Origin of the sequence: Suipraeoptans intestinalis (assembly GCF_009696485.1) — a bacterium.
Lineage (GTDB): Bacteria > Bacillota > Clostridia > Lachnospirales > Lachnospiraceae > Suipraeoptans > Suipraeoptans intestinalis.
Genome location: NZ_VULY01000018.1, coordinates 2,206,707 through 2,292,317 on the forward strand (window position 1 = coordinate 2,206,707; position 85,611 = coordinate 2,292,317).

Genomic DNA, 85,611 nt, shown 5'->3' on the forward strand with positions numbered 1-85,611 from the left:
AGGGACATCATTTGCTGTCCCACCCCCTTTCCGGAAGCGTCAAGCCCAATGAGACGCCCTATAAGTCTGTGATGATCTCAGCAAGGCCGGGTAGTCTTTCGCAGGAATCCCTGCGGATGATCGAGTCGGCGATAGAGGCCTGTAAGAAGTTCGCATTTCGGACGGAGACTTATGATGAAGCAGTCCACAGAGATTTTCAGTGGGTAGACCTTAACCTGATCGAAAGCGGGATGGAATCCGCCGATCTTATGTAACAGGAACCAATCGGTTGCAGAGCGTTTCGCTATGACAATACACATTTCATATGAAGGAGGAATTTACAGTGAGATTAGAAATGGGACACATTTACATCAAGGATGTTCAATTCGCTTCAGAATCCAAGATTGAAGACGGAATCCTTTATGTATCCGAAGAGGAAGTGCGCAAAGTGGCAATGGAGGATGACAAGATCAAAAAAGTATCCTTTGACATTGCAAAACCGGGAGAGTCTGTAAGAATCACACCGGTAAAGGACGTAATCGAGCCGCGTGTAAAAGTGGAAGGACGCGGAGGGATCTTCCCGGGCGTGATCGCAAAAGTGGACACGGTAGGAGAGGGAAAAACCTATGCACTAAAAGGAATGGCTGTAGTGACAGCAGGCCCCATTGTAGGATTTCAGGAAGGGATCATTGATATGACGGGACCGGGCGCCGACTATACTCCGTTCTCCCAGACATTGAACCTGGTAATGGTATGTGAGCCGGTGGACGACATTAAGCCTCATGATTATGAAAAGGCAGTAAGATTTGCAGGGTTCCGTGTAGCTGTTTATCTGGGAGAGCTGGCAAGAAACCTGACTCCGGATGAGACAAAGGTATATGAGACATGCACCATCAAGGAAGGAATGACCCAGTATCCGGAGCTTCCCAGAGTGGCTTATGTGCAGATGCTTCAGAGCCAGGGACTGCTTCACGACACCTATGTATACGGAGTGGACGCAAAGAAGATCGTGCCGACCATCATGAGCCCGACAGAGATCATGGACGGAGCCATCGTATCAGGAAACTGTGTTTCTGCATGCGACAAAAATCCTACCTATGTACACCTGAACAACCCGGTAGTACACGACCTGTTTGAACAGCACGGAAAGACCATCAATTTTGTGTGTCAGATCATCACCAATGAAAATGTGTATCTGGCAGACAAGCAGCGCTCTTCCGACTGGACGGCAAAGCTTTGCAAGATGCTGGATCTGGACGGAGTGATCGTATCACAGGAAGGATTTGGAAATCCGGATACCGACCTGATCATGAACTGCAAGAAGATCGAGGCAGAAGGGGTTAAGACAGTCATCATCACAGATGAATACGCAGGACGCGACGGAAAATCCCAGTCTCTGGCAGATGCAGATGCAGCGGCAGACGCAGTGGTAACAGGCGGTAATGCAAATCAGGTGATCATCCTGCCGAAGCTGGACAAGGTGATCGGAACGATGGAGTATGTAACGAAGATCGCAGGAGCCAGCGATGAAACACTTCGTGAAGATGGATCTTTAGAGGTAGAGCTTCAGGTGTTGACTGGTGCTACGAACGAAACCGGATTCAACAAGCTGAGTGCAAGATAAGGAGGACAGTACGATGGCAAAATTAAGAGTGGTTCATTACATCAATCAGTTCTTTGCTCAGATTGGTGGAGAAGAAAAAGCGGATTATCCTGCAGAGATTCGTGTGGGAGAAGTAGTAGGACCGGGTGTGGCATTTGCGGCATCCTTTGGAGAAGAGGCAGAGATCGTTGCGACCATCATCTGTGGAGACTCTTACTTCAATGAAAATCTGGAAAAAGCAAAGGCAGACATCCTGGCGATGGTAAAAGAGCAGGCTCCGGATGTATTTATCGCAGGACCGGCATTTAACGCAGGACGTTACGGTGTTGCATGCGGAACTATCGCAGCGGCTGTTCAGGAAGAACTGGGTATCCCGTCCCTGACAGGTATGTATGTGGAAAATCCGGGTGCGGACATGTTCAAGAACCAGGTATATATGGTTTCAACCAAGAACAATGCGGCAGGTATGAGAGACGCGGTGAAGAAGATGGCGCCGTTGGCTCTGAAGCTGGCGAAAAAAGAGCAGATCGGAGCTTCGGCAGAGGAAGGATACATGCCAAACGGCGTGCGTGTCAACTTCTTTGAGAAAGAAAGAGGATCTAAGAGAGCGGTAAAAATGCTGCTGAACAAGCTGGCTGACAAACCGTTTGTAACAGAATTCCCCATGCCTGACTTTGACAGGGTAGAGCCCAATCCGGCCGTGAAGGATCTGGCACACGCTAAGATCGCTATCGTGACTTCCGGAGGTATCGTTCCAAAAGGAAATCCGGATCACATTGAAAGCTCCAGTGCTTCCCGCTACGGCGAGTATGATATTACCGGAGTAAATGATCTGACAGAGGAAACCTATGAGACGGCTCACGGCGGATATGATCCGATTTATGCAAATGAGGATTCAGACCGTGTTATCCCGGTGGACGTGCTTCGAGATATGGAAAGAGAAGGCGTGATCGGAGAGCTGCATCACCTGTTCTATACCACGACAGGAAACGGAACGGCTGTTGCATCTTCCAAAGCGTTTGCAGCAGAATTTTCCCAGAAACTGAAAGCAGACGGAGTAGACGCTGTGATTCTCACTTCTACATGAGGAACCTGTACTCGTTGCGGTGCAACGATGGTGAAAGAAGTGGAGAGAGCAGGAATCCCGGTGGTACACATCTGTACCGTTACACCGATTTCCATGACAGTTGGAGCAAACAGGATCGTTCCGGCTATCGCGATTCCTCACCCGCTGGGAAATCCGGCACTGGATAAGGCGGAAGAAAAAGTGCTTCGTCGTCATATTGTAGAAAAAGCATTAGAGGCTTTGACGACAGAAGTAGACGGACAGACTATTTTTGATTAATTCCAAGAGAGGAAAGAAGGAGGCAGAAAACAGATGAGCAAAGTGTATGATGTGGTAATCCTGGGAGCAGGACCTGCCGGTCTGGCAGCCGGACTGTATGCAGGCAGAAGCCGTTTGTCTACCCTCATCATTGAGAAGGGACAGGACGGCGGACAGATCGCCATCACGGACGAGATCGAAAATTATCCGGGGCAGATCGTGGAGGGAGAGTCAGGACCTTCCCTGATCGCAAGGATGACCAAGCAGGCAGAAAGATTTGGTGTGGAGAGAGTATCTGATACCATCAAGGAAGTACAGCTGGAAGGAGACGTAAAAGTCCTGAAAAGCGAAAAAGGAGAGTATCAGGGAAAAAATGTGATCATCGCTACCGGAGCGTATGCACGCCCCATCGGATGCAAGGGAGAGGCTGATTTCATCGGAAAAGGCGTATCCTACTGTGCCACCTGTGACGCCAACTTCTTTGAAGATTTTGAAGTGTATGTGGTAGGCGGCGGAGATTCAGCCGTAGAAGAGGCGATGTATCTGTCCAAGTTTGCAAGGAAAGTGACCATTATCCACAGACGTGATGAACTTCGTGCGGCAAAATCCATCCAGGAAAAAGCATTTGCCAATCCAAAGATCGAATTCTTCTGGGATTCCGTAGTAGAGGAGATCTACGGCGAAGATATCCTGCAGGGAATGATCGTAAAAAATGTAAAGACCGGAGAAACCAGAAAGGTAGAAGCAGATCCGGAAGACGGAATGTTCGGCTTGTTTGGGTTCATCGGAACCATCCCCAATTCCAAATTGTTTGAGGGGATCATCGATATGGATGAAAGAGGATACATCAAGGGAGATGAGGATATGCACACCAATGTTCCCGGTGTATATGTGGCAGGAGACGTTCGTATCAAGAGCCTTCGCCAGGTAGTAACGGCGGCGGCTGACGGAGCGATCGCAGCAACCCAGGTGGAAAGAAGCCTGTCCAACTATTTCTAAAAAATGAGGGGAGGCAGCCGAAGGAGGAGAGGATTCCTCCGGTTGCCTTCCGAAAGAAAGCAGACAGCCGAAGCTGTCAGAATCAATCAGAGAACGATGAAAAATGGAGGTAGCAAGATGTTAGATCTGGATAAGACAAATTTTGAAGAAGAAGTATTGAAGGCAGATGGATACGTATTTGTAGACTTTTACGGAGACGGATGTGTTCCCTGTCAGGCACTGATGCCGAAGGTGCATGAGTTTGCAGAAACTTATGGAGACAAGATGAAGTTTACGTCTTTGAACACTACAAAGGCACGCCGTCTTGCAATTTCCCAGAAGATCCTGGGACTTCCGGTTATGGCGATCTACAAAGGCGGAGAAAAGATCGATGAAGTCGTAAAGGACGACGCGACACCGGAAAGCATTGAAGCAATGATTCAGAAATACATTTAATCGGGGGTATTTCTTGATCATAAAGCAACTTGAAGTAGGTATTTTCAGAAAGGAGAAAGCATAATTATGGCTATTTTAGAAGGAAAAAAAGCAATAATTATCGGAGACCGTGACGGAATTCCGGGACCGGCGATCGCAGAATGTGTGCAGACGGCCGGAGCCGAGATTGTGTTTTCCTCAACGGAGTGCTTCGTTTGAACGAGCGCAGGTGCAATGGATTTAGAGAACCAGAAAAGGGTAAAAGAATTTGCTGACGAGTATGGTGCAGAGAACTTGATCGTAGTTCTTGGTGCAGCAGAAGGTGAAGCAGCAGGACTTGCTGCTGAAACTGTAACAGCAGGTGACCCGACGTTCGCAGGTCCATTGACGGGAGTCCAGCTTGGACTTTTAGTATATCATGTATGTGAACCGGAGATGAAAGAAGAGTTTGATGAGGCTGTTTATGATGAACAGATCAGTATGATGGAGATGGTACTTGACATTGATGACATTGTCAGCGAGATGACAGCCATCAGAGATGAATTCTGTAAGTTTTTATAAAGTGAAAGGTTACACTTTCGGCGGAGGCAGGTCGGACCGCTCCGCCGATATCATCATAAGGGTCTGACCGGCAGGCTCTTTCTTTTCTAATAAGAGAAAATAAGAAAGGTGGAAAACCAAGAATGAATAGCGTAATTAAGGGAGCAAGTTATGTTTTAGTGCATACACCGGATATGGTGTTATATAATGGAACGACACAGACGACGGAAAAGATCGTAAATCCGGAGTCCGACTATTTAAAAGAAGTACCCAACCATCTTCGTACCTACGAGGAGGCGCTTACTTACTGGCCGAATCAGACCTATATTGGGAACGCTCATCCGGAAGAGCTTGCTGCGGTAGAGTTTCCGTGGTTTGACAAGAAAAAAGAAGATGCAAAACGCTATGGTAAATATGGAGAGATCATGCCACAAGAGGAATTTTTACTGCTGGTGCAGGCTTGTGACATGTTTGAAGTCGTAAGACTGGATAAAGAATTTGTAGCAGAACACAAGGAGGCTTTTGCTGCCAATCCTGTGATTTCCCAGGATATTGTGGAAAAGATCCACGAGGGCGCAGAGCTTTCTGAAATCGAAAAGTTTGTAACGGAAGAACATGCGGAAGGTCTGTACCATGACGGAAAGCTGGTAGGATGCGTAAAAAGAGCGCACGATATCGACGTAAACCTTTCCTCCCACGTTATGCACGAGAATCTGATGAGCAAGGCTTCCAGCGTACTGGCTCTGCTTCACGCAGTGAAAAATGCAGGGATCAGCAAAGAGGATGTAGACTACGTGGTGGACTGTGCAGAGGAAGCCTGCGGAGATATGAACCAGAGAGGCGGCGGCAACTTTGCAAAAGCGGCAGCCGAGATCGCAGGGCTGGTAAACGCTACCGGTTCCGATGCAAGAGGATTCTGTGCAGCGCCGACCCATGCGGTGATCGAAGCGGCGGCTTTGGTAAAATCCGGAGCATACAAGACGGTTGTAGTAACATCCGGAGGATGCACGGCGAAACTTGGCATGAATGGAAAAGATCATCTGAAGAAGGGGCTTCCTATTCTGGAGGATTGTCTGGGAGGATTTGCCGTAGTCATTACAGAAAACGATGGAGTGAGCCCGGAGATCAATCTGAATATTCTGGGACGTCACTGCGTAGGAACAGGAAGCGCACCGCAGGCGGTAATCGGAAGTCTGGTTTCTGAGCCACTGGAGCGGGTAGGAATGAAGATCACGGACATCGATAAATATTCGCCGGAGATGCAGAACCCGGATATCACAAAACCGGCAGGAGCAGGGGACGTTCCGATGGCAAATTACAAGATGATCGCAGCCCTGGCGGTAAAACGCGGCGACATCGACAGAAAAGAGCTGGCATCCTTTACGGAAAAGCATGGTCTGACCGGATGGGCGCCTACGCAGGGACATATTCCTTCCGGTGTGCCTTACATCGGGTTTGCATGTGATGATATTCTGGCAGATAAGATCAAAAACGCCATGATCATCGGAAAAGGAAGTCTGTTCCTGGGACGTATGACCAACCTGTTTGACGGAGTATCCTTCGTGATCCAGAAAAATGAGGGAGCAACGGAAGAGACGGCAGGGGTTTCCGAAGAAGAGGTAAAAGGACTGATCGCAAAGGCAATGAAAGAGTTTGCTGCTACTCTTATGGCAGAGTAAGGGGTGGTGACGATGGCAAATAAGATAGAGCAGATGATCGCATCCACATTCATGGAGATGGCACAGGGACTGGAGACCGGAAGCTTTGGCAAAAAGCCCAGGATCGCCCTGACAGGGATGGGAAGCGAGCATGGAGAAGAAAACGCAATGGAAGCTGCCATGATGGCAGCAAAAGAAGGGATCGAGGTTTATTACATCGGGACCCTGGAAGCGGAGGGTGTGATCACCGTAACCGTGAAGGATGAAGAAGAAGGCCACAAGAAAATGGAGGAGCTCCTGAAAAACAAAGAGGTGGATGGAGCCGTTACCATGCATTTCCCCTTCCCTATCGGGGTATCGACGGTAGGAAGAGCGATCACGCCTGCAAAGGGAAGAGAGATGTTTGTGGCGACCACTACCGGTACTTCCAGTGCAGATCGTATTGAAGGTATGATCAAAAATGCGATCTATGGAATCATTGCTGCAAAGGCCTGCGGCAAACAGGATCCGACGGTAGGGATCCTGAACGTGGATGGAGCAAGGCAGACCGAGATCGCATTGAAGCAGTTAAGAGACAACGGATATGCTATCAGTTTTGCAGAGTCTGCAAGAAGTGACGGCGGCTGCGTCATGCGGGGAAATGATGTGCTTCAGGGATCGGCGGATGTAATGGTGTGCGATTCCCTGTCAGGAAATATCCTGATCAAGATGCTTTCTTCCTACACGACAGGGGGAAGCTACGAAGCTGCCGGATATGGATATGGCCCCGGTATCGGAGAAGGCTATGAGCAGCTGGTAATGATCATTTCCAGAGCATCCGGCGCGCCTCTGATCGCAGGAGCGATCCGCTATGCGGCAGAACTGGTCAGAGGAAAGGTGTTTGAGGTGGCAAAGAAAGAGTTTGCCGCAGCCAAGAAGGCCGGCCTGACAGAGATCCTTGCTGCAAGAAAAGGAGCAGAGAAGCCGGCTGCAGCAGAGGAAGTAGCGGCGCCGCCCAAAGAGGTGGTCACAGAACAGATCGCCGGTATTGAGATCATGGATCTGGAGGATGGCGTAAAGACGTTGTGGAAGCTGGGGATCTATGCGGAAAGTGGAATGGGCTGTACCGGACCGATCATCCTGGTATCTGCACAGAACCTGGAAAAAGCAGCGGAAGAGCTGAAAAAAGCAGGGTATATTAATTAAAACAAACGGCAGGATCTTGTCTGTCATAAAAAGGGTGTCCAAGCACTCTGAATGGAAGCATTCAGATGTTTGGGCATTCTTTTTTTGTGCCCCCTTTTGGAAATTTCGAAAGCCTAAAAAGCCTGGAGGGAGGAAAAATGACGGAAAGAAATATCACCAAGAGATGGCATTGTACACAAGAATAGAAGGGTGATTTTGTGCAAACAAACAAAAACGATAATAAACGATAATAAATAAACTAAAAATGTTGACTGAAAAGAATAAAAACGATAATATAACTTCATCAAAACTACCTAAGAGGAGGAAAAGTGAATGAAAAAGAAAATCGTAGCAGGACTGTTGACGGCAGCCATGGTATGCGTGATGATCGCAGGCTGTGCAGGGCAGAAAGAGACAAAGAAGGAAGGAGAAAAGAAGGAGGAGGCGTTTAAGGCAGGGTTTGTGGTAGGTTCCTTTGAACATGTGTTTTATCAGCAGATCCGCGACGGGATTGAGGAGCAGGCAAAAGAACTGGGAATGGATGCAACCGTTACAGACGCAGAGCTGGATCCCAATATCGCATCCGACAGGATCCAGGATTTTGTAACGCAGGGCTGTGACGCAGTGGCTCTTTCCTGTAATGATGCGGCAGGGGTAAAACCGGCCATTGAGAATGCAGACAAAGAAGGCGTAAAGATGTTTACCTTTGATTGTACGACGGATTCAGAAGCGATCCAGTGCTTTGTAGGAACAGACAATCTGGAAGGCGGAAGACTGGGCGGACAGGAACTGCTGAAATATTCCAAAGATGGAGATACAGTAGGGATTATCTGTTATCCGACAGCTTCTTCCTGTCTGGATCGTCAAAACGGAGCATTGGAAGTGCTGGAAAAAGAGGACCGTAAAGTGGTTTATGACAACAACTACGAAGGGGATGCCAACAAAGCGCAGGAGATCATGGAAAACATGCTGACGGCACATCCGGATATGGCGGCAGTGTTCTGTGTGGGAGATCCGGCTGCAACAGGAGCGCTTGCAGCGATCAAGGCGGCAGGATCCGACTGTAAGATCATCGGATTTGACGGAAATCCGGAAGCAAAAGAAGCGATTGCCGATAAAGAAGGAAACGGAAAATGGTGGGTGTCTGAAATCGCACAGAATCCGAAGGAAATCGGAAAACAGATCGTAGAACAGATGCATCAGTATCTGAGCACCGGAAAAGTGAAAGAAAAAACGATTTACATTGCTCCGTATGTCATTGATGCAAGTAATGTAAGCGAAAAATAGGAGACATCTACAGCAGGCAAAAGCCAGATAAGGACAAAAAGGAGCAGGCGGGCAGTTTGTGTCCGCCTGAACTTGTGAAGGGATAGGGATATGAAGCCGATTTTTCAAGTAAAGCAAATCAGTAAAAGCTTCCCGGGAGTAAAAGCGTTGACAGAGGTCAGTATTGATTTTTATCCGGGAGAGGTTCATGCATTGGTTGGAGAAAATGGTGCGGGAAAATCTACATTGATCAAGATCATGTCGGGAGTGTACACCCCAACGGACGGAGAATTGATCTATCAGGGAGAAAAACTGTCGTTCAAGGCGCCAAAGGAAGCCATTGATCTGGGAATTCTGGTGATCCACCAGGAGCTGAGCGTAGCAAATCATCTGACTGTGGCGGAAAATATCTATCTGGGCTGCGAGCCCAGAAGGAAGAACGGAATGCTGGACAGGAAGAAAATGAACCGGGATGCACAGGCAATTCTGGACGAGATGAATGTAGATATACAGGCGGATATGCTGGCAGGACATTTAAACGCCGCCCAGCAGCAAATGATCGAAATTGCAAAAGTAATTTCCAAGCAGGCCAAGATCGTGATCATGGACGAGCCTACCTCGTCACTTTCAGAGCATGAGATACAGTCTTTGTTTATCCAGATCAAAAAACTGATCGAGAAAAATGTATCTGTTGTATATATCACACACAGGATGAAAGAGATCACAGAGATCGGACACCGTGTTACCGTCCTGAGAGACGGCTGCAAGGTAGACACCATGCAGGTGAAGGAAGTAACCGAAAAAGAGATCGTTTCACGGATGGTAGGAAGGGAAATAGGCGATTACTACCACAAAAAAGAGCATAAGAGAGGAAAAGAAATGCTCCGTGTGGAAAACCTGTCTAAACAGGGAGTGTTCTCAGAGATTTCCTTCTGTGCGTATGCAGGAGAAATCGTAGGATTTTCAGGACTGGTAGGAGCCGGAAGAACGGAAGTGATGGAAGCGATCTTCGGAGCCACCGGATATGAGGAAGGAAAGGTCTATCTGGAGGGGAAAGAGGTGCTGTTTCGGACGCCGAAGGAGGCCATCCGAAGTAAGATCGGACTGGTGACGGAAGACAGAAGACGGACGGGACTTCTCCTCAAGAAAAAGATCCGGGAGAATATCGTTCTGCCCAGCCTGACAAGGCACCGAAAAAAGCTGGGATTTCTGAACAAGGCATGGGAGGTCACATCCAGCAGGCAATATATGGAAAAATTAAAGATCAAAGCGCCGGGCATCGATACGGTGGTAGGAACCTTGTCGGGAGGGAATCAACAGAAGGTCATACTGGCAAAATGGCTGGTTGCGGATTCCAAGATTCTGATACTGGATGAACCTACAAGAGGGATCGATGTCAATGCAAGGTCGGAATTCTATACGCTGATGAATGACTTTGTGGAACAAGGCGGGGCGATCATCATGATTTCTTCCGAAATGCCGGAAATCCTGGGAGTATCTGACAGGATTATCGTGATGCGGGAAGGAAGGATCAGCGGAGAACTGTCCAGAGAGGAAGCGACAGAACAAAGAGTGATTCATATGGCAAGTATCACCAGTGAGAAGGAGTAAGGAAGAGAGGACGAAAGACTATGAGTGTTAAAAAATGGCTGAACCAGAATATTGTAATCGTCGTGTTGGTTTTGCTTTGTATTGGATTTGGACTGGCATCACCGGTGTTTTTTACAGTGAAAAACATTACGAACATTTTATCGCAAATGTGTATCAATGCGCTTCTGGCGTCCGGACTGGTGTATGTCATCATCCTGGGCGGGATTGATATTTCGGTAGGAAGTGTGGTCGGACTTTCCGGAGTCCTTTCTGCGTGGATCGGACTGCATTTTTTCCCAAACATGAATGTGGTGGAAGGCGTTCTTCTTTTACTGGTATCAGGATTGGCGGTGGGAACGGTTATTGGAGCGATCAACGGGATCATGATCGCAAAATTTAAAGTGGTTCCCATGATCGCAACGCTCGCCATGCTCTCCATTGCAAGAGGAGCGGCTTATATTGTGTCAGACGGACAGCCTGTTTACGGACTTCCCAACAGTTTTGCGTTTCTGGGAGCCGGACGCATCATAAAAACAGAAAATTCCCCCAATGGGATCATTCCGGTTATCGTAATCTTCACAGCAGTGATCGTGGTGATCATGCATATACTGTTGTCGAAAACAGTGTTTGGACGTCATGTTTATGCGTGCGGGAGTAACGCAAATGTTGCGCACTTAAGTGGAATCAGCGTACCTAAGATTACATTTATCTGCCATGTTCTATGTGGAATAACGGCAGCGCTTGGCGGAATCGCCATGGCGTCCAAGCTTCAAAACGGGCAACCGGCAGGAGGAGAAGCTTATGAAATGTATGCAATCGCATCGACCGTGCTGGGAGGAACCTCATTGGCCGGAGGAAGCGGATCTGTGGGAAGAGCCATGTTTGGAGCGGCGGTGATCGCAGTGATCAATAACGGAATGAATCTGATGCAGATCAATTCCTATTGGCAGAAGGTGGTGATCGGAGCGATCATCCTGATGGCGGTAGTTCTGGATATGGCACAGCAGGGAAAGACGAACAAACACTAGGAAGCAGACAAGGCAGGGAAGCGGGGTGAGGCTGGAATCATGAAAAAGTATTATATTGCGTTGGATATAGGAGGAACAAAGACGTCGGGAGCCGTTTTTTTACAGGGTGGAACGATCGCAGAGGATTATGTGTACGTCACCCCCTCGAAAACTTTTGACGGAGAAGAGGCCGTGTACCAAAACACAAAAGGAGTGGTGGATCATCTGCTCCGTCGTTTTCAGATAGAAATCTCAGATGTTCTGGGAATCGGAGTGGGATGTCCGGGGCCGCTGGATCGAAAGACAGGAGTGATCCTGCACGCCCCTATGATGCGATGGAGAAATTTTCCGCTGATAAAGAGGCTTCAGGAAGATTTTCCGGTACCGATCTGTCTGGACAATGACGGAAATTTGGGAGCTCTGGCTGAACAAAGATGCGGAGAGGCCAAAGGAGAGGAAGCGGTTTTCTATATGACTGTCAGTACAGGCTGCGGCGGCGGATTGGTAGTAGATGGAACGATCTATCATGGGGCAAAAGACGGAGCGATGGAAATCGGACATATGTGTGTGGAAACAGAAGGAAGGCAGTGCCCCTGCGGAGCAAAAGGATGCTTTGAATTATATGCATCAGGGACGGCTCTGAACAGGCGGGCGAACAGTCAGATCCGGCAGCACGAAGACAGCATCCTGTACAGGCTGGCAATGGAAGAAGAGCGGGAAATTACAGGAAAAGATATTTTGGAAGCGGCAGAGAAAGGGGACTTTTTTGCCCTGGAGCTTTACCGAAAGGAAGGAGAATATCTGGGGATCGGAATCGGAAACATTCTGCGGCTGTTTGATCCTTCGGCCGTCGTGCTGGGAGGAGGCGTGACAAAAGCAAAGGCATTTTTTCACGATGCGATGGTCCGCACGCTGAAAAGCCGGGGATTTGTAAATATGAAAGAAGATATGATCCGTTATTCTCGCATGAATGACAGGGTAGTACTTTATGGAGCTTATTATCTGATAAAAGAAGAAACACTTTCATAAGTGGGAAGGAGATTATATGTTAGTGACTTTGAAGGAAATCTTATCGAAAACAAGGACAGAAGGATACGGAGTAGGCGCTTTTAACTATAACGACTATGAGGATGCAAAGGGAATCGTGGAAGCCGCGGTGGAAGAGGATGCACCGGTTATTCTGATGGCTTCTATGGGCGCGGTAAAATACATGGGATTAAAGCATGCGGCAGAGATGGTGAAGGAACTGGCAGAAAAGGCTCCTGTTCCGGTGTGCCTGCATCTGGATCATGCGACGGATGTGGATTTGATCAAGGATGCGGTACGTGCCGGATTTACCTCTGTTATGATAGATGCGTCGAAACTGGATTACGAGGATAATATCCGGGTGACAAAAGAGGTGGTGGAATTTGCAAGACCCTATGGATGCTCTGTGGAATCCGAGCTGGGAACAGTGGGGGGAAAAGAAGAACAGATCGAAGCGGAAGACGATGTATCCGGATATACCAGACCGGAAGACGTTCCGGATTTTGTGGGACGTACAGGGATCGACGCACTTGCGGTTGCCATTGGGACCTGTCATGGATTTTATAAAAAAGAGCCCAAAATAGATTTTGACAGACTGGGAAAGATCGTAGAACTGACAGACTGTCCGCTGGTACTTCATGGCGGCTCCGGCGTTCCGGAAGAGGACTTTAAAACCTGTGTGAAAATGGGAATGAGTAAGATCAACGTCGGGACGGAATTAAAGGCGGGCTTTTCCCGGGCTCTCCGTGAAGCAGTGGAAAAAGAACCGAAGGAAGAATTTGACCCGAGAAATTATATGAAGTATGTGATCCGCACCTGTAAGGCGATCGCAAAGGAAAAGATGCAGATTTTTGGAAGTACGGGCAAAGCATGGAAGGAGCAGGCATGAAGCTTGGAGTCATTACCAGCGGAGGAGATGCCCCGGGCATGAACCCCTGTTTGGCACAGATCATTCGGGAAGGACAAAAACGCGGGCATGAGATCATAGGGTTTGAAGGAGGATTTCGCGGGATCGCAGAAAACAGATGCCGAAAACTTTCGCCGGAGGAAGTGACTTTGTGGTACCAAAGAGGAGGCACCTGCATCAAAACAGGGAGGTTTCCGGAGCTGGAAAAGGAGTCGGCACAGAAAAAGGTTGCAGAGCAGCTAAGAGCGCACCGGATAGAAGGTCTGATGGTTTTGGGAGGAGACGGCTCCTTTAAGGGAGCGCTGGCGGTTCACCGCATGTTCCCGGAACTCAATATCATCGGGATTCCCTGTACCATAGACAACAATGTGTACGGAAGTGACTACACACTGGGATTTGACACGGCTTTGAATACACAGACAACCTACCTGGACGGACTGATGGATACGGGAGAATCTCTGGACGGAAGGGTGTTTTTCATTGAAACCCTGGGAGCCTATGACGGATATCTGGCACAGAGCACCTACCTGATGGGCATGGCGGAATTTGCGGTTCTGGATGAAATGCCAATGGAAGAGGAAGAGATCATTCGGAAGGTGCTGCAGGCAAGAGAAGAAAAAAGATCAGGAAGTATTTATGTGATGTTTTCCGAAAGCGACGGGAAGCATAGATGTTTAAGGATTGCAGATGTGATTCGGGATAGATATAATATAAATATCAAGTGTAGTATATTAGGATTCAGTCAGAGAGGAAATGCGCCAACAGCCAGGGACAGATTGATGGCATCCGGATTTGCGGACAGAGCGATCCGGGCGATGGAAACGGGAGTGAAGAACCAGTATATTGTATATCGCAAAGGTGAGTTTCAGTACATGGATATTTCAAATGCATCAAAGAAGAAAGTATTTGACTGGCACCACATATAATCTACTTCACGATAAATAAAGGCGGTGGAGACGAGTATGTTACCTGAGGAAAGAAAAAATTATATCTATAACATCATCAACGAACGAAAAGTGGTCAAGGTTTCAGAACTGAGCAAAGAACTGGAACTGACAGAGGCAACCATCCGGAGAGACCTGGAAGAACTGCAAAATGAGAAAAAGCTCCGGCGCACCCATGGCGGGGCAGTAGCGCTGCAGCCGGAAGAAACCTTTTATGTGATTCGGCAGCTGGCGACCATCCATGTGCAGGAAAAGCGGGCGATCGCCAAAAAGGCGTATGAATTTATTGAGGACGGAGACACCCTGATTCTGGATGCGTCCAGCACGACGCAGGAGCTTTGTAAGCTGATCGCAGAAGGCAATAAAAAAGAGCTGACGGTTATTACAAACGCATTCAGCGTGGTGAATATTCTGCGGGTAAAGCACGATATGATCATTATCCACACAGGGGGAGTGGTGGAGCCAAAAACAGAGTCCAGTATAGGAGATTTTGCCGTTCGCCAGCTGTCTAAGCTAAAGGCAGACAAGGTGTTTATGGGTGTCAACGGGATCGATCCGGAATTTGGTTATTCCATCACAAACCTAAATGAAGGAAATGTAAAAAGGGCCATGATCAATTGCGCGGCAGAGGTCTTTGTGATCGCAGATCACAGCAAATTTTCTTCAACGTTTTTATCTCAGGTGGCAGAGCCGGAAGGAGAGGTGGACTACCTGATCACCGACCGGAAACATCCCAAGATAGATTACAGTGTGTATGAAAAAAAAGTACATTTGATTTTTGCAGAAGAAACAGGAGGCTGTAGTGAATAAGATCATAGAAAATCCGGATACCATATTAGAGGATATGGTAGAGGGGTATCTTGTGTTAAATCAGGGGAGGATCCGTCCCATCTGTGATGAGTCGGGACAGCCGATCAAAGGAGCGCTGACAAAGGTACACGGAAGGAACAAGGTCAGCATCGTGATCGGCGGTGGAGCGGGAAACGAACCGTGGTGCCTGGAATATGTGGGAAAAGGAATGGCGGATGCAGTCGTTTCTGGAAATGTCTACATGGCGCCTCCGGCCTTTTCTCTTCTGGAGGCCGGAAAAGGGATTTATCATGAAAAGGGGATCCTGTTTGTAGGAACCAACCATATGGGAGATCTTCTGAATTTTGAACTGGTGGGAGAATTGCTGGCAACAGACCCCAAAGAGCGGATCGAAACAGAATGTGTATTTGTGAATGACGACGTTGTCAGTGATGAAAAACCGGAAAGAAGAAGAGGGATCGCCGGCATTTTTTATGCGGTAAAAATGGCGGGAGCGGCTTCGGAAAAAGGCCTGGATCTGGCAGAATGTAAAAGGATCACGCAAAAAGCCATCGACCGCACAAGGACGATGACGGTGACAACCTCTGCCGGAGTGATGCCTTCCAACGGGATTCCCATGGCGGATCTTCCGGACGGATATGTGGAATATGGCATGGGCTTTAACGGAGAACCGGGAATCAGGCGGGAAAAGCTTCCGGCAGCTTCCGTGATGACAGAGTATATGCTGGAAACTCTGATGGAGGATCTCAAGCTGAGAAAAGAGGAAGAGCTGGCAGTGCTGATCAGCGGTCTGGGAGGAAGCAGCCGGCTGGAGCTTTTGATCGTGGTGCAGCAGGTAAGCAAATGGCTGCGCCATCGTCAGATCCCGGTGTTCCGGATAGAACAGGCAGATATTTTCTGTCCGCAGGAGACAGGAGGATTTTCTGTTACAGTACTGGCACTGGATGAGGAGTTAAAGCCATATTTCCTGCATCCGGCGGAGATTGACAGATATCACAGAGAATAAGCATACGGGTGAAGATTATGACGGCAATAGATAGCAATGAAGTAAGACAGATGTTTTGTGCAGTAAGCAGACGCATGATCGATATGGAACCATACTTGACGGAGATCGATAACCGAGTAGGAGACGGAGACCACGGAATCGGCATGAAGATTGGATTTTTACAGGTGGAAAAGGTTCTTTCCGCCGGAAGGTATGACACGGTTAATCAGGTGTTCCGGGAGATCGGATATACGCTTCTGAAAGTGATGGGCGGAGCGTCGGGCGTTCTTTTTGGAACCATGTTTGTCAGCGGACTTGTGGGAATGGAAGAGAAGAAACAATTTACGATGGAAGACTTTGCATGCCTGTTCCAAAAATCTGCAGAAGCGCTGACCAGGCGGGGAAAAGCCGGAATAGGCGATAAGACTATGATGGACGCATTGATCCCGGCGGCCGGAGCGATGAAAGAGGCTTTGGATCTGCCTTTGGAGGAAGGGTTTCAAAAGGTCGCCAAGGCGGCAGAGGCGGGAATGGAGTACACAAAAGAATGTGTAGCAGCCTTTGGAAGGGCAAGGTACTACAAGGACAAGGCAAAAGGCTTCCAGGATGCAGGGGCGACCTCCGTCTATCTTATTTTTCAGACCATGGCCGACTGGATCGTAGGGCACGCAGAAAAGCATCGGGAGGAAACAGTGTGATAGGAACAATGACTTTGAATCCATGTATGGACAAGACCATTACCATTGATGGATTTCACTACGGAGGGCTGAACCGGACCAACGAAGTCCGGGTGGACGCTTCGGGAAAGGGGATCAACGTATCGATCGCCCTGACGCAGCTGGGCCGGGAAGTGCGCAGCTTCGGAATTGAATTTGAAAACGGAAGCGAACTGTTCCGGAAACAATTAAAAGAACAGGGGATTTCGTATGAAAGCATTCTGGTTCCGGGAAATTTAAGAGAAAATATCAAGATCCGAAACAGCAGGGACCGGATCACAACAGAACTGAATCAGAGAGGAGATTACCTTTCTCCCTCTCATGTAAAAGAGTTTTTGGAAAAGCTGTACCAACAGATTCCAAAGCTGGACGTATTGGTGATCACAGGCTCTGTGCCGTGCGGTGTGGAAACGGACGTATATGCTTCCGTCATCCGGTACGCCAACTGTCACGGGGTAAAATGTATTCTGGATGCGGAAGGGGAGCTGCTGCTTCGGGGGATCAAAGAAAAGCCGTACCTGATAAAGCCCAATTTTTTTGAGCTGGTCACGGCATTCCATCTGGAGAAAAAGGGCATGGGAGAGCTGTTGAAGGTGTGCAGGGAAATCCTGCAAAGTGGAGTAAAAGTCATATGCCTGTCCATGGGAGAGAAAGGCGCTTTGATCCTGGATCGGGAGGAAATTTATTTCTGCCGTCCCAATACATTGGACGTTAAGAGCACACAGGGGGCAGGAGATTCCCTTGTAGCAGGACTTTGCTCTGCCATAGAAGACGGAAAAGAGCTGTCACAGATGCTTCGCTATGGGGTGGCGGCCGCGCAAGGCTCTCTGATAAAACCGGGAACCCTGCTTTGCACCAGAGAGGACTTTGAGCATTTTTATCCGATGATACAGATCGAACGGATCGATGAAAAGTCTTTGGAAGGGCTGCTGGACTTTTAGGGGACACCCGGGGAAGCCCGGGAAGAAAACAGAAATGGTGGAATGTTCCGGGCGAAAGCGCGGAAGAAAGATAAAACAGACAGAGACAACAAAAACAAAAGAGCGAAAAAGAGACAGAGCCATTGCGGACAGGAAAGAAGAGCTTCACCTGCGGTGGCTTTGTTTTTTATTTTGCGTGGGACAGTCAGGAATCTGTGCAAAAGGCATAAAGCCGGAGTTATAGATCAACACGTTTTGACCTATAAGCCTAAAGCCGCTCCGTATGAAGAAGGGGAAATCGGGATTAACTATTGATAAAATAAAAACAGACGGTGGAAGGGGGAAAAGAAATTTGCTATAATGAGGCGGTTAGGAGAGAAACGATGCAGATAGTACAGTTAGCAAACAGAGAAAAAATGGAACAGGAGGACTTCCTGAAAGAAGTAAAAGAAAGGGAGTTTCCGGCAGAAGCTCTTCAAAAAGCGGAGAAAAAGGGCGGAACGGAAGAAATCTATGTTTTGGAAGAGGAAGGGGTGAAAGCAGTCGCGCTGCTCCTTCCCCTGAAAAACCGAAAGGCCAGTATCCGTTGCCTGGTGGTCAGACCGGAAGAGAGAAGAAGAGGCTATGGAAAAAAACTGCTGCAGTTTTTATGCAGGGAATGCAGCAGGCGGTTTGATACCCTGTATGGGTTTTCCTGTGGGGAGGAAGGGATTGAATTCTACAAGGCCTGCGGCTTTGTCAATTCCCATATGGAAACGGATGCCACCTATCTGAAACGGATGCTGGATTCCCAGATCGACGTCAAAAAGGTTGTGGACATGGCCATGGAAGCAGGCAGGATCCTTTTGAAAAATGGAGCGGAGATCTTCCGGGTGGAAGAAACCATTACCCGGATCTGCAGGCATTTTGACGTAGAAACGGTAGAAATTTTCACATTAAGTCATGCGATCTTCGTCAGTGCGGAGGATGGAATGAACCAAACCTATACGAAGGTGCAGCAGGTGCCTTTATCTTCTCCCCATCTGGGGATCGTGACAGAGGTCAATTCTCTTTCCAGAAGGATCGAGGCAGGGGAGATAGAGCTGTTTCAGGCGGTGGAGATCCTGAAGGAGATCGACAGGATGCCGCCGAAGAAAAGCTATTTTCAGATTTTGGCGGCAGGGATGGGAAGCGGATTTTTTGGTTATCTGCTGGGAGCCAGCCAGGTGGAAAGTCTCATTGCAGGGGGGATCGGAGCGCTATTATATGTGTGGGTGCTTTTTTCCAGAAAACACCGGATCTCAAAGATTATCACCAACATTTCGGGAGGAATGATCATCACTACGCTGGCGCTTTTGGCCGGACAGATTCCATTGCCTTTTCCCATCCGGCTGGAGGGAATGATCATCGGGGCTATCATGCCGCTGGTGCCGGGGCTTGCCTTTGTCAATGCCATCCGGGAGATTGCCGACAGTGATTTTCTGGCGGGGACTGTACGGATGATCGACGCACTTCTCGTGTTTGTATACATCGCCGTAGGAGTTGGAATCACGCTGAGTGCATACAGCAAGATGATGGGAGGGATGGGACTATGATCAAAGAAGTGATAACCAGCCTGATCTGCCCCTTCTTTGGAACCATCGGATATGCGGTCATGTTTCAGGTGCCCAAAAAATATTATGTCAGCTGCGGACTTACGGGAATGCTGGGATGGATCGTGTACCACACGGCCAACATGCGGGTATCGGCGGGAGTGTCGGCCTTTTTGGGCGCACTGGTGGTGGTACTGTTTTCCAGGATGCTGACGGTCCGGATGAAGTGCCCCATTACGATTTTTCTGGTATCCGGTATTTTTCCGTTGGTGCCGGGGGCCGGGATCTATTTTACCGCCTATTATTTCGTGACCAATCATTTTGCGCGGGCGGCGGCTCAGGGAATGGAGTCTGTCAAGATCGCCTTTGGGATCGTTTTGGGTATTGTACTGGTGGTCTCCGTTCCGAGAGATCTGTTTTCCTGGTCTTACTGGAAGGAAAAGCGGATCCGGAAGAAACAGGGCTGATTGTTGATAGACAGAAAGCATTTGTGTTACAATGAACATATCAAGGAAAGAAAGAAGGAAACTGGAAATGAGTAAGGTAAGAACAAGATTTGCACCCAGCCCCACAGGCCGGATGCATGTAGGGAACCTGAGAACGGCGCTGTATGCCTATCTGATCGCGAAGCATGAGGGAGGAGATTTTATGCTGAGGATCGAGGACACAGACCAGGAACGGTTTGTGGACGGGGCGCTGGAGATCATCTACCGCACACTGGAAGAGACGGGACTGGTACACGATGAAGGTCCGGATAAGGATGGAGGAGTAGGCCCCTATGTACAGAGTGAACGGAACAGATCCGGTCTGTATCTGCAATATGCAAAACAGCTGATCCGGCAGGGAGACGCCTATTATTGTTTTTGTGACAAGGAGAGGTTGGAATCTTTAAGAAGCCAGGTATCCAGCGAGAATGGGACGGAGATCGTTGTGTACGACAAACACTGCCTGCACTTATCCCAGGAGGAGATCGAAAAGAATCTGGCGGAAGGGAAGCCCTATGTGATCCGGTTTAATATGCCTACAGAGGGAATTACCACATTCCAGGATGATATTTACGGATCGATTTCTGTTCCCAACAAGGAGATGGAGGATCTGATTCTGATCAAATCAGACGGATATCCCACCTACAATTTTGCCAACGTGATCGATGATCATTTAATGGGCATTACCCATGTGGTAAGAGGAAATGAATACCTTTCCTCAGCACCCAAATACAATAAAATCTATGAAGCTTTCCGATGGGAAGTACCGGTCTATGTGCACTGTCCTTTGATCACGGATGAGAATCACAAGAAGCTGAGTAAGAGGTGCGGACATTCCTCCTACGAGGATTTGATCCAGCAGGGATTTGTGAAGGATGCAGTGGTGAATTATGTGGCGCTTCTGGGCTGGTGTCCTTCTGGCAATCAGGAGATCTTCTCGTTGGAAGAGCTGGTCAGGGAGTTTGACTACCATCATATGAACAAGTCTCCCTCTGTATTTGATATGACAAAGCTGAAATGGATGAACGGAGAATACCTGAAAGCAATGGACTTTGATACCTTCTTCCGGATGGCGGCGCCCTATCTGGAAAAAGTGATCAAAAAGCCTTACGATCTGGAAAAGATCGCAGCTCTGGTCAAGACGAGGATTGAGATCCTGCCGGATATCTGTGAGCAGATCGACTTTTTCCAGCAGCTTCCGGAATATGATACGGCGATGTACTGTCATAAGAAAATGAAGACGAATGAAGAAAATTCCCTGGAGGTACTGCGGGAAGTCCTTCCCATTCTGGAGAAACAGGAATCCTTTGAGAACGACGCTTTGTTTGCAACATTGAAAGCTTATGCAGAAAGTATAGAAAAGAAGATCGGCTATGTGATGTGGCCGCTTCGGACGGCGGTGTCGGGAAAGCAGAGCACACCGGGCGGGGCTACGGAGATTATGGACATTCTGGGAAAAGAAGAGTCTCTGGAGAGGATTCGTCAGGGGATCCGCCTGCTGGAACAATAGGAGAATCTATATGAGTTTGGATGAAGCTCAGTCTAGGGCGGCAGCCCATCTTGACGGGCCCTGCATGGTGATCGCAGGGCCCGGTTCGGGAAAAACATTTACCATCTTACAGCGAATTGAACAACTGCTGAAAAAAGGGGTAAGACCGGAAGAAATTTTGGTCATTACCTTTACAAAGTATGCGACAAAAGAAATGCGGCAACGGTTTTATGAAGCAAGAAGAGGGAAACCTCTTCCTGTTACATTTGGGACATTTCACGGAATCTATTATGGGATCCTCCGATGGGCCTATGGCTGGGATGCGTCCTGCCTTCTGGATGAAAGCCGCCGTTATGAACTTTTGGAAAAGGCATACAGAGAAAGTCTGACGGGCGATTTTCTCCGGGAAGATACAGAAGAAAAGAAAGACCTGCTGAAGGAGCTGGGAGATGAGATCAGCAGAGTCGCAAATTGCGGATGGACGGCTTCTTATGTGCCGAAGGTTACAGACCGGCAGAGGTTTCTAAAAATCTGCCGCAGTTATCAGCAGTTAAAGCGCAGGGAAAACAAGATTGACTTTGACGATATGCTGATTTTGTGCCGGAATCTGCTTCGGGATCATCCGGATATTCTGAGAAAGTGGCAGAAAAGATTTTCTTACATCCTGGTGGATGAATTTCAGGATAGTAACCCTGTACAGTATGAGGTGCTAAAGCTTTTGGCTGCGCCCCGGAACAATCTGTTTGTAGTAGGGGACGATGATCAGTCTATTTATGGATTCAGGGGAGCGAAGCCTCATATCATGCAAAGCTTTCTGAAAGACTTCCCGACAGCCGGGAGGATCTGCCTGGAAGTAAACTATCGTTCCACCGCACACATCGTGTCAGGGGCTTCCAGGGTCATTCGCCATAACCGGGAACGTTTCGCAAAGAACATACGATCCGGGCGGGAAAAAAGCAAAACGGTACATATTCAGGAGACCAGAGATGCCATGGAGGAAGGAAGATACGTACTTCGCAAGATTCTTTGCCTGCGGGAAGAAGGGATCAGGGCAGGAGAGATCGCTGTACTGTTCCGCACGGCAAGAGAAGGGGGCCTGATAGCGGAGCTTTTGACCAGACAGGGGATTCCTTTTGACAGGAAAGAGCAGGAGAGGGATCTGTATCATCACTTTGTGGGAAGGGATCTTTGCAGCTATTTGAAACTGGCGGCAGGAAAAGGGAAAAGAAAGGATTTTCTACGGGTGGCCAACAGGCCGAACCGGTATCTTTGTCGGGATGCTTTGCGGGAAGAGGAAGTGTCTTATGAAAGTCTGCGAAGATTTTACTGCGACAAGCGGTGGATGCAGGAGCGAATCAGCCAGTGGGAGGAAGAGATGGAGACCATCAGGCTTTGGACGCCCTTTGCTGCCATGGAATATATTCGAAAAAAGGTAGGATATCACGGATTTTTGAAAGAATACGCTCAGAAAATGCAGCTGTCTTTGGAAGAACTGGAGGAGATCCTGGATGAGATCCAGCAGAGAGCCAAAGGCTGTAAGACGCTGGAGGAATGGTTTGATCTGACAGAAGAATGTCAAAGGGAAGCGGAACGAAAAAAAAGAAGGCGCAGAGAGGGCGGAGAGGAAAGCAAAGCGGATGCGATCCGGCTCCTTACCATACACGGCTCCAAGGGGCTGGAATTTGAAGCGGTATTTGTGATCCGGGGAAACGAGGGAAGCATCCCCTCCAGAAAGGCCAGAACGGCGGAGGAGCTGGAGGAAGAAAGAAGACTGTTCTATGTGGCGATGACCCGGGCAAAAGACCGACTGTATATCAGTTATATCAAAGAAAAAAACGGGAAAGAACAAGTTCCTTCCCGCTTTGTGGGTGAAGTCATGCAGGCAGAGGACTATTCCTCTTCTCCTTCCTCAAACTCCTGAGTATCCAGCCATTCATCGAATAAATCGGCAACGATCTCGTATTCCTCATCATCTTCGATGTTTTCCAGATCCGGCTCCTTGCCCTCTTCTTCAATGTACCGATACAAGAAGACGTCTCCTTCCTCGTTAGGTTCGCCGTCTTCCGTCAAGGGCAAAAGAGCGATGTACTCCTTATCATTGGCTTCCAGGATCGTCAAAATCCCACACTGAACTACTTCGTCGTCATCCAGGGTCAGTTCAACCGTTGTAAAATCATCCATGTTCCTATCTCCTTTTCTCTGTCTATGCCCTTACTTTAACAAAGTGACAGGGGAAAAGCAAGGAGAATAGTAGTCAAATGAAGCAAAATGGTGTAAAATACAGAGGAATATGGAAAGCAGAAAACAGGGAGGTCATAGTGACAGTGAATCATAAAAGACGAATCGGTCTGCTCCTGCTTTGTATGCTGGTAGTCTGCGGGCTGGCAGGCTGCAAGAGAAACGTGGGAACACCGGAAGATAATGCGGTTAAAACGAACGAGGAAACGAAGGAAGAAAAAAAAGCGGACGAAGAAGAGGAAGCTGTGAAGGAAGAGGGACATCTGCTTGGATTTACGGCAGTAGATATGGAGAACCCTTATTATGTCACGCTGGAGGCTTCCACCAGACAGGTGGTGGAAGAGGCGGGGTGTCGTATGATCACCAAAAATCCGGCCTCGGACGCAAAACTTCAGGCACAACAGATTGAAGAGATGATCGAAGAAGGAGTGGAAGTGATATTTCTGGCCCCGGTCAACTGGGAGGAGATCACTCCCTCCTTGGAGGCTTTGAAGCAGGCAAATATTAAGATCATCAACATAGACACCCAGGTAAAGGAGAGCGCCTATGTGGACGCCTATATAGGATCGGATAATAAGAAAGCGGGCTATATCTGCGGGGAAGATCTGATAGAAAAGTGTCCGGAAGGCGGAAAGATCGCTATTTTGGAGTCGCCGTCCCAAAATTCGGTCAATGAGCGGATGACAGGATTTGAGGAAGCGATCGCCAAAGCAGAAAAAGGCTTTGAGGTGGTGGCGCGTGAAGATACCGGAGGAAAGCTGGAGAGGGCGCTTGAGGCTGTCCAACAGATTCTAAAAGACCACGAAGACATCAAAGCCATTATGTGCGGCAATGATCAAATGGCCGTAGCAGCCAAGACGGCAGCGAACCTGACCGGGCGGGCGGATATTCTCATTTATGGGGTGGACGGATCTCCGGACATTAAAAAAGAATTGAAGAAGCCGGACAGCCAGGTAGCCGGAACGGCCGCCCAGTCCCCCATCAATATGGGACAGAAAGCGGCGCAGACAGCCATTAAGATTATAGAAGGCGAAACCTATGAAAAAGAAGTTTATGAGGATGTGTTCCTGATCAATCGAGACAATGTAGAAATGTACGGCGCAGACGGATGGCAATAGCCGGGAGGTAGTATGAAGGAAACAAAAGGAAGGCCTCTTCCTCTGGGGGCTTCGGTGGAGGGAAAACGGGTCAACTTTGCTGTGGAAGCAGAGGAAAAAGCAAGATGTCAGGTGCTGCTCTACAAAAAGGGAGAGCCGTTGCCCTTTAAAGAGATTCCCATGAAGGGGAGAATAGGAAAAGTCCATTTTACAGGCATTTCCGGGATGGATCCGGCGGATTGGGAATATAATTTCCTGATAGACGGCGTGATAAGCCAGGATCCCCGTGCCAGAAGGCTGATAGGAAGGGAGATCTGGAACGATCCCAAGGAAAAAGACCCCCATGAGGTGCGCTGCGGTTTCCTTTCGTCAGAATATGACTGGGAAGGAGATGAGCCGGTCTTTCTTCCTTACCAGAAGGCCATCGGATACAGCCTCCATGTCCGGGGCTTCACCATGCATTCCTCCTCCGGGGTAATCGGAAAGGGAACCTTTCAGGGGGTTAGGGAAAAGCTTTCCTATCTGAAAGAGCTGGGAGTCAACCAGTTACATCTCCTTCCTGTTTACGATTTTCAGGAGAAAAAAGATCCCCTGAACTACTGGGGATATGGAGAAGGCTTCTATTTTGCGCCAAAATCGGCTTACGCGGCTTCGGGCGACGGGGAAAAAGAACTGAAAGATCTGGTAAAGACGATGCATCAGGAGGGGATAGAGGTAGTTTTGGAGCTGCCTTTCGCACAAGGGACCTCTCCCCAGCTGATGGAGGAGTGTGTCCGTTTTTACCGGATGGAGTATCACATAGACGGGTTTGTGCTGGATGAATGGAATGCTCCCGTATCGGCCATCCGAAAAGACCCGGTGCTGGCAGGAAGCAAGATCATGACCAGGCAGCCGGAGTTTTCCAAAGTCATGAGACGGTTTTTAAAAGGAGACGAGGGAATGGTGGAGGGAGTCATGTACTGGCTTCGCCGTTACACGGCGAAGGAAGAGCAGTACCATGAGATCACGTCCCATACAGGATTTACCCTGCATGACCTGGTGTCCTACGACAGGAAGCATAATGAGGGAAACCTGGAGAATAACCGGGATGGAACCGACTATAATTACAGCTGGAACTGTGGGGAGGAAGGGGAAACCCGAAAAAGAACCATACAGAATCTCCGGAAAAATCAGATCAAGAATGCATTTTTCCTTCTGCTGACAGGTCAGGGAACTCCCTGCATCCTAAGCGGAGATGAATTTTCCAATAGTCAGAAAGGAAACAACAACCCCTATTGCCAGGATAATGCGATTACCTGGCTGGACTGGCGGGAGCTGAAAAAAGAAAAACAGTTGTTTGAATTTGTAAAGGGTTTGATCCGGATCCGAAAGGATTATCAGATTTTCGGACAGCCGGAGGAGCTGACGGGGAATGACAGAAAAGGGGTAGGGATCCCGGATATCTCCTATCACGGAGAGCATGCCTGGCGCGTTCCCTCGGAGATTTCCAGCAGGCAGCTGGGGATCCTGTATTCCGGACAGACGGTAAATGACAGATCGGTATTCATTGCCTACAATATGCACTGGGAGGAACATGATTTTGCGCTTCCGGTCCTGCAGAGGAAAAAACGGTGGTACAAGCTTGCAGGAACAAGGGAAGGGATTCTGGAAGCTTTTGAGGAGTTGGAGGATCAGAGGATGATCCGGATAAAAGAAAGAAGCATTGTACTTTTGGCAGAAGGGGAAAGGAAAGAGAAGCAAAAAGGATATGAAAGCTTGGCAACATTTCAGGACGATCAGCCGTCATAAAATCATTGTGATGAAGCATTGTTTTCAAGTGGGACTTTACTGGCAGGGACTGACCCATGATCTGTCCAAATATTCGCCCACAGAGTTTCTGGTGGGCTGCCGATATTATCAGGGAACACAAAGCCCCAATAATGCGGAGCGAAAAGATAAGGGATATTCCAGAGCATGGCTGCATCATAAGGGACGGAACAAGCATCATTATGAATATTGGATGGATTACAGTATGAATCCGAAAGAGGGGATCGTGGGCTTAAAAATGCCGCCCAGGTATGTGGTCGAGATGTTTTTGGACAGGATTGCCGCTTCCAAGACCTATAAGGGAGAGAGTTACACGGATGACTGTCCGCTCCAGTATTATCAGCAGGCGATTGAGCGATTTCCCAATGTGGCAGGGGGAGGTCGGATGATCCACCTGGAAACGGAGGCGCTGCTTCGCTGCCTTCTTACCATGCTGGCCAGAGAGGGAGAAAAGAAGACGTTTGCCTATATCCGATCTGAGATTCTGAAAAAAGGGTACCCGGATACGCTGCATCTGCAGATATTGCAGCAGAAGGACGAGGAATGGACGAAGTAGATCCTGAAAGGCAGCCGTGATAAAGGAAACGGCATGCCCTGCTGCGGAAGAATCTTTGCGGAGCATTTTTGTCCCATAGGACGAAATTTCCTATGAAACAAAAAAAGCCCTTGAAAATCAAGGGCTTTTGGATCAAAATAGACAAATAAAAAATGCGGAAGATGGGACTTGAACCCACACAAGCGCATTGCTTACAAGATCCTTAGTCTTGCTCGTCTGCCAGTTCCGACACTTCCGCATAGACAATTGCTGTCCGAAAAACATAATACTACATTGAAAATGAAAAGTCAACTAAAAATCTAGGGAAATCCATCACGACCAGAAGGAGATGAAAGAGATGACCATACGTGAGCAGATGGAGCTTTGGGAAGAAGAGTATTTGAGCCCATATGCCGCTAAAAGCGCCAGATCCAGAGGCAGAGAAAGAGAGGAAGAGGAGTGTGATATCCGGCCGATCTTCCAAAGAGACAGGGACAGGATCCTGCACTGTAAGTCTTTTCGCAGAATGAAACAAAAGACACAGGTATTCCTCATGCCGGAGGGAGACCACTACAGGACGAGGCTGACCCATACCCTGGAGGTTTCCCAAAACGCAAGAACCATAGCCAAGGCGCTGCGTCTCAATGAAGATCTTACAGAGGCCATTGCGCTGGGGCATGATCTGGGGCATCCTCCCTTTGGGCACGCGGGAGAAAGGGCGCTGGATGAAGTATGCTCCCTGGGATTTCAGCATAATCGGCAGAGCGTGCGAGTAGTGGAATGTCTGGAAAAGGAAGGCAAGGGACTGAATCTGGCGTGGGAGGTACGGGACGGGATCTTACATCACAAAACCAGCGGTTCGCCCGGTACCCTGGAGGGCCAGGTAGTACAGCTGTCGGATAAGATCGCCTATCTGAACCATGATATTGATGACGCTATCCGGGGCGGGATCCTGACAGAGGAAGATCTGCCCAGGGAATGCACGGAGATCCTGGGGAAAAGTATAAGGGCGAGACTTGACACCATGGTCCATAATGTGATCACCAGCAGTATGGGAAAAGACAGGATCTCCATGTCGCCGGAGGTGATGGAAGCTACCAGACGTCTCCGCCGGTTTATGTTTGAACAGGTGTATCTGAATCCCCAGGCAAAGGGGGAAGAGGCGAAAGCGATCCATCTGGTGACCAGTCTGTATGAATACTATTTAAAACAGGAGACGCTTCTTCCGTCCCTGTATCTGCAGATGATGGAGAAGGGAGTGCCGAAAGAACAGGCAGTCTGCGACTATATCACAGGGATGACAGACAGCTACGCCATCAAACAGTTTGAAACTTATTTCGTCCCAAAGGTCTGGAAGATCTGAGGGAACTCTATAGACAGGAGGACAGCTTTGTATTATTCAGACGATATCGTAGAGGAAGTGCGGTCTAAAAATGACATCGTAGATGTGGTATCCGGCTATGTGAAACTGACAAAAAAAGGAAGAGACTATTTTGGATTGTGCCCATTTCACAACGAAAAGACGCCTTCCTTTTCTGTCAGCGGCTACAAGCAGATGTACTATTGCTTTGGCTGCGGGGCGGGAGGGAATGTATTTTCCTTCCTGATGGAATACGAAAATTATTCCTTCCTAGAGGCGCTGGAGGAACTGGCGAAACGAGCAGGGGTAGATCTGCCGAAGCAGGAGTATTCCGAAAAAGACAGAGAAAGAGCCAACGAAAAAGAAACACTTTTGGAAATACAGAAGGCAGCAGCCGGTTACTATTACTTCAAGCTTCGGAATCGGGAGGGGGAAACAGCTCTGTCTTACCTGAAAAACCGGGGGCTTTCGGATGATACCATGAATGTGTTTGGGCTTGGATATGCAGGGAAATACAGCAGCCACCTGTATCAATATCTGAAGGGCAAAGGCTATGCGGACGAGATGATCGCCAAGGCGGGGCTGATCACAGTAGATGAAAAGAGGGGAGCCAACGATAGATTTTGGAACCGGGTCATGTTTCCCATTATGAACGCCAACCATCGGGTGATCGGATTCGGTGGCAGAGTCATGGGGGACGGAACTCCCAAATACCTGAATTCTCCGGAAACGCTCATTTTTGACAAGAGCAGGAATCTTTACGGGTTGAACCGGGCAAAAAGCACCAGAGAATCGTATTTTCTCCTGTGTGAGGGGTATATGGATGTGATCGCTTTGCATCAGGCGGGATTTACCAATGCAGTAGCCTCCCTGGGAACGGCGCTGACGGTGGGGCACGCCTCTTTGATCCGCAGATATGTAAAAGAAGTCTACCTGATTTATGACAGTGACCCGGCAGGAGTTCGGGCAACGCTGCGTGCCATGCCCATCCTGAAGGAGGCGGGGCTTTCCGTAAAAGTGGTACGTTTAAATCCCTATAAGGATCCGGATGAATTCATAAAAAATAAGGGGGCAAAGGCCTTTGAAGAAAGGATCCGGGATGCGGAAAACGGATTTCTCTTTTCCATTACCGCATCAGAAGGGGACTATGACATGGATTCTCCGGAAGGAAAGACCCAGTTTATGCGGGAAACGGCAAAGAGACTGACAGAGTTTGAGGAGGAGATCGAGAGAAATTATTATGTGGATGCAGTGGCTAAAAAATATGGGGTAAAAGCGGAGCATCTCAGAAGCCTGATGGAAAAACAGGCGATTCAGATGGGCTTGGCCAGACCGGTGCTTCGGGCTAAGTCGGCCAGAAAAAGTGTGACAGAAAAAGAAAACGGTCTTCTGCAATCGCAAAAAGCCCTACTTACCTGGATGACGGAGAATGTTTCCATATACAGACAGGTGAAGGAATATCTGAAGCCGGAAGATTTTTCCGGAGAGCTTTACAAAACGGTGGCAGAAATGATCTACCGGCAGTATGAGGAAGGGCAGCTGAATCCGGCAAGGCTGATTAATCATTTTACGGAAGAGGAGGAGCACCGGCAGGTAGCTGCCTTGTTTCACACCAAACTGAACCAGCTGCATACGGTGCAGGAGCAGGAAAAAGCATTGGGAGAGATGGTGCTGCGAATCAAGCAGAACAGTCTGGATGAGGCGACAAAAGCCCTGGATCCCACCGATATGGCGGGACTCCAGCGGCTGGTGGAGGCCAGAAGGCAGCTGCAGAAGATGGAAAAGATCACGATACGGCTGGAATCTTAAGCTGGCATTCCAGGGAGTTTTTTGATACAATCATAATACTTTGTGGCAGAAATAGAGATGGATGAGAGAAGATAGACGGAGGTAGATAAAATGGACGAGCAGGCAGTAAAATTTTTAGAGAAGCTGAAAGATCTGGTAGCACTGGGAAAAAAGAAAAAAAGCATTCTGGAGATCCAGGAGATCAATGATTTTTTTGCGGATATGGAGTTGGAATCCGACCAGATGGAAAAGGTGTTTGAATACCTGGAGGTCAACAACATCGATGTGCTGCGGATCAGTAGCGATGATGATATTGACGCGGTGGAGCTGGAGATCAGCGAGGAAGAAGAGGTAGACGTTGAGAAGATCGACCTGTCTGTACCGGACGGGATCAGCATTGAAGACCCGGTGCGCATGTACTTAAAAGAGATCGGGAAGGTGCCTCTTTTGACGGCGGAAGAAGAAGTAGAGCTTGCCAAAAGGATGGCGGACGGAGACGAGGAAGCAAAGAAAAGACTGGCGGAAGCCAACCTTCGTCTGGTAGTCAGCATTGCCAAGAGATATGTGGGAAGAGGAATGCTGTTTCTGGATCTGATCCAGGAGGGAAACCTGGGACTGATCAAGGCGGTAGAAAAGTTTGACTATCATAAGGGCTTTAAGTTCAGTACCTATGCCACCTGGTGGATCAGACAGGCGATCACAAGGGCTATCGCAGACCAGGCAAGAACCATCCGGATCCCGGTGCATATGGTGGAGACGATCAACAAGCTGATCCGGGTATCCAGGCAGCTGCTGCAGGAACTGGGAAGAGAACCGTCTCCGGAAGAGATTGCGGAGCATATGGATGTACCGGTAGAAAAGGTCAGGGAGATCCTGAAAATTTCTCAGGAGCCGGTGTCTTTGGAGACTCCGATCGGAGAAGAAGAAGACAGCCATCTGGGAGATTTTATCCAGGATGACAACGTTCCGGTGCCGGCAGAGGCGGCAGCGCAGACGCTTCTGAAGGAGCAGCTGGACGAGGTACTGGATACCCTGACAGAGAGAGAGCAGAAGGTTCTGCGCCTGAGATTTGGAATGAATGACGGGAGGGCCAGAACGCTGGAGGAAGTAGGAAAAGAGTTTGACGTAACCAGAGAGCGGATCCGGCAGATCGAGGCAAAGGCCCTTCGCAAGCTTCGCCATCCAAGCCGCAGCAGGAAGCTGAGAGACTATCTGGATTAAAGAGAGGATTTATGGAATTATCAAAAAGACTGCAGGCAGTGGCGGATATGGTCCCGCCGCAGGCGGCAGTGGCGGATATAGGGACAGATCATGCCTACATTCCCATTTATTTGACAGAGCATCGGCTGGCAAGGCGGGTCGTTGCCATGGATGTGGGAAAGGGTCCCTTGGAACGTGCAAGAGAACATGTCAGGCAGTATGGATATGAAGACCGGATAGAACTCCGACTGTCAGACGGGCTGGAGCAGCTGAAGCCGGGCGAGGCAGATACTATGGTGGCAGCGGGGATGGGAGGCCCTCTTATGATCCGGATCCTGGAGCAGGGAAGAGACCGGGTTAAAGAGCTGAAAACCTGTATCCTTCAGCCACAGTCGCAGATGGCAGAAGTCAGAAAATATCTGGAAGAGCGGCAGATGCAGGTGACAAAAGAAGATATGGTGGAAGAAGACGGGAAATTTTATCCCATCCTAAAGGTGGAGCATGGAAAAGAAAGCTGTCTGTCGCCGCTGGAGCTGCAGTATGGAAGAAGACTGCTTGCCGGTCGGCATCCTGTGCTGAGGCGGTTCCTGGAGAGAGAGTACCGGATAAAAACAGAGATCCGCAGGGAACTTTTCAAAGAAAAAGAAAGTGCTCGTGCAAAGAAAAGGCTGGCCTGTCTGGAGGAAGAAATCGAGCTTGTGGTGCAGGCGCTGTCCTGTTACGGAGTGGACATCTGAAGATACTGCGAAAGTGACAGGGAAGGAAGGACATAAGGAGGAACAAAAGATGCTTTGCAGCAAGATCATAGAAGAGATCGAGAAAGCATACGACAGGGCGTATGGGATGGAAGGAGACAATGTTGGTCTTTTGACGGGAAGGACAACAAGAGAGGTCAAGTATATCTATGTGGCGGTAGACGCGGTAGGGGAAACAATCCAAAGAGCAAAGGAAGCAGGAGCAGATATGCTGCTTACCCATCATCCCATAATCTATGGTTCGCTCAGGCAGATCACAGACCAGACGGCTCTGGGCAGAAACTTGTTGTATCTGATAGAAAACGGGATTCCCTGTTACGCGCTGCATACGAATTATGATGTGATCTCCATGGCAGAAAAAGCTTCTGACCGGCTGAGACTGGTCAGGCGGGAAGTCCTTCTTCCTACCTGCGAGGAGGCAGGGAAGCAGATGGGGATCGGACAGGTGGGAGAACTTCCGGAGGAGATGCTTCTGAAGGACCTGGCGGCGGTGGTAAAGAAAGCGTTTCAGGCGGAAGGGATCCGCACCTTTGGACGGCCGGAAAAAAAGATCCGCAAAGTAGCGATCTGTCCCGGATCCGGGCGAAGCGCACTGGAAAGTGCCTTGAAAAAAGGTGCGGACGTACTGATCACCGGTGATATCGGCCACCATGACGGACTGGACGCCATGGAGCAGGGAATGGCAGTGATGGATGCAGGCCATTATGGGATCGAGCAGATCTTTTTGCAGGACCTTACGGAAGAATTGAGAAGGATGTTTCCCGACATTACCGTGACAGCAGAAGAGAGGCACTCTCCCTTCTTTGTTTCCTAGGAAATACCGGGCCGCAGGCTTCCTTCTCATCTGCAGAAAAGCAAAGGAGAAGGAAAAGGCAGGAGACGATGAAGAAAGAAAGGAGGATGGGATGGAAAACGGCGTTTATCAGGTAAAGATAAAAGGGACAACAAAAGTGTTTCCGGAAGGAACTACGCTAAAAGAGGTGGCGGAGCAGTTTCAGGAAGCATACAGATTTCCTGTCGTGCTGGCGTTTGTAGATGGGAAACTGCAGGAGCTGCATAAGAGGCTGACAAAGGATTGTGAGATCTGTTTTGAGACCATAGCTGACAGCCTGGGCTATAATGCTTATCAAAGAAGTCTTTGCCTTCTTATGGTAAAAGCCATTCACGATCTGGATCAACATACCTACAGACATAAAGTCAGGATCCACTATTCCATCAGTGGAGGATATTACTGTACCCTTACCAATCAGGAAACCTGTGAGAAAGATTTTCTGGAAAAGGTAGAAGCACGGATGCGAGAACTGGTAAAGATGAATCTGCCGATAGAAAAAACCTCCGTGCATACGGATGAGGCTATTTCCAGATTCCGCAGATACAGAATGTTTGACAAGGAAAGACTGTTTCGCTACAGAAGAGTTTCCCGGGTCAATCTGTACCGCATCAATGAATTTGAAGACTACTATTATGGATATATGGTTCCGGAAACAGGGATTTTAACGCAGTTTCGCCTGCAGGCCTATGAAGAAGGGTTTGTCCTGTTGTTTCCGGTAAAATCCAGTCCTGACAGGGTGGCGCAGTTTCAGCCGCCCAGAAAACTGTTTCAGGTGATGCAGGAATTCACCAGATGGGGAGATATGCAGGGAATTGAGACGGCGGCGGACTTAAATGATGCCGTGACGGGAGGACATACCCGGGAAATGATCCTGGTGCAGGAGGCGCTGCAGGAAAAGAAGATCGCAGAACTGGCAGAAAGGATCTCAAAAGATGGAAAAAAGAAGATCATCCTGATTGCAGGGCCTTCTTCTTCCGGAAAGACTACTTTTTCGCACCGTCTTTCAATCCAGCTTCGGGCAAATGGTATGAAGCCGCATCCCATTGCGGCGGATAATTATTTTGTGGAGCGGGAGGATACCCCTAAAGATGAGAACGGCGAATATGATTACGAATGCCTGGAAGCTTTGGACCTGGAGCTGTTTAGCCGACAGATGCAGGAGCTTTTGGAAGGAAGGGAAGTAGATCTTCCCACCTTCAATTTCAAGACAGGAAAAAAAGAATATGGTCTGCAGAAAAAGAAACTCCAGAAGAACGATGTCTTGATCATTGAAGGCATCCATTGCCTGAATCCGAAGATGACACAGCATATGCCAAAGGATGCGCAGTTTAAGATCTATATCAGTGCGCTGACCCAGCTGAATATCGACGAGCATAACCGGATCCCCACCACAGATGGGAGGCTGATCCGCAGGATCGTGCGGGATGCCAGAGTTAGGGGAGCGTCCGCGCAGAAGACCATTGCCATGTGGGACTCTGTAAGAAGAGGAGAGGAAGCTTATATTTTTCCTTATCAGGAGCAGGCGGACGTCATGTTTAATTCTGCTTTGATCTACGAAATCGCTATCCTGAAGCCTTATGTGGAAGCCAATCTGTTTGGCATCGACAGACAGAGTCCGGAATATCTGGAGGCAAAAAGGCTTTTGAAATTCATGGACTATTTTGTGGGGATCGGAAGTGAAAACGTTCCGGATAATTCTCTTCTAAGGGAGTTTATCGGAGGAGGATGCTTCTCCGTGACCTGAAAAGTCTGTTGCTGTCATTATGATGAAATGCCAAAGAGCCCGTTTCCTCGGTATTATCCAGAAGGAACAGGCTCTCTTTTTTGGCGCTATAAAATATGTTCTGGGAAATGACCTCCCATGAAGTAATGACCTCCCATGAAGTAACGACAAAACCTGAAAGGGCAATACATATTATCAATGGCATCAGAGGCGGTAGCTTTAACGGGATTTCACTTCCCTCCACATCTGATTGTAGATCCTGTCGTTTTTTTCTCCGAGAAAATTAAAGGTTTCACAGTTTTCCAGCTGCTGGGCTGACGGGAAGGCCACCGGACTGTTGCGGATCGCCTCATCCTTGATCAGCTCTCTGGCAGCTTCATTCGGAGTAGAGTAAGTAATATAATCAAAATTCATCTTGGCAATATCGGCACGGCAGAGGAAGTTAATAAAGGCCTCTGCATTTTTTTTATGCTTTGCATTTTTGGGGATCACCCAGGAATCGATCCAGACATTGGAGCCTTCCTGCGGGATCACATACTCCAGGTCAGGGTTTTCCGACTGGGTGTAGATGGCTTCCCCGGAATAGATCACGCCGATGGCCGCCTCGTTCCCGATCATCTTATCCCGAACCTGATCGATCACATAAGCCTGAATCAGAGGCTTTTGCTTCAAAAGCAGAGCTTTTGCCGCTTCCAGTTCATCCAGATCCGTGGAATTCAGGGAATATCCCAGATATTTTAAAGCAACGCCGAAGGCATCCCGCACACTGTCCTGCATCAGGATATTGTTCTTGTATTTGGGATCCCACAGAATGGACCAGCTGGTGACCGGTTCGGTGACCATGGTCTTGTTATAAAGGATCCCTACAGTTCCCCAGCAATAGGGGACGGAGTACTTATTTTCCGGATCAAACTGCCGGGACTGATCCAGGTAGGTTTGTCCGATGTTTTTAATGTTGGGAATGTTCGTATAATCGATCTCTGCCAGAAGATCATTTTGGATCATACGCTGGATCATGTAGTCAGAGGGGCAGACCACATCATAGGCGATGGCGCCCGACTGGATCTTGGGGTACATGATCTCATTGGTCTCAAATTCCTCATAGACCACCTGGATCCCTGTTTCTTTTTCAAACAGTTCCAGAATCTGGGGATCCATATATTCTCCCCAGTTGTAGACGATCACCTGGTTATCGCTGCTTAATTTATCGCGGGAGGCGTAGAAAACGCCGCTTATGGTGATCAGAAGGATCATAACAGCCGGCACCACTTTTTTCAGCACGAAGGTACTGACAGCCTGCCGTTTAGACACGCCGGAAGCGGCCGGATGCCGGCCCTTCTTTTCGTCAGGAGCCAGATTCACCAGGATCATCAGCAAAAGCACAGAAAGAAACAGCAGGGTAGAAAGAGCGTACATTTCCGGCTTGATCCCTTTTCGTACTTCACTGTAGATTTTTGTGGAAAGGGTGTCTACCCCGGGCCCTTTTGTAAAGTGGGTGATGATAAAATCGTCCAGGGACATGGTAAAGGCCAGCAGAAATCCGGAAGATACGCCGGGCAGGATGTCCGGGAATACCACTTTAAAAAAAGCATACAGGGGGGAAGCTCCCAGATCCAGAGCTGCCTCGTAGGTGCTTACATTGGTCTGCTTCAGCTTTGGCATGACGCTCAGGATCACGTAGGGAATATTGAACGTGATATGTGCGATCAGGATCGTGGAGAAGCCAAGCGAAAAGCGAAACGCGATAAACAAAAGCATCAGGGAGATACCGGTTACGATATCGGCATTTAACATGGGGATATTGGTAACGCCCATCATGACGGTACGGTATTTCTTTTTCATGGAATGAATGCCGATGGCGGCTGCCGTACCGATCAAAGTGGCGATCAGGGCAGACAGCAGAGCGATCAGAAGAGTGGTATAAAGGGCACTCATGATCTGATCGTTCTGAAACAGGCGCTCGTACCATTTCAGGGTAAATCCTCCCCATTTTGACCGAGACTTGGAGCTGTTAAAGGACAGAACCATTAAAGTCACGATAGGAGAGTAAAGCAGTATAAAAATAAGAACCAGATAAAACCGTTGTAAAAATCTGCGGATCAAAATGCATTTCCCTCCCCGTCTTTATCGTATTTGGCTATAAGCGCCATGCTGATAATAATGAATATCATTAAAACAAGAGACAGTCCGCTGCCTACGTTCCAGTTGCTTCCCTGCTTGAATTCCTGCTCGATGACATTTCCGATCAGCAGGATCTTGCTGCCGCCCAGAAGGTCGGAGATCACAAAGGTAGTAAGGGCAGGGACAAATACCATGGTAATGCCGCTGATGATCCCGGGAACGCTAAGGGGCAGGATGATCCGGAGAAAAGTCTGTACCGGATTGGCGCCCAGATCCCTTGCAGCTGCGATCACATCTTTGTCGATCTTGGAAAGAACGTTATAGATGGGCAGGACCATAAAGGGCAGGAAATTATAGACCATCCCCAAAATGATAGCATAGGGCGTGTTGATGATCTTCAGGCCGGGCAGATGAAGAAAATGCAGGATGGCATTGATGGTGCCGTTTTTTTCCAGAAGATTCTGCCATGCCAGCGTCCGAAGCAGAAAGTTCATCCACATAGGCAGGATGAAGATCAGCACAATGAAGCTGGACTGGTTCATCTGAAAATCCCGCAGGATCATGGAAAGGGGATAGGCCAGAAGCAGGCACAAAAGCGTGCTGATAAATGCAAGTAAAAGGGCCAGACCCAGCGCTTTCAGGTTTTCCGGGGTAGTGATCTTTGCCAGGTTCAGCAAAGTAAAATTCTTTTTGGTGTCTGTCAGTCCGTAATAAAAAATCATGATCAGGGGGATGATGATAAACGAGATCATCCAAAACAGGTAGGGACCGGACAGAAGCTGTTTGAGTTTTCTGTTCTTATTCTTCAATGGTAGCCGCCTCCGCATCTTCTGATTCTGGTTTTTTCATGATCTGGATATTAAAAGGGTCTACCTGGATGCCTACTTCGGTACCGACCTCCACCAGATCGGTACTGTGGACCAGCCATTCAAAATTGTTGGCGAGGACTTCCATCTCATAGTGGACGCCTTTGAAGATCAAGTGTGTGACCACACCCTCTATGATGCCGTCCTCCGGCTTCACCAGATCGATATCCTCAGGACGGATCACGGCGTCCACCGGCTGATTTTTTCCGAATCCTACATCCACACAGGGAAAATTGGCGCCCAGGATCTTTACCAGCTTATCCTCCACCATGGTGGCGGAGAGGATATTGCTTTCCCCGATAAAATCGGCGACAAAAGCGTTCTTAGGCTCATTATAAATATCCTCCGGCGTTCCGATCTGCTGGATGTAGCCCTGGTTCATGACCACGATGGTATCGGACATGGTAAGCGCTTCTTCCTGATCGTGGGTCACATAGACAAAGGTGATTCCCAGTTCGTTTTTCAGGCGGATCAGTTCGTACTGCATATCCTGGCGAAGCTTGAGATCCAAAGCTCCCAGCGGTTCGTCCAGAAGAAGAACCTTGGGCTCGTTGACGATGGCGCGGGCGATGGCGATCCGCTGCTGCTGACCGCCGCTGAGGGAATCCGGCATCCTGTCTTCAAAGCCTTCCAGATTGACCAGCTTTAGGGCATAACGGATCTTGTCCTGGATATAAGCCTTGGTCTTTCCCTTGATTTTCAGACCGAATGCAATATTGTCGGCAATGGTCATGTTGGGGAAGAGCGCATACTTTTGAAACACGGTATTTAATTGGCGCTTATTGGGAGCCAGGTCGGTAATATCCTGCCCGTCAAAAACGACACTTCCGGTATCGGGAGATTCAAATCCGCCTAAAATACGCAGGAGAGTCGTTTTTCCGCAGCCGCTGGGACCCAGCAGTGTGAGAAATTCATTTTCCCGGATGTACAGGTTCAGATCATCCAGAACCAGATTACTCCCGTAAGATTTTGAAATGTGTGTAAGGTCAATTAATTTGTGCGACATGGCAATCTTCCTCCGATCATGTAATGGTATGGGGTTAGAAGCTGGGAGGCGTGCTGACCCAGATAATGACAGCGCCCGAGGGGGAACCCGCTTCTATATAGTGTTCCCGGTTTGGGATAAAATAAAAGGCTTCTCCTTTTTTTGCAAGATGAACATCATTCCCGATATGAAGGCGGATACTTCCCTTCAGGACATAACCAAATTCCTCTCCTTCATGGGGAATGTCCCGGTAGGTGCTTCCGCCGGGGCCCAGAGTCAGACGGATGGGTTCCATCATATTTTTCTGCGCATTGGGGATGATCCATTCTGTCTTGTTGTTCAACTGGGTTTCTTCTTTTTCAAAGTAGTCTTCGTCGCGGAACACGACCTGCTCTTTGGTGTCCTCCTGAAAAAAAGCGCTGATGGTGGTTCCCAGACACTGCAGGATATCCACCAGAGTAGAAATCGAAGGGGAGGTCAGATCCCGTTCCAGCTGGGAGATGAAGCTCTTGGACAGTTCCGCACGATCAGCCAGTTCCTCCTGGGTCAGATCTTTGGCGATCCGAAGCTGACGAAGCTTGTTTCCTATGTTCATAACAGTCTCCTTTTGTGTTAAATAAAAATAAACACAGAGTTTAGTATTTATTAACTTTACCAAAACACATTATACTATGTATCTGCAAAAAATCAAGATGAAAAAAAGATATTTTTCACGTATGTTTTGGAAATTTGAAAGGGATGGAATCAGGGGCCTCGGCGGAGGCGTTTCGAAAAAATACCGGAGAATTTTTCTGACATTTTTGCGTATCCGAAAAACTCTCCGGCAGGATGACAAATCGTTAAAACGAATCCTGAAAGGAAGCGTTGTAGATCTTTTTCAGAGCGTCCAGACGGGAAGAGGCATGAAGAAGCAGCAGGTCCGCAAGAGTCAGGGCTGTCATGGCCTCTACCACACTGACGACCCGCGGGACAATGGAAGGGTCATGCCTTCCGGAAATGGACAAAACCGTGTTTTCTCCCGTTTGTGTAACCGTATCCTGAGGCAGACCGATAGACGGGGTGGGCTTTACAGCCGCACGGAAAAGCAGCAGATCCCCGTCGCTGATCCCCCCCAGTATGCCGCCACCGTGGTTGGAGGATTTATGGATCCGGCCGTTGTCGGCAAAAAAACAGTCGTTGTACTGACTTCCAAGGAGAGAGGAAGCGGCAAAGCCAAGACCGAATTCAATCCCCTTGATCCCACCGATAGAAAGGATGGCATGGGAAAGCAGGGCGTCCAGCTTTTGGAAAACAGGCTGCCCAAGACCCGCCATAAGGCCGCGGACATGACATTCTACCACTCCGCCGCAGGAATCTTTCTTTTTCCGGTTCTCCTGCAGGAGCAAGAGAGCCTTCGAAGAAAGACCCTCATGAGGGAGGGAAACGGGAGAGCGGGGGAGAAAAGCAAAATCTTCCTCTCCCTCCGGCAGGTGAATGGGGCCGAGAGCGCGCGTAAAGGCGGTTATGGAAATACCGAATTCTTTCAGGAGAAGGGAAGCCACCGCTCCGGCGGCGACACGGGCGGCAGTTTCCCGTCCGGAGGAACGTCCGCCTCCCCTGTGATCCCGGATCCCATATTTTTGCTGGAAAGAAAAGTCGGCATGGCCGGGGCGGAAGCAGTGCTTCATCTGTTCGTATTCTTCCGGTCTCGTGTCCGTATTGGGAATCAGAAGACTGATGGGAGTCCCGGTGGTATACCCGTTGAAAACGCCGGATAGGATCTGCACCTGATCGGCTTCCTGTCGAGAGGAGACAGCCGGGGAAACGCCCGGACGTCTGCGGTCCAAAAATGGCTGTATGTCCCGGGCAGAGAGGGGAAGGCCTGCCGGGCAGCCGTCGATTACGACGCCGGTCGCCTCTCCATGAGATTCCCCCCAGGTTGAGATCTGAAACAGTTGTCCATAAGTAGATCCAGACATAAGCTACCTCCTTTGCAAGTCTGTCTGTAAATGTATCTGCGGGATTTCCAGAAGCTTCTGATACAGAAGTCCAACAGGAAGGCCCACTACCGTGTAAAAATCTCCCTGAATGGATTTTACCATCAGAGAACCAAAATCCTGTATGCCATAAGCGCCGGCCTTATCCATGGGAGAACCGGATCGCAGGTAAGCACAGATGATATGGCGCATGGCCGGCGAATCTTTAAAAAATTCTACCGTGGCAAAGGAAGAAAAAGTGTGGTCATAGGAAGGGGCAAGCAAAGTGACGCCGGTATAGACCCGGTGAGTGATCCCGCACAGGGATAACAGCATTTCCTCCGCCTCTTTGGGATCGCCGGGCTTTTCCAGGATCCGGTCGCCGGATACCACCACCGTGTCTGCTCCGATCACCACGTCGGAGGGGAAGCTTCGGAAGACGGAAAGAGCCTTTTCACGAGACAGGGCTTTTGTAAGATGGTCCGCCTGCCGATAGGCATCCAGGTGAGCCGTCTGTGACCGGATCTTCTGAGAGATGGAAGCCTCCTCACAAGGAGCGGTCCTTACAGAAAAGGAAAGACCGCAAAGCTCAAGGAGCTGTCGCCTTCGGGGAGACTGACTGGCTAAAATGATCTGCAAGATGGTATCCTCCTTCACAGTAAAAATCTATCTGAACACAGAATAGTACATTCTACGGAAAAAGGAAAGAAAAAATCGAGGGGGAAAGTTCTCACTTAGCATAAAAGGAGGCGGGAATTCCTCCCGCTGAAAGGACTTTTTGTACAAAATTAAGTGTAAGAAACACTTTTGCTGTACTTTTAAAAGTAGTCATACTATAATAAGAATTGTTATGATATTTCGGTAAGGTTCTAAAGGAGTATGGATAGATGACAAGGAAGAGAAAGAGAAGAAACTGGAGGAGAGAAAAGGCAATTGAAAAATCTGTGGAAAAAGTAGGTAAAAAAGCCAAAGGGATGTCGAAAGGACTGAAGATCACCCTGATCATCCTGGGCTCCCTGCTGGGAATCCTGTGCCTGATATATGCAGGGTTTATTTTGTATTTCCAAAGTCATTTTCTCTTCTATACCAAGATAAATGGAAACGATTTTTCGCTGAAAAACGTAAAACAGGTAGAATCGTTTATGGAAAAGCAGGTGGAAGGCTATGCGCTGACGCTGGAAGAATCTGACGGAGATACGGAAGAAATCAGAGGGGCGGATATTTCACTGGAATATGTAAGGGGAGAGGAGCTGAACCGGCTGGTGAAGGAGCAGGATTCTCTTTTCTGGATAAAATCCCTGTGGAAGCATCCGAAGATCACGGCAAAGGTGGGAGTGTCTTACAATGAATCCCAACTGGAAGGCGTGATCAAGCGTCTGGAGATCATGAAGCCGGAAAATCAAAAGCCGTCTGCCAATGCCCATCCTGAATTTCAGGTGGACCATTTTGTGGTGGCGCCGGAAGTGATCGGAACGGAAGTGAATACGGAGCAGTTCAACAAGGAGGTCAGGGAAGCCATCGACGGGTTCCGCCCCAGATTGGACATGGTAAAAAAGGGCTGTTACATCCTGCCCAAGTATTTGTCCGATTCCAAGGAAGTGATCCAGGCGGCCAAGGACATGAACACCTATCTGGGAGCCCAGATCACCTACGACCTGACTCCGGTGACGGAAGTGGTGGATTCTGCCGTGATCTCCCAGTGGGTCAAGGTGGACGACAATATGCAGGCTTCTTTCGACGAGGAGGCGGTCCGGGGATATGTGCAGTCCCTGGCGGAAAAGTATGACACCAAGGGAAAGCCGAGAAATTTCACAACGGCCACAGGAGAAGTGGTGACGGTAGAGGGAGGCAGCTACGGCTGGAGGATCGATCAGGATGCGGAGTATGACGCGCTGCTTGCAGATATCAAGAACGGAACGGTAGTGACACGGGAGCCAAATTACAGCAGCCGGGCGGCAAGCCACTCCGGAAACGACGTAGGAGGCACCTATGCCGAAGTAAACCTGACCACACAGATGATGTATTATACCCAGAACGGACAGGTGGTTCTGGAATCCCCCATCGTAACCGGCAATCCCAACCTGGGAAGAAATACGCCCCAGGGCGTTTATACCGTGGCATATAAAACCAGAAACGCAGTGCTTCGGGGAAGAAAACTGGAAGACGGAAAATACGAATATGAATCGCCGGTACAGTATTGGATTCCATTTAATGGGGATATCGGGTTCCATGACGCCAGCTGGCAGCCTACCTTCGGGGGAGACTGGTATCTTCACAACGGATCCAGGGGCTGTATCAATATGCCCACAGACAAAGCGGCTCAGCTATATGATCTGATCAGTGCGGGAATTCCGGTGGTTTGTCATTTTTAGGAGAAGAAGAGGTTAGAATGTATCAGATACAAAAGAAAGACGGACGTGCCAAGCGAGGAAGGCTTCAGACGGTGCACGGCGTAATAGAAACTCCGGTATTTATGAACGTGGGAACGGCTGCAGCCATAAAAGGAGCCGTTGCCACGACGGATCTGCAGGAGATCCGCACCCAGGTGGAACTGTCCAACACATATCACCTGCATGTAAGGCCGGGGGATCAGATCGTAAAAAAACTGGGAGGCCTGCATAAGTTTATGAACTGGGACAAACCGATCCTGACGGATTCCGGCGGGTTTCAGGTGTTTTCCCTGGCGGGTCTTAGAAAGATCAAGGAAGAAGGCGTCTATTTCCAGTCTCATATTGACGGCAGAAAGATTTTCATGGGGCCGGAGGAGAGTATGCAGATCCAGTCGAATCTGGCATCCACCATCGCCATGGCCTTTGATGAATGTCCCTCCAGTACGCTGGACAGAGACTACATCGGTCATTCCGTGGATCGGACGACCAGATGGCTGGTTCGCTGTCAGGAAGAAATGAAACGCCTGAATGCACGACCGGATACCATCAATTCCCACCAGATGTTATTTGGAATCAACCAGGGAGGCGTATTTGAAGATATCCGCATCCGCCATGCAAAGGAGATCAGCCGCCTGGATCTGGACGGGTATGCGGTAGGAGGACTGGCAGTGGGAGAATCCCACGAGGAGATGTATCGGATCCTGGACGAGGTGGTTCCGTATCTGCCGGAGGAAAAACCGACCTATCTGATGGGCGTAGGAACGCCTGCCAATATCCTGGAAGCGGTAGAGAGAGGCGTGGACTTTTTTGACTGTGTCTATCCCAGCAGGAACGGACGGCACGGCCATGTATATACCAACAGCGGGAAGAAGAATCTTTTCAATGCAAAATACGAGCTGGATGACAGACCTATCGAAGAGGGATGCCGGTGTCCGGCCTGCCGGAATTATTCCAGAGCCTACATCAGGCATCTGCTGAAAGCAAAGGAAATGCTGGGAATGCGGCTCTGTGTTCTGCATAACCTGTATTTTTATAATACTATGATGGAGGAGATCCGTCAGGCGATCGAGGCAGGAAACTACCGGGAATATAAGAAAAGAAAGCTGGACGGGATGCAGGGAAAGTAGAGAAATCTTTAAAATAGCTTGATGAAATAAGAGATATTGTGTATGATAGCAATTGACAATCTAAGAAAGCAGGAGGAAAAAGGATGTACGCATTAGCAGCACAGGGATTGGGAGGAAACTGGGGAGTCCTTCTTATCGTATATGTAGTCATATTCGGGGGATTCTGGTTCTTATTCATGAGACCACAGAAAAAGGAACAGAAAAGGATTCAGGCAATGATCGCAGAGCTGGAAGCAGGAGATACTGTATTGACCACCAGTGGGTTTTACGGAGTGGTGATCGATGTGTCAGAAGAAGATATCATTGTAGAGTTCGGAAGCAACAAAAACTGTCGTATTCCGATGCAGAAGTCGGCTGTTGCAAGAGTAGAAAAGGCGTCAGAGGCTTAATAGATAACAGTTGTGTGAAAAGGAGAAGGTATGATCTTGCAGGGAAACCTGAAGGTCGTACCTTTTTTGCAGCCGTGCGGTGAAGGAACTTTCCGAAGAGGGAACTGCCTGCACCTCTCTGGAGTATGCCATACGGCTGGGGAAAGAGGTCTCGCAACAGGAGAAGGAGAAGTAGAAGCAGGCGGTCTAACGGCAAGAAAAGAGCAGGGAAAAAGCAGGAAAAAATCCCGGAAAACCAGTGTTTTGTACAGATCCTCGTACAATCTGTGTACAAAATCAAGTGCATAAACAAAAACGGAAATTATTATTAAAATGTCTATTGAAAAAGAGGGAAGCCGGTGTTATACTCGCCCTGTAATTGATAACAAATCTCAATTTGAAGGGAGAATCAGATATGGCAGGCAACGGATATGAAGGAAGAGAATGGGATGGATTTCGCGGAACAGGATGGAAGGAAACCGTAGATGTCAGACGGTTCATCCAGGAAAATTACAAACCCTATGAGGGGGATGAAAGCTTCCTGGAAGGTGCCACAGAAGCCACGAATCGCCTGTGGGGCAGACTGCAGGAGCTTCAAAAGGAAGAAAGAGCAAAAGGGGGCGTGCTGGACATGGAAACCCAGGTGGTTTCCGGAATCACTGCTTACCCGGCAGCTTATATCCTTCCGGAGGAGAAGGAGCTGGAAAAAGTGGTGGGACTGCAGACCGACAAACCGCTGAAAAGAGCCTTTATGCCCTATGGGGGGATCAATATGGCAGAAAAGGCATGCACGACCTACGGCTATACGCCCAGTGAAAAGCTGCATGAGATCTTTACCAAATACCACAAGACCCATAATCAGGGAGTGTTTGACATCTACACGCCGGAGATGAAACGGGCCAGAAAGAGTAAGATCATTACAGGACTTCCGGATACCTACGGAAGAGGACGGATCGTAGGAGATTATAGAAGGGTGGCGCTTTACGGCCTGGATTTCCTGATCGAAAAGAAGGAGCAGGATTTTGCCAACAGCGAGCGGCATGGTTTAAGAAGTACAGATTTCCGGCTGCGGGAAGAGATCCGGGATCAGATCAAGGCGCTCCATGAAATGAAAGAGATGGCGCAGATCTACGGATACGACATTTCAAAACCGGCAAAGGATGCCAGGGAGGCGGTGCAATGGCTGTACTTCGGATATCTGGCAGCCATTAAGACCCAGAACGGAGCAGCCATGAGCGTGGGAAGGATTTCCGCTTTTCTGGATATTTATCTGCAAAGAGATCTGGAGAGGAATCTTTTAACAGAGGCAAAAGCCCAAGAACTGATCGACCATCTGGTGATGAAGTTCCGTATGGTAAAATTTGCAAGGATCCCTGCCTACAATGAACTGTTTTCGGGAGATCCGGTGTGGGCGACCCTGGAGGTGGCCGGTCTGGGGCAGGACGGAAGAAGTATGGTAACCAAAACGGACTTCCGGTTCCTGCACACCCTGGAGAATATGGGACCGTCCCCGGAGCCTAATCTGACGGTGCTGTATTCCCAGCGGCTTCCGGAGAAATTTAAGAAATATGCGGCCTACATCTCCATTGCCACCAGTTCCGTGCAGTATGAAAATGATGATGTAATGCGGCCGGTGTGGGGAGACGATTATTCCATCTGCTGCTGTGTATCTGCCACGCAGACGGGAAAAGAGATCCAGTTTTTTGGAGCGAGAGCCAATCTGGCCAAGTGCCTTCTTTACGCTATCAATGGAGGCGTGGATGAAAAAAGCAAGGCGCAGGTAGGACCGGCCTATGAGAAGATCACTTCGGAATACCTGGACTATGACGAGGTGATGAAGAAATATGACGATATGATGGAGTGGCTGTCCAAGCTGTATGTAGATACCCTAAATATGATCCACTATATGCATGATAAGTATTACTATGAGGCGGCAGAAATGGCGCTGATCGACAGTGATGTAAGGCGGACGTTTGCCACAGGAATCGCAGGATTTTCTCATGTGATCGATTCTCTTAGCGCGATCCGGTATGCAAAGGTAAAACCTGTCCGTGATGAAAACGGAATTGCAGTGGATTTTGAGATCGAAGGGGACTTTCCCAGATATGGAAATGACGACGACAGGGCGGACCAGATCGGAGTTTGGCTTTTGGAAACCTTTATGGCAAAATTGAAGAAGTGCCATACCTACAGGGATTCCGAGCCCACCACCTCTGTTCTGACCATTACCTCCAATGTGGTTTATGGAAAGGCAACGGGAACTCTGCCGGATGGAAGAAAGGCGGGAGAACCGCTGGCTCCGGGAGCCAATCCTTCTTATGGAGCAGAGACCAACGGACTGTTAGCTTCTCTGAATTCTGTCGCAAAGCTTCCCTATGAGCTGGCGCTGGACGGAATCTCCAATACTCAGACCATCAGCCCGGATGCGCTGGGACACAGTGAGGAAGAACGAAAGGAAAACCTTACCAGGATCATGGACGGATATTTCCAACAGGGAGCTCATCATCTGAACGTCAACGTATTCGGAACAGAGAAGCTGGTGGATGCTATGGAGCACCCGGAAAAACCGGAATACGCCAACTTTACCATCCGTGTGTCCGGCTATGCGGTAAAATTTATCGACCTGACGAGAGAACAGCAGCTGGATGTGATCGCAAGAACCTGCCATAAATCCATGTAGGAAAACGAAGCAAACAGTGTGTCGCCGACAAAAGAGGGGGGAAGGAAGATGGAAGGCTATGTACATTCAATAGAGACCTTTGGATCTGTGGACGGTCCGGGAGTGCGGTTTGTGATCTTCCTGTCGGGCTGTGGCTTTCGCTGCCAGTACTGCCACAATCCGGATACCTGGAAACTTCATGCGGGGACACGGCGCACGGCAGAAGAACTGATAGCGCAGGCAAAAAAGTATAGGCCCTACTGGGGAGAAACCGGTGGGATTACCGTCAGCGGGGGAGAACCGCTGCTACAGATAGATTTTTTGACCGAACTGTTCCAAAAAGCAAAAGAAGAAGGGATCCACACGGTACTGGATACCGGCGGAGGTCCTTTTACCAGGCAGGGAAGATTTTTTGTAGCGTTTGAAAAGCTGATGCAGTATACGGATCTGATCCTCCTGGATCTGAAACAGATGGACGAGGCACAGCACAGACGTCTGACCGGTCACACCAATGCCAACGTCAAGGAACTGGCCAGATATCTGGCAGAAAAGAAGAAACCGGTCTGGATCCGACACGTTCTGGTTCCCGGAAGGACGGACAGCAAGGAACATCTTTGTCAACTCAGGGATTTTCTGGATACTCTGTCCAATGTGGAGCGGGTGGAGGTGCTTCCTTACCACACCATGGGAGCCTACAAATGGAAAGAACTGGGAATGGTCTATCCGCTGGAAGGCGTCCTGCCTCCCAATCAGGAAAGCATAGAGTACGCAAGAAAAGTCCTGAAAGCAAGATAGGAAACAAGATCCGATGGAGGCGAAAAGCTGCCAAAAAAGCGCACAGAGTCAGAAATTCCGGCATAGCCGGAAGCTGGCTCTGTTTCTCTTTCACTTTAGCAAATTAAATTCTTGAAATCTCAAAGGAAATGCGCTATGATAACAGGCATATAGATTTTTATAGAAAAGAGGGAAACAGATGGATTGGAAGATAGGAGTCATAAAGGGAGACGGAATTGGACCCGAGATCGTAGAAGAGGCGATGAAAGTGTTGGACGCAGTGGCGCGGCTGTACGGACACAACTGTCAGTACCGACAGCTTTTGATGGGAGGAGCTTCTATTGATGTGCACGGAGAGCCCCTGACCGATCAGATGGTAGAAGAGGCAAAAGCCTGCGATGCCATCCTGATGGGATCCATCGGAGGAGATCCTGCAGTGTCTCCCTGGTATCGTCTGGAACCGTCCAAAAGACCGGAAGCAGGACTTTTGAAGCTGCGGAAAGAGCTGGGATTGTTTGCCAATCTAAGGCCGGCGGTTTTATATGATACCCTAAAAGAAGCCTGCCCTCTGAAAGAGAGCATTACGGAAGACGGATTTGACATGATGATCGTTCGGGAGCTGACAGGCGGCCTCTATTTTGGAGAGCGGTACACAAAGGAAGTGGACGGAGTCCGGACGGCGGTAGACACTCTGACCTATCAGGAGGAGGAGATCCGCAGGGTAGCGAAAAAGGCCTTTGAGATCGCAAGAGCCAGAAAAGGGAAGGTAACCAGTGTGGACAAGGCAAATGTTCTGGACACCTCCAGGCTTTGGAGATCAGTGACAGAGGAGATCAGGACTTCTTATGCAGACGTGGAACTGGAGCATATGCTGGTAGACAACTGCAGTATGCAGCTGGTAAAGAACCCACGGCAGTTTGATGTGATCCTGACGGAAAATATGTTTGGAGATATCCTGTCGGATGAGGCCAGTATGATCACCGGCTCCATTGGGATGCTGCCCTCCGCCAGCCTGAAAGAGTCGGATTTTGGCCTGTATGAGCCAAGCGGAGGGTCTGCGCCGGATATTGCAGGTAAAGGGATCGCCAATCCCATTGCAGCCATCTTGTCGGCAGCGATGCTGCTTCGGTTTACCTTTCATCTGGAAGAGGAGGCAGACTGCGTGGAAGAAAGCGTCAGGAATGTGTTGAAGCTGGGATACAGAACCGCAGATATTATGACAGACGGAAAAAAGCAGGTAGGAACCAGAGAGATGGGTAGTCTTATTGCGGAAGGACTGCGAAAAAAGTAAAGAGTATAAGGCAAACAGATAAGAGGCCCAAAAGGCAGACATAAACGTAAGAGAGAAAAACAGCAGACCGAAAAAATCATAAGCTTACAGGCCCAAAAGTTTAAAAGCAGAAAGAGGATCGTCCAGGATCAGAAAAAGAAAGGAAAGAGATCAAGTATGAGAAGTGATACCGTAACAGAAGGAAAACAGCAGGCACCCCATCGTTCGTTGTTTCGCGCGCTGGGATTTACGAAGGAAGAAATGAATCGTCCCATCGTAGGGATCGTAAGCTCACACAATGAGATCGTGCCCGGACACATCAATCTGGACAAGATCGTAGACGCCGTAAAGATGGGAGTGGCCATGGCGGGAGGAACGCCGGTGGTATTTCCGGCCATCGCTGTTTGTGATGGGATTGCCATGGGACATATCGGGATGAAGTATTCCCTGGTAACCAGGGATCTGATCGCAGATTCTACGGAAGCGGTGGCGATGGCCCAGCAGTTTGATGCTTTGGTAATGGTTCCCAACTGCGACAAAAATGTACCGGGTCTTTTGATGGCGGCAGCCAGGATCAACGTGCCTACCATTTTTGTCAGTGGCGGGCCTATGCTGGCAGGAAAAGTCAAAGGGAAAAAGACCAGCCTGTCCAGCATGTTTGAAGCGGTAGGAGCCAATGCGGCAGGGCTGATCACAGAGGAAGAACTGTGTGAGTATGAAGAAAAAACCTGTCCTACCTGCGGTTCCTGCTCCGGCATGTACACGGCCAACAGTATGAACTGTCTGACGGAAGCGCTGGGAATGGGACTGAAGGGAAATGGCACGATCCCGGCCGTCTATTCCGCCAGGATCCGTCTGGCAAAAGAAGCCGGAATGCAGGTGATGGAGCTTTTCAGAAAAAATATCCGCCCCAGGGACATTATGACAAAGGAAGCCGTCTTAAACGCATTGACGGTGGATATGGCTTTGGGCTGCTCTACCAACAGTATGCTCCATCTTCCGGCCATTGCCCATGAGATCGGAATGGATTTTGAAATTGATTTTGCAAATGGAATCAGCGAAAAGACGCCCAACCTCTGTCATCTGGCGCCGGCGGGAAACACTTACATGGAGGATCTGGAAGAAGCCGGAGGGGTCTATGCAGTGATGGCGGAACTGAATAAAAAAGGCCTGCTTCATACAGACTGTATGACGGTAACAGGAAAGACGGTGGGAGAAAATATCACAGCTTCCCGTAATTTAGATGAAGACGTGATCCGCCCCATCGAGCGTCCTTATTCCCAGACGGGGGGACTGGCCGTGCTGAAGGGGAATCTGGCACCGGACGGAAGCGTGGTAAAGCGGTCGGCGGTGGTGGCAGAAATGCTGCGGCATGAGGGACCGGCAAGAGTCTTTGAATGTGAAGAGGATGCGATTGCGGCCATCAAGGGAGGCAGGATCCAGCCGGGCGATGTGGTGGTGATCCGATATGTAGGGCCAAAGGGAGGACCGGGAATGCCGGAGATGTTAAATCCCACCTCGGCCATTGCAGGAATGGGTCTGGGCTCCAGCGTGGCGCTGATTACAGACGGACGGTTCAGTGGAGCCTCCAGAGGCGCTTCCATCGGACATGTGTCTCCGGAGGCGGCAGTAGGAGGCCCTATCGCACTGATCCGGGAGGGAGACCGGATCCAGATCGACATTCCGGCGCTTACTCTAAATGTAAAGCTGTCGGAGGAAGAACTGGAAGAGCGAAGGAAGCAGTGGAAACCGACAGAACCAAGGATCACCACCGGATATCTGGCCCGGTACGCAGCCATGGTCACATCCGGCAACCGGGGAGCTATCCTGGAGGTACCGGGGAAAAACGCGTAAAACAGATCAAAAAGCAGAACCTGCAAGAATGGGCAGAGGTTCAGAGGGATCCTGAAAAGAAGTTAGAAAAACAGAGGAGAAGAGTATGCAGTTGACGGGAGCGGAGATTGTTATTGAGTGTTTAAAGGAACAAGGGGTGGATACGGTATTCGGGTATCCGGGAGGAGCAATTTTAAATGTGTATGATGCACTGTACAAGCATCAGGATGAGATCCGGCATATCCTCACCTCCCACGAGCAGGGAGCGGCGCATGCGGCAGACGGATATTCCAGAGCTACGGGAAAAGTGGGCGTCTGCTTTGCTACCAGCGGGCCGGGAGCCACCAATCTGGTAACGGGGATCGCCACGGCGTATATGGATTCCATTCCCATGGTGGCGATTACCTGTAACGTGGGAGTTGCCCTTCTGGGAAAGGACAGCTTTCAGGAGATCGATATTGCAGGGATCACACTTCCCATTACGAAGCACAATTTTATCGTAAAGGATGTAAACAAACTGGCAGATACCATCAGAAAAGCGTTTGTGATCGCAAAAAGCGGAAGGCCGGCGCCGGTTCTGATCGACATCCCGAAGGATGTGACGGCGAACAAGGCAGAATATACCCGGCAGGAAAGAACGCCTTCCAAGAAAGAGGAGATTTGCTGTTCTCAGGAATTGGAAGGAGCGTTGAAGCTGATCAAAACCTCCAAAAAGCCTTATATTTTTGTGGGGGGCGGAGCCGTTCTGTCAGAGGCCAGCAAGGAACTGCTGGAGTTTGTGGACAAGATGGATGCACCGGTAACCGATTCTCTTATGGGAAAAGGCGCATTTCCGGGAACCGATGAAAGATATACCGGCATGCTGGGCATGCACGGCACCAAGACGGCTAATTTTGGGGTCAGCGAGTGCGATCTTTTGGTGGTCATTGGAGCGAGGTTCAGCGATCGTGTTACGGGAAATGCCAAAAAATTTGCGAAGAATGCCAAAATCCTGCAGATCGATATCGACGCAGCGGAAATGAATAAGAATGTTCTGATCACCCAGGGGATCGTGGGAGATATCAAGACGGTGCTGCAGCAGTTAAATAAAATCCTGCCGCAGCAGGAGCACAGGGAATGGATGGAAAAGATCCGGGAAAATAAGGAGAAATATCCGCTTCGTTATAATCCGGAGACGCTGACAGGACCTCATATCATAGAAGAGATCTATCGGCAGACCCAGGGAGATGCCCTGGTGGTGACAGAAGTGGGACAGCACCAGATGTGGGCGGCACAGTATTACAAATATAAGGAGCCCAGAACATACCTGACGTCAGGCGGACTGGGAACGATGGGCTACGGCCTGGGAGCTTCCCTGGGAGCCAAGGTGGGAAGGCCGGAAAAGACAGTCGTTAACATTGCGGGAGACGGCTGCTTCCGTATGAATATGAACGAGATCGCAACGGCAGTCCGACACCAGATTCCCATCATTCAGGTGGTTATGAACAACCACGTTCTGGGAATGGTCAGACAGTGGCAGGACCTGTTTTACGAAAAAAGATACTCCGCCACCATCCTGGAGGACAAGGTGGATTTTGTGAAACTGGCGGAAGCTATGGGAGCCGTGGGAATACGGGTAGAAACGAAGGAAGAATTTGCAGAAGCATTCAAAAAAGCTCTGAAACTGCAGGAACCGGTGGTACTGGACTGCCAGATCGGCTGTGACGATAAGGTATGGCCGATGGTGGCTCCGGGCGCCGATTTAAGCAAGACATTTGATGAGACGGACAAAAGGGAGGGCTAAAAATGAACAGGGTTTACAATTTTTCAGCAGGACCGGCAGTGCTGCCAGAAGAGGTGTTAAAAGAGGCGGCAGATGAGATGCTGGATTACGCAGGAACAGGGATGTCTGTGATGGAGATGAGCCATCGATCCGACAGGTTTCAACGGATCCTGGACGAGGCAGAGCAGGATCTGAGAGATCTGATGAAGATTCCAGAAGAGTACGCGGTACTCTTTCTGCAGGGAGGAGCTTCCCAGCAGTTTGCGGCCATTCCAATGAACCTGATGCAAAATAGAGTGGCTGATTATATTGTAACCGGACAGTGGGCCAAAAAGGCCAGCGAAGAGGCGAAAAAATACGGAACCGTTAACATTTTGGCTTCTTCTGCCGACCGTACCTATTCCTACATTCCAGACTGCAGTGATCTGCCTGTGTCAGAGAAGGCAGATTATGTGTATATCTGCGAAAATAATACGATTTACGGTACGAAATTTTCCAGTCTTCCCAACACAAAGGGAAAGATCCTGGTATCGGATATTTCCTCCTGTTTTCTGTCAGAGCCGGTGGATGTCACCAAATATGGACTGCTTTTCGGAGGCGTACAGAAAAATATCGGTCCGGCAGGAACGGTGATCGTTATTATCCGGAAGGATCTTATCCGGGACGAGGTACTGGAGAAAACACCGACAATGCTGCATTATAAAATTCAGGCAGAAGCAGGATCTTTGTACAACACGCCGCCGGCCTATGGGATCTATATCTGTGGAAAGGTATTTCGCTGGCTGAAAAGGATGGGCGGCCTGGAAAATATGAAGCAATACAATGAAAAGAAGGCGGCGGTGCTGTACCGGTATCTGGATGAAAGCCGGCTCTTTTCTCCCACGGTACAGGGAAAGGACCGTTCGCTGATGAATGTTCCTTTTGTGACCGGCAACAAAGAACTGGATGGGAAGTTTATAAAAGAGGCGGAGCAGGCAGGTCTGAAATCCCTGAAAGGACATAGAAGTGTAGGAGGAATGCGGGCAAGCATCTACAATGCCATGCCCATAGAAGGGGTGGAAGCTCTGGTTGCCTTTATGAAGAATTTTGAAAAGGAGAACGGGGATCATGTATAAATATCATTGCTTAAACCCCATTGCCAAGGTGGGGACGGATACGTTTACGGGAGAGTATGAGGAGACTCCGGAGATATCCCAGGCAGATGTGATCCTGGTCAGAAGCGCTTCCATGCGGGAGATGGAATGGCAGGAGGGAACGCTGGCAGTGGCAAGAGCCGGAGCCGGAGTGAATAATATCCCCTGCGATGTATGTGCGGAAAAAGGGATCGTGGTATTCAACACACCGGGAGCCAATGCCAATGGGGTCAAGGAACTGGTGATCGCCGGAATGCTTCTGGCATCCCGGGACATTGTAGGAGGGATCCGCTGGGTAGAAGAAAAGGAAGGAAGCGGCAATATTGCCAAAGAGACGGAAAAAGCCAAAAAAGCCTTTGCCGGCTGCGAGCTGGTGGGGAAAAAGCTGGGTGTGATCGGTCTGGGAGCCATCGGAGTCCTGGTGGCCAACAGCGGCGTCCATCTGGGGATGGAGGTCTATGGCTATGATCCTTATGTATCTGTAGAATCGGCATGGAAATTATCCAGAAACATCCATCACACCAGATCCCTGGAGGAGTTGTTCCAGGACTGCGATTATATTTCTGTCCATGTGCCTGCCAATGAACATACAAAGGGGATGATCGATGCAAACGCCATCCGCCAGATGAAACAGGGAGTGGTGATTCTGAATTTTTCCAGGGACCTTCTGGTAAAGGAAGAAGACATGCTGGAGGCTATGAAAGAGGGAAAGGTGCGCCACTATGTGACGGATTTTCCCACGCCGATGATGGCAGGAGCAAAAGGAGCTATCGTCATTCCGCATCTGGGCGCTTCCACAGAAGAGGCGGAGGACAATTGTGCCAAAATGGCGGTGCAGGAGCTTCGGAGCTACCTGGAACATGGGAATATTAAGAATTCTGTCAACTATCCGGACTGCGATATGGGATTTCGGGGAAAAAATACCCGCATCTTGTTGCTGCACCACAATGTTCCCAATATGATCGGGCAGTTTACCAGGATCCTGGCAAGAGACAATATGAATATTGCGGACATGGCAAACAAAAGCAAGGGCGGATATGCGTACACCATGATCGACATTGATACGCCGGTACCGGAAGGATTGGCGGAAGAACTCAGAAACGTGCCGGAGGTGCTGAAAGTCCGGATCATACGCTAGATGGAAAAACAGTTTCAGAAAATAAAAAATTATGCACAAAAACAAGGTGTAAAAATTGTAAAATTCATACAAAAGTAATCTTTACAATCCGACTTCCCGGTGCTACAGTTTGTGTAGACCAAGAAGAAGGAAGTGAGAAGTATGCTGAAGGTTATTTCTGTTATCAAAGACTGCCTGAAAGAGGAGACTGCATTGACCAGCTATCTGGCAAAGCACTAGAGCTAAGAGCGCAAGGATCAGCGTATCCGTACAGGCAAAAAGACATTTTGGACATCGATAGAAGCGGCAGCATGGGACATAGAAAAACCACCGTCTTACGAAACAGTATCGTAGGGCGGTGATTTTTATGTTATCCGGAAATTGACCGGGATTTGCGGTGTTCCTCCAGAAGACAGTGGATCTTTTCGGTAGGATTCAACACAGAGCCGATGGAAATATCATGGTTCAGGGCGTCGATGATGACAGCCAGAAATTTGCTTAAGTCTGCCTTGATAAAATAAGGCTTCTGACAGATCTGAGGCGGCAGATAAGTGAGATTGGTGGTAATGACCCGATGGACATAGCCTCTTTCGTAGTAGTCATCAAATTTGTCTAGACCTTCCGTGAACAAACCGAAGCAGGCACACAGGAAAACCTTCTTGGCGCCTCTTTCTTTCAGCTGCTTTGCCACGTCCAGGATGCTGTCGCCGGAGGAGATCATGTCGTCTACCACGATCACATGCTTGCCCCGAACGTCGTCTCCCAAAAATTCGTGGGCCACAATGGGGTTTTTGCCGTTGACCACAACAGAATAATCTCGGCGTTTATAGAACATTCCCATGTTTACGCCGATAACGTTGGAGAAATATACGGCGCGGTGCATGGCTCCCTCATCGGGACTGACGATCATCAGATGCTCCTTATCCAGAGGAAGATCCGGCTCCGTCTGCAAAAGAGCTTTCATAAACTGGTAAGGGGGATTAAAATTGTCAAATCCATGAAGGGGGATAGCGTTTTGTACCCGGGGGTCATGGGCATCAAAGGTAATGATGTTGCTGACTCCCATTTCTACCAGCTCCTGGAGGGCAAAGGCACAGTCCAGGGATTCCCGCTTGGTCCGCTTGTGCTGCCGGCTTTCATACAGGAAGGGCATGATCACATTGATCCGGTGGGCTTTTCCTGTGGCGGCTGAGATGATACGCTTCAGATCCTGGTAGTGGTCATCCGGGGACATATGATTGGTGAGACCGTTGACAGTGTAGGTCAGACTGTGGTTGCATACGTCTACAAGAATGAACAGATCCTTTCCCCGGGAAGATTCGTTCAGGATGCCCTTGGCTTCTCCCGTTCCAAACCGGGGACATTCGCAGTCCAGCAGATAGGTGTCGGGATAATGGCAGCAGGCCAGCTGTCCGGTGGGAAATTCCTTTCGGAAACCAAGGATGTGCTGATTGATTTTTTCGCCCATAGCAGTGCAGGATTTTAAGGCTGCGATCTTCAAGGGAGCTACAGGCAGTGCGTTTTCCAATAGTTTAATGTTTGGCATGAGGTTCTCCTGTGAAATATAGATAACGATCCTTTTCCAACGTGTTTCCAACCATTACTATAGCACCGAAGAACAAAACAGGTCAACCGGGAAGTTGCCGAAAAAAGCGTAGGATTGGACGAAATGAAAAAGGTCATGTATAATGATCGTATTACAGGAGACTTTGAGAGGATTGAAAAAAGTTATGAGTCAGGGACATGTGATAAAGCAGGTAACGGAAGGCGGAATCGCCTGGGAGATGGGAATCGAGGCAGGCGACAGGCTGATCTCCATTAACGGGAAAGAGATCGAGGACGTGTTTGACTACCATTTTCTGGTACAGCAGGAGGAACTTCTGGTACTGATCCAAAAGGAAGACGGAGAGGAATGGGAGCTGGAGATCGAAAAAGAAGAGGAGGAGGATCTGGGGATCGGATTTGAGCAGGGACTGATGGATGAGTACCGTTCCTGCCGAAACAAATGCATCTTCTGCTTTATCGATCAGATGCCGAAAGGCATGCGGGACACCCTGTATTTTAAAGACGATGATTCCCGTCTGTCTTTTCTGCAGGGCAACTATATTACCCTGACCAATATGAGCGAGGCAGATGTAGAAAGGATCATCCGTTACCGGCTGGAGCCCATCAACATCTCTTTTCATACCACCAATCCCAAACTCCGGTGCGAGATGCTGCACAACAGGTTTGCGGGGGAAGCGTTGAAAAAGGTGGACCGGTTCTATGAAGCGGGAATCCAGATGAACGGGCAGATCGTTTTGTGCAAGGGGGTCAACGACGGAGAGGAGCTGGAAAGAAGCATCGAAGATCTCAGCAGATATCTGCCGTATCTGCAAAGTGTTTCCGTGGTTCCGGTAGGACTGACCAGATTTCGCGATGGACTTTATGAAATGCAGCCTTTTCAAAAGGAGGATGCCAAAAAGGTGCTGGACACCATAAAATCCTGGCAGAAAAAGCTGTATGAGGCTCACGGAGTCCACTTTATCCACGGAAGCGACGAATGGTATCTTCTGGCACAGGAGCCTTTGCCCAGGGAAGAGTGCTACGACGGATACCTTCAGCTGGAAAACGGAGTAGGAATGCTGACGCTTCTGGAAAATGAATTTCAGGAAGCGTTGAAAAAAGAGAAAAAGGACGCCAGAAAAAGAAGCGTATCCATTGCAACAGGAGCTTTGGCTTATCCGCGGATCCAGCGCATGGCAAAGCAGATGGAAGAGATCTATGAGGAAACAAAGATCCGTGTGTTTTGTATCCGAAATGATTTTTTCGGGGAGAGGATCACGGTGTCGGGCCTGATCACCGGACAGGATCTTATTCGGCAGCTAAAGGACAAAGAGCTTGGGACGAGGCTTCTTCTCCCCTGTAATATGTTCCGGAACGGGGAAGAGGTATTTCTGGATGACCTCACCCGGCAGCAGGTAGAGGATGCTTTACAAGTGAAGATAGATATTGTAAAATCAAGCGGACAAGATTTTGTAAATGCCATCAAAGACGTATAGACGCAGGTAGAAGCAGTGCAGAGAAAAACACAGGCTACAGGCAGAAAAGTGTACGATGCAGGCAGAAAACACAGGCTACAGGCAGAAAAGTGTACGATGCAGGCAGAGAACACAGGCTACAGGCAGAAAAATGCATGATGCAGGCAGAGAACACAGACTACAGGCAAAAGTACAAACAGAAAAAGACGGACAGGAAAAAGCAGATAGGAGAAGATAGATGAGTAAACCGGTAGTGGCGGTAGTAGGACGTCCAAACGTAGGAAAATCTACATTGTTTAACGCACTGGCAGGAGAGATGATCTCCATCGTAAAGGATACGCCGGGAGTGACCAGGGATCGTATTTATGCGGATGTGTCCTGGCTGGATAAGGAGTTTACCCTGATAGATACGGGAGGAATCGAGCCGGAGAGCGGGGATGTGATCCTGTCTCAGATGAGAGAACAGGCACAGATCGCCATTGATACGGCAGACGTGATCCTGTTTCTGACGGATGTCAGACAGGGGCTGGTGGATGCGGATTTCAAAGTGGCAGATATGCTGAGGCGATCCCAGAAGCCGGTGGTTCTGGCAGTGAACAAGGTGGACAATTTTGAAAAATTCATGCCGGATGTGTACGAATTTTACAATTTGGGAATCGGAGAGCCAAAGCCCATCTCCGCAGCGGGAAAACAGGGACTGGGAGATCTTTTGGACTGTGTGGCAGATCATTTTCCTCAGGGATTGGAAGGAGAGGAAGAGGATGAAAGGCCAAGGATCGCCATTGTGGGGAAACCCAACGTAGGAAAATCCTCTATCATCAACCGGATCCTGGGTGAGCAGAGGGTGATCGTATCGGATGTGGCAGGAACCACAAGAGATGCCATTGACACGGATGTGAAGCGGGGAGACCGGGAGTATGTATTTATTGATACAGCGGGACTTCGCAGAAAGAATAAGATCAAAGAGGAACTGGAACGATACAGCATCATCCGCACGGTGACAGCCGTGGAGCGGGCAGATGTGGTGCTGGTGGTGATCGACGCGGCGGAAGGGGTCACGGAGCAGGACGCCAAAATAGCCGGGATCGCCCATGAGCGGGGCAAGGGGATCATCCTGGTGGTCAACAAATGGGATGCGCTGGAAAAGAATGACCGAACCATGCGGGAATATGAAAATGAGCTGAGAAGGATCCTTTCCTTTATGCCCTACGCCCAGACCATGTATATTTCGGCTCTGACAGGGCAGAGGGTGGAAAAACTGTTCGACGCCATCGACACGGTCATTGCAAACCAGACGTTAAGGATCGCTACCGGCGTTCTGAACGAGATCGTGACCGAGGCGGTTGCCATGCAACAGCCGCCGTCAGATAAAGGGAAGCGCCTGAAGATCTACTATATCACCCAGGTATCTGTGAAGCCGCCGACTTTTGTTATTTTTGTGAATGACAAGGAACTGATGCATTTTTCTTATACCAGGTATCTGGAAAACAAGATCAGAGAGGCGTTTGGCTTCGGAGGAACGTCCCTGAGATTTTTCGTGCGGGAAAGAAAGGAAAAGTAAGATGGAGCGACTGGTGTGTTTGGCTGTAGGGTATGCCTTTGGACTGATACAGACAGGATACTTGTGCGGGAAGTTTCAAAAAAAAGATATCCGGACGATGGGTAGCGGTAATGCGGGGACGACTAATGCTCTTCGGACGCTGGGATGGAAGGCCGGTCTGGTCACGTTTCTGGGAGACGTATTAAAATGCGTCCTGGCAGCGGGAGTAGTTACGCTTCTGTATGGGAAGAGCCATCCGGATACCATAGTTCTTCTGGTGTTTTATACGGGACTGGGAGCGGTGCTAGGACACAACTATCCTTTTTATCTCAGATTCAAAGGGGGAAAGGGCATTGCGGCAACAGGGGGACTGGTGATCAGTACGCTGCCTCCCCATCTGACGCTGCTTTGTCTGGCGGTGTTCGTCCTGGTGATCTGGGGAACCAGATACGTTTCTCTGGGATCTCTGCTGGGAGTGACCGCCTATCTGATCGTAGTCCTGGTGTACGGGAGATGCGGCGGATTTCATGTACCGCCTTTTGCCCTGCGGGAAATCTACATCATTACCGGAATTCTGGTGATTTCCGCTCTTTTCAAGCACAAGGAGAACATCAAAAGGCTTCTGAACGGGACAGAAAACAAACTGAGCATCAAAAAGAAGAGTGAATAGGCAGAAAGGAAGTGAAGGTATGGCAAAAGCAGGAGTGATCGGAGCAGGCAGCTGGGGAACAGCCCTTGCCCTGCTGCTGTGCGGCAACGGACATGAGGTAACGGTCTGGTCTATTAATGAAGAGGAAGTCAAGGAGTTGGATACCAAGAGGGAGCATACATCCAAGCTTCCGGGAGTAAAGCTTCCAGAGGAAATGAAGTTTACCACCGATCTGCAGGAGGCTGTGTGTGGAAAAGACTTTCTGGTACTGGCAGTGCCTTCTCCCTTTACCAGACAGACGGCAAGAAAGATGGCTCCTTACGTAAAAGAGGGACAGGTGATCGTAGATGTGGCAAAGGGGATCGAAGAATCTACCCTGATGACGCTTTCCCAACAGATCCAGCAGGAAATCCCACAGGCGGATGTGGCAGTCCTGTCCGGTCCCAGTCATGCGGAGGAGGTGGGCCGCGGGCTGCCTACAACGGTCGTCATTGGCGCCAAGACGGAACAGACGGCAGAATGGCTGCGGAATATTTTCAGAAATGAAGTGTTCAGAGTCTATATCAGCCCCGATATTCTGGGAATGGAATTGGGAGGATCTCTGAAAAATGTGATCGCCCTGGCAGCCGGCATTGCAGATGGAATGGGATACGGGGATAACACGAAGGCAGCCCTGATCACCAGGGGAATCGCGGAGATTGCGCGGCTGGGAGTCGCGATGGGAGGAGCCTTTGAAAGTTTTGCGGGGCTGACCGGGATCGGCGACCTGATTGTAACCTGTGCCAGTGTACACAGCAGGAACCGGAAAGCCGGTTATCTGATGGGACAGGGCAAGACCATGCAGGAGGCGATGGATGAAGTGCAGATGGTGGTAGAAGGAGTCTATTCCACCAAAGCTGCGGTAAAGCTGGGAGAAAAGTACAACATTGCCCTGCCTATCGTTAATCAGGTCAATGCCGTTTTGTTTGAAGGAAAGTCTCCCAGGGAGGCAGTCAATGAGCTGATGCTGCGGGACGGAAAACCGGAGCATACGGCACTGACCTGGCAGGATTAGAATAGTGCAGGTCAGATCATAGAGTCCTGTCAGACAGACAGGAAAAAGCAAGGAGTAAGGTTTCATGAAAGTATTTAAGCAACTGGGAATTCTTCTGATACTCTGCCTTTTGGCAGAGTTTTTCGTGTCGCTTCTTCCGATATCCTTTCCAAGCAGCGTGATGGCGATCCTGATTTTGTCGGTGCTGCTGGTGTCTGAGGTGATCAAAGAGCATCATATCCGGGAAACGGCAGATTTTTTACTGGCGAACATGGCGCTGGTGTTTGTGCCGATGGCAGTGCGGATGCTGGGAGAGCTGGATGTTTTAAAAGGGCATGTGTCGGGATTTCTGGCAGTAGTCCTGTGCTCGCTGCTTCTGACCTTTTTCGGGGCCTACGGATCGGCGCGCCTGGTGCAAATCTATCAAAGGAAGAAGGCGAAGAGACATGAATGATATCTGGAATAACCCGTTATTTGGGATTGTGTTGACGATAGGAGCGTTTGAAATCGGGCGGGCCGTCGCAGCCCGGGTAAAGCATCCCATTGCCAATCCGCTCCTGATCGCAATGCTGATCTGTTTTGGCTGGCTGAAACTGTTTCGGATCCCCATGGACAGCTATATGAAAGGGGCCAGATTTATCGAGGCATTTTTGATCCCATCCACAGCCGTACTGGGACTTTCTGTTTACCGACAGAGAAAAATCTTAAAGGAACAGTTTTTTCCGATCCTCACAGGCTGCTTTGTAGGAAGTCTGATCTCCATGGGAAGTACGGTGATCCTTTGCCGGATGCTGGCATTAAATTCCGGGATCCTGCATTCTCTGCTCCCCAAATCTGTAACCACAGCCATTGCGCTGGATCTTTCCAGTCAGATGGGAGGAGTGAAGGCGCTGACCATTATGGCCGTGATCCTTTGCGGGGTGGGAGGAGCCATCCTTCATCCGCTGGTGATCCGGTTTCTGAAACTTTCTGACCCGGTGGCTATTGGCGTGGCCTTTGGAACGGCCAGTCATGCCGTAGGAACAGCCAGAGCGCTGGAGATGGGAGAGGTGGAAGGCGCTGTCAGCGGAGTTGCTATGGGAGTGGCAGGAATCTGTACCGTTGTGATTGCATTATTGGTACAGATGTTATAAAATCTAAGAAGAGGAAAAGAACAGGAGGTTGCATATGAAAGTTGCAATATTGACAGCCAATACAAAGGTATATAGAGGACAGGATACAGATGAAAGCGGGCAGGTGCTGGAAGAGCTGATCGAAGATGCAGGGCTTGAGGTGGTATTTCGCAGAGCGCTGCCGGTAGATCGGGAGGTTCTGGAATCTGTTCTGGCAAGTATCGCAGACGATGAGATGGCAGATCTGATCCTGACGACGGGAGGAGCGGGCTGCAACCCGGGAGACTGTACCCCGGAGGCCACTACTGCCGTGATAGAAAGACCGGTGCCGGGGATCCCGGAAGCACTGAGAGCCAACGCCATGCAGCTGACCAAGAGAGCCATGCTGAATCGTGGGACGGCAGGGATCAGAGGAAGGGTCCTGATCGTAAATCTTCCGGGCAAATCGCATGGAGCAAGAGAAAGCCTGAAGTATTTGCTTCCGGAACTGGTAAGAGCCGTGGAAGTGATTCAGAAAGAGGGCTAGTCATTCATGAAAATAACGTATTTGGGACATAGTGGCACAGTAGTAGAGCTTACCGAAAGTATCCTTGTTTTTGACTACTATAAGGGAAGTGTTCCCTCTTGGCCTGTCGGGAAAAAGGTGTATGTGTTTGTGAGCCATATCCATTTTGACCATTACAACCCGGAGATCTTTTGCTGGGAGAGACAGATTTCCGACATTACCTACATTCTTTCTGATGATATTTTGGAGGACAGCGTACCGGTTGACTGCAGGAGCAGGGTACGGTTCGTAGGCGCCAGGAAGACAGTCCAAATAGATGAGATGACGATCAAAACGCTTCGCTCTACCGATGAGGGTGTGGCGTTTTTTGTTCACGCGGAGGGAAAGCGCATCTATCACGCAGGAGATCTGCACTGGTGGCACTGGAAGGAAGAGGGAGCCATCTTCAATGAGATGATGCGGAGAAAATACCAGGGAGAGATCAAAAAGCTGTCAAAAGAGACGATAGACCTTGCATTTCTCCCGGCAGATCCCAGGCAGGAGGAAGCCTATGTATGGGGGATGGCGTACTTTTTGGAGCAGGTGGAGGTGAAGCGGGTGTGTCCCATCCATCTGTGGGGGAAATATGATGTCTGCCGTCAATTAAAAGAAGAGGCCTGCCTGGAGGCGTACCAAGACAGGATCGTTCTTGTAACACGGGAAGGAGAGGTATTTGAATGGGAGGATTAAAGAAAAAGGTGGATCTGTACAGCGACGGCGCCGCACGGGGCAACCCAAACGGTCCGGGTGGCTATGGAACTGTGTTGGAGTATACAGATGCAAAAGGAGAACTTCATACCAAAGAAATGTCTCAAGGCTATGCGAGGACCACAAACAACCGGATGGAGCTGATGGCGGTGATCGTGGGCCTGGAGGCGTTGACAGTGCCCTGCATGGTAACCGTGTATTCCGACTCCAAGTATGTGACAGATGCATTTAACCAGGGCTGGGTGGATTCCTGGCTGAAGCGGGGATGGAAGAGAGGGAAAAACGAGTCTGTTAAAAATGTAGACCTGTGGCAGAGACTGTTGAAGGCAAAGGAGCGACATGAGGTAACCTTTGTCTGGGTAAAAGGGCATGCAGGCCATCCCCAGAATGAACGGTGCGACCAGTTGGCTACCACTGCGGCGGACGGAGAGGATCTGATAGAGGATGATCCGGAGTTCTCCCAGTGTTGAGAAATTCCGAAGAAGGAATTTAGAAAAAACGTATATCGTCAACCACAAAAGGAGCACAAATTCACACAAAAGGAACACAGGCGGCAGTGTTTGTCAAACAAGACAGAATATGTTATAATGTGGAACTGCAAGTAAGACAGGTAATCGCAGCTGCAAGGCCGAAAGGCAGCAGTTGAGGAAAGTCCGGGCTTCACAGGGCAGGGTGCCGGATAACGTCCGGTGGAGGTGACTCTAAGGAAAGTGCAACAGAAATATACCGCCTGATGATTCAGGTAAGGGTGGAAAGGTGGTGTAAGAGACCACCGCCTTGCTGGTAACAGCAAGGGTCCCTGTAAACCCCACTCGAAGCAAGACCGAAAAAAGACAAGGTGGCGGCCCGTCACGTCTTAGGTAGGTCGCTAGAGCCTGTCGGCGACGGCAGGCCCAGATAGATGATTACCCACGACATAACCCGGCTTATCGTCTTACTTGCAGCTTGATGAAAGATTCAAGTCAGGACTGCTGACATAGGCAAATACAAGTTGAATAAATTTTGGAAAGAGGACTTTATACACCACCAAGGTGCAGAAGTCCTCTTTTTTGTACGGTCTGTTTTTTAGGAGCCTTTTACCTGTGCTTTTCTTCACAGTACTGGCAGCGGTAGATCTCATTTTCTTCGTCGGTCAGGACAAATACATGATCCAGTCCCTGCTCAATAGAAGTAATACATCTGGGGTTTTTGCAGCGGATGACATTGGTGATTTTTTTGGGAAGCTGCAGCCTTTTTTTGGCTACGACCTCAGAATCCTTAATGATGTTGATGGTAATATTGTGATCGATGAACCCCAGAATATCAAAATCAATAAAATCAATGGGACATTCGATCTTCATAATGTCCTTTTTCTGCATCTTACTGCTTTTGGCATTTTTGATAATGGCAACACAGCAGTCCAGCTTGTCCAGATGCAGGTATTTGTAGATCTCCATGCTTTTTCCTGCCTGGATATGATCCAGCACGAACCCTTCTTCGATTTTCCCTACGTTCAATGTGTTTTTTACCATGTTTTTCCTCCTTCTACCTGGATACCCAAAAGAGTCAGGATCAACGCCATACGAATATAGACCCCGTACTGTGCCTGTCGGAAATAGGCGGCTCTGGGATCGGCGTCTACTTCCACAGAGATCTCGTTGACACGGGGAAGGGGATGGAGGATGAACATATCCTCTCTGGCCAGCTTCATTTTGGCAGCGTCCAGGATATAGAAATCCTTCATTCTGACATAGTCCTCCTCATTAAAGAAACGTTCCTTCTGTACCCGGGTCATATAGAGGATGTCCAGGGTTGGAAGCGCTTCCTCCAGACGAACGACCTGCTGGTAGGGGACCTGTTCTTTATCCAGAACATCGTGACGGATGTAGCCGGGCAGCCGGAGCTCTTCCGGAGAGATCAAAACAAATCGGATGTTGGGATAACGAACGAGTGCATGGATCAGAGAATGGACAGTACGGCCAAATTTCAGATCGCCACACAGACCGATGGTCATATTTCCGAGATGCCCTTTTAAGGAGCGGATGGTTAAAAGATCGGTTAAGGTCTGGGTGGGATGCTGATGTCCGCCGTCGCCGGCGTTAATGACGGGAATGGAAGAATGATGCGCGGCTACCATAGGCGCTCCCTCTTTTGGATGACGCATGGCACAAATATCAGCATAACAGGAAATCGTACGGATGGTGTCGGCGACACTTTCGCCTTTGGCGGCGGAGCTGGAATCAGCGGATGAGAAACCTAAAATACTGCCGCCCAGATTTAACATGGCGGCTTCATGACTTAGACGGGTTCGGGTGCTGGGTTCGTAAAACAGTGTAGCAAGCTTTTTGCCGGAACATGAATGGGCGTATCGGGCGGGATTCTGTTCGATGTCCGCTGCGAGATCCATCAGTCTGTCCAGTTCTTCCGGCGAAAAATCAAGGGGACTCATTAAATGTCTCATAGGTATTCTCCTCATCTTTTTTTCCTACTATCATAGACTATGTAGAAGGGTTTTTCAATGGGGAACAAGGAAAAAAATCACAGAAAAAACGGAAAGATTTCTGGCAGAAAAAATAAAAAAATCACAAAAACCAATGGGATATGGAAGGGAAATCCGATATAATCAGAGAAACGGGAAACCGGATGATTTTGTGGCAGGATCAGGAGAAAAGGGGGTTCCCGGAAATAAAAAGAGCGAGAGGGCGGATCGCCTGATCCGGTTCAAAACAGGAAGGAGGAAGGTGCGGAAAATGTCTATGTGGACGGCTTCGTACCAAAGAAACATGATCCTAGAAGAAATTAAGAAATGGATCCAGGAAGAAAAGGAAGAAGAGTACGGCAGGTTTCTCAGAAGGATCGTACCAAATCTGGAGGCAGGGCAGATACAGGGCGTGCGAACGCCCAAGCTTCGAAAGTACGCCAAGGAACTGAGCAGAAGAGGCGAGATAGGAGAATTCCTGACGGCGCTTCCCCATGGATCCTTTGAGGAAAATCAACTGCATGCGTTCCTGCTGGAGGGAGAAAAAGAGTATGGGGTCTGTCTGGAAAAACTGGAGATCTTTCTGCCTTACGTAGATAACTGGGCTACCTGTGATCAGCTGTCTCCCAAGATCTTCAAAAAGCACCGCAGGCAGTTGCTGGAACGCATCCCGGACTGGCTGGCCTCTCAGAAAACCTATACCGTCCGATACGGGATCGGGATGTTGCTGATCCATTTTCTGGAGGAGGATTTTCAGGAAGAGTATCTGGACTGGGTGGCGCAGGTGGATTCGGAGGAATATTACGTAAATATGATGATCGCCTGGTATTTTGCAACGGCGCTGGCCAAGCAGTACCGGCAGGCGATTCTTTATCTGGAGGCCGGCAGACTGCCCCGCTGGGTACATAACAAGACGATACAAAAAGGGATTGAGAGTAATCGAATTTCCAAAGAAACAAAAGACTATCTGCGCTCTTTGCGAAGATAGTCCTGGAAGATCCGGAAGAGGATACAGCCTGATGGGGAAAAGCCGGGTCTTGTGCGGATGAACCAAAGGAAGCCACCCGCAAAAACAGTTTTTGGACCGGCTTGTGGGGCAGACTTAAGTCTGCCCCGGAAGCAGAGCCAGAGAAGAGATATCCGAGTCGATCACCAGCGAGTAATTGGTGTAATAAACTACAAATCCCGGCTTTCCGCCCTTGGGCTTTTTCACATGCTTTCGTTGCACATAATCAATTTCTACTTTGTCGTTTCCGCGGCTTTTAGAGTAATAAGCAGCCAGACGACCGGCATCTTCAAAAGCGGAAGTGGGCGGCTCTTTTTGTTTGGACTTCAGGATCACATGAGAACCGGGAACACCTTTGGCATGGAACCACCAGTCATTTCCTTCTGCAAAGGAAAACGTCAGTTCCTCGTTTTGCAGGTTGTTCTTGCCTACATAAATATGGTAGCCGTCTCCCGTCAGATAGTGAAGAGGGCTGGAGGACCGGGAGGTCTTGCGCCTGGAAGTCTTTCTTTTGATGTATCCTGCCTGGATCAATTCTTCCTTGACCTGGATCAGATCTTCTTCCTCGGAAGCCAGATCCAGAGAGGCAGATACGGATTCCAGATACAGGATCTCTTTTTTGGTCTCTTCGATCAGAAGAGAGAGGGTTTCAAAGGTACGTTTTTTCTTGTTGTATTTTTCAAAATAGTGCTGTGCATTTTCAGAAGGGGACCGGTCGGGATCCAAAGGAATGCAGACCTCTTCGTTGGTATAGTAGTTTAGGGCTGTCAATTGATGGGATTTGGGAGAAAGGCTGTATCCGTAGGTGTGGATCAGCTCTCCATAGATCCTGAACAGCTCCCTGTCTCTGGTATCGTCCAGCTGACGAGACTGTAGGTGGTACTTTTTTCGATTCCGTTCCAGAGCCGTTTGTACTACCTGACGCAGATCGGCGCTTTTTTGCCGGATCCGCACCAGCGTATTTTTCTGGGCATAGTAGTCCCGTAGCATTTGCGAGATGCCGGAAGGAGAGGAAGAAGGATAGGCCTGCTCAAAGCTCAGGAGCGAAAGAGCAGAAAACTCTTTGGGAAGTCCGTTGTCATAGTAGATCACAGGGGTAAACTGCCTGGTTTTTACCAGGTGCATCACCGCATCAAACTGCCGATACAGAGCCGTTTTCTCAGAAAAAGAAAGCTGGGAAAAGGGAAGGGCAGAGTCCAGGGAAGCTCTGTGACAGATATCTTCGGAGGCCACGGGGCTGATTCCGGTAAAAGCGGTATAGATGGCCTTTCCCAAAGGAAGCTCTTTGCGGGAAAGAATCCGGGAAAATCCATCGAAGTCTACGGAAAGAGGATCTTGTTTTTCCATAGTGTTCGGTACGAAATAAGGGCGCTGGGGAAGCACTTCCCGCACAGAGCTGGTCTGGGAAGAAACGTGTTTGATGCTGTCTACGATCACACGGTTTTCATCACAGAGGATCAGATTGCTGTGCTTGCCCATCAGTTCCATGATCAGATATTTTTGGCAGAGATCCCCCAGTTCATTGCGATGTTCAATGGTAAATTCTATGATCCGCTCCAAAGAAGGCTGTGAGATCCTGCAGATCCTTCCGTTTCCAATGTGCTTGCGCAGCAACATACAAAAATTGGGAGCAGTCAGGGGATTTGTTTTCGTATCTTTTGTCAGATAGACCAAAGGAAGAGAGGCGCTGGCGCAAAGACAGAGACGGTGAGTGCCTGAAACTGTTTTTATGGTCAGAAGCAGTTCATCGGGCTCCGGTTGTGCGATCTTTGCGATCCTTCCATCTAATAAAATACTGTGCAGCTCATGGGTAACAGCAGCTACTGTGATTCCGTCAAAAGCCATAATCGTTCCTGCCTTTCTTTTTCAAAACATAGTAAACCGGCCTGTGGATTCCGATCAAAACGGCATCAAAACCGGCGTGTGGATAAGTATATCATAGTTGACGGAATATGCCAAATGCCGTATAATTACATGAGCATTTCAGAATGATCGCAGGAGGCGGGCCATGATAAAGAGTATGACAGGGTTTGGACGAAGTGAGACAGAAAGCGGAGAACAAAGATTTACCGTCGAGATGAAAAGTGTCAATCACCGATATCTGGACATCAGCATACGGGTTCCAAGAAAGCTGAATTTTCTGGAAACGGCGGCAAAAAGTTACCTGAAGCAGAAGATCCAGCGGGGAAAAGTGGATGTCTTTATCGGCTATGAAGATCTGTCCCAGCGTTCTGCCTCCATCAAATATAATCGGGAAGCGGCAGGAGAATATCTGCATTACCTGAGACAGATGGCGGAGGAATTTGGACTGGAGCAGGATGTCCGGACATCTGTCTTATCCAGATATCCGGAAGTGTTTACCATGGAAGAACAGTCGGCGGATGAAGACACTCTGTGGGAAGGGATGAAGGCCGCTTTGGATCAGGCAGCAAAGCAGTTTGTAGGATCCAGGATCCGGGAAGGAGAGCAGCTGGAGAAAGATATCTGCGAGAAGCTGGACGGCATGAGGAAGCTGGTGCTTCAGATAGAAGAGCGCGCCCCTCAGATTTTAGCGGAGTATCGCCGCAGGATCGAGGAAAAAGCGGCGGAGCTGTTAGAAAATGCCCAGATAGAAGAAAGCAGGCTGGCGGCGGAAATGGTACTGTTTGCAGACAAGATCTGTACAGACGAGGAGATCGTCAGGTTAAAAAGCCATATTCAGAGTATGCAGGATACGCTGGGGCAGATGGAAGAGGGCGTGGGACGAAAGCTGGATTTCATTGCGCAGGAAATGAATCGGGAGGCCAACACCATCCTTTCCAAGTCCAATGACCTGGAGACCTCCAATCTGGGGATCCAGTTAAAGACGGAGATCGAAAAGGTGCGGGAGCAGATCCAGAACGTAGAATAAAGGAGCACAGGTTTGATGAGAAGAGGGATTTTGACAGTGGTTTCCGGATTTTCCGGGGCGGGAAAAGGGACGATGATGAAGCGTCTTCTGGAAAAGTATGACAGCTATGCCTTGTCTGTTTCCGCAACCACAAGACTTCCAAGAGAAGGAGAGCAGGAAGGCCGGGAGTATTTTTTTAAAACGACAGAGGCTTTTTTAGAGATGATAGAAAATGAGGAGCTGGTGGAGTATGCCAGATATGTGGATAATTTTTACGGCACGCCCAAAGCCTATGTGGAACAGCAGCTGGCAGACGGGAAGGATGTGATCCTGGAAATAGAGATACAGGGAGCCAGAAAGATCAAAGAAAAGATTCCGGATGCGGTCCTTTTGTTTATTGCGCCGCCCAGCATGCAGGAGCTGAAAAGAAGACTTCTGGGGAGAGGGACGGAGACGGAAGAAATCATACAGGCCCGTTTGGAGAGAGCCCAAAAAGAATCCGTGGGAATGGAGGATTATGACTATCTGATCATCAATGATGATCTGGATGTATGCGTGGAGGATGTTCACCATATCATTCGCGGGGAACACAGGCGAACAGAAAGAAACAGAGAATTTATTAAACAGATTCAGGGAGAACTGAAAGGAGAATAAAATTATGCTGCACCCATCTTATACAGATTTAATGAAAGTTGTAAACAAGGACGTGGAGGAAGGAGAGACCAAGGTAGTCAACAGCCGCTACTCCATCGTCATGGCAACGGCAAAGAGAGCCAGAGAACTGATCGACGGAGCAAGGCCGTTTGTGGAAGCAAAGAAGGGAGACAAGCCTCTTTCTACTGCTATCGATGAACTGAACCAGGCGCAGATCAAAGTGGTGGGAACAGAGGAATAGAGAACGAACAGACAGGATCACAGGCAGATGCACAGGTATCTGCCTGTTGCGGCGTAAAGGAGAAAACGGATGAATATATTGTTTGTGTCCCTGGGCTGTGACAAGAATCTGGTGGATTCGGAAGTCATGCTGGGACTCATAGACCAAAAAGGATATCGGATTGTAGATATGGAGGAAGAGGCAGATGTGATCGTGGTGAATACCTGCTGCTTCATCCATGATGCAAAGGAAGAGAGCATCCAGACCATCCTGGAGATGGCAGAATACAAGATGACAGGACGCCTGAAAGGGCTGATCGTGACAGGATGTATGGCACAGAGATATCAGAAGGAGATCCTGGAGGAAATTCCGGAAGTAGACGCAGTTCTTGGGACTTCTGCCTACGATAAGATCATAGAAGCGATCCAGAAGGCGGTGGAAGGCAAGGTCTCCGTTGCCATGGAGGAACTGGACGTCCTGCCGGAGGTGAGCGCAAAAAGGCTGGTCACGACAGGGGGACATTATGCCTACCTGAAGATCGCAGAAGGCTGCGACAAGCACTGCACCTATTGTATCATCCCGAAGCTTCGGGGAAGGTACAGAAGCGTCCCCATGGAGAAGCTGCTAAAAGAGGCAGAAGAACTGGTGGAGGGCGGTGTAAAGGAATTGATCCTGGTGGCCCAGGAAACCACCGTATATGGGAAAGACCTGTATGGAGAACGATCTCTTTCAAAGCTTCTTAGGGAACTGTGCAAAATAGAAGAACTCAGGTGGATCCGCATCCTGTACTGCTACCCGGAAGAGTTGGATGAAGAGCTGATCCGCACGATCCGGGAGGAGGAAAAGGTCTGTCCTTATCTGGATCTTCCTATCCAGCACTGCAATGACGAGATCCTGAAGCGGATGGGACGAAGAACCACCAGAAGACAGCTGGAGGAAATCATAGAAAAGCTGAGAAGGGAGATTCCGGATATTGCCCTTAGGACGACACTGATCACCGGATTTCCGGGAGAAACAGAGCAGCAGCATGAAGAGCTGATGGATTTTGTGGACCGGATGGAGTTTGACCGCCTGGGCGTATTTCCCTATTCTCCGGAGGAGGACACGCCGGCGGCGTCCATGGAAGGACAGGTTTCGAATGAAGTAAAGGAAAGGCGGCGGCAAGAACTGATGGAGCTGCAGCAGGAGATCGTATTTTCCGGATCGGAAGAGCTGATAGGCCGGGAGCTTTCGGTGATGATAGAAGGAAAGATCACGGAGGAAGACGTTTATGTGGGGCGGACATACCGGGACACACCCAATGTGGACGGGATGATTTTTGTCCATTCCGACGAAGCGTTTGTGTCCGGAGATTTTGTAACAGCAAGAGTAACAAAGGCGGCAGAATATGATTTGATAGGAGAGGTGACAGAATCATGAATTTACCAAATAAACTGACGGTATTAAGAGTGTTGATGGTTCCATTTTTTGTGTTTTTTATGTTGTCTGATGTAGCGGGAGAGGGAAGCAAATGGATCGCGCTGCTTCTGTTTTGCGGGGCAAGCTTTACCGATTTCCTGGATGGGAAGATCGCAAGAAGCAGAAACCTGATCACGAATTTCGGGAAATTTATGGATCCGCTGGCAGATAAGCTGCTGGTATGCTCCGCGATGATCTGTCTGATCCCCTCCGGAAAGTTATCGGCGTGGTTTGTGATCATTATCATTGCAAGGGAATTTATCATCAGCGGATTTCGTCTGGTGGCCTCCGACCAGGGGGTGGTGATCGCCGCCAGCTACTGGGGAAAGTTTAAGACGGTAGCCCAGATGGTTATGGTGATTGTGCTGATCGCAGATCTGGGAGGACCGTTCCATATCATAGGCAACGTACTCATTTGGGTATCCCTGATCCTGACCATTGTGTCGCTGGTGGATTATGTGGCGAAAAATATCCAGGTACTTACAAAGGGAGGCATGTAGGATGACGGTAGAACTGATTTCTGTGGGAACAGAGATTTTAATGGGGAATATTGTCAATACCAATGCGGCTTTTCTGTCGGCTCAGTGTGTAGCACTGGGCCTTTCCTGTTATCACCAGAGCGTGGTGGGAGACAATGAAGGCCGTATGGAGGAGGCGATGCAGACGGCACTTTCCAGGTCGGAGCTGGTGCTCATAAGCGGCGGTCTGGGACCCACCAGGGACGATCTGACAAAAGAGGTGGCGGCAAAAGTCATGGAGAAAAAGCTGGTCATGGATATGCGTACCAGAGACAGGATCCAGGCGTATTTTGACCGGATAAAACGGCCGGATATTACGGAAAACAACTGGAAACAGGCCGTGGTGCCGGAGGGAGCCATCGTACTGGATAACGACAATGGAACGGCTCCCGGCCTGATTCTGGAAAAAGAAGGAAAAGCGATGATCCTTCTTCCGGGTCCTCCGGGAGAGCTGCTCCCGCTCTTTCAGAAAAAAGTACGCCCCTATCTGGAACAGCTTCAGGAGGAGAAGATGTATTCCTGCATGGTAAAGATCTGCTCCGTGGGAGAAAGCCGGGCAGAGACTATGGTGGCAGATCTTCTGGAGGGACAGACCAACCCTACCATAGCGCCCTACGCCAAGACGGGAGAGGTACACTTTCGCATTACCGCCAGAGAAAAAACGCAGGAAGCGGCAGAGCTTTTGATGGAGCCTGTGCTAAAAGAGATGAAACGACGCTTTGGAAGCCGGATCTATACCGTGCGGGAGGAGGAAACTCTGGAGGAGGTGGTGGTACGGCTGTTAGAGCAGGGACGCCTGACCATTACAACGGTAGAATCCTGCACCGGAGGCCTGCTTTCGGGACAGCTGGTAAATGTACCGGGAGCATCAAAGGTGCTGGAAAGAGGGTTTGTTACTTACTCCAATGAAGCCAAGATCCAGATGGTGGGAGTATCTCCGGTGACTCTGGAGGAAATGGGAGCAGTCAGTCAGGAGACGGCAGAAGAGATGGCAGAGGGCGGAAGGAAAGCGGCAGGAGCAGATGTAGGGATCAGCATCACGGGAGTGGCAGGTCCCGGAGGCGGAACAGAGGAAAAACCGGTAGGAATGGTCTGCATGGCCTGCAGTATCAGAGGGGAGATTCGCAGGGAAACCTTTTATTTTTCAGGGGACCGGGAAAAGATCCGCAAATCTTCTGTCGTGCAGGGATTAAATCTGATACGGGAAGAATTGCTGAAGTATCTGGAAGGACAGATATCCGGGGAAAGCGCCTGAAAAAGAGGAACAATACGGATTGGTTAGAAAATCAGGAAATTGGCCGGGATTTTCCGACAAAGTGCCAATTGACGAAAAAATTGATGTATGAGAGAATAAAACGAAGAGTAAGACAGTATGATCATATCATCTGAAAAATGCATAGTTGAAAGGAGTTTTATAATGATCTATTCACATGAAGTACAAATGATGTGTCCGGTAGCACAAGGTGCAAATCACGGACCGGCTCCGATTCCGGAAGAGGCGAAGTGGGTACAGGCAAAAGAGGTAAAGGACATTTCCGGTCTGACTCATGGAGTGGGCTGGTGCGCTCCCCAGCAGGGTGCATGTAAGCTGACTTTGAATGTGAAGGACGGGATCATTCAGGAAGCGCTGGTGGAAACCATCGGCTGCTCGGGAATGACTCATTCTGCAGCAATGGCGTCGGAGATCCTTCCGGGAAAGACTATTTTAGAAGCATTGAATACAGACCTTGTCTGTGATGCCATCAATACAGCGATGAGAGAGCTGTTCCTCCAGATTGTTTATGGAAGGACCCAGAGTGCGTTCTCAGAGGACGGGCTTCCCATCGGAGCAGGACTGGAAGATCTCGGAAAGGGACTTCGCTCTCAGGTAGGAACCATGTACGGTACTCTGGCAAAAGGACCGCGTTATCTTGAAATGGCAGAAGGATACGTTACGGGAATCGCTTTGGACGACCACGATGAGATCATCGGCTACCAGTTTGTAAGCATTGGGAAGTTTACAGATTTCATCAAGGCGGGAGACGCTCCGAATGAAGCGTGGGAAAAAGCAAAAGGTCAGTATGGACGTGTTGCAGACGCTGCAAAGATCATTGACCCAAGAAAAGAGTAAGGTTGACGGATGTCATTTAAAGAAAAAGCAGGAGGAAGAGTAAATGGCTTTATTTGAATCGTATGAAAGAAGAATAGATAAAATCAACGAAGTATTACAGAGCTACGGGATCGGATCGATCGAAGAAGCAGAAAAGATCACAAAAGAGGCGGGACTGAACGTGTATGATCAGGTAAAAGGGATCCAGCCTATCTGTTTTGAGAATGCCTGCTGGGCATATGTGGTAGGCGCTGCCATTGCCATCAAAAAAGGATGTCGCACGGCGGCGGAGGCGGCCGCAGCGATCGGAGAAGGGCTGCAGGCATTTTGTATTCCGGGTTCTGTGGCAGACCAGAGAAAAGTAGGTCTGGGACACGGAAATCTGGGCAAGATGCTTCTGGAAGAAGATACGGAGTGCTTTGCATTTCTGGCAGGGCATGAATCTTTTGCAGCGGCAGAAGGAGCTATCGGAATTGCAGAAAAAGCAAACAAGGTCCGGAAGAAACCGCTTCGGGTCATCCTGAACGGACTGGGAAAGGATGCGGCGAAGATCATTTCCAGGATCAACGGATTCACCTATGTACAGACAGATTATGATTACTATACAGGAGAACTGAAAGAGGTGGAGAGGATCTCCTACTCCGAAGGACTCCGTGCAAAAGTAAACTGCTATGGAGCCAATGATGTCAGAGAAGGCGTTGCTATCATGCACAAGGAAGGCGTGGATGTTTCCATTACCGGAAACTCTACCAATCCGACACGCTTCCAGCATCCGGTAGCAGGAACCTACAAAAAAGAATGTATGGAGCAGGGGAAGAAGTACTTTTCCGTGGCTTCCGGAGGCGGTACAGGACGTACCCTGCACCCGGACAACATGGCAGCCGGTCCTGCCTCCTACGGTATGACGGATACCCTGGGACGTATGCACTCTGACGCACAGTTTGCAGGATCTTCCTCCGTACCGGCTCACGTGGAGATGATGGGCCTGATCGGAGCGGGGAACAACCCGATGGTAGGTATGACGGTAGCCGTTGCGGTTTCCATCGAGGAAGCGGCAAAAGAGGGAAAATTCTAAATTCTGCATCAGGATCAAACGATCAAAAGACATTCTGCTGGCTGGTGGAATGTCTTTTTCCGGTCATAACGAAGGATCCGGGATCGTTTAGATATCCGGGACTTGTGATCGATCGTGGAGATAAAGTACAATTGAGTTCGCAGATAACGGCAGGGATTTCCGGCTGTTTGACAATCCCTGTCCGACAGGGAAGAAGTGTAAGAGGCACAGATGGTAAAGGAAGGAGAACGGACAGAGAATGAGGCAAGGGAGAGGAAAAGGAAGCAGAAAAGAAACCTGGGCGGTGTTGTCCATTCTTCTGGTCGTGATTCTGACCAGAGGAAAAGGATGGACCCAGATGCTTCCGATGTTTGGAGGAGAAACCAGATCGATTGAAAAGACGGTGGCAGAGGGAGAAATGAAGGTCACGTTTCTGGATGTGGGGCAGGGAGACTGTACCATTATCCAGACGAAGGACCGGGCGATGATGATCGACGCAGGCAACAATGACCAGGGAGAAAAGGTGGTGGATACTTTGTACCGCCTTGGCGTGGAAAAGCTGGATTACCTCATTCTGACCCATCCGGATGCAGACCATATCGGAGGAGCGGATCATGTGCTGCGGCAGATTCCCACAGAACAGGTGCTGATGCCGGATGTTGTAAACGACACCATGACCTACTATGAAGTCGAGGAACTGATCCGGGAAAAAGAAATTCCCGTCACACATCCGGAAGTAGGGAAAACATATCTGCTGCAGGACGCCGCGTTTACGATTCTGTGTCCGGAGCGGACGGAAGAGGAGGACCTGAATGCGTCGTCTGTGGGAGTCAAGCTGGTACACGGAGACGTCTCCTTTGTAATGTGCGGGGATGCAGATACAGAGTCGGAGGAGCGCATGGTGAAAACCTTTGGAGAGGCGCTGCAGTGTGATGTGTTGAAATGCGGACATCATGGAAGTTCTACTTCCACCTCGGATGTATTCCTGAAAAAGACAGATCCTGCCTGGGCTGTGATCAGCTGCGGTGCAGACAATCCCTATGGACACCCCCACTGGGAGGTTTTGGAAAAGCTGGAGAGAGAGGATATACAGATCTATCGGACGGATCAGCTGGGAACGCTTACCGCAGTCAGTGACGGCAGGAATATCCACTGGGAAACAGCAAGATAACAGGTATACCTTTGAGAAATGAGGGGCGGATCCATTTTTATCATACCAGTTGTCTGATTTGAGACAGACCTTATAAAAAGCTAAAAACACTGTCCACGGTGCGGCAGATTTCAGGGAAGACCTGACTGTCTGCGTTCGATGGACAGTGCTTTTTATTTTACGGGAAATGGTATCCGGTCTGCCGGAAACGGCACAAGGAATCCGGATTATTCCTGACAAAGGGAGGCTTCCAGATTCTTGTGGGCGGTAGACAGCATCAGCTTGATGCGGTTCAGCTGGTTTACCTCGCTGGCGCCGGGATCAAAATCAATGGCTACTACATTGGAGGAGGGGTGGATCCGGCGAAGTTCCTTGATGACGCCTTTTCCCACCACATGGTTGGGCAGGCAGGCAAATGGCTGCGTACATACGATATTTGGCGCATCATTTTGGATCAGTTCCAGCATTTCGCCGGTCAGGAACCAGCCCTCACCTGTCTGATTTCCCAGGGAAACAAAGTCCGAAGCCATTTTTCCCAGATGACGGATATCCGCCGGGGGATCAAAATGCTTACTGTTTGCAAACGCCAAAGAGGCGGGCGCACGAAACCATTCCAGGACCCGGATTCCAAGATTCCCCAGAACAGCCTTGGACTTTTTCATGCCCAGATGGGAAACCTTAAAATTCTGATTGTAGAAGCAGTAAAGCAGGAAGTCCAGAAGATCCGGCACAACAGCCTCGGCTCCTTCTTTTTCCAGCAGCTCCACCAGATGGTTGTTGGCAGCGGGAAGGAATTTTACCAGAATTTCTCCCACAACGCCCACCCGGGGCTTCTTTACATCTGTCAGAGGAATGTTCTGATCAAAATCTTCGATGATCTGCCGGCATAACTGCTTGAATTTTCTCCGGGAAGGGTAGGGGGCAGACAGAAATTCCTGACATACCTTCACCCATTTTCGATGCATGGCGTCCGTGGATCCGGCAATCTGTTCATAGGGACGGATCCGGTAGACACACTTCATGAAAATATCCCCTAAAACAGCGCCGTAGATTCCGCGCAGTACCAGGGAGGGAGTGATCTTGAATCCGGGATTGCCTTCCAGTCCGCTGAGGTTGATAGAGATCACCGGGATATGGGAATATCCCGCTTTTTTCAAAGCTCTTCGGATAAAGCCGATATAATTGGAAGCACGACAGCCTCCTCCCGTCTGGCTGATGATGACGGCCAGTTTATCCGTATCATATTCTCCGGACAAGATTGCCTCCATGATCTGTCCCACCACGATCAAAGAAGGATAGCAGGCGTCATTGTTGACATATTTCAGTCCCACGTCCACCGCCTGCCTGTTGTCATTGGGCAGTACAGCCACCCGGTAGCCGGAAGCGCGAAACGCCGTCTCCAGTAGTTCAAAATGGATGGGCGACATCTGCGGACACAGGATGGTGTACTCCTTTCGCATATCCTTGGTGAAGGGTACTTTTTTGATCGCGGAAGAAGCGGGATCGGACAGGCTCTGCCGCTGCTTTCTGACACGGATCGCGGCCAGAAGAGAGCGGATCCGGATACGGGCGGCTCCCAGATTGTTGACCTCGTCTATTTTCAGGGTGGTATAAATCTTGTTGGAGTGGGTCAGGATGTCCGCCACTTCGTCGGTAGTAACGGCATCCAGTCCGCAGCCGAAGGAGTTCAGCTGAATCAGCTCCAGGTTATCTGTCGTCTTTACATAGCTTGCAGCAGCATAAAGACGGGAGTGGTACATCCACTGATCCATCACGTTCAAGGGTCTGTCTACGACGCCCAGATGGGAGATGGAATCCTCTGTGAGTACGGCAATATTATAGGAATGGATCAGTTCGGGGATACCATGGTTGACCTCCGGATCCATGTGATAAGGACGGCCGGCAAGGACGATTCCCTGATTGCCTGTTTCTTTCAGAAAGGCAAGTGTGCGTTCTCCCTCTTTTTGCAGATCCCTTCTGCAGCAGGCAAGTTCTTCCCAGGCAGCATGGACCGCCTGTTTGATCTCTTCGGCAGGGATCTCATCTGAAAATTCTTCTATCAGACGATAGGAGACGGTCTCCTCACTCTGGAAAGAGAGGAACGGATGACGAAAATCCACTTCTCCATGAATGATAGCGTCCATATTGTTTTTGATATTTTCCGGATAGGAGGTTACAATAGGACAATTGTAATGATTGTTGGACTCTTGAAACTCATTCCGTTCATACGCAATACTGGGGTAGAAGATCCGCCGGATCCCCTGCTGGATCAGCCACTGTACATGTCCGTGCGCCAGCTTGGCAGGGTAACATTCGGATTCGCTAGGAATGGACTCGATTCCCAGTTCATAGATCTTACGGTTGGACAGGGGCGACAGTACCACGCGAAATCCCAGCCGGTGGAAAAAGGTAAACCAGAAGGGATAATTTTCGTACAGATTCAGAACCCGGGGAATCCCTATGGTGCCTCGCCGTGCTTCCTGTGGGGAAAGCGGTTCATAGTCAAAGTAGCGTTTTAATTTATAATCGAAAAGATTGGGGAGGGAGTTCTGTCTTTTTTCTTTTCCGATTCCCCGCTCACAGCGGTTGCCTGTAATAAAGCGGCGGTTTCCACTGAACTTGTTAATGGTAAGACGGCAGTTGTTGGTGCACAGCCCGCATTTTGCCATGGAGGTGGAATACTCCAGCCGCTGGATCTCATCGATAGACAGCATGGTGGTTCCCTCACATTCCACGTAGCGCTCTCTTGCGATCAGGGCGGCGCCAAAAGCGCCCATGATGCCGGCGATGTCCGGACGGATGGCGTGGCAGTCAGCAATTTTTTCAAAGCTTCGCAGAACGGCGTTGTTGTAGAACGTACCGCCCTGGACAACAATGTGGTGTCCCAGTTCGGAAGCATCCGCCACTTTGATCACCTTAAACAGGGCATTTTTGATGACAGAATAGGCCAGTCCGGCAGAAATATCCGACACCTCCGCCCCTTCTTTTTGCGCCTGCTTTACTTTGGAGTTCATAAAAACGGTACAGCGGGTTCCCAGATCAATAGGATGGTGGGCAAACAAAGCCTCCTGTGCAAAATCCTCCACAGAGTAGTTGAGGGATTTGGCAAAGGTTTCGATGAAAGACCCGCACCCGGCGGAGCAGGCTTCGTTGAGCTGTACGCTGTCTACCGTCTGGTTTTTGATCTTGATACATTTCATATCCTGTCCGCCGATATCCAGGATGCAGTCCACGCTGGGTTCAAAGAAAGAAGCCGCGTAATAGTGAGAAACTGTTTCCACTTCCCCTTCGTCCAGCAAAAGGGCGGCCTTTACCAGAGCTTCTCCATATCCGGTGGAGCAGGAGTGGACAATGGACACACCGTCGGGAAGCTGTTGATAGATATCTTTGATGGCGGTGATGGTGGTTCCCAGAGGATCCCCTTCATTGTTCCGGTAAAAGGAATAGAGCAGAGTGCCGTCTTCCCCCACCAGAGCCACCTTCGTGGTGGTGGAACCGGCGTCGATTCCCAAAAAGGCCTTCCCGCGGTAAGAGGGAAGATCCCCGAAGGGCACCTGATGCTTTGCATGGCGAGCAGAAAATTCCTCAAACTCTGCCTGACTGGAAAAGAGAGGCTCCAGACGGGCCACTTCAAAATCCATCTGAATACGGCCTTTCAGTTGCTGCTGCATCTTCAAAAGCGAAACAGGAGATCCCTCTTTGGCATTTAAGGCAGAGCCAATCGCGGCGAACAGATGAGAATGAGCGGGAGCGACGATGTGCGCATCATCCAGTTTCAGGGTGCGGACAAAGGCTTCCTTCAATTCTGACAGAAAATGAAGAGGGCCTCCCAAAAAAGCTACGTGCCCGCGGATGGGTTTCCCGCAGGCAAGACCGCTGATGGTCTGATTGACCACCGCCTGAAAAATAGAAGCGGCCAGGTCTTCCTTGGAGGCTCCTTCGTTGATCAGGGGCTGGATATCCGATTTGGCAAAAACTCCGCATCTTGCGGCGATCGAGTAAAGGGCCTGATAATGTCTGGCGTACTCGTTCAGACCGGAGGCGTCCGTTTGAAGCAGGGAAGCCATCTGATCGATAAAAGAGCCGGTGCCGCCCGCACAGACGCCGTTCATTCTCTGTTCTACATTACCGCCCTCAAAATAGATGATCTTGGCGTCTTCTCCTCCAAGCTCAATGGCAACGTCCGTCTGAGGAGCCTCATGCTGAAGGGCGGCAGATACGGCGACCACCTCCTGGACGAAAGGAACCCCCAGATGGTTGGCCAGCGTCAGACCGCCGGACCCGGTAATGACCGGAGAGGCAAGGACGGGACCCAGTTGATGAACGGCGCGCCCCAAAAGATCCGACAGGGCGGGCTGTATATTTGCAAAATGGCGCTCGTAGTCGGAAAATACAAGCTCCCTGCTGTCGTTTAAAATGGCTATTTTTACAGTGGTAGAACCAATATCAATTCCTAATGTGTAAGTAACGGAATCCATAGTTTATCTCCTTGACAGAAGATCCGGAAAAGCATCCAAACCTTCGTGAAATACAATTTCTTTGAACCTAAAACATTATACGACAGCCCATGAAAAATAACAACTTACAAAACCCATAGAAGTTTTAAAGAATTGTGAAACTTCTATGGGATATTTGACAAACATAGGGGGAAACGGTAGAATGATTGTATAAAAAGAGAAACATTGGAAGGAGCAAGAACTGCGAAGTGGATAAGCTGGAGCGTAAATTTGGCAGATATGCCATTAAAAATTTAATGTACTATGTGATCATTCTTTATGGAGTGGGATTTGTTTTGAATTTGATCAATCCCACATTTTATATGCAATATTTGAGCCTGGATGCCAGGGCGATTCTGCACGGACAGGTGTGGAGGATCTTTACCTTCATCATACAGCCGCCGTCGTCCAGTCCCATCTGGATGGCGCTGGCTCTGTATGTCTATTACATGATCGGAAGCCAGTTGGAGCAGGCTATGGGGGCTTTTCGGTTTAACCTGTATTTCTTTACGGGGATCCTGCTGCATGCAGCGTCCGCCGTTATAGTCTACCTGATGACGGGAAATGTGCTGCTAATGAGTACCTGGTACCTGAACATGTCGTTGTTCCTGCTGTTTGCAGCGATTTATCCCAATGTGAGATTTTTGCTGTTTTTTGTCGTGCCTGTGGAGGCGAAGTACCTAGCCCTGCTGGACGGAGTTTATTTTTTGATCGCCATCGTGCAGGCATTCAGAGGAATAGAAGGATTGCCGGCGGGGGTGGCGGCAGGCGTTTCACTGTTCAACTTCTTTCTTTTCTTCTTCGGGTTCAGGAAAATGCGGCCGTATTCGCCCAGGGAGATCTACCGGAAAAATGTGTATAAAAAGAAGGTACGAAAAGAAGTGCAGTACGAAGACGGAGCCAGACATAAGTGCTGCGTCTGCGGCAGGACAGATATCACCAATCCGGAGCTGGAGTTCCGTTACTGCTCCAAGTGTGCCGGAGACAGAGAGTACTGCCAGGATCATCTGTTTACGCATGTACATGTAAAAGAATAGAAAACAGGAAGAGAATTACCAGGAAACAGGAAGAGGGGTATCACATGAAAAAAACAAAGATCGTTTGTACGATGGGACCAAATACCAACGAGGCATCTATGATGCGGGAACTGGTGCGTCACGGCATGGACATTGCCAGATTCAATTTCTCTCATGGAGATCATGCAGAGCAGAAGGCGCGGATGGATCTGCTGAAAAAAATCCGGGAGGAAGAAGGAAAGCCTGTGGCGATCCTGCTGGATACAAAGGGTCCGGAGATCCGCACAGGTCTTTTGAAAGACGGAAAAAAGGTATGGCTGGAGCCGGGAAATCTTTTCACTTTGACGACGAAGGAAGTAGAAGGAGATGAAAAAAGAGTCTCCATCAGCTATACAGGCTTGGTGGAAGATGTGCAGCACGGCAGCACGATCCTGATCGATGACGGATTGATCGGTCTGGAGGTCGTGGAAAAAAAAGAAGAAGAGATCGTCTGTACCGTTATAAACGGAGGCGAGCTGGGAGAAAGAAAGGGCGTCAATGTACCGAACGTGCCGGTGCGCCTTCCTGCGATCACAGAGAAAGACAGGGCGGACATCCGCTTTGGCGTGGAGCAGAAGATTGATTTTATTGCGGCGTCTTTTGTCAGAAATGCAGAATGTATTCTGGAGATCAAGGCGTTCTTGAAAGAATGCAAGTCTCCTTTTATTCCGATCATTGCCAAGATTGAAAATGCAGAAGGAATCAAAAATATCGACGAGATCATCCGGTGTGCGGACGGGATCATGATCGCCAGGGGAGATCTGGGAGTGGAGATCCCGGCGGAGGAAGTACCTTACCTGCAGAAGATGATCATCCAGAAATGTAACAGCAATTACAAGCCGGTGATCACAGCCACGCAGATGCTGGATTCCATGATGCGGAATCCGCGTCCTACAAGAGCGGAAGTCACAGACGTGGCCAATGCGGTTTATGACGGAACCGATGCGGTCATGCTGTCCGGAGAGACCGCGCAGGGAAAATATCCGCTGGAGAGTCTGCAGATGATGGTGCATATCGTGGAAAATACAGAAGAACACCTGGATCATGAGACGCTTTTGAAAAGGGCAGAGAAAACTATCTGAAAAGCACCTCCTGTGCTCTGGGATTTGCGACGGTGACGACGGCGGGAAGTTTGAACGCCAAATGTATCATTACGCCTACGGTATCGGGAGCAACGGCAAGAGTCGTGTCCAAGTTTAAGCCTCCGATGGATATTATAGGGGTCACGCCCAACGAAGAAACCTTACGGAGGATGCAGATCTACTGGGGGGTTCGTCCGCTGAAATCCATTGAATTCCAGACGACGGAAGACATCTGCAGCGGGGCCATTGATCTGGCATGTGCGAAACAGATGGCAGAGTCGGGAGATATCATCGTGCTGACGGCAGGGATCCCGTCACCCAACGTAAAGGCACAAAGAGAAGGCGTCAGCAATATCATGCAGATTGCTGTAGTAGATTAGACAGAAAAAAGGTGCACTGCACCGCTGGAGAGTATCAGTGGTGTGGCGGCATCTTTTTTTGTAGAAAAAGCACAGAAAAGGGGATTGTCGTGGAAGGGGGATGGTGAAGCGATGTGTCCTGCCGGCAGGAAAGAAACGGTCTGTTTTGAGAAGGATTCTTGACAGAGAGAGGGAAGAGGTATATAGTAGTACTTGAGAGAAACACTAAATAGTACAGGAGGTGGCAGAGTGGAGACGACATCATTTGCTGAAAGACTGATGGAATTTGGTCTGACAAGGCAGGAGGCCTGCATTTACCAATGTATTTTGGAGGAAGGAAAGGTAACGGGGTACGAGGTGGCAAAGCAGACCGGGATTTCCAGGTCCAACGCATACAATGCACTGGCCAACATGCAGGAAAGGGAGCGGTGTATCTTCTGGAGGAAGGAACAGCCAGAAAGTACGTTCCGGTTCCGTTGGAAGAGTTTTGTAAAAACCGTATCCGGAGACTGGAAGAGGCGAAAAAATGGCTCTCTCTGCGTGCGCCTAAGGAGCGGGAAGAGCAGAGGGCTATATTACGATAGAAGGCGGAAAAAATATCCTGAACAAGATCCGCAACCTTTTGGAGGAAGTGGAGGAGAGAGTCTATATCAGTTGTACCAGAAATTATCTTTTACTGATGGTCAGGGAATTGGAGGCGCTGCAGGCCGCCGGGAAAAAGGTTGTGATCATCACGGACCGGCCGGTTACCTTCAAAATGCCAGAGTATATGTAGGCAGGGACAGAGGAATGCAGATAGGGTTATTTCGGATTCCCGCTATGTGATCACAGGAGAGTATGGAGAGGGAAGTATGAACACCGCCTTGTATTCCGGGCAGAAGAACTTTGTGGAGCTGTATAAGACGGCTTTGTCCAATGAGATAGAGCTGCTGACATTGAAAGAGGAGAACTGACATGAAAAAAACACCGTTTGTAACAAAAGAACAACTGGAAAAGATCGTAGAGCAGTATCCACTCCTTTTCATCTGTATGATGAAAAAGGGATCCGTGAAAATATAAAAGCGCTGAAGGAGCGTTTGCCTGGAACCGGGGATACAAGGAATATTTTGGCCGTGAAGGCTACGCCCAATCCGTTTTTGATCGGGATTCTGAGGGAGTACGGCTGCGGCTGTGACTGTGCATCCTATTCGGAGTTGTTGCTTTCCGAAGCCATGGGGATCGGCGGAAGGGATATTATGTTTTCTTCCAATGATACGCCGGCGCAGGAGTTTGTGTACGCAGACCGGCTGGGCGCCATCATCAACCTGGACGACATTTCCCACATTGACTGCCTGGAAAAAGCCATCGGCAAAATTCCGGAAGTGATCAGCTGCCGTTATAATCCGGGCGGGCTGTTCCAGATCAGCAACGACATCATGGACAATCCGGGAGACGCCAAGTACGGGA

At 49.4% G+C, this 85,611-nt stretch carries 73 protein-coding genes, 1 tRNA gene, 1 other RNA gene and 3 pseudogenes (1 of these 78 cut by a window edge); 65 read left to right on the top strand and 13 right to left on the bottom strand.

What is annotated here, in order from left to right; all coding sequences use genetic code 11:
- From FYJ34_RS10985 to FYJ34_RS11090, 22 genes are all read left to right on the top strand, one after another.
- Nucleotides 1-254: the 3' portion of a GrdX family protein gene (locus FYJ34_RS10985; RefSeq protein WP_154478592.1), read on the top strand. Its footprint begins 133 nt before the window's first position; 254 of the gene's 387 nt are visible here — the last part of the coding sequence; its start codon lies beyond the left edge, outside the window; the stop codon is at nt 252-254.
- Nucleotides 255-322: 68 nt separating this feature from the next.
- Nucleotides 323-1,603 (top strand): glycine/sarcosine/betaine reductase component B subunit, encoded by a 1,281-nt coding sequence (locus FYJ34_RS10990; RefSeq protein ID WP_330582589.1) that lies wholly within the window; start codon nt 323-325, stop codon nt 1,601-1,603.
- 13 nt (nt 1,604-1,616) lie between these two features.
- Nucleotides 1,617-2,927: a glycine reductase complex selenoprotein B gene (gene grdB / locus FYJ34_RS10995; protein ID WP_154478594.1), complete on the top strand. Its 1,311-nt coding sequence runs from the start codon at nt 1,617-1,619 to the stop codon at nt 2,925-2,927.
- A 33-nt stretch (nt 2,928-2,960) separates the two neighbouring features.
- Complete coding sequence (gene trxB / locus FYJ34_RS11000; RefSeq protein WP_154478596.1) at nt 2,961-3,905, top strand: thioredoxin-disulfide reductase; 945 nt, start codon at nt 2,961-2,963, stop codon at nt 3,903-3,905.
- Nucleotides 3,906-4,022: 117 nt separating this feature from the next.
- Nucleotides 4,023-4,340: a thioredoxin TrxA gene (gene trxA / locus FYJ34_RS11005; protein WP_154478598.1), complete on the top strand. Its 318-nt coding sequence runs from the start codon at nt 4,023-4,025 to the stop codon at nt 4,338-4,340.
- 66 nt (nt 4,341-4,406) lie between these two features.
- On the top strand, nt 4,407-4,880 hold the full coding sequence (grdA, locus tag FYJ34_RS11010) for a glycine/sarcosine/betaine reductase complex selenoprotein A (RefSeq protein ID WP_154478600.1): 474 nt from the start codon (nt 4,407-4,409) through the stop codon (nt 4,878-4,880).
- A gap of 122 nt (nt 4,881-5,002) precedes the next feature.
- Nucleotides 5,003-6,538 (top strand): glycine/sarcosine/betaine reductase complex component C subunit beta, encoded by a 1,536-nt coding sequence (gene grdC, locus FYJ34_RS11015; RefSeq protein ID WP_154478602.1) that lies wholly within the window; start codon nt 5,003-5,005, stop codon nt 6,536-6,538.
- Nucleotides 6,539-6,550: 12 nt separating this feature from the next.
- Nucleotides 6,551-7,702 carry a glycine/sarcosine/betaine reductase complex component C subunit alpha gene (gene grdD, locus FYJ34_RS11020; RefSeq protein WP_154478604.1) on the top strand — a complete coding sequence of 384 codons (1,152 nt, stop codon included), beginning with the start codon at nt 6,551-6,553 and terminating at the stop codon, nt 7,700-7,702.
- 312 nt (nt 7,703-8,014) lie between these two features.
- Entirely contained in the window at nt 8,015-8,968 is a 954-nt protein-coding gene (locus FYJ34_RS11025; RefSeq protein ID WP_154478606.1) for a substrate-binding domain-containing protein, read from the top strand.
- A 90-nt stretch (nt 8,969-9,058) separates the two neighbouring features.
- Nucleotides 9,059-10,558 (top strand): sugar ABC transporter ATP-binding protein, encoded by a 1,500-nt coding sequence (locus tag FYJ34_RS11030; protein WP_154478608.1) that lies wholly within the window; start codon nt 9,059-9,061, stop codon nt 10,556-10,558.
- Between the two features lie 20 nt (nt 10,559-10,578).
- Entirely contained in the window at nt 10,579-11,565 is a 987-nt protein-coding gene (locus FYJ34_RS11035; RefSeq protein ID WP_154478610.1) for an ABC transporter permease, read from the top strand.
- A gap of 39 nt (nt 11,566-11,604) precedes the next feature.
- Nucleotides 11,605-12,573 (top strand): ROK family protein, encoded by a 969-nt coding sequence (locus tag FYJ34_RS11040; RefSeq protein WP_154478612.1) that lies wholly within the window; start codon nt 11,605-11,607, stop codon nt 12,571-12,573.
- Nucleotides 12,574-12,589: 16 nt separating this feature from the next.
- Nucleotides 12,590-13,459 (top strand): class II fructose-bisphosphate aldolase, encoded by an 870-nt coding sequence (locus FYJ34_RS11045; protein WP_154478614.1) that lies wholly within the window; start codon nt 12,590-12,592, stop codon nt 13,457-13,459.
- The gene (locus FYJ34_RS11050) at nt 13,456-14,403 is read left to right on the top strand and encodes a 6-phosphofructokinase (protein WP_173017099.1); all 948 of its coding nucleotides are present in this window, start codon (nt 13,456-13,458) and stop codon (nt 14,401-14,403) included. Before FYJ34_RS11045 ends, FYJ34_RS11050 begins: the two co-directional genes overlap by 4 nt.
- A gap of 36 nt (nt 14,404-14,439) precedes the next feature.
- Entirely contained in the window at nt 14,440-15,231 is a 792-nt protein-coding gene (locus FYJ34_RS11055; RefSeq protein WP_154478618.1) for a DeoR/GlpR family DNA-binding transcription regulator, read from the top strand.
- The gene (locus tag FYJ34_RS11060; protein ID WP_330582590.1) at nt 15,224-16,237 is read left to right on the top strand and encodes a dihydroxyacetone kinase subunit DhaK; all 1,014 of its coding nucleotides are present in this window, start codon (nt 15,224-15,226) and stop codon (nt 16,235-16,237) included. The genes FYJ34_RS11055 and FYJ34_RS11060 overlap by 8 nt, the downstream gene beginning before the upstream one ends.
- A 17-nt stretch (nt 16,238-16,254) precedes the next feature.
- The gene (gene dhaL, locus FYJ34_RS11065; RefSeq protein WP_154478620.1) at nt 16,255-16,914 is read left to right on the top strand and encodes a dihydroxyacetone kinase subunit DhaL; all 660 of its coding nucleotides are present in this window, start codon (nt 16,255-16,257) and stop codon (nt 16,912-16,914) included.
- On the top strand, nt 16,911-17,873 hold the full coding sequence (locus tag FYJ34_RS11070; RefSeq protein ID WP_154478622.1) for a 1-phosphofructokinase family hexose kinase: 963 nt from the start codon (nt 16,911-16,913) through the stop codon (nt 17,871-17,873). The genes dhaL and FYJ34_RS11070 overlap by 4 nt, the downstream gene beginning before the upstream one ends.
- Nucleotides 17,874-18,235: 362 nt before the next feature.
- Entirely contained in the window at nt 18,236-19,426 is a 1,191-nt protein-coding gene (locus tag FYJ34_RS11075; protein ID WP_235899440.1) for a GNAT family N-acetyltransferase, read from the top strand.
- Entirely contained in the window at nt 19,423-19,890 is a 468-nt protein-coding gene (locus FYJ34_RS11080; RefSeq protein WP_154478624.1) for a threonine/serine exporter family protein, read from the top strand. Before FYJ34_RS11075 ends, FYJ34_RS11080 begins: the two co-directional genes overlap by 4 nt.
- Nucleotides 19,891-19,957: 67 nt before the next feature.
- A complete protein-coding gene (gene gltX / locus FYJ34_RS11085; RefSeq protein ID WP_154478626.1) occupies nt 19,958-21,418 on the top strand; it encodes a glutamate--tRNA ligase in 1,461 nt (486 codons plus the stop codon).
- Between the two features lie 10 nt (nt 21,419-21,428).
- Nucleotides 21,429-23,318, top strand: coding sequence for an ATP-dependent helicase (locus FYJ34_RS11090; protein WP_154478628.1), 1,890 nt, complete (start codon nt 21,429-21,431; stop codon nt 23,316-23,318).
- Here FYJ34_RS11090 and FYJ34_RS11095 read toward each other — a convergent pair.
- Nucleotides 23,288-23,578: a DUF1292 domain-containing protein gene (locus FYJ34_RS11095; RefSeq protein WP_154478630.1), complete on the bottom strand. Its 291-nt coding sequence runs from the start codon at nt 23,576-23,578 to the stop codon at nt 23,288-23,290. The genes FYJ34_RS11090 and FYJ34_RS11095 overlap by 31 nt on opposite strands.
- A 182-nt stretch (nt 23,579-23,760) precedes the next feature.
- Between FYJ34_RS11095 and FYJ34_RS11100 the strand changes: the two genes are divergently transcribed.
- Genes FYJ34_RS11100 through FYJ34_RS11110 form a run of 3 tightly spaced genes read left to right on the top strand, consistent with a single transcriptional unit; the run spans nt 23,761 to nt 27,094 of the window.
- Complete coding sequence (locus FYJ34_RS11100; protein ID WP_235899495.1) at nt 23,761-24,753, top strand: sugar ABC transporter substrate-binding protein; 993 nt, start codon at nt 23,761-23,763, stop codon at nt 24,751-24,753.
- Nucleotides 24,754-24,765: 12 nt separating this feature from the next.
- Nucleotides 24,766-26,520, top strand: coding sequence for an alpha-amylase family glycosyl hydrolase (locus FYJ34_RS11105; RefSeq protein WP_154478634.1), 1,755 nt, complete (start codon nt 24,766-24,768; stop codon nt 26,518-26,520).
- Entirely contained in the window at nt 26,480-27,094 is a 615-nt protein-coding gene (locus tag FYJ34_RS11110; RefSeq protein WP_154478636.1) for a DUF5662 family protein, read from the top strand. Before FYJ34_RS11105 ends, FYJ34_RS11110 begins: the two co-directional genes overlap by 41 nt.
- A 153-nt stretch (nt 27,095-27,247) precedes the next feature.
- Here FYJ34_RS11110 and FYJ34_RS11115 read toward each other — a convergent pair.
- A tRNA-Leu gene (locus tag FYJ34_RS11115) sits at nt 27,248-27,332 on the bottom strand.
- A gap of 99 nt (nt 27,333-27,431) precedes the next feature.
- Here FYJ34_RS11115 and FYJ34_RS11120 point away from each other — a divergent pair.
- The 6 genes from FYJ34_RS11120 to FYJ34_RS11145 all read left to right on the top strand — a co-directional run bounded on the left by FYJ34_RS11120 (nt 27,432) and on the right by FYJ34_RS11145 (nt 34,752).
- Nucleotides 27,432-28,436 (top strand): deoxyguanosinetriphosphate triphosphohydrolase, encoded by a 1,005-nt coding sequence (locus tag FYJ34_RS11120; RefSeq protein ID WP_154478638.1) that lies wholly within the window; start codon nt 27,432-27,434, stop codon nt 28,434-28,436.
- A gap of 27 nt (nt 28,437-28,463) precedes the next feature.
- A complete protein-coding gene (dnaG, locus tag FYJ34_RS11125) occupies nt 28,464-30,242 on the top strand; it encodes a DNA primase (RefSeq protein ID WP_154478640.1) in 1,779 nt (592 codons plus the stop codon).
- A 90-nt stretch (nt 30,243-30,332) separates the two neighbouring features.
- The gene (rpoD, locus tag FYJ34_RS11130) at nt 30,333-31,442 is read left to right on the top strand and encodes an RNA polymerase sigma factor RpoD (RefSeq protein ID WP_154478642.1); all 1,110 of its coding nucleotides are present in this window, start codon (nt 30,333-30,335) and stop codon (nt 31,440-31,442) included.
- 11 nt (nt 31,443-31,453) lie between these two features.
- Nucleotides 31,454-32,158 (top strand): tRNA (adenine(22)-N(1))-methyltransferase, encoded by a 705-nt coding sequence (locus FYJ34_RS11135; protein ID WP_154478644.1) that lies wholly within the window; start codon nt 31,454-31,456, stop codon nt 32,156-32,158.
- A gap of 49 nt (nt 32,159-32,207) precedes the next feature.
- A complete protein-coding gene (locus FYJ34_RS11140; RefSeq protein ID WP_154478654.1) occupies nt 32,208-32,990 on the top strand; it encodes a Nif3-like dinuclear metal center hexameric protein in 783 nt (260 codons plus the stop codon).
- 91 nt (nt 32,991-33,081) lie between these two features.
- Nucleotides 33,082-34,752, top strand: coding sequence for a nucleoside kinase (locus tag FYJ34_RS11145; protein WP_154478655.1), 1,671 nt, complete (start codon nt 33,082-33,084; stop codon nt 34,750-34,752).
- A gap of 198 nt (nt 34,753-34,950) precedes the next feature.
- Here the strand turns inward: FYJ34_RS11145 and FYJ34_RS11150 are convergent, their stop codons facing one another.
- From FYJ34_RS11150 to FYJ34_RS11175, 6 genes are all read right to left on the bottom strand, one after another.
- Nucleotides 34,951-36,834 carry an extracellular solute-binding protein gene (locus tag FYJ34_RS11150; RefSeq protein ID WP_154478656.1) on the bottom strand — a complete coding sequence of 628 codons (1,884 nt, stop codon included), beginning with the start codon at nt 36,832-36,834 and terminating at the stop codon, nt 34,951-34,953.
- Nucleotides 36,831-37,679, bottom strand: coding sequence for an ABC transporter permease (locus FYJ34_RS11155; protein ID WP_154478657.1), 849 nt, complete (start codon nt 37,677-37,679; stop codon nt 36,831-36,833). The genes FYJ34_RS11150 and FYJ34_RS11155 overlap by 4 nt, the downstream gene beginning before the upstream one ends.
- A complete protein-coding gene (locus tag FYJ34_RS11160; RefSeq protein ID WP_154478658.1) occupies nt 37,651-38,724 on the bottom strand; it encodes an ABC transporter ATP-binding protein in 1,074 nt (357 codons plus the stop codon). The genes FYJ34_RS11155 and FYJ34_RS11160 overlap by 29 nt, the downstream gene beginning before the upstream one ends.
- Before the next feature lie 34 nt (nt 38,725-38,758).
- A complete protein-coding gene (locus tag FYJ34_RS11165) occupies nt 38,759-39,298 on the bottom strand; it encodes a helix-turn-helix domain-containing protein (protein ID WP_154478659.1) in 540 nt (179 codons plus the stop codon).
- 244 nt (nt 39,299-39,542) lie between these two features.
- Nucleotides 39,543-40,661, bottom strand: coding sequence for a chorismate synthase (gene aroC, locus FYJ34_RS11170; RefSeq protein WP_154478660.1), 1,119 nt, complete (start codon nt 40,659-40,661; stop codon nt 39,543-39,545).
- Between the two features lie 3 nt (nt 40,662-40,664).
- Nucleotides 40,665-41,297 (bottom strand): Maf family protein, encoded by a 633-nt coding sequence (locus FYJ34_RS11175; protein WP_154478661.1) that lies wholly within the window; start codon nt 41,295-41,297, stop codon nt 40,665-40,667.
- Nucleotides 41,298-41,545: 248 nt separating this feature from the next.
- Between FYJ34_RS11175 and FYJ34_RS11180 the strand changes: the two genes are divergently transcribed.
- The 10 genes from FYJ34_RS11180 (at nt 41,546) to FYJ34_RS11225 (ending at nt 55,112) form a co-directional block, all read left to right on the top strand.
- A complete protein-coding gene (locus FYJ34_RS11180) occupies nt 41,546-43,030 on the top strand; it encodes a L,D-transpeptidase family protein (RefSeq protein WP_154478662.1) in 1,485 nt (494 codons plus the stop codon).
- Nucleotides 43,031-43,047: 17 nt separating this feature from the next.
- Nucleotides 43,048-44,175: a tRNA guanosine(34) transglycosylase Tgt gene (tgt, locus tag FYJ34_RS11185; RefSeq protein WP_154478663.1), complete on the top strand. Its 1,128-nt coding sequence runs from the start codon at nt 43,048-43,050 to the stop codon at nt 44,173-44,175.
- 83 nt (nt 44,176-44,258) lie between these two features.
- A complete protein-coding gene (gene yajC, locus FYJ34_RS11190; protein ID WP_154478664.1) occupies nt 44,259-44,564 on the top strand; it encodes a preprotein translocase subunit YajC in 306 nt (101 codons plus the stop codon).
- 394 nt (nt 44,565-44,958) lie between these two features.
- Nucleotides 44,959-47,223 (top strand): formate C-acetyltransferase, encoded by a 2,265-nt coding sequence (gene pflB, locus FYJ34_RS11195; RefSeq protein ID WP_154478666.1) that lies wholly within the window; start codon nt 44,959-44,961, stop codon nt 47,221-47,223.
- Nucleotides 47,224-47,271: 48 nt separating this feature from the next.
- On the top strand, nt 47,272-47,997 hold the full coding sequence (gene pflA / locus FYJ34_RS11200) for a pyruvate formate-lyase-activating protein (RefSeq protein WP_154478668.1): 726 nt from the start codon (nt 47,272-47,274) through the stop codon (nt 47,995-47,997).
- A gap of 178 nt (nt 47,998-48,175) precedes the next feature.
- On the top strand, nt 48,176-49,267 hold the full coding sequence (gene leuB / locus FYJ34_RS11205; protein WP_154478670.1) for a 3-isopropylmalate dehydrogenase: 1,092 nt from the start codon (nt 48,176-48,178) through the stop codon (nt 49,265-49,267).
- A 156-nt stretch (nt 49,268-49,423) separates the two neighbouring features.
- The gene (gene ilvD, locus FYJ34_RS11210; protein WP_154478672.1) at nt 49,424-51,100 is read left to right on the top strand and encodes a dihydroxy-acid dehydratase; all 1,677 of its coding nucleotides are present in this window, start codon (nt 49,424-49,426) and stop codon (nt 51,098-51,100) included.
- 85 nt (nt 51,101-51,185) lie between these two features.
- A complete protein-coding gene (gene ilvB, locus FYJ34_RS11215; protein ID WP_154478674.1) occupies nt 51,186-52,862 on the top strand; it encodes a biosynthetic-type acetolactate synthase large subunit in 1,677 nt (558 codons plus the stop codon).
- A 2-nt stretch (nt 52,863-52,864) separates the two neighbouring features.
- Complete coding sequence (gene serC / locus FYJ34_RS11220) at nt 52,865-53,956, top strand: 3-phosphoserine/phosphohydroxythreonine transaminase (RefSeq protein ID WP_154478676.1); 1,092 nt, start codon at nt 52,865-52,867, stop codon at nt 53,954-53,956.
- Entirely contained in the window at nt 53,949-55,112 is a 1,164-nt protein-coding gene (locus FYJ34_RS11225) for a phosphoglycerate dehydrogenase (protein ID WP_154478678.1), read from the top strand. The genes serC and FYJ34_RS11225 overlap by 8 nt, the downstream gene beginning before the upstream one ends.
- A 349-nt stretch (nt 55,113-55,461) precedes the next feature.
- Here the strand turns inward: FYJ34_RS11225 and FYJ34_RS11230 are convergent, their stop codons facing one another.
- Nucleotides 55,462-56,637 carry a ribose-phosphate pyrophosphokinase gene (locus FYJ34_RS11230; RefSeq protein ID WP_154478680.1) on the bottom strand — a complete coding sequence of 392 codons (1,176 nt, stop codon included), beginning with the start codon at nt 56,635-56,637 and terminating at the stop codon, nt 55,462-55,464.
- Nucleotides 56,638-56,821: 184 nt separating this feature from the next.
- Here FYJ34_RS11230 and FYJ34_RS11235 point away from each other — a divergent pair, with 184 nt between their 5' ends.
- The 10 genes from FYJ34_RS11235 to rnpB all read left to right on the top strand — a co-directional run bounded on the left by FYJ34_RS11235 (nt 56,822) and on the right by rnpB (nt 64,642).
- Nucleotides 56,822-58,132 carry a DUF512 domain-containing protein gene (locus tag FYJ34_RS11235; RefSeq protein WP_154478904.1) on the top strand — a complete coding sequence of 437 codons (1,311 nt, stop codon included), beginning with the start codon at nt 56,822-56,824 and terminating at the stop codon, nt 58,130-58,132.
- Nucleotides 58,133-58,349: 217 nt separating this feature from the next.
- On the top strand, nt 58,350-59,672 hold the full coding sequence (gene der, locus FYJ34_RS11240) for a ribosome biogenesis GTPase Der (protein WP_154478682.1): 1,323 nt from the start codon (nt 58,350-58,352) through the stop codon (nt 59,670-59,672).
- A 1-nt stretch (nt 59,673) separates the two neighbouring features.
- The gene (plsY, locus tag FYJ34_RS11245) at nt 59,674-60,321 is read left to right on the top strand and encodes a glycerol-3-phosphate 1-O-acyltransferase PlsY (RefSeq protein ID WP_154478684.1); all 648 of its coding nucleotides are present in this window, start codon (nt 59,674-59,676) and stop codon (nt 60,319-60,321) included.
- Between the two features lie 19 nt (nt 60,322-60,340).
- The gene (locus tag FYJ34_RS11250; RefSeq protein WP_154478686.1) at nt 60,341-61,354 is read left to right on the top strand and encodes an NAD(P)H-dependent glycerol-3-phosphate dehydrogenase; all 1,014 of its coding nucleotides are present in this window, start codon (nt 60,341-60,343) and stop codon (nt 61,352-61,354) included.
- A gap of 64 nt (nt 61,355-61,418) precedes the next feature.
- Nucleotides 61,419-61,787, top strand: a complete 369-nt coding sequence (locus FYJ34_RS11255; protein WP_154478688.1) for a CidA/LrgA family protein — start codon at nt 61,419-61,421, stop codon at nt 61,785-61,787.
- Nucleotides 61,780-62,466, top strand: coding sequence for an LrgB family protein (locus tag FYJ34_RS11260; RefSeq protein WP_154478690.1), 687 nt, complete (start codon nt 61,780-61,782; stop codon nt 62,464-62,466). Before FYJ34_RS11255 ends, FYJ34_RS11260 begins: the two co-directional genes overlap by 8 nt.
- 34 nt (nt 62,467-62,500) lie before the next feature.
- A complete protein-coding gene (locus tag FYJ34_RS11265; RefSeq protein WP_154478691.1) occupies nt 62,501-62,971 on the top strand; it encodes a MogA/MoaB family molybdenum cofactor biosynthesis protein in 471 nt (156 codons plus the stop codon).
- Between the two features lie 6 nt (nt 62,972-62,977).
- The gene (locus FYJ34_RS11270) at nt 62,978-63,679 is read left to right on the top strand and encodes an MBL fold metallo-hydrolase (protein ID WP_154478693.1); all 702 of its coding nucleotides are present in this window, start codon (nt 62,978-62,980) and stop codon (nt 63,677-63,679) included.
- Nucleotides 63,667-64,167, top strand: a complete 501-nt coding sequence (gene rnhA, locus FYJ34_RS11275) for a ribonuclease HI (protein WP_154478695.1) — start codon at nt 63,667-63,669, stop codon at nt 64,165-64,167. The genes FYJ34_RS11270 and rnhA overlap by 13 nt, the downstream gene beginning before the upstream one ends.
- Nucleotides 64,168-64,295: 128 nt before the next feature.
- Nucleotides 64,296-64,642, top strand: an RNA gene (gene rnpB, locus FYJ34_RS11280) — RNase P RNA component class A.
- Between the two features lie 131 nt (nt 64,643-64,773).
- Here rnpB and FYJ34_RS11285 read toward each other — a convergent pair.
- On the bottom strand, nt 64,774-65,208 hold the full coding sequence (locus FYJ34_RS11285) for an aspartate carbamoyltransferase regulatory subunit (protein ID WP_154478697.1): 435 nt from the start codon (nt 65,206-65,208) through the stop codon (nt 64,774-64,776).
- On the bottom strand, nt 65,202-66,137 hold the full coding sequence (pyrB, locus tag FYJ34_RS11290) for an aspartate carbamoyltransferase (protein WP_154478699.1): 936 nt from the start codon (nt 66,135-66,137) through the stop codon (nt 65,202-65,204). Before pyrB ends, FYJ34_RS11285 begins: the two co-directional genes overlap by 7 nt.
- Before the next feature lie 190 nt (nt 66,138-66,327).
- On the opposite strand from pyrB, the gene FYJ34_RS11295 reads away from it, so the two are divergent.
- The gene (locus tag FYJ34_RS11295) at nt 66,328-67,143 is read left to right on the top strand and encodes a DNA alkylation repair protein (protein WP_330582593.1); all 816 of its coding nucleotides are present in this window, start codon (nt 66,328-66,330) and stop codon (nt 67,141-67,143) included.
- Between the two features lie 114 nt (nt 67,144-67,257).
- Here the strand turns inward: FYJ34_RS11295 and FYJ34_RS11300 are convergent, their stop codons facing one another.
- Nucleotides 67,258-69,006, bottom strand: a complete 1,749-nt coding sequence (locus FYJ34_RS11300) for an Rqc2 family fibronectin-binding protein (protein ID WP_154478701.1) — start codon at nt 69,004-69,006, stop codon at nt 67,258-67,260.
- Between the two features lie 163 nt (nt 69,007-69,169).
- Here FYJ34_RS11300 and FYJ34_RS11305 point away from each other — a divergent pair, with 163 nt between their 5' ends.
- The 9 genes from FYJ34_RS11305 to FYJ34_RS11345 all read left to right on the top strand — a co-directional run bounded on the left by FYJ34_RS11305 (nt 69,170) and on the right by FYJ34_RS11345 (nt 77,194).
- A complete protein-coding gene (locus tag FYJ34_RS11305; protein ID WP_154478703.1) occupies nt 69,170-70,051 on the top strand; it encodes a YicC/YloC family endoribonuclease in 882 nt (293 codons plus the stop codon).
- A 12-nt stretch (nt 70,052-70,063) separates the two neighbouring features.
- A complete protein-coding gene (gmk, locus tag FYJ34_RS11310) occupies nt 70,064-70,684 on the top strand; it encodes a guanylate kinase (RefSeq protein ID WP_154478705.1) in 621 nt (206 codons plus the stop codon).
- Nucleotides 70,685-70,688: 4 nt separating this feature from the next.
- Nucleotides 70,689-70,925 carry a DNA-directed RNA polymerase subunit omega gene (rpoZ, locus tag FYJ34_RS11315; RefSeq protein WP_154478707.1) on the top strand — a complete coding sequence of 79 codons (237 nt, stop codon included), beginning with the start codon at nt 70,689-70,691 and terminating at the stop codon, nt 70,923-70,925.
- Nucleotides 70,926-70,994: 69 nt separating this feature from the next.
- Nucleotides 70,995-72,323 (top strand): 30S ribosomal protein S12 methylthiotransferase RimO, encoded by a 1,329-nt coding sequence (rimO, locus tag FYJ34_RS11320; protein WP_154478709.1) that lies wholly within the window; start codon nt 70,995-70,997, stop codon nt 72,321-72,323.
- Nucleotides 72,320-72,862 carry a CDP-diacylglycerol--glycerol-3-phosphate 3-phosphatidyltransferase gene (pgsA, locus tag FYJ34_RS11325; RefSeq protein ID WP_154478711.1) on the top strand — a complete coding sequence of 181 codons (543 nt, stop codon included), beginning with the start codon at nt 72,320-72,322 and terminating at the stop codon, nt 72,860-72,862. The genes rimO and pgsA overlap by 4 nt, the downstream gene beginning before the upstream one ends.
- A 1-nt stretch (nt 72,863) precedes the next feature.
- The gene (locus FYJ34_RS11330) at nt 72,864-74,135 is read left to right on the top strand and encodes a competence/damage-inducible protein A (RefSeq protein ID WP_154478713.1); all 1,272 of its coding nucleotides are present in this window, start codon (nt 72,864-72,866) and stop codon (nt 74,133-74,135) included.
- A 162-nt stretch (nt 74,136-74,297) separates the two neighbouring features.
- Nucleotides 74,298-74,990 (top strand): iron-sulfur cluster assembly scaffold protein, encoded by a 693-nt coding sequence (locus FYJ34_RS11335; protein ID WP_154478715.1) that lies wholly within the window; start codon nt 74,298-74,300, stop codon nt 74,988-74,990.
- A gap of 43 nt (nt 74,991-75,033) precedes the next feature.
- A complete protein-coding gene (locus FYJ34_RS11340) occupies nt 75,034-76,044 on the top strand; it encodes a GGGtGRT protein (protein WP_154478717.1) in 1,011 nt (336 codons plus the stop codon).
- A gap of 238 nt (nt 76,045-76,282) precedes the next feature.
- Nucleotides 76,283-77,194 (top strand): ComEC/Rec2 family competence protein, encoded by a 912-nt coding sequence (locus tag FYJ34_RS11345; RefSeq protein WP_154478718.1) that lies wholly within the window; start codon nt 76,283-76,285, stop codon nt 77,192-77,194.
- Nucleotides 77,195-77,400: 206 nt separating this feature from the next.
- On the opposite strand, the gene FYJ34_RS11350 is transcribed toward FYJ34_RS11345, so the two are convergent.
- A complete protein-coding gene (locus FYJ34_RS11350) occupies nt 77,401-81,651 on the bottom strand; it encodes a 2-hydroxyacyl-CoA dehydratase (protein WP_154478720.1) in 4,251 nt (1,416 codons plus the stop codon).
- Between the two features lie 275 nt (nt 81,652-81,926).
- Here FYJ34_RS11350 and FYJ34_RS11355 point away from each other — a divergent pair, with 275 nt between their 5' ends.
- The 4 genes and pseudogenes from FYJ34_RS11355 to FYJ34_RS11370 form a co-directional block, all read left to right on the top strand.
- Nucleotides 81,927-82,706 carry a hypothetical protein gene (locus FYJ34_RS11355; protein ID WP_154478906.1) on the top strand — a complete coding sequence of 260 codons (780 nt, stop codon included), beginning with the start codon at nt 81,927-81,929 and terminating at the stop codon, nt 82,704-82,706.
- Between the two features lie 44 nt (nt 82,707-82,750).
- Nucleotides 82,751-84,186 (top strand): annotated as a pseudogene (gene pyk / locus FYJ34_RS11360) (pyruvate kinase).
- Between the two features lie 258 nt (nt 84,187-84,444).
- Nucleotides 84,445-85,118, top strand: a pseudogene (locus tag FYJ34_RS15175) (TrmB family transcriptional regulator).
- 123 nt (nt 85,119-85,241) lie between these two features.
- Nucleotides 85,242-85,611 (top strand): annotated as a pseudogene (locus FYJ34_RS11370) (diaminopimelate decarboxylase); the annotation flags it as partial.

Coding starts and splice junctions, on each gene's coding strand:
- trxB (WP_154478596.1), top strand. CDS start 2,961: ATGAGCAAAGTGTATGATGTGGTAATCCTGGGAGCAGGACCTGCCGGT.
- trxA (WP_154478598.1), top strand. CDS start 4,023: ATGTTAGATCTGGATAAGACAAATTTTGAAGAAGAAGTATTGAAGGCA.
- grdC (WP_154478602.1), top strand. CDS start 5,003: ATGAATAGCGTAATTAAGGGAGCAAGTTATGTTTTAGTGCATACACCG.
- grdD (WP_154478604.1), top strand. CDS start 6,551: ATGGCAAATAAGATAGAGCAGATGATCGCATCCACATTCATGGAGATG.
- FYJ34_RS11025 (WP_154478606.1), top strand. CDS start 8,015: ATGAAAAAGAAAATCGTAGCAGGACTGTTGACGGCAGCCATGGTATGC.
- FYJ34_RS11030 (WP_154478608.1), top strand. CDS start 9,059: ATGAAGCCGATTTTTCAAGTAAAGCAAATCAGTAAAAGCTTCCCGGGA.
- FYJ34_RS11035 (WP_154478610.1), top strand. CDS start 10,579: ATGAGTGTTAAAAAATGGCTGAACCAGAATATTGTAATCGTCGTGTTG.
- FYJ34_RS11040 (WP_154478612.1), top strand. CDS start 11,605: ATGAAAAAGTATTATATTGCGTTGGATATAGGAGGAACAAAGACGTCG.
- FYJ34_RS11045 (WP_154478614.1), top strand. CDS start 12,590: ATGTTAGTGACTTTGAAGGAAATCTTATCGAAAACAAGGACAGAAGGA.
- FYJ34_RS11050 (WP_173017099.1), top strand. CDS start 13,456: ATGAAGCTTGGAGTCATTACCAGCGGAGGAGATGCCCCGGGCATGAAC.
- FYJ34_RS11055 (WP_154478618.1), top strand. CDS start 14,440: ATGTTACCTGAGGAAAGAAAAAATTATATCTATAACATCATCAACGAA.
- dhaL (WP_154478620.1), top strand. CDS start 16,255: ATGACGGCAATAGATAGCAATGAAGTAAGACAGATGTTTTGTGCAGTA.
- FYJ34_RS11075 (WP_235899440.1), top strand. CDS start 18,236: ATGCAGATAGTACAGTTAGCAAACAGAGAAAAAATGGAACAGGAGGAC.
- FYJ34_RS11080 (WP_154478624.1), top strand. CDS start 19,423: ATGATCAAAGAAGTGATAACCAGCCTGATCTGCCCCTTCTTTGGAACC.
- gltX (WP_154478626.1), top strand. CDS start 19,958: ATGAGTAAGGTAAGAACAAGATTTGCACCCAGCCCCACAGGCCGGATG.
- FYJ34_RS11090 (WP_154478628.1), top strand. CDS start 21,429: ATGAGTTTGGATGAAGCTCAGTCTAGGGCGGCAGCCCATCTTGACGGG.
- FYJ34_RS11095 (WP_154478630.1), bottom strand. CDS start 23,578: ATGGATGATTTTACAACGGTTGAACTGACCCTGGATGACGACGAAGTA.
- FYJ34_RS11100 (WP_235899495.1), top strand. CDS start 23,761: ATGCTGGTAGTCTGCGGGCTGGCAGGCTGCAAGAGAAACGTGGGAACA.
- FYJ34_RS11105 (WP_154478634.1), top strand. CDS start 24,766: ATGAAGGAAACAAAAGGAAGGCCTCTTCCTCTGGGGGCTTCGGTGGAG.
- FYJ34_RS11110 (WP_154478636.1), top strand. CDS start 26,480: ATGAAAGCTTGGCAACATTTCAGGACGATCAGCCGTCATAAAATCATT.
- FYJ34_RS11120 (WP_154478638.1), top strand. CDS start 27,432: ATGACCATACGTGAGCAGATGGAGCTTTGGGAAGAAGAGTATTTGAGC.
- rpoD (WP_154478642.1), top strand. CDS start 30,333: ATGGACGAGCAGGCAGTAAAATTTTTAGAGAAGCTGAAAGATCTGGTA.
- FYJ34_RS11135 (WP_154478644.1), top strand. CDS start 31,454: ATGGAATTATCAAAAAGACTGCAGGCAGTGGCGGATATGGTCCCGCCG.
- FYJ34_RS11140 (WP_154478654.1), top strand. CDS start 32,208: ATGCTTTGCAGCAAGATCATAGAAGAGATCGAGAAAGCATACGACAGG.
- FYJ34_RS11145 (WP_154478655.1), top strand. CDS start 33,082: ATGGAAAACGGCGTTTATCAGGTAAAGATAAAAGGGACAACAAAAGTG.
- FYJ34_RS11155 (WP_154478657.1), bottom strand. CDS start 37,679: ATGCGGAGGCGGCTACCATTGAAGAATAAGAACAGAAAACTCAAACAG.
- FYJ34_RS11160 (WP_154478658.1), bottom strand. CDS start 38,724: ATGTCGCACAAATTAATTGACCTTACACACATTTCAAAATCTTACGGG.
- FYJ34_RS11165 (WP_154478659.1), bottom strand. CDS start 39,298: ATGAACATAGGAAACAAGCTTCGTCAGCTTCGGATCGCCAAAGATCTG.
- aroC (WP_154478660.1), bottom strand. CDS start 40,661: ATGTCTGGATCTACTTATGGACAACTGTTTCAGATCTCAACCTGGGGG.
- FYJ34_RS11180 (WP_154478662.1), top strand. CDS start 41,546: ATGACAAGGAAGAGAAAGAGAAGAAACTGGAGGAGAGAAAAGGCAATT.
- tgt (WP_154478663.1), top strand. CDS start 43,048: ATGTATCAGATACAAAAGAAAGACGGACGTGCCAAGCGAGGAAGGCTT.
- yajC (WP_154478664.1), top strand. CDS start 44,259: ATGTACGCATTAGCAGCACAGGGATTGGGAGGAAACTGGGGAGTCCTT.
- pflB (WP_154478666.1), top strand. CDS start 44,959: ATGGCAGGCAACGGATATGAAGGAAGAGAATGGGATGGATTTCGCGGA.
- pflA (WP_154478668.1), top strand. CDS start 47,272: ATGGAAGGCTATGTACATTCAATAGAGACCTTTGGATCTGTGGACGGT.
- leuB (WP_154478670.1), top strand. CDS start 48,176: ATGGATTGGAAGATAGGAGTCATAAAGGGAGACGGAATTGGACCCGAG.
- ilvD (WP_154478672.1), top strand. CDS start 49,424: ATGAGAAGTGATACCGTAACAGAAGGAAAACAGCAGGCACCCCATCGT.
- ilvB (WP_154478674.1), top strand. CDS start 51,186: ATGCAGTTGACGGGAGCGGAGATTGTTATTGAGTGTTTAAAGGAACAA.
- serC (WP_154478676.1), top strand. CDS start 52,865: ATGAACAGGGTTTACAATTTTTCAGCAGGACCGGCAGTGCTGCCAGAA.
- FYJ34_RS11225 (WP_154478678.1), top strand. CDS start 53,949: ATGTATAAATATCATTGCTTAAACCCCATTGCCAAGGTGGGGACGGAT.
- FYJ34_RS11230 (WP_154478680.1), bottom strand. CDS start 56,637: ATGCCAAACATTAAACTATTGGAAAACGCACTGCCTGTAGCTCCCTTG.
- FYJ34_RS11235 (WP_154478904.1), top strand. CDS start 56,822: ATGAGTCAGGGACATGTGATAAAGCAGGTAACGGAAGGCGGAATCGCC.
- der (WP_154478682.1), top strand. CDS start 58,350: ATGAGTAAACCGGTAGTGGCGGTAGTAGGACGTCCAAACGTAGGAAAA.
- plsY (WP_154478684.1), top strand. CDS start 59,674: ATGGAGCGACTGGTGTGTTTGGCTGTAGGGTATGCCTTTGGACTGATA.
- FYJ34_RS11250 (WP_154478686.1), top strand. CDS start 60,341: ATGGCAAAAGCAGGAGTGATCGGAGCAGGCAGCTGGGGAACAGCCCTT.
- FYJ34_RS11255 (WP_154478688.1), top strand. CDS start 61,419: ATGAAAGTATTTAAGCAACTGGGAATTCTTCTGATACTCTGCCTTTTG.
- FYJ34_RS11260 (WP_154478690.1), top strand. CDS start 61,780: ATGAATGATATCTGGAATAACCCGTTATTTGGGATTGTGTTGACGATA.
- FYJ34_RS11265 (WP_154478691.1), top strand. CDS start 62,501: ATGAAAGTTGCAATATTGACAGCCAATACAAAGGTATATAGAGGACAG.
- FYJ34_RS11270 (WP_154478693.1), top strand. CDS start 62,978: ATGAAAATAACGTATTTGGGACATAGTGGCACAGTAGTAGAGCTTACC.
- rnhA (WP_154478695.1), top strand. CDS start 63,667: ATGGGAGGATTAAAGAAAAAGGTGGATCTGTACAGCGACGGCGCCGCA.
- FYJ34_RS11285 (WP_154478697.1), bottom strand. CDS start 65,208: ATGGTAAAAAACACATTGAACGTAGGGAAAATCGAAGAAGGGTTCGTG.
- pyrB (WP_154478699.1), bottom strand. CDS start 66,137: ATGAGACATTTAATGAGTCCCCTTGATTTTTCGCCGGAAGAACTGGAC.
- FYJ34_RS11300 (WP_154478701.1), bottom strand. CDS start 69,006: ATGGCTTTTGACGGAATCACAGTAGCTGCTGTTACCCATGAGCTGCAC.
- FYJ34_RS11305 (WP_154478703.1), top strand. CDS start 69,170: ATGATAAAGAGTATGACAGGGTTTGGACGAAGTGAGACAGAAAGCGGA.
- rpoZ (WP_154478707.1), top strand. CDS start 70,689: ATGCTGCACCCATCTTATACAGATTTAATGAAAGTTGTAAACAAGGAC.
- rimO (WP_154478709.1), top strand. CDS start 70,995: ATGAATATATTGTTTGTGTCCCTGGGCTGTGACAAGAATCTGGTGGAT.
- pgsA (WP_154478711.1), top strand. CDS start 72,320: ATGAATTTACCAAATAAACTGACGGTATTAAGAGTGTTGATGGTTCCA.
- FYJ34_RS11330 (WP_154478713.1), top strand. CDS start 72,864: ATGACGGTAGAACTGATTTCTGTGGGAACAGAGATTTTAATGGGGAAT.
- FYJ34_RS11335 (WP_154478715.1), top strand. CDS start 74,298: ATGATCTATTCACATGAAGTACAAATGATGTGTCCGGTAGCACAAGGT.
- FYJ34_RS11340 (WP_154478717.1), top strand. CDS start 75,034: ATGGCTTTATTTGAATCGTATGAAAGAAGAATAGATAAAATCAACGAA.
- FYJ34_RS11345 (WP_154478718.1), top strand. CDS start 76,283: ATGAGGCAAGGGAGAGGAAAAGGAAGCAGAAAAGAAACCTGGGCGGTG.
- FYJ34_RS11350 (WP_154478720.1), bottom strand. CDS start 81,651: ATGGATTCCGTTACTTACACATTAGGAATTGATATTGGTTCTACCACT.
- FYJ34_RS11355 (WP_154478906.1), top strand. CDS start 81,927: ATGTACTATGTGATCATTCTTTATGGAGTGGGATTTGTTTTGAATTTG.